Source organism: Streptomyces sp. NPDC014733 (assembly GCF_043083385.1).
Taxonomy (GTDB): Bacteria; Actinomycetota; Actinomycetes; order Streptomycetales; family Streptomycetaceae; genus Streptomyces.
The window spans coordinates 268,677-384,019 of record NZ_JBIBYO010000005.1; the positions used below are offsets into that span (position 1 = coordinate 268,677).

Genomic DNA, 115,343 nt, shown 5'->3' on the forward strand with positions numbered 1-115,343 from the left:
GGCCGCCTATCTGAGCGAACTCCTGGAGATCTTCGACACCGAGGGCGTGGACAGCGCGTTCGTGTTCCTGTTCGCCTTGCCCGGCTACCCGCACCGCCCGGACGGCGACCCCCGGGACGACCTGGACCGGGCCGGCCTGGGCATCGTCAAACTCCTCGAAGGACGCCGGGGGCAGACCTACCCCGACATGGAATGGGAACCCAAGGCCGCCTTCACGGCAGTGGCGCAGCGGTATCGGAGGTGACCGGCCCGCGGCCGTCGGCCGGCGGAGCAACTCCGCCGCGGCGACCGCGGCTGTGCGGTGCCGTGCGGATCAAGGGTGCGGACGACCCGAACGGCACCGCCCGGCACCCCGCCGGGCGGTGCCCCGCGATCCGGGACACCGCCCGCCCCGACATGCACCCCTCCGCCGCCCCGGCGATCCTGGGAGAAGCGCATTTCCCCAGAGGCCGGGCGCGGCACGCGGTCCGGCTGCCGCAGCCGAGGAGGCGGGCGCATGGGACACCACCATCACAAGCCGAACAAGGCGGTCGAGGGCGACCCGGACGCGGGCCACGGGCGCGGGATGCCCCGGCGGCCCGACGGACGCGCGGCCGAGCGGCGTACCGAGGAGGACCGCCGCGAGGCGGGCCTGCCCGACGGCGCCGGGAAGGACGACGCGACCCGGTACGCGGAGGAACGGGCCGAGGTGGAGCGCGAGGCCGACAGCGGCACCATGCCCCGCAGCGTCGCCGCACGGAAGCGACGGAACCCCTACCCGCCCTCCGGCTACGAGGAGTGAGCGCGGGGCGGTCGGCCGTACGGGCGGGCCGGAGGCGCGGGCGCCCCGGACACGCGGGTTCAGCCGACCCGCAGATCAGACGTTCGCACAGGTCAGAGGCGTGGAGTAGGCATGAGTGAGGAACCCGAACCGATCAGCGCCGCCGAACGCCGCGCGCTGGAGCGGGACCGCGACGCGCTGCGCGCCGCCCGCGCGGCCGACGCCCCGGCGCCGCAGGACTCCGGCCAGGCGGGCGACCGCGGCGACGCCGCCGACCAGTCGGAACGCGTCGACGAGGCCACCCACATCGGGGTCCGCCTGGCCGAGATCACCCTCCGCCTGCACGAAGGCGAACGCGCCGGCGTGCCGCCCGTCGACGCGGTCGGCGTGGGCAGCACCTGCACCGTGCGCTTCCCGGACGGCGACCGCGCCACGCTCCACCTCGCCCGCCTGGCGTCGGACCGCGACCCGACACTCGTCACCGCCGACAGCCCCCTCGGCCGCGCCCTGCTCGGCCACGAGGCGGGCGACCGCGTCGAGTACACGACCCCCGACGGGCGGGAGACCGTTCACCTGCTGTCGGTCGGCGAACCGGGGCCGGAGAACGGGCGGTAGCCGTCTGCTTTCTGCGCCGCCCCTCGCCCGCTCGGCCCGGGGCTTCCGTACCGCCCGCCAGGCACAGCGCCCGTGTGTCGTCCCGGCACTTCTCGCCAGGAGGCCGACGCCGAGCCGCTGACCCCGGCCCGGCGTACGCCACGGGCGCCGGGCCGGTCGGCCGGTGGCTCAGCGCGTCACGTCGGCCGGGCGATCGACATGCTGCCTGGTGGTCAGTAGCCTCTCGGCAGGCACACGTCGGCGTCCGGGAGGCGACATTTTGATACTCACGATGGCCGGTGTCCTCATCGTGCTGTGGCTCGCCCTCTTCACATGGGCCGGCTGGCGTCGGCGCACGCACGGCGGTGGAGGAACCCCGGCCGTCCAGACGTGGGGCGAGCTTTTCCACCCCTCCCAGCGCCACGTCCAACAAGAGCGGGAACGCCAACTCGTCCTCCGGGACGACGCCGACTCCGGAGCGCCGCCCCACTCCGTCGACCTCGACTCCGGCACGGCGTTCATCCGCCGGGACAGGGCCACGTGAGCAGACCCGACGCACCCTGACGGCTCGGCCGACCGGGCCCGGAGACCCACGGTGACGGGCCCGCCCGCTCAGCCCCCCAGACACTCCCGCACCGCCCCCACCAGCCGATCCGCCCGCGCATCACCGTGGCCGATCATGCGGTTGGCGACATACGCGAAGCCGACGCCGAACGCGTCGTCCCCGAAGGCGAACTGACCGCCCGCGCCGTCGCTGCCGAAGCTCCGCGCACCGAGCATCGGCCGGAACGGCGCATCCAGCAGGAACCCCGCGCCCCAGCGGGCCCCGGCGTCGAACCCCAGCCAGCCTGCGCCGGACGAGAGCTCCCGCACCACATCCGTCACGGACTCCGGTGCCAGCAGCCGCCCGTGCCCGTCCAGGCCCGTGACGGCCGCCGCGTACAGCCCGGCGAGCCCCGACGCCGAGGCCACCGCGCCCGCGCCCGGCAGCTCCGCGCCGAGCAACGCCGGGTCGTTCCAGCCGTACGGCGCGTCGGTGCCGGGGAAGACCAGCGCACCGTTCATCGTCACGATGCGGGTGAGCAGATGCTCCGGCCCCGGCATTGCGGGCCGCCCCGCCGCCTCCGTCAGCACCGCCCGGCCCGCCACCTCCTCCTCCGGCAGCCCGATCCAGGCCCGCAGCCCCAGCGGATCACCCACCGCCCGGCGGAAATACGCACCCGGCGTGAGCCCCGTCAGCCGCCGGATCACCTCGCCGAGAACGAACCCGAAGACATGGCCGTGGTACTCGTACGACGCCCCCGGCTCCCACAGCGGCCGCTGCTCCTCGACGGCGCGGATCACCGGCGTCCACGCGGCGATCTCCTCGAACGTGAGCTTCCGGTCGAGGACGGGTATCCCGGCGCGGTGCCCGAGGACCATCCGGCAGGTGATCTCGTCCTTGCCGTGCCGGGCGAACTCCGGCCAGTAGCGCGCGATCGGCACATCAAGATTCAGCAACCCTTCCTGAACGAGCAGCTGTACGCACACCCCGACCAGGCCCTTGGCACACGAGAACACCGGCACGGCGGTCTCCCGCTCCCACGGACGCCCCGTCCGCCCGTCGGCGACCCCGCCCCACAGCTCGACGACCTTCCGGCCGCCGACGAACACCGAGACCGCCGCACCCAGTTCCGGAAAGTCCGCGAAGTTCCGCGCGAACGCCTCGGCGACGCCCCCGAAACCCTCGTCCACCTCGCCCTGACACCGCTCCACCGGTCCCGCCCCTCCGCCCGTACGCTCCCGACGCGCGGCACTCCGCCCGCCGCCGACCGCGACACCGTACGGCGCCACCCGCCCCGGCACGAACGGATTTCCGCACGACGGGACCGGCCCGGAAGGCAGTGCGAGCAGCGTGGGCAGCCACCGAGAATGGCGGTAACTCGCGCTTATACGACCGGAGTTGACGGGCGAGGAGCCGTCTCCTGGGCGCCGCGCGCGCCAGGCCGTCAGACGCCGAACGCCGCCGGATAGCGGATCGTCCCGGACGGCACCGGCGCGTCCGGGTCCAGGGCGAGCGCCATCATCGCCTCGTCCGGCACGTCGAACGGCGCGCGGATACCGAACCGGGAGGCGGGCACGAACCCGAAGCGCGGATAGTACGTGGCGTGGCCGAGGACCACCACGAGGTTCTCGCCCTGCGCCCGGGCCGCCTCCAGCGCCGCCCGGATCGCCGCCGACCCGGCACCCGTCCGCTGCGCCGACGGCACCACCGCACAGGGCGCGAGGGCCAGCGCCGGCCGCCCGCCCACCTGGCAGCGGGTCAGCAGCGCGTACCCCACCGGCGTCCCGTCCGGCGCGAGCGCGAGGAACGACAGCCCGTCGATCCACGCCCCGGGATCGGCCCGCAACGCCTCGACGATCCGGGCCTCCTCCGGGGTGGGGAAGGCGGCGAGGTTGATGTCCCGGACGGCGGGGACGTCGGCGGGGGATTCGGGGCGGGTGGTCCAGGTGGTCATGGCGTTCCAGGGGGTGGAGGGTCCGGCTGTCCGGTCGTTCCGGCTGTCCGGCTGTCCGGTGCTTCGGCTGTTCCTGTCGTTCCGGGGCGGGCTCAGCCCCGACGCGGGCCCAGGTGTCGGTCTCAGATATCAGTCCCAGGTCATATCGATGCGGTCCGCGAAATTCCGGTATCCGGCGCGCCGGAACGCGTCCGACATCGGGGTGTTGCCGAGGTCGGTGGCGGCGCGGATACGGGGCACACCCTGCGCGGCCAGGACGCGGGTGCCCTCGGCGAGCAGCGCATCGGCGTAGCCGCGGCCGCGGTGTACGGGCACCACCCCGAGGTAGGCGATGATCGCGTGGTAGTCGTTACGCGCCGGAATCACGAACCCGACCGGCTCACCACCGGGCAGCACCGCGACCCGCCACCACTCCCGCGGGCTGCGATACCGCACCAACTCCTCCTCGTACTGCCGAACCGCCGCCTCCCGCGCGGACACCCGCCCCAGCTCGGCCCGGCTGTGCGCGTCCAACGTGCCGTCCAGCACCGCCGTCATCAGCCCCAGCAACTCCGCACGGTCGCGGGGCGGACGGAAGGTGAGGGCGGCGGGCCCGCGGACGGGGCCGGCGCCGCGCTCCAGGGCGCCGGGGCCGTCGGCGTCGTGCGGGGTCCACTCCCACCGCAGCCGTTCGACGAGCAGCCGGGCGCCGGTCCACTCCAGCGCCGCCATCCGGCTCTCCACGACGCGCCGCTCTGCCGGATCCGCACGCCAGCCGGGCGGGAGGAACCGCAGATACCCGGGGTGCGCACCGTCCGGCAGCACGGCGGACGACGCGGCGCGCAGCAGCCGCACCCCTGCGTCGAACGGATCGGGCCCCGTGCCGCACGGATCGGGGCCCGTGGCGGTCGCCACGGGCCCGGCGGGTGCCGCGCCCGCGTCGTCGAGATCGAAGATGTCCAGCAGCGCCGGAACGGCGTCACCCGGCCACGACCACCAGGCCACCCGCGCCAGCACCCGGTCACCGTGCAGCGCCACCCACATCCACGACGGCCTCCGACGCCCTTCCGCGAGGTCGTCGGCCAGCTCGTCGTCGAGGGTGTAGGGGAGAGCGCGGAAGAGGTCCAACTCCTCGGGCCCGCGGAGGGCGCGCAGGACGAGGCCGTCCGCGCCGGCCAGGCCATCCGGAGCGTGGGCCCCGGGAGAAAGGCCCGCGGTGGCGGGAGAGCTGAGGGCGTGGTCCGGGTTGCTCAGGGGGGTACTCCGGTGGTCGCTCGGTACGGGTGCCGGGCGCGGGCGGTCGCTCGCGCGTCGGTGGTGCTCATGCGTGGTCAAGGCGCACTCCTACGAGGGCGCCCGTCCCCTCCGGGATCAGCGGGAGTCCGTGTCCCGGGAGGACGCGGGCGCGGTGACAGCGGTGGTCATGCCTGCCCCCTCCTTCCGATGTCGCGGTCGCCGGCCACACCTGCGGGCGGGCCGAGGACCCACCTTTCCGAGCCGGCACGCCGACCGCAAACCCTTTTCCGGGGCCGGACGCACAGGGGCGGCGCGGAAGCGCGAGCACGCCCGCCCCGACCTGTGGAATGGATCACGGCCCCTGCCCAGGCAACACCGGGGCCTTTACCCTCCTTTGCACGGGCCGGACGGCGCGGCCGGGTCGCCTGCCCGGTCGGCTGCCCGCTCGACCGACGCCCGTCCCGCGTGAGGAGAACCGCCTGTGACCATCGCCCCCACCGGACACGAGAGCCCCCGTCGGAGCAGCCGCGAGAGCTACTACGAGCGCACGGACGAGCGCCACTACAAGCCGACCCCCCATGCGCAGGGCGCCTGGAGCCTCGACGAACAGCACTTCGGGCCGGTGTCCGGACTCCTCGCGCACGTCCTCGACCGCCACCTCGCCGAGCGCCCCGGAGCCGGGCTGGCCATGGCCCGGATCAGCTACGACATCCTCGGACGCATCGCCTTCGAGGAGTGCGAGGTCACCGTGGAGACGATCCGGCCGGGCCGGACCATCGAACTCCTCGAAGCCGTCCTGCGGATCGGCGACCGCCCGGTCGTCCGCGCCCGCGCCTGGCTCCTCGCCTCGCTCGACACCACCGCCGTCACCGACACCCCCTTCGAGCCCCTCCCGCACCCCGACACCCTCGCCCCGTGGACCATGGGCGACACCTGGGGCGGCGGCTACATCGCCTCCCTCGACGCCCGCCGGGTCCCGTCGCAGCGCAAGGGCCGTAACCAGGCGTGGATCTCGTCCACCGTCGATCTGGTCGCCGGCGAGCCGCGCAGCGAACTCGCCTCCTACCTCACGCTCGTGGACACCGCCAACGGCATCGCCGTCCAGCAGGACCCCACCGCGTGGATGTTCCCCAACGTGGACCTCACCATCCACCTGCACCGCACGCCCCGGGGACCCTGGACCGGCCTGGACACCAGCGTCACCTTCGGCCCCACCGGCCAGGGCGTCACCAGCAGCATCCTGCACGACCTCCACGGCCCCGTGGGCCACGCGGAACAGATCCTCACCGTCCGGCCCATGCCGGTCGGCTGACACCCGCAGACACGCCGGGCCGGTCGGGGCGCCTGCTCGCCCGGTCCTGCGGGTCTCTCCGGACTGACGGCGGGACCCGCAGGACCGGGGGCCGACGGGTGAGGGAAGCGGTGATGGGGGGCGCGGCGGGGCCCGGTCGGCTTGCGGCGGCGAGGGCGTCCGGGCGGTGCGTCGCGGCCCGACTGCGGGCGCAGTACCTCGGACCCCGGCCCCTCCACCGCTGCGCCCGTCCGCTCAGCTCGGCTCCACGGGCTGTTCGAGAAGCTCGGCCGGTCCGTCGAAGCCGCAGCGCCGGTACAGCGGTGCGCTCCTCTCGGACGGCCACACGATCAACGTGTCCAGACGGTGGGCCCGGGCGTAGGCGTTCACCTCGTCGAGGAGGGCCCTGCCCAGGCCGCGGTTGCGCTGTTCCGGGGTGACGTAGAAGTTCGTCACGTAACCGAGCGCGTCGGAGCTGGGGAAGGGGCTCGGGACCTTCTCCACGAGGCAGACGAAGACATGGCCGCAGGGCCTGCCGTCCACCTCCGCGAGCCAGCCGCGCCACGGCCCGGCGAGCCGGGTACGCAGCCACTCCCCGCACTCGGCGAGGAACTGCTCTTCGCTCTGCGGGACGTCGCCGCCGCCCGCCGGGACGTCGTCACCGTCCTCCTCCACCTTGAACCGCCGGCGCAAGGCCGCCAGTGCAGGCGCGTCGCCGGGCTCCGCCCGACGGATCACCAGGTCACTCATGGCCGCACTCTCGCAGGGCGGGCGGGGGGAGCGGAATCCCCGGGGGGCTTCCCCCGCCCCCTCCCCGCCGCTGCGCGGGCGGAGCGGGATGGCAGCCGACGTGCTCGCCGCTGCCGGGCGGCGGCGAACGGCGGTCAGTCCGCCGCTGCCGGGCGGAAGATCCGGTTCAGCTGGTGCCGGAGCACCTCCGTGGCCGACTCCGGGGTGCGTTGGCCGGTCAGGACGCTCGTGCCCAGCCCGGCGGCGAGTGCGAGCAGGGTGATCGCCTCCGTCCGTGCGTCGGTGCCGGAGGTGAGGGGTCCGGCTTCCCGGGCCTGTTCGAGCAGGCCGGTCACGGCGTCCTCGGCGGCGTCGGGGCGCTGGAGGTAGGGCTGGGCGGCGAGCGCCTCGTCGGTCACGGCGAGCAGGGCGTAGGAGGTGAGGACGAGGTGGAAGGCGCGGCTCTCCTCGTCGGTGGGGAGTGAGGTGGTCAGCAGTGCCTCGACGACCGCGCGGGGGCCGGGGTTCTCGCCGGCCGCGCGGACCCGTGCGGTGACCCGCTTCCCGAACTCCTCGGTGAGCTGCTGGAGGCCGTGGAGCAGCAGGTTCTCCTTGGTCTGGAAGTAGTACTGCACCAGGCGGAGGGAGATTCCGGCCTCGGCGGCCACGTCGCGCATGCCGACGGCGTGCAGTCCGCGGCGGGCCGCGACCCGGACGAGGGCCCGGCCGATCTCGGTGCGCCGTTCGTCGTGGTCCACGCGCTTGGGCATCGGTGCTCCCCGGGTTCGGTCCGTCCGGCCGCTGCGGCCTCGGATTTTCATGGTACCGCCGTATCATCAACGTGGTACGGTCGTATCACGAAAACGAGGCCCCCAGGAGGTGCCCCCGTGTCCGACACCGCCACCCGCGCCCCGGCCGACATCGGCCGCTACGTCAACGACGCCCTGCGCGACCGGTACTTCGCCGCCTGCGACGCCGTCCACGCACTGGGCGCACCCGCCCGCGCGGAGTACGACGTGGAGACCTCGTTCGGGACCACCCACGTCTACCGCTACGGACCCGAGGAGGGCACCGCGGCCGCCGGACGCGCCGCTGAGCGCACCCCCGTCGTCCTGGTGCACGGCGCCGGCGGCTGCGCCGCCATGTGGTACCCGAACACCCCGGCGCTCGCCGCCGAACGCACCGTCTACGCGCTCGAAACCCCGGGCGACGCCAACCGCAGCGTGCACCGCGCCCCGCTCCACCAGCCCGAACGCGCCGCCCAGTGGCTGGACGAGGCGCTCGCCGCACTCGGCCTCGACCGCGTCCACCTCATCGGCACCTCGTACGGCGGCTGGCTCACACTCAACATGGCGCACCGGCGGCCCGCGCGGCTGGCGTCCGCGACGCTGCTCGACCCGGGTGGTCTGGAGAAGGTGGGGCTCCGGTTCTTCCTGTGGATCTTCGTGAGCCTCTTCGCGACCGCCGCCCCCGCGGCGCTCCGCCCGCGCCTGGCCGCCTGGCTGGACCAACCGGTGCTCGTCGTCCCGGAGCTGCGCGCCATGGTGCGGGCCGGGGTCCGCGCCCACCGCATCCGCCGCCCGGCGCCCGTACCGCTCACCGACGGCGAACTGCGCACCATCCGCACCCCGCTCCACCTGGTCCTCGGCCGGCGGAGCCTGCTGCTGCACCCGAAGCGGCAGGCGGAGCGCGTCCCGCGGCTGGTCCCCGGCGCCCACGCGGTGATCCTGGAACACACCGGCCACGGCCCGCAGTTCGACCACGCCGACGAGGTCAACACCCGGATGCTCACCTACCTGGACGGCGTCGACGACGCGGCCCGCGAGGGGGAGGGCGTACCGGGGAGGGTGTGACGGCGCACCCGGGTACGGCGGGCGCGTCCCCGCCGTACCGCCCCGCCGTACCGCCCTGCCGTACCGTCCCGGCTCAGACCTGCTGCGGCGCCAGCGCCGGCAGCCGGGCCAGCAGGTCCGCGAACATCCCGTCCGGCGGTTCCTTCTCCAGCAGGGTGCGGACGACGTCCGCCATCCCGTCGTCGTACGCCGCGCTCACCGAGGCCAACGCCGCGAAATCGTGGACGAGTTGCCGCTCCAGCTCCCCGCGCGGCACCTTGCGGCCGTCGAGCCACAGAAGCGCCGTGGTCTCCGCCAGCGACACCCACGACCGCACCACCAGCGTCAGCCGCGGCGACGGCGCGGTGACCTCCAGATGCGCCAGGATCTGCTCGTACGCGGCCTGGCGCACGCCCTCGATCAGCGCGCCGGTGCGGCCCGAACCGATCGCCGGACCGCCCCGCATCAGCGCCGAGAACCCCGGCCCGTGCTCGTCGACGAAGTCGAAGAACCGCTCCATCACCCGCAGCAGCCGCGCCCCGAGCGGACCCTCGCGCGGCTCCACGAACCGCGCCGTCAGCTCCTCGGCGGCGCGCCGCAACGCGGCCTCGTACAGCTGCTGTTTGCCCGGGAAGTAGTGGTACACCAGCGGCCGCGATATCCCGGCCGCCTCGGCGATCTCGTCGATCGACACGTCCTCGGGCGAACGGTGGCTGAAATGGTCGAGCGCGACGGAGATCAGCTGCTCCCGCCGCTCCTCGACGCCCATCCTGCGGCGCGCCCCGGTCGTCATGGCGCACACCCTAACGACCGGGGACGGCCGCCGCTCTCACAGGTCCAGCGTCAGCGACGCCCCCCGCGCCCGGGAGACGCAGAGCAGCATCGAATCGTCGCGTTCGGCGTCGGTCAGCAGCTCGTCGCGGTGGTCCACCTCGCCCGCCACCACCCGCTGTTGGCACGTCCCGCAGAAGCCCTGCTCGCAGGAGTACGGCAGATCCGGCAGCGCCTGCTCGCGGACGGCGCGCAGCACGCTGGTGCCGGGCTCCACCGTCACCGTGCGGCCGGTGCGGCGCAGCTCCACCTCGAACGGGGCGTCCCCGGCGGCCGCTTCGGGCGCCGCGGCGGGCGCGAACCGTTCGGTGTGCAGCGTCAGCCCCTCCGGCCCGTCCGGCAGCAGCGCCGCCACCGCGTCCATCAGCGGATCCGGACCGCAGCAGTACACCGCGGCGTGCGGCGGCGCCGCGGCCAGCGCGGCCGCCAGATCGGGCCGCCCGTCGGTGTCCTCGGCCACCACCGTCAGCCGCTCACCGCCCGCCAGCTTCTCCAGCTCCGCCAGGAACGGCATCGACACCCGCGAACGCCCCGCGTACACCATCCGCCACGGCACCCCCTCGGCCTCCGCCTGCCGCACCATCGGCAGCAGCGGCGTGATGCCGATGCCGCCCGCGACGAAGAGGTACGCATGCGCGTCGGCCAGCGGGAAGCGGTTGCGCGGGCCGCGCACCTCCACCTCCACCCCCTCGCGCAGCGTCTCGTGCACCTCCCGCGAACCGCCCCGCCCGTCCGCGATCAGCCGCGCCGCGACGGTGTACGCGCCCGCGTCCGCCGGATCCCCGCACAGCGAGTACTGCCGTACGGTGCCCGACGGCAGGACGAGGTCCACGTGCGCGCCCGGCTCCCAGGCGGGCAGCCGCGCGCCGGCCAGCCGCAGCGCCACCACGCCCTCGGCCGCCTCGGTGCGCTCCGCGACGCGCAGCCGCAGACCGCCGGCGCCCCGGCCGCCGCCCCGGCCCGACACCGGTTCCTCCAGCGACGGCAGCGGCCACAGCGGCGACCGCTGGATGCGGCGGCGCAGCGCGGAGCGCGCCAGCAGCGCCGCGGCCACACCGCCCGCCGCCAGCGCGGTCCGTACGGCACGGGGACGGGGAACGACGGACATCTCAGGCGCCTCCAGGGGATCCGGCCTCGGCGGCGACCGCGGCGGGGGACCGGGCCAGATAGGCCGCGGCCTGCGCGGTGCTGCCGTAGTGCGAGGGGTGGTACGACGGGCTCAGGTACTGCGGGGCGGAGCGGAGGATGGCGACGGGCTCCGGCAGCACGCCCTCCCGGCCGCCGCGCCAGAAGTCCTTCGCGGACGCCTTGCCGTCACGCAGCGTCGGATCGTTCTCCATGAAGAAGCGGATCCCGCGCTGCCACAGGAAGACCAGCGCGCCGAAGGCCAGGGCCCAGGTGCGGGCCCGGCGCCGGTAGCCGCCGTCGACGTGCAGGAAGAGTTCGTAGGCGACCGACCGGTGCTCGACCTCCTCCGCGCCGTGCCAGCGCAGCAGATCCAGCATCACCGGGTCGGCGCCCTTCGCGTCCAGCGCCTCGGCGTTGAGCACCCAGTCGCCGAGGAACGCGGTGTAGTGCTCGATCGCCGCGATCAGCGCGATCCGCTCCCGCAGCCACCACGCCCGCGCCCGCCCCGGCGGCAGCGTCCGGTCGCCGAGCAGCTTCTCGAAGAACCAGTCGATCTGCGCGGTGTACGGCTCCGGGTCCAGGCCCTGCGCCCGCAGATGCGGCAGCACCCCGTCGTGCGCCTGCGAGTGCATCGCCTCCTGCCCGATGAAGCCGATGACGTCCTCCCGCAGCCGGGCGTCGCGGATCAGCGGCAGCGCCTGCTTGTAGACGTGGACGAACCAGCGCTCACCGGCGGGCAGCAGCAGATGCAGCACGTTGATGGTGTGGGTGGTGGACGGGTCCCCGGGGACCCAGTGGAGAGGGGTGCCGGCCCAGTCGAACGCGACGTTGCGGGCCTTCAGCGGCACATGCTCCTGTGCGACCGGCTCGGGCCGCGACGACGCCTTGTTAGACATGGCGTCAATTTACTGGGAAGTAAGGCGTTGGCAATACCCCTGGGACAGGGAAAATCCCGGGAGAACGGTGTGGTCCACCGTTCTCCCGGGATCCGTCCCTCCGCCGTCACGGGGCTGCCCGCCGCCCTTACGGGACCGCCGTCGCCCGCCCCGCAGCGCCGGGCCTAGCCCAGCCCGTCGATCCGGCCGCCGCTCTCCAGACGGCCCGTCAGCTGCGCCTGGCTGCCCGCCGGGACCCGCAGCGACAGCAACCGCCCCGCCGCGCCGCCCCGCACCCCGCCGGACGCCGCGATCGACGTGACCTGCCGGCTGCCGGCCGCCAGCAGCCACCACGCGCCGCCCCCGGACCTCCACAACACCCCGGCCAGCACCCGCGGCGACCGCGGCCCGCACGCCGTACCCCCCTCGGCCGCCGCCGTCACCGCAGCCGTCGCATACGGCTGCCCGGACGGCGCCGGAGGCTGGAACACCGACAGCGTCCGGCTGCCCGGACCCCGCCAGGTCTCCGCCCGGGCACAGAGCCACGACGCCGTGCCCGCCCCGCCCGGCAGCGTCTGCCGCGCGAACGGCCACGCGTTCACCGACTGCACACCCAGCCCCCGCAACGCCGGCAGCTGGCACGCCGTCCGCGCCCACGCCGTCCGCCCCTCCGGACCGTCCACCGCACCCGGCGCCTGCGGCGTCCCGTACGTCAGCCGCACCGGGGTCGTCTCGCCCAGATCGGTCAGCAGCGCACCGTCCGTCCGCAGCGCCGGCCAGGAATCGCACCCCCCGGACGGCCCCGGCGACGGCGCCGGAGCGGTCAGCCCCTGCGCGTCCACCGCCAGCCGCTCCCCGGGCGCGTCCGGCTTCAGCAGATCCACCAGCCGGACGGAGGACGCCCAAGGCGCCGTCAGATAACGGACGTTACGGGCCGTGCGGCCCACCGCCAGCACGGCCGCCGACGCGCCCTGCGCCCCGTCCGCCCGCGCGAAGTCCAGCGCCGCCCCCGCGTCCGTCGCGCCGTCCGCCGCCTCCGCGTACCGCACCAGCCGCTGCCCGTCGTGCAGCAGCACCACCGCCGCGTGATCCACCGTCCCCGCGAACAGCAACTGCGCGGGACCGGCCGCCGGACCCGGCGCGGTGCCCGGCGTCGCCGCCACCTTCACCTGCGGCCCCGGCCGCGCCCACACCGCCAGCGCCCGCCGCAGCAACGCCTTGTCACCGATCCGGTCGCCCCGCGCCGGCCAGGCCGCGAAATCCTCCCGCGCCGCCGACTTCCACGCCGTCGGCGACGACACCGCGAGCCGCGCCGGATCCATCGCCGCCCGCGCCGCCGCGTTCTCCGCGTACGGCGGCGCCGCCGCGCCCTGCGGCCCCCACCCCTGCCCCGGCAGCCCCAGCAGCGCCCCGCACACCACCACCGCGACGCCCGCCGCCAGCAGCGCCCGGCCGTGCTGCCGCCGCCGGATCAGATCGGTCGGCCGGGCCTGCAGCGCACACGCGTCGAACTCCGGCGACTCCAGCAGCGACCGGCCCCGCACCGCACCCGGCGCCGCCACCTCCTCCGCTTCCACCACCGCGACCTCCGGATCGCGCACCCCGGCGGCCTCCAGCGTCCGGAGCACCTCCGTGGAGGTCAGCCGCTCCAACTCCCGCAGCACATACGCGGCCCGCCCCGCCGCCGACAGCTCCGCCAACTCCCGGTCCAGGGCCGACTCCGCCGCCCCGCCGGGCCGCGGCGCCAGCCGCACCCCCCACACCTGCGGCAACGGCCCGGGCCGCCGCCACCGGCCGCCCGCCACCGCCACCGCCTGGCGCAACACCCGCACCCGCAGCACCGCGTACCCGGGACCGTCCACCGCCGGAAGGCCGCGCGGGCCGGGCAGCGGCAGGGACGCCGTGGTGGTACGGCGGCGGGGAAGAGCACGCTGCGTGACGGCGTGCGCGGCGCGCACCCGGCGGCCGCGGCCACCGCCGTGCGGCAGCACCAGATAGGCCAGCCGCACCAGCCGCGAATAGTGCGTGACCAGTGCTTCCTCGGCCTCTTCGACGTCGAGTGCGTCGAGGCCGTCCGGGGCCGTGCCGGCCGGGTGCTCGGCGACGCGGCCCTCGGGGGCGCCGTCCTGACGGGAGGATGTCGACTGCTGTTTCACGCTCGGTGAAACGAGCGACGACGAGGCCGGTCACCCGCCGGCACCGAGGCCGGGACGGGTGACCGGAAGAGCGCGCGGGCCCGGCCGCCGACGGCCGCCCGCCCCAGGGACGTTCAGATCTCCAGGTCGAACTCGCCGTCCCGGGCGCCCAGCACGAACGCGTCCCACTCCGCCTTGGTGTAGCGCAGCACCACATCCGGCTCGGTGGAGTTACGCATCGCCACCGCACCGCGCTCCAGGAACGCGATCTCCACCGCCTCCTCCGCGTCGCCCGGGGCCCGCTGCCAGGTGGCGTCCGAGATGTCGAGGCCGTACAGCCACACCTTCTCGGCCTCCTTCGCCGCCGCCCTCTCGGCCGCTTCCCGGTCGGCTGCTTCCTGCTCCGCTGCGGCGCTCATGCCGTTGTCCCCTCACTCACGTGATTTTTCCGGCTCAGCGTACGGGGTGACCGGCAGGTCACCGCAGGCTCCAGCGGCGGAACTCGGCCGTCCCGCGCACCCCCGAACCGGAGTTGGCCGCACACTGGTGCAGCCCGGCATCCTGCGCCGCGGCCGCCCCCGGCACCCGCACCGTGCCCACCGTCCGCCACGTCGCGCCGCCGTCCACCGAACACGACCCGGTGTACGTACCGCCGCCCGCCCCGTCCGCACCCCGCACCAGCCGCAGCGTCACCGGCGCGGTCACCCCCGTCAGCCGCTCGTAGGTGCCGAGGGTGCCGTCGCCGGACGCGTCGTAGGAGAGCACCACACCGTTGGCCGGGGTGACGGAGAGGTTGAGGAAACCGCGCGCCCCGGGGGAACCGGGCTCCGAGGCCAGCCCGTTGCGGACGATCAGGCCCGCCCGCGCCCACGGCGCCGTCGCGTCCTGGCGCACCACCTCGGCCTGCGCCGCCCCGCCCGCGGCGAACGCCCCCGGCCGGTACACCGCGCCGAACTCCGCGGTGGCGCGCCACAGATCGGCGCCCCCGCCGTCGATCGCGAACCGCTCCGCCAGCTGACCGAAAACCGCCCCATTGGTGGTGACCGTGGCCAACCCTGCCTCCAGCGGCCCCGCCACCCACAGCGTGCCCGCGCGCACCGCCCGCACCCGTGCCTCACCTCGCGGCCCGTACGCGGCGGTCAGCGTGTACGGCAGCGCCCGCAGCGGCTCCTCCGGCGGGCCGGCCGGCGCCGTGACCTGCCAGCGCGCCCGGCCGGTGGCGCCGCCCCCGACGGACGGCAGCGACAACGGACCCTCCGGCTCGGCCGCCGGGCCGCTCAGCGCGAAGTCCACCCGGCCGGTGGCGCGCAGCCCGCTGACGTTCCGCAGCGCCGCCGTGACCCGCGCCCGCCCGCCCGGCGGCAGCGCCGCGGGCTCCGCCGTGACCGTCAGCGTCCCCTGGTACGGCGCCGCCGCCAGCACGTCACGGACCCGCCGCGCGGTCCGGTACGCATCGGTGTCCGGCCGCTGCGGATGCCGCTCCCGCCGCCGCGTCCACTCCTCCTCCCACGCGTACCAGTCGAACGTCTTCGGCTCCCGCCCGGCCGCCAGCGCGTCCCCCAGCTCGTCCAGATACGCCCGCCACTGCGGCAGATACACCTCACCGATCAGCCCGTGCCAGTCCCGGTTGGCGTAGCGCGACAGCTTCCCGCCGTCCGCCGTCGGCCGGTCCGCCCAGCTGGTGATCAGCGCCCGCGCCGACCGCTCCAGCCGCGCCTCCAGCGCCGCGTCCCCGGCGGCCGCCGCCCGCGCCTGCGCCAGCCACGGCCCCAGCAGGAAACGCCGGTGCGCGCCGGTGACCTCCTCGCTCAGCCGCATCAGCCGCAACCACAGCGCCGACAGCGCCCCGAACGCCGCCCCGTCACCCCGCCCGTACGCCTCCTGGAGCTGGGGAATCAGCTGCCAGGAACGGTTGGCGAGCGCCTGCCGGGCCAGGTCGGTCAGATCGTGCCGGTAGGTGTCCGCGCCGCGCAGCGCGGGCCGGACGTCCAGCAGCGCGGCGAACGCGGTGTCGACCGCCGCCGGATCGCACGCCGGGGTGTGCGTGGCGTGCGCCGTCCCCGACCGCGCGGCCAGGTCCGGCCGGGCCGCGAACACCGCGTCGTGCGGCCGCCCGTCGGCGCTCGCGATCTCGTAGGCGCTGGTGCGCAGCGCGGCGAACGCGGCCCGCGCGGCGGCGTCCCGGCCCCCGTACCGGGCATCGGCCCAGCCGTCGAACCACGCGGCGCGGTCCACCGGCCGCTCGCTCCACGCCAGCTCCGCGAAGAGGGCGAACGCCGCCGGGTCGCGCTCCGCCGCCTCCGGCATGTACGCCGTCCCGGCCAGCGCGCTGCCCGGCTTGTCCCGCCACACCGTGAACCGCTCCGTCCACCGGTGCGTCTTCGCCCCGATCGTGGTGCGCCCGCCGAAGTTGGGGATCGTCCCGAACGCGTACGGCGTCCCGCCCCAGTCCCGCTCCCGGTCGCCGACGGTGTCCAGATCGCTCAGCCCGTCCACGATCAGCATCCGGTCCCGGTCGACGCCGTCCAGCAGCTCCGGCCGCGGATTCTCCTGCCAGCCGAGGATCACCCACGTCGCCCCGGGGTGCGCGGTGCGCAGCGCCCGCTCCACCGCCCGCGCCGCGTCCGCCACCGGTACGTCACCCGGGTCGCCGCCCTCGTGCAGCAGATCCATCTTGAAGTGCCCGGCCGGGCCCAGCAGTTCGCGCTGGTGGCGGTAGAACGCGGCGGCGACGTCGGTGAACACGCCGGTGCGCGGGTCCAGCCAGTCCGGGCGCCGCAGCCCCGCCCAGACGCCCTGCGGCACCGTGACGGCCCCCGGGTTCCGCGCCGCGAAGTCCACCGGCACGGTGCCGAAATAGCCCGGCAGCACCGGCCGCATCCCCAGGGCGCGCAGCCGGCCGGTGATCCGCCGCCCCAGCCACGCCCGCCGCGCCAGGAGCGCCGGATCGATCGGCCCGCCGTAGTCGCTCATGTTCTGCAGCAGCCACCACGGCTGGTGGGTCGGCTGCGGGATCCAGGCCCGCGCCTCGGCGTCGGAGTACCCGAACCCGGTCAGCAGCCGGTGGTAGACCGCCTCCGCACCGGGCGTGACCAGCACCTCGTTCACCCCGTGCAGCGCCAGCAGATCGATCAGCCGCTCCCAGCGCGGCCAGTCGGCGTACGGGGCGGTGTAGCCGTCGTGGGTGTCGTTGAGCGCGAACCGGTGCGGCAGCGCACACGACCGCTCGACGGCTCCGCGCGGCGCGGGCAGCCGCTCGGGCAGCGCCAGCTGGTCGCCGCCCCAGGACAGCTGGGCCCCGCAGGTGTGGCGCAGATAGTGGTGCACCCCGGTCAGCAGCGTCGCCGGGGAGGTCGCCGCCACCTCGATCCGCCCGGACCGCCCGCCGACCCGGAAACGGTCCCCGGCCCCGTCACGGGCCAGCGGGACGAGCCGGAACTGCGCCGCACGGTGCGGCAGCAGACGGCGCAGCGCCTCCCGCGCCGGACCGGCGTCGAACGGGACGCCCCCGTCGGCCGGGGCCGGACCCGGCACGGCGGCGCCCCCGCCGAGCGTGGCCCGCACCCCGAGCGCGGCGGCGGAGCCCAGCAGGGTACGACGGGTCGGACGGGTCATGGCGGCCTCCACTGCTCGGCGGTCGTACGGCGACACAACGGGGACGTACAAAAGCGCGGCGCGGGCGGCACTCCCGCCCCGGCACGCTAACGGGCCCCGGACGCCCCTCCAAGGAGGCGGGAGCCCCGGGAGCCGGGGGACCGGAACGATCCGGCCTCGCCCGCGCGGCCGCTCCGGGGCCGGGCCTTCGCGCCTGCCGCGCCGCCTCGGGGCTGCCTCTCCCGCGCGGATCCGGGGCCGGGCCTGCCGCGCCGCCCGTTCGGGGCCGGACCCCCCCTTCCGGCGTGCCGCCTCGGGGCCGGGCCTGCCGTGCCTGCCGCGCGGATCCGGGGCCGGGCCCCCGCGCCTGCTGCGCCGCCCGGGCCCGCCCCTCCCCTCCGCCGCGCCGCCCACCCCGCGCCCTCCGGTGACTGTTCCGCGGCCTCTCACCCGTTCGCTCCCTGCGCTTCACGCGCCCGGGAGGCACCCGCGGGGACAGTCGAGGCGGCGGGACGCACCGCCCCCGGCCGCCGGGCCCCGCCCGCGCACCGGGCCGCGGCCCGCCCGCGCCGCCCGTCCGCCTCCCCGACACCGCTCCGTACCCGGCCCCGTATCCCACCGGCCGCATCTCCCGCGGCCGGCATCCGTCACCGTTCCGCGGCCCCCGCAGCCGGGCGGCCGCCGCAGCCTCCCCGGAGGGTTCCCCATGCGTACGGTCCCGACCACCCCCGCCCGCCCCGCGCCCGACGGCGCCCGGCAACCGTGCTACACCACCGCGCTCGCCGCCACGGACGCGGAGATCCGCGCCGCGCAGCGGCTGCGGCACCGGATATTCGCCCAGGAGCTGGGCGCCACCCTCCACACCGAGCTGCCCGGCCACGACACCGACGCCCTCGACGCCCACGCCGACCACCTCGTCACCGTCCACCACCCCACCGGCGAGGTGGTCGCCACCTACCGGCTGCTGCCGCCCGGCCGCACCCGGCGGCTCTACTCCGACGGCGAGTTCGACCTCACCACCCTGGACGCGCTGCGCCCCTCACTGATCGAGGCCGGCCGCAGCTGCGTCCACCCCGACCACCGCGGCGGCGCCGTCATCAACCAGATGTGGGCCGCCCTCGCCCGCTACACCCTCCTCTCCGGCCACCGCCACCTCGCCGGCTGCGCCTCCGTCCCGCTCACCGACAACGGCACCGCCGCGGCCCACGCCTGGGCGCTGGCCCGCACCCGCCACCCCGCCCCGCCCGGCCTGCACGCCGTACCGCACCGGCCCTGGCTCCCCGCCGGACCGCTGCCCGAGCGGCCCACCGCCGCACTGCTGCCGCCGCTGCTCCGCGGCTATCTGCGGCTCGGCGCCTGGATCGCCGGACCGCCCGCCCACGACCCGGAGTTCGGCGTCGCCGACTTCTTCGTCGTCCTCGACATGGACCGCCTCGGCGCCCGCTACCGCCGCTACTTCCTCGGGGAGTGAGGCATGACCGACGGCCCCTGGGACGTCATCCCCGGCTGCGACCGCGACTGCGCCCGCCACGCCCGGCCGCCGGCCCCCGCGTACGCCACCGCGCTGCGCGGCGCCGCGTTCGCCGCCGCCGTCCGCCGCGCCCTCGCCGACGGCGGCCGCCTCGCCGACCCGGCACGGCTGCGCGCCCACGCCCGGGCGCTGCTCGGCGCGCTCGGCGTCCGCCTGGACGGCGCCGGACCGTTGCGCGCACCGGCCACCGGGCCGGGCACCCTCGTCGTCGCCAACCACATCTCCTGGCTCGACATCCCCGCGCTGCTCGCCGTCGACCCGGTGGCGGTGCTCGCCAAGCGCGAGGTCGGCGGCTGGCCGCTGATCGGCGGCCTCGCCCGCCGCGCCGGTACCCACTTCATCGACCGGACCAGCCCGCGCGGACTCCCGCAGGTGGTGGCCGGGTTGACGGAGATCCTCGCCTCCGGCCGGTCCGTCGCGGTGTTCCCGCAGGCCACCACCTGGTGCACCGCCGACGCGGGCGTCTTCCGGCGGGCCACCTTCCAGGCCGCCCTGGACGCCGGCGCCCCCGTCCGCCCGGTGACGCTCACCTACACCCAGGACACGCACCCCTCCACCGTCGCGGCGTTCTGCGGCCCGGACACCTTCCTGGCCTCCCTCCGCCGCGTCCTCGCCGCCCGCGGCCTCGCCGTACGGGTCACCGCGCACCCGCCGCTGCCCCCGGGCCGCTGCCGGGACCGCCGCGAGCTGGCGGCCCTGGCCCGGGACGCCGTACTCGGCGCGGCCGGCAACGCGCCCACGTACCGCGGCGGTTGACTCTCCGGGCAGGCGGACGGCCGGGCGCGCACCGTGGTGTGCCGCGCCCGGCCGTGGCCGTGCGGATCAGGAGCCGGGCACGTACTTGTAGCCGACGCGCCGCACCGTGACGATCGACGCCCGGTGGTCGGAGCCGAGCTTCCGCCGCAGCCGGGCGATGTGCACGTCGACGGTCCGGCCGTCACCGACGTGCCCGTAACCCCACACCGTCGTCACCAGCTGATCGCGGGTGTGCACCCGGTGCGGATGCGCCACCAGATGTGCCAGCAGCTCGAATTCGAGGTACGTCAGGTCCAGCAGGCGGCCCAGCACCCGCGCCGTCCGCTGCTCCGGATCGATCCGGACGACCTCGTCGCCGGTGCCCGCGGCGGGGCCGGGAGCGGGCTGCGGGGCGGGCTCGCCGGGCGGTCCGGAGGCGGCCGGTGCGGCGTCCGCACGGCGGCCCGCGGCGGCGGCCTGCTCGGCGGGGACGAGGACCAGATAGCCGACCATCGGCGGGCGGCCCGGCAGCACCGGCAGGCTGCTCTGCGGGGCGGGCAGCCACGTCGCGCCCGCGGTCAGCAGCTCGGCGACCGGTGGCACCTCATCGGGTGCCACGGCACGCAGCCGCTGCCGGGCGAGGTGCGGGGAAGGGACGGAAGGGTGCGGAGCCGTCGCGGAAGTGGCAGGCAGAGGGCGGATGTTCGTCATGGGATTCAGCTCTTTCGCGCAGAGAAGCGTCAGGGACGTCGTGCGCGCGGGCAGGGCCGACGACACCGGTCAACGGCGTCGGACTGAGGAGTGCGGGCCCGCGCTCAGTGCGCGTGGCAACACAGACGATCGAAGGCGTGCGCCTGGCGGGACGGCCAGAAGGGCTCAAGGTCGCTGCGACCTGTCGCGCTGTCAAGGAGGCTGGCCATGCCCGCCATTCAACCAGACCGTTGTTGATATGTCCTTCACAAGACCGCCGTGTGAGACGGACCGCCCGCATCCCGGACACCGTGCCCCGCCCGTACGCCCCGCCCCTGCTCACCCCTGCCCTCCACGGTCCCGTTCCGCGCCACCGCGACGCCGTCGTACGGGCGCGGGCGGGGCGTACGGAGCGACCGCGGGGGAGCGCGGGGGCGTACGCGCGCCCCTGGCGGACGGGGCGCGCCGCCGGCCCGGACCGCGCGGCGGCAGCGCCAGGGACCGGGCCCGGGCCGGCGGCCACCGCCCGGATGCGCGTAACCCCGGGTGATTCGGGTCCGCTCCCCGGGTTGCGGCACCCCGGGGAGCGGACCCGGGCGGGGCAGACTGGCCCCATGACGACCCCGCGCATCGGACTTCTCGGCACCGGCTTCTGGGCGCAGCGCGTCCACGCACCCGCCCTGGCCGCCCACCCGGGAGTGGAGCTGACCGGCGTCTGGGGGCGCCGCCCGGAGGCCGCCGAGGAGCTGGCCCTCGCCCACGGCGCCCGCGCCCACACCTCCCCGGACGCGCTGTTCGCCGCGTGCGACGCCGTCGCCCTGGCGCTGCCCCCGGCCGTCCAGGCGCCGCTGGCGACCCGCGCCGCCGAGGCCGGCTGCCACCTCCTCCTCGACAAGCCCGTCGCCCTCGACCCGGACGACGCCCGGACGCTGGACGAGGCCGCCACCCGCGCGGGCGTCGCCGCCGTCGTCTTCTTCACCGCCCGCTTCGGCACCCACGAGGCGGAGTGGATCGCCGGACGGGCGGAGGAGGGCGGCTGGTTCACCGCCCACGCCGACTGGCTCGGCTCCGTCTTCGCCGAGGGCAGCGACAGCCCGTACGCCGCCTCCGCCTGGCGCCGCGAGAAGGGCGCCCTGTGGGACGTCGGCCCGCACGCGCTCTCCGTCCTGCTGCCGGTCCTCGGCGACGCGGTGGACGTCGCCGCGCGCCGCGGACCGGCCGACACGGTGCTGCTGACGCTGCGCCACCGGAGCGGCGCGGCCAGCTCCGCCACCCTGAGCCTGACCGCGCCCCCCGCCGCGGCCGGCGTCACCGTCATCCTGCGCGGCGCCGCCGGGGTCACCGCCCTGCCGCGCCGTCAGGACGGCCCGCTGCCCGCCTACCACCGCGCCGTCGACGCCCTCCTCCTCGCCGCCCGCACCGGCCACCCGCACCCCTGCGACCTCCGCTTCGGCCGCCGCGTCACCGAGATCCTGGCGGCGGCGGAGCAGGCGCTCGACTGACGGCGCGCCCACCTGGATGGCGCATTCCCGCAGGTGCGGGCCGCCTTCGGCCGTAGCGTCGGCGTACCGGCGGGCCGGCCGCCCCGATGGCGGCCACCCGCCCGCCGCACCGCCACCGCGTGAAGGAGCCCACCCGTGAACGCCCCCGAGCCCGTAGCCGCCCCCTATGTGGACGTCGTCCTCGCCGCCCTGCGCCGCGACCCCGCCCGTACGGCCGTGATCGCCGCCGACGGCACGGAGATCACCGCCGGCGAACTGGCCGCCACCGTGCACCGGACGGCCGCCGTCCTCGCCGCCCGCGGCATCGGCCGCGGCGCCACCGTCGCCCTGCTCAGCGGCAACGCCCCCGCCGTGCTCGCCGCCCGCTACGCCGTCAACCACCTCGGCGCCCGCGTGGTGTTGCTCTACGACGGGCTCGCCCCCACGGCCCTCGCCACCCTCGTCGACAGCGTGGACGCGGCCCTGCTGCTCGTCGAACCGGAGCTGGCCGCCACCGCCCGCGCCCTCCTCGGCCACCTGTCCGGTCCGCGGCCCGCCGTCCTCACCCTCGGCCCGGACCCGGACGCACCGCCCCTGGGCGACGACCTCCTGGCCGCCGGCGCCGCGCTCCCGGAGACCCCCGAGGTGCCGGGCGCGGCGCTCCCCGGGGACGACTGGTGCATCCGGCACACCGGCGGAACGACCGGTATCCCCAAGGGGGTCCGGATGACGCACGCGCCCTACGCCCGCATGCTGACCCGCCCGATGGCCGCCGCCGGGGACCCGCCCCGCTTCCTGGCCGCCACCTCCCTCGCCCACCTCGCGGGCATCTTCACGGACGCGGCGCTGGTGGCCGGCGGCATATCCGTCCTGCGGCGCGGCTTCGAGGCGGGCGACGTCCTCGCCTCCGTCGCCCGCCACCGCATCACCCATCTGTGGGCCCTGCCGCCGCTCCTCTACCGCCTCCTCGACCACCCGGACCTGCCCGCCACCGACCTCTCCTCCCTCACCCGCGTCACCTACGGCGGCAGCCCCGCCTCCCCGTCCCGGATGCGGCGCGCCGCCGAGGTCCTGGGGCCCGTGCTCTACGGGGAGTACGGCCAGTCCGAGGCGCTGTCGATCACCGAGGCGGTCCCCGCCGACCTCGACGTCACCGGTCCCGGCGGCCGGCTCACCGTCGGCCGCGCCCGCCCGGGCGTCGAGATCGCCGTACGCGACGGGGACGGCCGCACCCTCGGGCCGGGGGAGCAGGGCGAGATCCACGTCCGGTCGGCGGGCGTGATGAGCGGCTACTGGAAGGACCCGGAGCGCTCCGCCGAGGTCCTGGCCGGCGACGGCTGGCTGCGCACCGGCGACATCGGGTTCCTGGCCGAGGACGGGCGGCTGTACCTCGCCGACCGCGCCAAGGACGTGATCATCGTCGTCGGCGGCCATGTCCACCCGCTGGAGATCGAGGACCTGCTGCACGCCCACCCGGACGTCGCACAGTGCGCCGTCTACGGGGTACGCACCGACGACGGCGAGGAGGTGCACGCCGCGGTGGTCCCGGCGCCGGGCCGCACCGTCGACCCGGAGCAGCTGCGCGACTTGGTGGTTCACGACAAAGGCGCCATGTACGCGCCGGTGGCGTTCCGGATCCTGGACGCGCTGCCGCTGACGCCCGTCGGCAAGCCCGACAAGGTCCGGCTGCGGGCGGCGGACGGCCCGGCCGCGGAGGCCGTCGCCGCGTCCTGACGGGAACGGGCCAGGACCCGTCATATCGCTGCTGGTCAGGGGCTTTTGTCAGTGGTCGGCCGTAGAATGGGGACCAGTAAGTGAGGGTTCACCCAGCACTCGGAGGTTGCCCGATGGCCCCTGCCACTCTGATGACGAAACCTCTTCCGGCCCACCCGCTGCCCAAGAAGCCGCTGCCCGCCGGCTGGCCCCGCGAGCGGTATGAATCCCACAACCGCCGCCTCAAGGCCATGCGTCTGGCGATAGCCCTGCTCGACACCGGGGCCCACAGCCCCGACCAGGCACCCAACGGCCGCATCCGCACGGTGGCCGAGGCCATCGGCGTCCACCGGCCGTCCGACACCACCTGCCGGCTGGTGCGCGCCCTGCTCTACGACAACTGCTGACCCGAGGAAGACGCGCGATCAGGAGATCGGGCCCCCGCGGGCGTCGTGGTGACGCCCGCGAGGGCCCGGTTTCCCCCCGATTCCCCCGTCGGACGGTGCGTGCCCCGGTGGCGCGGACCCGTGGTGCGGTGCGCGTCGCCGGGGCCGGGATGTCCGAGGGCGGCCCGCCGTACGCGCCCCGCGGGGCGGACGCCGCCCACGTGGCATCGCAGCGCCTGCTGCCCGCGCCGCCACCAGCAGCCTGCCACCCCGTGCGCGGTGGCCACAACGCCGGAGTGATAGCACCTCACCGCGGATTGATCGCCTGGAGGTGATGAATCCCGGAGGGCGGCGGCACTACCCGCTCCGGCGCGGAACCGCTCCCGGCGGGGGAGGGGCGGAGCGGGCGGCGGACCGGCTGCGGGAGCGCGCCGGGGCCGGTACGCTCCCGGCCGCACGGGCTAGGGCGCGCCCGCCGCGCCGCCCGGGCCCGGGCTCTCCGCACCCGGTGCATCCGGCGCATCCCGCGCATCCGGCAGCTCCGCCAGCTCCGCCAGTGCCGACGTCAGCCAGGTGATCCAGAAGGTTTCCAGCTCGATCCCGGCGCGCATGACCAACCGCTGCAACCGCTCGGCGGGGGACGCGGCGGTCGCGAAGTCCCGCTCCTCGATCGCGGTGTACTCCGCCAACTGCCGCCGGTGCAGGTCGAGATGGCGGCGCAGCTCGTCGTCGAGTCCGGTGCGCCCCACCACGGCCGCGGCCCGCATCCGCAGCAGCAGGGCGTCCCGGTGAGGTTTGGGGTCCTGCGGCTCGGCCGCCCAGGCGGTCAGCGCGGCGCGGCCGGACGGCAGGACCTCGAACTCCTTCTTCTGCCCGCGGGCCGGCTGCGCCGCGGGCAGCGCCCGGATCAGTCCGGACGCCTCCAGCTTGCCCAGTTCGCGGTAGATCTGCTGGTGTGTCGCCGACCAGAAGTAGCCGATCGACCTGTCGAACCGCCGCGTCAGCTCCAGCCCCGACGACGGCTTCTCCAACAGGGCGGTGAGGATGGCGTACGGCAGGGACATGGACGCATCCTAGGCCGGGCCCGCCGCCGGCCCCGGGCCCCCGGCCCGCAGCCACCGGAGGCCCGGGCCCGCGCCGGGCCCCGCGTCCGCCCGGGCCCGGACGGCCCCGGGCGGACACCGCCTCACCGCCTCGGGACGCGCCTCACAGCTTCGCCGCGAGCCGCGTCCCGCCGTCGATCGCCCGCTTGGCGTCGAGTTCGGCCGCCACCTCCGCGCCGCCGATCAGATGGACCGAGTGCCCGTCCCGGACCAGCGCGTCGTACAGCTCCCGCCGCGGCTCCTGACCGGTGCACAGCACGACCGTGTCCACTGCGAGCACCTGCCGCTCCCCGCCGACCGTCAGATGCAGCCCCTCGTCGTCGATGCGGTGGTACGTGGCGCCCGCGACCATCGTCACGCCGCGGTGGCGGAGTTCGGTGCGGTGGATCCAGCCGGTGGTCTTCCCCAGGCCCGCGCCGACCTTGGTGGTGCTGCGCTGGAGGAGATGGACCCGGCGCGGCGGGGCGCTCCGCTCCGGCGCGGTCAGCCCGCCGCGGGCGCCGTAGCCGGTGTCGACGCCCCACTGCCGGAAGAAGACCTCCGGGTCCCGGCCGGCCGGTTCGCCGCCGTCCGTCAGGAACGCCGCGACGTCGAAGCCGATGCCGCCGGCGCCGATCACCGCGACGCGCTCACCGACCGGTGCCCCGTCCCGCAGCACGTCGAGGTAGCCGAGCACGCTCGGATGGTCGGTGCCGGGGATCGGCGGGGTGCGCGGGGTGACGCCGGTGGCCAGCACGATCTCGTCGTACCCGGCGCCCGCCAGTGTCTCGGCGGTGACCCGCGTCCCGAGGCGGACGTCGACCCGCCACCGCTCCAGCGCATGGCGGAAGTACCGCAGCGTCTCGTCGAACTCCTCCTTGCCGGGGATGCGGCGGGCGATGTCGAGCTGCCCGCCGATCGTCGCGGCGGCGTCGAAGAGCGTGACGGTGTGGCCGCGTTCGGCCGCCGACACCGCGCAGGCCAGCCCGGCGGGGCCGGCGCCCACCACGGCGAGGCGCTTGCGCCGCCGTGTCGGCGACAGCACCAGCTCCGTCTCGTGGCAGGCCCGCGGATTGACCAGACAGGAGGTGAGCTTGCCGCTGAAGGTGTGGTCGAGGCACGCCTGGTTGCAGCCGATGCAGGTGTTGATGGCCTCCGGTTCCCCCCGTCCGGCCTTGGCCACGAACTCCGGGTCGGCGAGGAACGGCCGCGCCATCGCCACCATGTCGGCGGCCCCGCCGGCCAGCAATTCCTCCGCGACGTCGGGGGTGTTGATGCGGTTCACGGCGATCAGCGGCAGCTTCACCGCCTCGCGCACCCGCCGCGTCACCCAGGAGTACGCGCCGCGCGGCACGGACGTGGCGATGGTCGGGATGCGCGCCTCGTGCCAGCCGATCCCGGTGTTGAGCAGCGTCGCCCCGGCCGCCTCGACCGCCTCGGCCAGCGCGATCACCTCCGGCAGTGTGGAGCCGTCCGGTACCAGGTCGAGCATGGACAGCCGGTAGATGATCAGGAAGTCCGGCCCGGTCCGCTCCCGCACCCGCCGGACGATCTCCACCGGGAACCGCATCCGGTGCGCGTACGGGCCGCCCCACCGGTCGGTGCGCCGGTTGGTGGCGGGCACCAGGAACTCGTTGATCAGATAGCCCTCGGACCCCATGATCTCGACGCCGTCGTACCCGGCGGACTGCGCCAGCTCCGCGGCGCGCACGAAGTCCTCGACGGTCCGCTCGACCTCGTCGTCGGTCAGCGCGTGCGGGGTGAACGGGCTGATCGGCGCCTGGAGCGCGCTCGGCGCCACCAGGTCCGGGTGGTGCGCGTACCGGCCGAAGTGCAGCAGCTGGAGCGCGATCCGGCCGCCCTCGCGGTGTACCGCGTCGGTGATCTGCCGGTGCTCGGCGGCCTGCTCCTCGGTGGTCAGCGTCGCCCCGCCCTCGTAGGGGCGCCCGGCGTGGTTGGGTGCGAATCCGCCGGTGACGATCAGGCCGACGCCGCCGCGTGCCCGCTCGGCGTAGAACGCGGCCATCCGCGCGAACCCGCCCGGCGCCTCCTCCAGGCCGAGGTGCATCGACCCCATCAGTGCGCGGTTGGGCAGCGTCACGGAGCCCAGTGTGAGCGGGCTCATCAGATACGGATACGGGCTCGGGCGCATCGGGCCTCCTGGCGCAGCGGCGGTCGTCAGGGACGTTCTAGGGCACCGGAGCCGGGATGTGCAACAAGTTGCATAAAAGAGTGACCGAGGCGACGGTCCGGCGTCCGGCCCGCCCGGCCCCGCCGCGTCCGCCCGGCCCGCACGCCCCCGGTGCGCGCGCCCCGCCTGAGCGCCCCCGCCCCGGCCGTCCGGGACCGGAACGCCGTGGGCCGTCTCACAGCGAACTTCCGCTCCCCGCGCCCCCCAACTCTGTTACCTGTCAGTAGAGTTGCCGCATTCCGAGGGGCGGCCTCCGGCGCGCTCCGCACGGGAGTGACGCCGCGCGCCGCGATGCCCGCCCGCCCGCACACGGAAGGGACCGCATGAGCACACCGCCCACCACGCTCACGCTCGACCACCTCGTCGACTCCGACCGCTACCCCCTCGCCGACCCCGACGCCCCCGCCGCCCGCGCCGTCGTCGACCGGGCCCGCCGTGACCTGCGCACCCACGGCTGCACCGTCCTCACGGACTTCCTCCGCCCGCCGCAGCGCGACGCCCTCCGCGAGGAGTGCGCGGCGCTCGCACCGCGCGCCCACTTCGCCACCGAGACCGTCAACGTCTACAACATCGCCACCGACGCCCCGCTCCCCGCCGGCCACCCCGGACACCGCACCTTCCGGCGCGGCAACGCCTTCGTCCCCCGCGACCGCATCCCCGCCGACGCGCTCATCAGCCGCCTCCACACCGACCCGGGCTTCCAGCGCTTCCTCGCCGCCTGCTTCGGCCTGCCCCGGCTGCACCCGCTCGCCGACCCGCTCGCCGGACTCGTCCTCAACGTCGTCGAACCGGGCATGGACCACCCCTGGCACTTCGACACCAACGAGTTCACCGTCAGCATGCTCACCCAGGAAGCCGCTGACGGCGGCGACTTCGAGTACTGCCCCGGCATCCGGTCCGCCGCCGACGAACGCTTCGACGACGTCCGCGCCGTCCTCGACGGCGACGGCGGCCACCTGGTCCACCGCCTCCCGCTGCGCCCCGGCGACCTCCAGCTCTTCCGCGGCCGCTACTCCCTGCACCGGGTCAGCCCGGTCCGCGGCAGCCGCGCCCGCCACTCCGCGATCTTCGCGTACAGCGAGCGCCCCGGCGTCATCGGCTCCGTCGCCCGCACCCGCCAGCTCTTCGGCCGGGTCCTCCCCGCCCATCTCGCCGCCGCCCGCCGCACCGTCCGCGGCGACACCCTCCTGGACTGACCCAACCACCGTACGATTCCGGCTCGTTGCCCCGTTCCCACGCTGCCCCGTACGTCACCGTCGAATCGAGAGCCGCCATGCCCACACCCGAGGACACCGCACCCGGCACCACCTTCGCCCACGACGACCAGCTCCCGAAGGTGCCGCTGCCCACCCTTGAGGAGAGCTGCGCCCTCTTCCTGGAGTGGTGCCGCCCGCTGCTGACCGACGCCGAACGCGCCGCGACCGAGGCCGAGGTCGCCGCCTTCCGCGCCCCCGACGGCCCCGGCCCCGTCCTGCACGCCGCCCTCGCCGCCTACGACGCGCTCCCCACCACCCACAGCTGGCTCGACACCTTCTGGCCCTACCGCTACCTCGGCCGCCGCGACCGCATCGCCCTCAACGCCAACTTCTTCTTCCTCTTCCGCGACGAGGAGCCCACCGGCCCCGGGAGCGACCCCCAACTCGACCGCGCCGCCGGCCTGATCGCCGGCGCCCTCCACCACAAGCACCTCCTCGACGAGGAGCAGCTGGCCCCCGTCGTCCAGCGCGGCCGCCCGCAGTCGATGGACCAGCACCGCTACCTCTTCTCCACCACCCGCATCCCCGGCACCGCCCAGGACACCGTCCGCGCCCCCTACTCCGCCGAGTGGCCCGGCCCCTCCCGCGCCCGCCACATCGTGGTCTTCTTCCACGGCCGGATGTTCCGCCTCGACGTCCTCGCCCCCGACGGCACCCCCTACGGGCTCGACGACCTGCGCGCCGCGCTCGACGCGGTACGCAAGGCGGGCGCCGACCCCGCCGAACCGGGCACCTCCGTCGGCCACCTCACCACCCTGGCCCGCGCCGAATGGGCCGACGCCCGCGCCGACCTGCGCACCGACCCCGGCAACGCCGCCGCCCTCGACGCCGTCGAAACCGCCCTCTTCTGCGTCTGCCTGGAGGACTTCGCCCCCGACGGCGTCCAGGAGGCGTGCGACGAGCTGCTGTACGGCGACCGCGGCAACCGCTGGTTCGACAAGGCCGTCTCCCTGATCGTCTTCGCCGACGGCCGGGCCGGCATCAACATCGAACACTGCGAACTGGACGGCACCACCGTCCTCGCCTTCGTCGACGGCCTCCTCGCCACCACCCCCGAGGAACACGCCCGCCTCGCCGGCGCCCGCACCCAGGGCCCGCCCGAGCCGTCCCCGCTCACCTTCACCACCGACGACGCCACCCGCGCCCGCATCCGCGCCGCCGCCGACGCCTTCACCGCGTACGGCGAGGCCACCGCCACCCGCACCGTCGCCTTCGACGACTTCGGCGCCGACACCGCCAAGGCCCTCGGCATCTCCCCGGACGCCTTCGTCCAGCTCGCGTACCAACTCGCCCACCGGCGCGCCAAGGGCCACCTCGGCGCCACCTACGAATCGATCGCCACCCGGCAGTGGCGCCGCGGCCGCACCGAGGCGATGCGGGTGGTCACCGAGGAGATCCAGCGCTTCGTGGCCGCCATGGAGGACCCGGCCGCCGACCCCGCCACCCGCCGCGCCGCCGTCCGCACCGCCGCCGCGGCCCACGTCGCCCGCGCCAAGGACTGCCAGGCGGGCCGCGCCCCCGAACAGCACCTGTGGGAACTGGAACTGATCCAGCGCCGCCGCGGCCCCGAACTCGGCCTCCCCGACCAGCCCGCCCTCTACCGCTCCCCGGGCTGGCTGACCATGCGCGACGACTACCTCAGCACCAGCTCCGCCCCCTCCGCCCACATCCAGTACTTCGGCTTCGGCTCCACCAGCAGCCGCTGCATCGGTGTCGCCTACGTCCTCCTCCCCGACCGCTTCCACCTCTACCTCAGCACCCCGGAGGCGGTCGCGGGCCCGATGCACACCTTCGCGGAGGAGCTGCGGACGGCGGTGGAGGAGCTGCGGGAGCTGCTGGGGGAGGAGTGAGCCGGGAGCGGTAGGGCCCGTCCCACCGGCCGGTCGCCCGGCCGGGCGCCGCACTTCCCCGTGCGGCGCCCGGCCGGAGCCGCTTTCGGGGACAGGGACAACAGGGGCAGGGGCAGGGGCCGGGGACCGGGTGAGGCCCCGGCCCCGGCGGCCCCCTCACTTCAGCAACCGCGACATCCGCCGGTCCGCCAGGATCTTCCCGCCCGTCTGACACGTCGGGCAGTACTGCATCGACCGGTCCCGGTACACGACCTCCCGCACCGTGTCCCCGCACACCGGACACGCCTGACCGGCCCGCCCGTGCACCCGCATCCCGCTCTTCTTCTCCGCCTTCAGCTTCCCCGGCTCCAGTCCGCCCGACCGCGCCACCGCATCCGCCAGCGTCGTCCCGATCGCCGCGTACAGCAGATCGGCCTCCTCCTCCGTCAGCGACGCCGCCGCCCTGAACGGCGACATCCGGGCGACGTGCAGAATCTCGTCCGAGTACGCGTTCCCGATCCCGGCCAGCACGCCCTGGTCCCGCAGCACCCCCTTGATCTGCCGCCGCTCCCCGGCCAGCACCGCCGCGAACGCCTCGCGGGTGAACGCGTCGCCCAGCGGATCGGGCCCCAGCCGCGCCACTCCGGGCACCTCCCGCGGATCCCGCACCACATACACCGCCACCTGCTTACGGGGCCCCGCCTCCGTCACGTCGAACCCGCCGCCCGCCACCAGCCGCACCCGCAACGCCAACGGCCCCTTCCCCGGCCGCGGCACCGCCTCCGGCACCTCCTCCCGCCACCGCACCCATCCCGCCCGCCCCAGATGCATCACCAGATGCAGCCCCCCGACCCCCACGTCCAGAAACTTCCCCCACCGCACGACGTCCCCGCACACCTGCCCCTCCAGCTCCGCCACGGCAGGCTCGTACGTCTTGAGCACACTGACCGCCACCGGAACCACCCACCCCACGGTCTTCCCCCCGACCCGCCCCCGCAGGTACCGAACAAGCGACTCGACTTCTGGCAATTCGGGCATGGGGTCAGTGTGCCGCCTGCGGGCCCCTCCGGCCCGCTCGGAGCGGCCCCGGGCCGGGGAACCGCCACCCACCCCGGGCCGGGGCCGTCCGCTGCCGCCGCTTCTCCCGCCGCGTCCTCGGACATACTCATGCAGGAGTCCGGGTGCAGCCGGATACCGTGCCGAAGGGGGGCGCATGCCCGTGGACGAGCGAAGCGTTCACAACGACATCAGCGGGCAGGTCCTGGGCCCCACCGTGCAGGCGGGGATCATCCACGGCGATGTGTACATCGGGAACCAGGAACCCGTCCTCCCGCCGGCACCGTGGCAGTTACCACCCGCCGTGCCGCTCACCGACCGCGCGGACGAGCTGCTGTTCCTCAGGCGCCGCCGCGACCGCTGCGTCCAGCGAGGTCACCCCTTCCTGGCGGCCATCAGCGGTCTGGGCGGCGTCGGCAAGACCGCCCTCGCCCTGGGCTGGCTGCACACCCTGCGACCGTCCCTGCCCGGTGGACAGCTCTACGCCGATCTGGGTGCGCGGTCGCCGAGCGGCCCCGTCGACCCGGCGGAGACGCTCAGCCGCTTCCTGCGCGGGCTCGGCGTCGCCCCGCAGCAGGTGCCGCACACCCTCGCCGAACGCGCGGCGCTGTACCGCTCGCTGACCTCCCGGCGGCCGGTCGCGGTGCTGCTGGACGACGCCGAGAGCGCGGCACACGTCCGCCCGCTGCTGCCCGGCGGGGGCAGCGTCACCCTGGTCACCAGCCGCGGACGGATGACCGGCCTCACCCTCGAAGGCGGCCACCAGCTCCACCTCGAACCGCTCGCACCGGAGGACGCCATGGAGCTCCTCGCGGACACCCTCGGGGACCGCCGCGTGGCCGAATGCCCCGACGAGGCCCACGACCTGGTCGTTCTCTGCGCCGGTCTGCCGCTCGCCGTACGCGTCGTCGGCGCCCGCCTCGCCGCCCGGCCGCGGCGCAGCATCGCCATGATGGTCGGCGCCCTGTCCGAGGAGCGCGGCCGCCTCGACGCCCTGGCCATCGACGGGGACCACAGTGTGCGCGCCGCCCTGGACCTGTCCTACCGCGGCCTGCCCGCCGAGGCCGCCCGGCTCTACCGGCTCCTCGGCACCCACCCGGGCAGACACTTCGACGACGGCCTCGCGACGGCGCTGCTGGCCCCCGCCGGGGTGACGGCCGGTGCGGCCGCGGATCTCCTCGACGCCCTCCACGACACGCACCTGATCACCGAGACGGGTGAGGACCGCTACCGCTTCCACGACCTCGTACGGCTGCATGCCCTGGCGCGGGCCGAGGAGGAGGAACCGGCGGCGGAACGCGCCGCGGCGCTGCGCCGCATCGCCGGGCATTACCTCGCCCTTGCCACCCGCGCCGAGCACGCCGTCGAGCCCCGGCGGCCCACCCTGGAGCGCGATCCGGCTGCCCGGGAGGCGCACTCCGCACCGTTCGGTGACGGGGACGCGGAGGCGGCGCTGGACTGGCTGGAGCGGGAACTGCCCGATCTCGTCGCGGTCATCCGGTCCGTGCGGACCACCGCCTTCCCGTGGTTCAGCTGGCAGTTGGCCGACGCCCTGTGGCCGCTCTTCCCGCGCCGCAAGCACTACGACCACTGGCGCACCGTGCACGGCGAGGGGCTGGCGGCGGCCCGGGAGCACGGCGACCGGGCGGCGCAGGCGCGGATGCTGACCTCCGGCGGTCTGGGGGAGCTGGGATGCGGTGCGCACGACCGGGCCCTGGAGATGTTCGAGTCGGCGGCGGAGATCCTGGCGGCGGACGGCGACGCCCTGGGCCACGCCCGGACGCTCAACTACCGCGGCCTCGCCCTCCAGCGCCGCGGCGAACCGGAGGCGGCCGCGGTGCTGTTCACCCGCGCCGCGGCCGAGCTGCCCCGCCACGGAGATCCGCGCGCCGGCGGCCTGGCCCGCCTCAACGCCGCCGGCATCGCCCTCGACGCCGCCCGCCCCGAGGAAGCCGCGGCCGCCGCCCGGGCGGCACGCGACGTGCTGCGCGAGGCGGGCGACCCGTACAACGCGGCCCGCGCGACGACCCTCCTCGGCCGCGCCCGCCTGCTCGCCGGGGCGGCTGAGGAGGCGGAGGACCTGCTCTCCGAGGCACTGGCCGTACTCCGCGGCGTCGATGCGGGCTACGAGGTCGCGCGGGCCCTGGAGGCCCTGGCCGAGATCGCGCGGGACCGCGGGGCGACCCCGGTGGCCAGGGCCCGCTACGAGGAGGCGCTGGACCTCTATGTCGGCGTGCACCGCACGGAGCGCGCCGACGCGGTCCGGGCCCGACTGGACGCGCTCGACACCGCCGGATGACCGCCCGGGGCCGCCGCCAGCGCCTGCACCGGCAGCCCGGCCACCAGCCAGGCGTGCGCCAGTGAGGCCCACACCTCCCACGGCGCCACGGCGGCATGCCCCGGTCCCAGCTCCACCCAGGCGTCCCGCCGCGGACCGCACCGCAACCGGCACCCCGACGGACCCTGCGGCAGGGCCAGGACCGCGGCCCCGGGGGCGAGGTGCGCCGCCCCGGCCCGCCCCGGGTCCCGCACCACCAGCACATCGGCGAGCAGCGGCCACGGGCGCGGGGCCGGAGGCGCCACGCGCAGATGGTGGTCGGTCATCCGCCTGCCGTCCGGAAGCCGGAGCCGTACCGCGGTCCGCACCGCCGTCCCGGCCCCGGGCACCGGTGTCTCCTCGACGGCGGCGCGCAGCGCACCGCCGGGCCCGTGGAGCTCCCGCCACCGCGCCGTCATGTCTCCGCCCCGCCCGGTACCCCGAAGTCCAGGGTGACCGGCAGCGACGCCGGCTCCGGCACCAGCCGCGCGGCCGGTGCCCGCAGCCGCAGCGTCCGGTAGATCAGCGACCGCATCCGGCGGGCGAACCGTCCGGGCTCCGACGTGAGCCGGGCGGCCACCCGGGCGTAAAGCTCCGGCCGTGCCGCGGCGGCCGGGGCGCGCAGCTGCCGCCGCAGCGGGCGGTCGGCCCGCAACCGGGGGGCGAAGGAGCGCAGTTCGGCCATGGGGGAGCCCGGGTCCAGTTCCGCCTTGACCGAGCCCGTGGTCAGCACCCGCGCGCCGGTCATCGTCCCGTACAGGGCGGCCGAGCCGTGGTCCCCGACGATGATGTCGGAGGCGACGACCGCGCCGCACCAGTCCGAGTACTGGCTGATGACCTGCACCCCGGCGCGCCCGAGCCAGGTCAGCCAGCTCTTGATCTGCCACTCGCCGTGCGCGTTCCAGATGTTCGGGTGCAGCATCAGCGCGATGCTGTACTCGTCCCGCGGAAGATCCGCAGCCAGTCGCTCCAGCAGTTCCCACTCCTCACCCAGCAGCGACTGCGGCCCCCAGGTGGAGCAGGCGAGCACCAGCTCCTGGTGCGCCCCGGTACGCAGCGCCTTCCGGTACAGCGCCCGCGACGGCATGCTCGCCCTGATCCGGTCGTAGCAGGGGTCCCCGACCACATGGGCCGCCGGAACCGCCTCCGGACACTCACGGCCGAGCCGGGCCAGCTCCTCGGCGTGCGAGAGCACGATCGCCGCCGGGATGACCGTGCCGTCCCGGACCAGCCGCTGGCGGCTGAGCCCGTACACCCCGCGCTCCGCCGGACCGGCCGCCGGGACGGCGCCCCCGGCCGGCGACGACACGACCTTGTTGTGCCCCACGCCGTGCGGCAGCACGATCACCGGCGCGTGCAGCTCGTGCAGGCTGCCGTGGCTGGCCGCCAGCGCCAGGTCGAACGAGATGTTCACGGCCTGCGCCCAGGGCAGCACCAGCGCCCGGGTGCCCTCCAGGAAGGCGTCCACGCCGTGGCTGAAGACATCGGGCGCGACCGTGAAGATCACCTGTAGCCGCGGGTCCCCGGCGAGCAACTGCACCGCGTCCAGCAGCCGCTGTCCCGCGGTGACCGTGTGCACCACCGCGAGAATCTTCTTCCGGACCCGGCGGGTGGCCCACCGTTCGACGTCCAGTCGTAGCGGCACATGCCGCCACTCGAATCCCGAAACCGTCACGCTCATCCGAACTCCCCCAAGTTCCGGCCGAGTCGGCCGCTCCCTGCGATGTGGTCCGCGGTGTCCGCCCCCGTCGGCCGGTCCCGCGTGTGCGACCCCTTCCGCCGCGATGCCCACTGTGCGGGGGAGACCTGTCGCCGGGCCTGCAGAATCCTTGTACGGTTCCTGAGCCGCCGGTCGGGGCGGGTGCGGAAGCTGCCCTTGGCACGTGCGCCCCTGGCGCGACGGTGCGCCCCTGCCCGCCCCCTCCGGTCCCCCCGGCACCGGGCAACAGTGAGAAGAGCCTCGCCCGGGTGTCCGGTGACCTCCGGGCGGGGGCGGGAAGGCGAACCATCAGGGGGCGATGGTGGAACTTCTGTTGCTGGGGCCGCTCGAACTGTGGCACGACGGCCGCCAGCGGCCGATCGGCTCACCCAAGGCGCGCCATGTGCTCGCCTCCCTGCTGTACGCACAGGGTGAGCCGGTGGGCGTCGAGACCCTTCTGGACCGCGTCTGGGGCGAGGAGGACGAGACCCTGGACTCTCCCGTGGCCACCCTGCAGAGCTATCTGTCGCGGCTGCGCACCAACCTCACCAGAACGGTCGGCGACCGGGCCCGTATCGACCTCGTCTCCCCGCGCCGCTACCGGCTCAGCGTCGCGGACCCCGACGACGTCGACCTCTACCGGCTGCGCCGCATCCGTGCCGAGGCCCGCGCGGCACAGGCCCACGGGGACCGGGAGACCGCCGCCGCCCACCTGCGGCGCGCCCAGGCGCTGTGGCGGGGCGAACCGCTCGCCGAGTTCCCCGGGGCCTGGGCCGCGGCGGTGGGCGCCCGGCTCACCGAGGACCGCCGCTCCCTCCAGGAGGAGCGCATCCGCCTGGAGCTGGAACTGGGCCGCCACACCGATCTGATCGGCGAACTCCGCGAACTCGTGGCGGAGAACCCGCTCGCCCAGCGTGCCGTCGCCGCCCTGATGCTGGCGCTCTACCGCTCCGGCCGCGACGGCGAGGCGCTGGAGCTGTACGCCGCCACCCGCCGCCACCTCCACGACCAACTCGGCATCGACCCCGGAGCCGACCTGCGGACCCTGCAACGCCGCATCCTCGCGCAGGACGCCACGCTGGACGCGCCCCCGCCGCCCCCGCCGCCCACCGCCCGCCTCGGACAGGCCACCGCCGCGCCGCCGAGCACCGGGGTGAGCAGCACCCTGCCCCGCGACACCAAGGACTTCACCGGCCGCACCGGCGAACTGCGCACCCTGCTCGAAGCCCCGCCGCGCGAGGGCCATCCCACCGCCCTGCCGCTGACCGTGGTCCACGGCATGCCCGGGGTGGGCAAGACCGCCCTCGTCGTCCACGCGGCCCACCGCCTGCGCACCAGCTACCCGGACGGCCTGCTCTACGTCGACCTGCGCGCCTACAGCGACCAGCCCGCGTACGAGCCCGCCGAGGCGCTCACCTTCCTCCTGCGCAGCGCCGGCGTCCCCGATCCGCCGCTTCCGGAAACCTTCGACGAACGGGTGGCCCGCTGGCGGGAGTGGACCGCCCACCGCCGGGTGCTGGTCGTGCTGGACAACGCCAGGGACGCCGACCAGATCCTCCCGCTGCTCCCCGGCGCGGCGAGCTGCCGGGCGATCGTGGCCAGCCGCAACCGCCTGGCCGAACTGGACGGCGCCACCTCCCTGCTGCTCCACGAACTCTCGCTCTCCGAGGCGTCCGCACTGTTCACCCGGGTCGCCGGCCGCGGCCGGCCCTCGGACGCCGCCCTGCGCCGCATCATGCGGATCTTCGGCGGTCACCCGCTCACCCTGCAGCTCCTCGCCGGGCGATTACGCCACCGCGACACCTGGGACCTGGAGTACGTCGCCGGACGCCTGGCCCATGCCGACGACCCCCTCGACGAGATCGGCGAACGCGTCACGGCCGCCTTCCGGCTCTCCTTCGCCGACCTCCGCCCCGCGGCCCGCCGGCTCTTCCGGTACGCGGCGCTCCACCCGGGCCCGGACATCACCGTCGACGCGGCAGCGGCCCTGTGCGCCGCACCGCCGGACGAGATCCGCCGCGCCGCGGACGAGCTGCTGGACCGGCACCTCATCGAGGAACCCGTCCGCGACCGCTACCAACTCCACGACCTGTCACGGGTGTTCGGCCGCCGCATGTGCCGCATGGAGGTACCCCGGTACGCCCGCTGCCAGGCGATGAGAGGGCTCCTGTCGTACTACCTGACGGCCGCCGACCGCGCGGAGCGCTCCGCCCACCCCGGGCTGCGGCGGTACCTCGTCCTCGACCGGGAATCCCCCTACGCGCCGGACTTCGCCGCGACCGGCGACGGGGCCGCCGACCGGGCCGCCGTCTGGCTCACCGTGGAGCGCGCCAACCTCCTGGCCGCGGCGCGTACCGCCGCCGCCGAATTCCCGGAATTCGCCGCCCTGTTCCCGCTCGCCTTCCTCCATTCCCTCAAACTGTGGGGAATCGGGGAGGTCGCGGCCGAACTGCTCGACGTGGCCGTCACCGCACTGCGGGGCACAGACGACCGCGCCGCGCTGGCCCGGTCCCTGGTGGCACGCGCCGACGTCCTGGCCCAGTCGGACCACGGACAGGCCCTTGGCTGTGCCTCCGAGGCGTACGCACACTTCGAAACGCTCGGCGACGACCACGGCCGCGCCGACGCCTCCCTGCAGATGGGCCGCGCCCATCTGGCGGCCGGCCACCACGACGACTGCGGAGACGCGCTGGAACGGGCCCGGGAGCTCTACCGGACGGCCGGCGACCGGTACGGCGTGGCGGAGAGCTTCAACGTCCAGGGCGCCGCGCTCATCTTCTGCGCCGACTACCCGCGGGCGATGCGCTGCTTCGTCGCCATGCTGGACATCCACCGCGGTCTGGGCGACCTGCACGGCCAGGCCAAAGCCTTCAACAACATGGGGGAGATCCACACCCACGAGGGCAAGAGGGAGCAGGCCCTGCACCACTACGAACAGTCCCTGAAGCTGGTCCAGCGCTTCGGTGGCCGACGGGAGGCCGCGATCCTCGACAACAACATGGGCGACGCCCATCTCGGAATGGACCAGGTCGATCAGGCGCAGGCCTACTTCCGCCGGGCCCTGTCCAGCAACCGTGCCCGCGGCGACGCCGTCGGAGAGCTGAACTCCCTGATCGGACTGGGCCGGACACATGCCGCGGCCGGCCGCACGGAGGAGGCGATGCGCCTCCTCCGTGCGGCGGAGAGCCTGGCCCTGCGCCTCGGTAACGTCTACGAGCAGCAACGCGCCATGGTGGGCCGGGCCGACGCCCACCGGCTGGCCGGGGAATATACGACGGCCCTGGAGACCTACGATCACGCCTGCCGCCTCGCCGAGGACTTCGACTTCCGTCGCGGCATCGCCGACGCCCTGGCCGGAATCGCCCGCACCCACGAGCAACTGCAGGACAAGGAAACGGCCCGCTCCTACGCGGAACGGGCCCTGATGCTCTTCCATCGCCTGGGCGCCCGAGGCGAGGCGGACACCCTGCGCCACTTCCTCGGCCGCCGACAGACGCCGACTCCCGGACCTGCGCCACACAACCGGGAGCCCTTGGCGGACGGGGCTTAGCTGGTCGTCTGTTCCTGCTTCGGTCCGGTCAGCCACATCACCTGGCCCGGGACGACGGCGAGAGCGACGATGCCGAACAGTGTCAGCGCGGTGGCGCGACGGAGTATGTACTTCAAGGGTGAAATATCTTTCGATCTGGGTCGCTAAGAGATACGCGGAGGACGGAAGCAGGAAACTTCCGATGATCTTCCGGCGAGGAGGCCAACGTACAGGAGATCTGCCGCTGGTCAAGTCCGGAAATGCCCCAGGAATATGCCATGCAATTCATGCCCCTGCGGCCAGCGAAGGGACCCCGTCACCCCGGGTGGCCCAGCGTTGTGGGCCGTTACTCACCGATCCTTGTCGGTACCGTCTGGCGGCCCCGCGCAGACTGAAGGGGAGGCGAGGGAAGGCTCGGGTCCGGGTGGCTGCCCATCCCGCGAATCAGGCCTCCCCGTTGCGTGCAACGAGGTGGCCAGGATTCGGCAGATCTCACCCGCTCCACGCCGTGGCCGTACAAACATGTCGCATGGCATTTCAGGATCACCGTGCGCTCGCCGAAATGGGCCGAGTGGCGAGAGAGTAATTCGATCGCATCCGCTCGGGGAATGTTGTCGGCGAAGCCGTGGGCCAGGAGGGTCGCGCAGAGCGTTTCCACGGTGACACCAAAGCACCACTCGATGACGAGATCGCCGGTGTGATGCGTGTAGCAATTGGCGAATCCGTGCGGCTCCGCATTCCTGTTGACCAATTCCGGGCCGCGCAGAATGCGGCTCAGCAGTGCATCACGTACTGCCAAGTTTCCGATCGCTCGCGATCCCGTCCCGTCCAATCCTCGACTTCAGTACACCAGTGCCTGCGGTTTGAGCCGGTAAGCGCACATGAACGCCACCCTGTTCGCCGCCATGCAAGAAGTCCGGGCCGCCACCTCCGGTGAGGAGATGACGGCCCGGACCACCGGACGTGAGGGTGGGCCAGGTGTTGCGGTGGCGGTCGGCGGGATTGCCGCCGACCCACCCACCCGCCCCCGCCCCCTACAGGTCGTAGTAAAGCTCGAACTCGTGCGGGTGCGGGCGGAGCTGGATCGGGGCGATTTCGTGGGTGCGCTTGTAGTCGATCCAGGTTTCGATCAGGTCGGAGGTGAAGACGCCGCCCTGCTGGAGGTACTCGTTGTCGGCCTCCAGGGCCTCCAGGACCGCCGGGAGGGAGGTCGGGACCTGCTGGACGTTGGCGTGCTCCTCGGGAGCCAGCTCGTAGAGGTCCTTGTCGATCGGCTCGGCCGGCTCGATCTTGTTCTTGATGCCGTCCAGGCCCGCGAGGAGGAGCGCGGAGAACGCCAGGTACGGGTTGGACGACGGGTCCGGGGCGCGGAACTCGACGCGCTTGGCCTTCGGGTTGGTGCCGGTGATCGGGATGCGCATCGCGGCGGAACGGTTGCGCTGCGAGTACACCATGTTGACCGGGGCCTCGAAACCGGGGACCAGGCGGTGGTACGAGTTCACCGTCGGGTTGGTGAAGGCCAGCAGCGACGGGGCGTGCTTGAGGATGCCGCCGATGTAGTAGCGGGCGGTGTCGGAGAGGCCCGCGTAGCCCTGCTCGTCGTAGAAGAGCGGGTTGCCGCCCTGCCACAGGGACTGGTGGACGTGCATGCCGGAGCCGTTGTCACCGAAGATCGGCTTGGGCATGAAGGTCGCGGTCTTGCCGTTGCGCCAGGCGACGTTCTTCACGATGTACTTGAAGAGCATCAGGTCGTCGGCGGCGGCGAGCAGCGTGTTGAACTTGTAGTTGATCTCCGCCTGGCCGCCGGTGCCGACCTCGTGGTGCTGGCGCTCGATCTCCAGCCCGGCGGCCTCCAGCTCCAGCGACATCTCGGCGCGCAGGTCGGCGTGGTGGTCGACCGGCGGGACGGGGAAGTAGCCGCCCTTGTAACGGACCTTGTAGCCGCGGTTGTTCTCCTCGGAACCGGTGTTCCACGCGCCGGACTCGGCGTCGATGTGGTAGAAGGACTGGTTCGCGGAGGTGTCGAAGCGCACCGAGTCGAAGACGTAGAACTCCGCCTCGGGGCCGAAGTAGGCGGTGTCGGCGATGCCGGTGGAGGCGAGGTACGCCTCGGCCTTCTTGGCGATGTTGCGCGGGTCGCGGCTGTACTGCTCGCCGGTGATCGGGTCGTGGATGAAGAAGTTGATGTTCAGGGTCTTGTCGCGGCGGAAGGGGTCCAGCCGGGCCGTCGACAGGTCGGCGCGGAGCGACATGTCGGACTCGTGGATCGCCTGGAAGCCGCGGATCGAGGAGCCGTCGAACGCCAGCTCCTCGTCCGGGTCGAACGCCTTCGCCGGGATGGTGACGTGCTGCATCACACCGGGCAGGTCGCAGAACCGCACGTCGATGAACTTGACGTCCTCATCGGCGAGGTATTTCTTCGCGTCGTCGGCGTTCTGGAACATCCCTACTCCTCCTAGCCCGGTCACCGGTCGGCGGACGCGGGGCTGATGCACGGAGCGCGACCCTCTTCAGTGGCGCGCTCGCCCGACCATAGGCAGCCGTGATTTCCCGGGCATGACCCATTTGTTTCGTCGCGGTTAACCGGGACGCGGCCTGCCTCACCTTCGATCATGCCTGGTCATGCCGTATTCGGCCCCTCGGCGGCGCCCCTCGGCCGGAGAACGGACACGCGCGCAGTACCGTGGTCGGGTGGACAACAGGCAAGCAATCGGATCGTGGATCTCCGGCCCCCGCGCGGCCGCCGAGGACATGGGTGTCGAGTTCGGGCACCGTGGGGCGCAGCTGGGTCTGCCGGAGGAGGGGCCTGGTTCGATCGCCCGTCCGGGTCGCCGCTTCGCCGCCCTCTTCCTCGACTGGGCGCTGTGCATGCTCATCGCGTACGGGCTGCTCAGCGGCGGTCGTGCGCAGGCGGCGAGCAACTGGGCGCTGGTCGTCTTCGCGGTCCTCAGCATTCTGACCGTCGGCACCGTCGGGTTCACCCCCGGCAAGCGGCTGCTGGGGCTGCGGGTCGTCGCCGAGGGCGGCGGACGGCTCTCGCTGCCGCGCGTGGTGCTGCGCACCGTGCTGCTGGTGATCGTCATTCCCGCCGTCATCTGGGACCGCGACGGCCGCGGTCTCCACGACCGCCTCAGCCGCGCGGTGCAGGTCCGCATCTGAGCCCGCGGCGGTCCCGCACGGCCCGTACACGTATACGAAACGGCGGCGGCGGTCGCACGGTGCGTGACCGCCCACCTCGTACAGAAACGCCCCGGAGCCTTGAAGGCTCCGGGGCGTCGTGGTCGGTGGGGAGGCGGGCCGGGACGCGGTCAGCGCATCTTGCCGCGCGGCGGCCGCATGTTCATGGGGCCCTTCGGCACCGGCATGTTGCTCATCAGGTCGCCCAGCGCGCGCAGCCGGTCGTTGACGGCGGTGACCTGCGCGCCGGGCAGCACGCGGGGCAGCTTCATCAGCCGGGTGCGGAGCTTCTTCAGCGGCACCTCGCCTTCGCCCTCGCCGATCACGAAGTCGTGGACCGGGGCGTCGGCGACCGTACGGGCCATCCGCTTCTTCTCGGCGGCCAGCAGACCGCGCAGCCGGTTCGGGTTGCCCTCGCCGACCAGGACGATGCCCGCCTTGCCGACGGCGCGGTGCACCACGTCCTGGCTGCGGTTCATCGCCACCGCGGGCGTGACCGTCCAGCCGCGGACGTTCTCCAGCACCGCGGCGGCCGCGCCCGGCTGGCCCTCCATCTGCCCGAAGGCCGCCCGCTCGGCGCGGCGCCCGAAGACGATCGCCATCGCGAGGAAGGCCAGGACGAAGCCCAGGATGCCCCCGTAGACGGGGTGACCGATCGCGAAGCCGAGGCCGAGGAGTACGCCGAACACGACGATGCCCACGCCAGCGACGACAAGACCGACCTTGGAGTCGACCCGACGGGTCATCTTGTAGGTCTGGGCGATCTGCTTCAGCCGCCCGGGGGTGCCGGCGCCGGCAGCGCCGTCTGTGTTTGCCTTCCTCGCCATACCAAGAAGTTTACGTGGCCCGCGGGCGGCGGGTCGCCGCGGCCTCCAGTACGTCCTGCGCCTCCCGCCGGTCACTGGCCCGGCGGCGGTCCTCCAGGACCGAGTTCCAGGCGTTGCGGCGGGCGGTGCGCTGTCCGCCGCCGAGCAGCAGCGCCTCGACGGCGCGCAGGGCCGCGGTGACGGACGGGACGGGGCGTGCGGTGGCGCGGAGCGGCACGGCCTGCATGGTGGGGGTCTCCCTCGGGGAGGTCGCGGGGCGGGCGGACGCGGTGCGAGGTCCATCGTCACCGACGGGTGTTTCCGGCGGATGACCCGCCGGTCACACCCGGGCGCGACGACGAAGCGGCCCGCGCCACCCCCGGCCTGGGGGAGTGCGGGCCGCGTTCTCCCAGCATGTGCCAGGAAGCGCCGATCAGCGCGCCGGGGCGGGTCAGACCGCCTGAGTGGACGCCTCGACCTCGCGCCGCTCGATCGCCTGCTGGTAGAGACGGCCGGCGCGGTACGAGGAGCGGACCAGCGGGCCGGACATGACGCCGGCGTAGCCGATCTCCTCGGCCTCCTCCTTCAGCTCCACGAACTCCGCGGGCTTGACCCACCGGTCGATGGGGTGGTGGCGGACGGACGGCCGCAGGTACTGGGTGATCGTGATCAGCTCGCAGCCCGCGTCGTGGAGGTCCTGGAGGGCCTCGCTGATCTCCTCGCGGGTCTCGCCCATGCCCAGGATCAGGTTGGACTTGGTGACCAGCCCGGCCTCGCGGGCCTTGGTGACGACCTCCAGCGAGCGCTCGTAGCGGAAGCCGGGGCGGATGCGCTTGAAGATGCGGGGGACCGTCTCGACGTTGTGGGCCAGCACCTCCGGGCGGGAGGAGAAGACCTCGGCCAGCTGCTCGGGGACCGCGTTGAAGTCGGGGATCAGCAGCTCGACGCCGGTACCGGGCATCGCGGCGTGGATCTGGCGGACGGTCTCGGCGTACAGCCAGGCGCCGCCGTCCTCCAGGTCGTCGCGGGCGACGCCGGTGATCGTGGCGTACTTCAGGCCCATGGTCTGGACGGACTCGGCGACCCGGCGGGGCTCGTCGCGGTCCAGCTCCTGCGGCTTGCCGGTGTCGATCTGGCAGAAGTCGCAGCGGCGGGTGCACTGCTCACCGCCGATGAGGAACGTCGCCTCGCGGTCCTCCCAGCATTCGAAGATGTTGGGGCAGCCCGCCTCCTGGCAGACCGTGTGCAGACCCTCGCTCTTCACCAGGCCCTGCAGATGGTTGTATTCGGGGCCCATCTTCGCCCGGGTCTTGATCCACTCGGGCTTGCGCTCGATGGGGGTCTGGCTGTTCCGGACCTCCAGGCGCAGCATCTTGCGTCCGTCGGGTGCGACAGCGGACACGTCGGCGCCCCTTTCTGCTATCGCGGCATTCGATTCAGCGGCGTACACCAGGGTACGCCCGGTATTTCGCACGTCTTTACGTGCTCGCCAACCCCGGATACGAGGGCGGCATTCCTGACGGTGCTCAGACCGCGCGGGGGAGGAGTTCGGCCCCCTCCAGGACGTCCCGCAGATGCTTCTCGACCGAGGGCAGCACCTCGGCGATGGTGATCTCGCGCCCCAGCTCGCCGGAGAGCGAGGCGACCCCGGCGTCCCGGATGCCGCACGGGACGATCTTGTCGAACGAGGTGTTGTCCGGGTTCACGTTCAGCGCGAAGCCGTGCATCGTGACGCCCTTGGCGACCCGGATGCCGATCGCGGCGAGCTTGCGGTCCTCACCGCGCTGACCGGCGTTGGACGGCGCGTACTCGGGACCGCGCAGCCGGGCGTCGTACATCTCGTCCGCGTCCTCGCCGGGCTGCGGGGCGAGGTCGAGCTGGAGTCCGCCGGGCGACGGGCGCTCCTCGACCGGGTCGCCGAGGATCCAGACGCCGCTGCGGCCCTCGACGCGGGTGGCCCCGACGCCGAAGTCGGCGCAGACCCGGATCAGCGCCTCCTCCAGGCGGCGGACGTGCGCGACGACGTCGACCGGGCGCGGCAGCTTCTGGATCGGGTAGCCCACCAGCTGGCCCGGGCCGTGCCAGGTGATCTTCCCGCCGCGGTCGACGTCGATGACCGGGGTGCCGTCCAGCGGGCGTTCGTCGTCGGCGGTGCGGCGGCCCGCGGTGTAGACGGGCGGGTGCTCCAGCAGCAGGCAGGTGTCGGGGACCTCGTCGGCGAAGCGGGCGGCATGGATCTGCCGCTGCTCCTGCCACGCCGTCTCGTACGGCACGGCGTCGGCGCCGAAGCCCAGATGCACAAAGCGCAGCCCCTCGGGTGCGGGGGTGTCCCCCCGAGAGATCGCAGTCACGGCAGCTCCTCTTCGCACTTCTGTCGCAGCGGGCTGCGACGTTCGACGCAGTGCCTCCGCATCCGTTCGATACGGGGCTCCTGCATGTCCGATGCCACTTCGCGCCCAGGCCACTGTACGGCCGGGGGGCCGGACCGCCGGTGGCCGGGGGACCCGCCCGCACCGGCCGGGAAACCGGCCGGCGGGTAGGGAAGGCGGGGGCGTGAGCCGGGTGAACCTCGGTGTGGAGCGCATGCGCCCTGCTCACACGATCGGATGAACGCGGTGCTCAGGCGGCCAGAAGAGCCCCGAAGGCCGTTACATTCGCGCCGTTCCACAAGGGCGACGAGCGTGCCGGACAGGGTCAGCCGGGCCCGGCGGCCCGGCCCGGAAGGCAGGAGACCGGTAAAGCTGATGACGGAACGACCCCCGCACCGCACGCCCAACCGCCGGCTGGCCGCCCTCATCGCCGAGGCAGGGTTCTCCAACGCCGGACTCGCCAGGCGCGTCGACCAGCTCGGCATCGAGCACGGCCTCGACCTGCGCTACGACAAGACATCCGTGACCCGCTGGCTGCGCGGCCAGCAGCCCCGCGGCACCACCCCGGCGCTGATCGCCGAGGTCTTCACCCGCAAGCTGGGCCGCCGCCTGTCCGCACAGGACCTCGGCCTGGACGCCTGCGCACCGGTCTACGCGGGGCTGGAGTTCGCCGCGACACCCACCGAGGCCGTCGACATCGTCAGCGGTCTGTGGCGCAAGGACTCCGGCAGCCATGTCGAGCTGCGCAAGATCGCCTTCACCCCGGCGGGGCTGGTGGTGCCCAGCCGGGACTGGCTCATCGGCCGCCCCGACGAACGGGTGGCCCGCGGCGAGCTGGGCCCCGACGGCACCGGCCGGGTCCCGCTCCAGGGCCGGATCGCGGTCCCCCGCCAGCGCCGCACCGACCACCTCGACCGGGTCGGCGGCGCCCGCGTCACCGCCGGGGACATCGCGGCGCTGCGCTCCGTCGGCGAACTGTTCCGCGCACTGGACCACGCCTACGGCGGCGGCCACGCCCGTCAGGCGCTGGTGCGCTATCTGGAGCACGAGGCCGAGCCGATGCTGCGCGGCACCTACGGCGAGGCGACCGGCCGCAAGCTCTTCGCCGCGGCCGCCGATCTGACCCGGCTGGCCGGGTGGACGTCGTACGACATCGTGGCGCACGGGCTGGCGCAGCGGTACTTCGTCCAGGCGCTGCGGCTGGCGCAGGCGGCGGGCGACCGCGCCTACGGCTCGTACGTGCTGGTCACGATGAGCCGGCAGGCGGTCTACCTCGGGCACGGCCGGGAGGCGGTGCAGCTGGCGCGGGTGGCGCAGCAGGGCGTCGGGGCCGCGGCGCCGCCCGCCGTGCTGGCGCTGCTGCACGCGGCGGAGGCACGCGGCCACGGCCTGATGGGCGAGGTGCGGGCCTGCACGGCGGCGCTGTCGCGCTCCGAGCGGGCGCTGGAGGTCGCCCGGCCCGGTGACGAGACGCCGCACTGGGCGCGCTTCTTCGACGAGGCGCAGCTCGCCGACGAGCTGGCGCACTGCCACCGCGATCTGCGGCAGTTCCGCGCCGCGGCCCAGCACGCCGAACGCTCCCTGGAGCTGCGGGCGCCGGGCTTCGCCCGCAGCCGCCTGTTCTGCCGGGTGGTGCTGGCCACCTCCCGGCTGGCCCTGGGCGAGCTGGAGCAGGCGTGCTCGCTGGGCGCGGAGGCGGCGCTCCAGGCGGCCGACATGCGGTCGGTGCGCGCCCATGAGTACGTCACCGAGTTCGAGCGGCGGCTGGAGCCGTACCGCGACGCGGCGCCGGTGCGCGGGTACCGGGACCGGGTGGCGGCCCTGGGCTGAGACGCCGGACCCGCCGGCCGGCCCGTACCGCCTCCCGGGCGGTGCGGGCCGGCCGTCCGTCAGGCGGCCGTGTGCAGGGCGGCCGGTTCGGCGGTGGGCAGCCCGAGGTCGCTCAGCAGGGCGCGGGCGGCCCGGCGGCCGGAGTCCAGCGCCCCCTGGACGGTGCTGATGCCGCGGTGGTCGCCGCACACGTACAGCCCGGAGAGCAGCCGGACCGGCCGCTCCGGGTCGTGCGGGGCGGGCATCGCCGGGATCGCCGCCGGGGTGTGCCGCGCCGACAGCAGCTCCCACTCGGTGGTGGCGGTGCCGTGGACCCGGGCCAGCTGCGGGCGGACCGCCGCGTCCAGGGTGGCGGCGGGTAGCGCCGCGGGGGCGCCCAGCACCACCGTCGTCAGCAGCGTCCGGCCGGCCGGGACGCGCGAGGGGTCGATGGCCCCTGCCGCGTAGCTGCAGGCCAGCGGGGACTCCGTGGTGAGCAGCAGCGGCGTCTCGCGCGGTCCGGCCGGGTGCGGGCCGTGGCCGGGCGGGGTGGTGTGGTGCAGCACCGTCGCCGGGTGGAACGGCGGTACCCGCAGCCCGGGCAGCAGCGCCGCCGCGTCCCGGGCGCCGGTCGCGACGATCACCGCCCGGCAGGTCACCTCGCCGTGGTCCGCGGTGGTGACGGAGGTGGTGGCGACGGAGGTGACCCGGACGCCGGTGCGGACGGTGCCGGGCGGCAGGCCCGCGGCGAGCGCGGCGGGCAGCGCGGCGGCGCCCCCGGCGGGCAGACAGAGCCGCCCCTCCGCGAACGCCCGCAGGGTCAGCGCGGCGCCGCGGCTGGAGCCGGCCAGCCGCGGATCGCCCAGCAGCACACCGAGCAGCGGCCGCAGGAACGCGTCGTGGGCGCGCGGGGCGAAGACCGGCCGGGCGGACAGCGCATCGGCCGCCGGACGGTCGGGGGCCGTACGGTCGCCGAGGCGGTCCATCCGCCGGTCCTGGGGGCGCTCCGGATGCCGGTCGGCGCGCGAAAGGGCGCGTGCGGCGGCGAGTGCGCCCCTCGTGCTCCGGAGGGCGCTGACCCGCTGCGCGCGCCGCCCGTTGTGCAGCCCGATCCACGGCGCGAACCGGCACAGCTTCAGCCTCTCCAGGCCGGGCATGCGCAGCAGGCCGGGCGTGGCGACGAGCGGCCTGCCGCCGTGGTCCAGGAGGAAGCCGTCGACGTCGTCGGTGGCCGACCGGCCGCCGATCCGCTCGGCGGCCTCCAGCACGGTGACCGTCAGCCCGGCGGCGGTCAGTTGACGGGCGGCGGCCAGCCCCGCAGGGCCGGCCCCCACGATGACCGCGTCCACGGTCGGTGAGGTGCGCTGCACGTGCCCCTCCTCAGCTCGGTCCCGCCCGCCCGCACCGGGCGGTACGCGGGACGCCGGATGATGTGTGGGGGCACGGTAGGGACGGGCCGCCCAGGGCGGCCAGGGGTCGCGCGGGGCGCGTCGGAGCGGGACGGGCGCCGGTCCCCGCCGCGGCCGGGCCGGGCCCGCGGACGGGGCCCGGGGCCGGCACCGCCCGGACGGCGGTGGGCAGCGGCCGCCGCGCGGGGGCGGCGGCGCCGGAGCCGGCCCGTCCGCGGCGGCGGGGGCCCCGATCCGGTCCGTCCGCGACGGCGGCGGCGCCCTCACGCCGCCCGGACGGCCGCCTCGATGCCCGGGTACGCGAAGGTGAACCCGCTCGCCAGCAGCCGCCGCGGGATCACCCGCTGGCTCCCGAGGACGTCCCCGGCGAACTCGCCCAGGACCACCTTCAGGACCGCCGCCGGAACCGGGAACGGCGTCGGGCGGTGCAGCACCCGGCCCATCGCGGCGGTCACCTCACGGTTGGTCACCGGCTCCGGGGCGGTGAGGTTGACCGGCCCGGCGAGGTCGCCGTCGATCAGATGGCGCAGTGCGGCGACGTGGTCGTGGAGCGCGATGAAGCTCCAGTACTGGCCGCCGTCGCCCAGACGGCCGCCGAGACCCAGCCGGAACAGCGGGAACAGCCGCCCCCAGGCACCGCCCGAGCGGGCCACCACCAGGCCCGTGCGGGCGAACACCGTCCGGATCCCGGCCGCCTCGGCGGGGGCCGCCGCGTCCTCCCAGTCGACGCAGAGCTCCGGCAGGAAACCCGTACCGGCCGGTGCCGTCTCGTCCGTGCGCCGGCTGCCGGTGTCGCCGTAGTAGCCGATGGCGCTGCCGCAGACGAAGACCCGCGGCGGGGTGTCCAGCGATGCCAGGGCGGAGGCGAGGGCGGCGGTGCCGAGGACCCTGCTGTCGTGGATCTCGCGCTTGTACGCGGCGGTCCAGCGGTGGTCGCCGACGCCCGCGCCCGCCAGGTGCACCACCGCCTCGCACCCGGCGAGCCCGGCCGTGTCGACCTCCTGACGGCGCGGATCCCAGAGCACTTCGTCCGGCGCCGCGGGCGGCCGCCGCACCAGCCGGACGGGGGTGTGCCCGTCCGCCCGCAACGACCGGACGAGAGCTGAGCCGATGAGACCGGTCGAGCCGGTGATCGCGATCCGCATGGCGTCATCCTGCCCGCCGGGCCCCCCTGGGCGTGGCTTACGCGCGAAAACGCTCCCACAGCCGGGGCAACCGGGCCTGCAGCGCCGCGTCGTCGTCGACGTCGACATAGCCGCCCAGCGGTTCGGCGGGCTGCGGCGGCAGGCCGAGGCCGGGCAGTTCGGCGCCGGTCAGCTGCTCGTAGGCGTCGTCGGCGGCGTACCCCAGCTCCTCGCCGTCGCCGTCCGTCTCCTCGTCGAACCCGCCGAGCAGATCGGCGAGTTGGTCGGGATCGTGCAGGGCGCCCTCGAAGACCTCCCGGCCCTGGCCGATCAGCCAGCAGCGGAACGCGTCGAAGACGTCGTCGCTCGCGCCGTCCAGCAGCACCGCCGCCGCGGCCCACAGGTCCCAGGTGTACGCGCGGTGGCAGCGGGCCTCGAAGTGGCGGGCGAAGTCCAGGACGGATTCCGGGTCGCGGCCCAGCAGCCGCTCGGTCAGCTCGTCGGCCTGGTCCTCCGGGTCGCCGTCGGCGGCCGCGCGGGAGGCGTCGATGAGCTCCCAGAACTCCGTCTCGTCCATCACCGCTCCAGCATCGGGCCTGCCGGGGCGGTACGCATGTGGAGCGGTCCGCCGCCACCCGTGCGGCGGCTCCCGCGCAGGCGCAGGCGGATTGCCCCCGGATGCGGTGTACGCGCCGTGCGGGCACCGGAGTTGTTGATCAACGACGGGGTGACCGGTGCAAGAATCACTCGTTGGAAGGCTGGCCCCTCGCGGCACCTTCCTCTACCCGATCGGCAGACCCCATTCCTGAAGGGCGCTTCCACGCCATGCCCATGGACGAACGAACCCGCGCCGATGTCGAGCGGGCCGAGGCGGCCATCGTCGAGCACTACCCGCGCCTGGTGCGCCTCGCCCATCTCGTCCTGCCGCCCGCGATGGGCCGCCACCGCCGGGTGCTGACCGCGCACGGGATCGTCCAGCGCGCCCTGCCGTCCACGAGCCGTGAGCGGGCCCGCGCCGTCCTGCCCGGCCAGCGCGGCCCGCGGCCGGCGGCGGGCTACCCGCTCGTCCGCTCGCGCGTCCTGGAGCTGGCGCTCGCCCAGGCGAAACCGCCGCGCTGGCGCTCCCCGCTGCCCGTCGTGTGGGGGCTGCGGCTCTTCCCGCGGGCCGGCGGCGCCGACGAACTCGCCCTGGACCAGGCGCTGTCCGCGCTCTCCGCCCCCGCCCGGGCCGCCGTCGCGCTGTGGCATCTGGAGGAGCTGGACGAGGACGAGGTCGTCGCGGTCCTCGGCGCGGCCGGGGTCGCCGACCCGGGCGCCGCGCAGCGCGCCGCCGTCGCCCTGGGCCCGGGGACCGCCGCGCTGCTGAACTCGGGCGAGTTCGACCCCTGCACCGTCCAGGCCCGCCCCACCGATCTGCTCCGGCGCCGCCAGGGCAGGCGGGTGGCGATCGCCGGCGCCGCGGTGCTGACGGCCGGTGCGGCGCTGCTCGCCGCCGTCGGCGGACCGGACGGCCCGACGCCGCCCGCCCGCCCGGACCCGGCCACCGTACGGGCGCGGCAGGCGCTTGACCCGCAGCGGCTGGTACGCGCCCCCGACGACGCCTGGGCCGACACCTCCCGGGTGGACTTCACCGCCTGGTCGCCGCGCGGCGAGTACGCCGGGGACGCGGCGCTGCTCGGGCGCGCCCTGCGGGTGTGGGGCGCGCCGGACTCCGATGTCCGCGTCACCGCCGCCGACTCCACCTCCACCCGGCCGCCGGACCAGCCGCCCCGGCTGCTCTACGCCGGGGTGATCGACGGTGTGACGGTGGTCGTCCTCCACGACGGCGACCGGCTGGTGCGGTACGCCGAGCCCGAAGGGGAACCCGCGGAGCTGGAGTTCGCCCGCGTCGACAACGCCGATCTGACGACCGCCGGGGCGCTGGTCATCGGGCGCGGCACCGGCTGGATGCGCTACCTCATCGCCCCGTGGGTCACCGACACCACCACCCGCGACCTGCTGCGGCCCGGCGCCCCCGAGAAGGCGCTGCACGTCGCCCCGGACGGCGTCACCGACCGCATCCCCGAGCCGCCCGCGAACGGCGCCGCCTGCGGACAGTGGCCGGTGACCCGGCTGCGCTCCTCGGCGCGGGTCACCGCACGGCACAGCTTCCTGCTGACCGACCTCGGTGACCTCACGCCCGTCCACCTGACGTACGGCCCGGCCACCGGCGGCGGGCCCACCGCCGCGCCCCCGGCCGAGGCGACCACCCCCACGGCGCTGCTGAGCTGGGCCCGCACCGCCTGCTCCCTGCGCGGGGAGCGGGGCGCCGGTGTCCGGTCGGTCAACAACTGGGTCTACGCCCGCCAGCGGCTGCCGGAGGGCGGCGGCGCCGCCACCTGGATGTGCAGCCGCGCCGACACCTGGCGCGGCCCGGGCCGGGTCACCGTGCAGTTCCACCCGGCCGCCGCCGGGCCCGCACGGCCCGCGCGGATCGTCGGCCGCGCCCGGGACACCGCCGCGTGCAGCCCGTACGGCCCGGAGGTCGTCGGCGAGACCCGCTGGCGCGCCGGGTCCGGTCACTGGTACCTGCTCGCGGCGGGCAGCTCCGCGGTGCGCGGCCTCGATGTCACCGGTGCCGTGCACCGCACCACCCGTGACACCACCCTCGCCGTCGCCGTCCCCGCGAACGCGCCGGCGCGGGTCGCCGGGGTGCTGCCCTCCGGGGGGTTGCTGCACGCGATGCGGCGGTGATCCGGGGCGGACGGCGGCCGGCCCGCACCGGCCGCCGTCCGCCGTCCGGCGCGCCGTCCGGCGCGCCGTCCGGCGGAACTTCGCGGAGTCCGATCGATACCCGACAGAGGATGTCCGGTATCGCTGGCACGGTCGCCGTGTACGGAGACACCGCACACGGCGAGGAGTGGCACGGATGACGACGGAACCGAACGGCACGGCGGGCGCGGGGAGCCTGGCGGGACGGGTGGCGCTGGTGGCCGGGGCGACCCGGGGCGCGGGCCGGGCGATGGCCGTGGAGCTGGGCCGGGCGGGGGCGGTCGTCTACGTCACCGGCCGCACCACCCGGGACCACGTCAGCGAGGTGGGCCGCCCCGGCGAGACGATCGAGGGCACCGCGGAACGGGTCACCGCCGCGGGCGGCACCGGCATCGCGGTCCCCTGCGACCACCTCGAACCGGAGCAGGTCGCCGGCCTCGTCGCCCGGATCGACCGGGAGCAGGGCCGGCTGGACGTCCTGGTCAACAGCGTGTGGGGCGGCGACCACCTCCTCCGGTTCGACACCCCGCTGTGGGAGCTGGACCTCGCCGACGGCCTGCGGATGCTCCGCCTCGGCGTGGAGACCCACCTGATCACCAGCCACCACGCGCTGCCGCTGCTGCTGCGCGCCCCCGGCGGCCTGCTGGTCGACATGACCGACGGCACCGCCGCCTTCAACCGCGCCTACCGCGGCAACCTCTGCTTCGACCTCGCCAAGAACGCCCCGCACCGGATGGCGTTCGGCCTTGCCGCCGAGGTGGAGCCGTACGGCGCGACGGTCGTCTCGCTCACCCCCGGCTTCCTGCGCTCCGAGGAGATGCTGGACCACTTCGGCGTCACCGAGGAGAACTGGCGCGACGCCGTCGCCCAGGAACCGCACTTCGCGGTGGCCGAATCCCCGGCCCTGGTCGGCCGCGGCGTCGCCGCCCTCGCCGCCGACCCCGACCGCGCCCGCTTCACCGGCCGCTCCCTCTCCAGCGGCCAACTCGCCAAGGTCTACGGCTTCACCGACACGGACGGCTCCCGCCCCGACGGTTTCGGCTACTTCGAGGACGTGGTCCTCGGCGGGAAGGAAGGGACGGCGGAGGACTACCGGTAGGCGCAGGCCGGCGCCGCCCCGGCCGGGCCGCGGCTCACCCGCCGTACAGCCCGGCCGTCCGGCGGGCCGCCGCCGCGAAGCGGTCGCGCAGCGGCTCGGGCGCCAGGACCTCGCACTCCGGTCCCAGCCCCAGCAGCTGCGCGTAGGCGACCTCGGCGTTCTCCACCGCCAGCGTGACGGTCCACCGGCCGTCGGCGCCCGGCCCCCGGGCGCCCGCCACCGCCTCGCGCGCCGCGGTGACCTCGGTGACGTGCGGCAACTGGCGTATACCGCGCTCCGTGAGCCGGAGCACCACCTCCTCGCGCAGCAGCGACCGGGTGAACTGCGCGGCCCGCTCCTCCCAGAAAGCGGGCAGGTCGAAGCCGGGGTCCCGGACGAAGCGCCCCTCCTCCGCCACCGTCACGGAGGTGAAGCGGTCGACCCGGTAGATACGGAACGGGGGGACCGGCGGGACGTCGGCGGCGTCCCCGGGCCCGGGTGCGCGGCCGGCGGCACCCCTGGAGCCCGGCGGCGCGGGCGTCCGCCCAGCCGCGCCCGCGTCCCCTGTCGCACCCGCGTCCCCCGCCGCGGCCGCCCCGTGCCCCGCCCGCCGGGCGCACGCCGCCACGTACCAGACGCCTGCCTTCAGGATCAGCCCGTACGGCTCCAACTCCCGCTCGACCTCGCGGTCCTTGCGGCGGTAGCGGGCGCGTACCGGGCGGTCGTCCCAGACCGCCTCGGCGAGGGACGGCAGCTCGGCGGGGGTCTCCGGGCTGCGGTACCAGGCCGGGGCGTCCAGGTGGAAGCGCTGGGCGGCGCCGGATGCGGCCTCCCGCAGCTCCGGCAGGAGCGCCGCCGAGACCTTCAGCCGCGCCGCGGACGCCGCGTCCGCCAGGCCCAGCTCCCGCAGCGCGGACGGCACCCCGGACAGGAACAGCGTCTCCGCCTCGCTGCGGCCCAGGCCCGTCAGCCGGGTGCGGTACCCGCCGAGGAGGCGGTAGCCGCCCGTCCGGCCGCGGTCGGCGTAGACCGGCACGCCCGCCTCGGAGAGCGACAGGACGTCCCGCGCGACCGTGCGCTCGCTGACCTCCAGCTCCCGTGCCAGCTCACCGGCGGTCATCGACGGCCGGGACTGGAGGAGCAGCACCATCTTGATCAGCCGGGCAGCACGCATGGATCCATCATGCCGGGCACCACTGACAACGCCCCGCCGTACGGAGGCGGTTGCCGCCCCGACCGCGAACGGCCCGGCCCGCCACGCCCGAAGGCGCGGCCGGCCGGGCCGGCGGGGATTCCCGTGCGAAGACCCCGGGCGCGGTGGTGATCTCCGCACGGGAGCGGGTGGAGCGGCCCGCGGCGCCGGATGGTGCACCACGGACCACCCGGTCCGAGGGGCGGTACCCGGCACGAGCCGGGCCGCCCGGCAGCGGGGCCGGACGCCCCGCTCGGTGATCACAGGCCCGGACGGCCCCTGATCACAGGCCGTAGCGCGCCTTGGCCTCCTTGACCGTCTCCGGCTTGACGTCGCCCCGGCGGGCCAGCGCGGCCAGCGCCTGGACGGTCACCGACTGCGGGTCCACACCGAAGTGGCGGCGGGCCGCGTCACGGGTGTCGGAGAGGCCGAACCCGTCGGTGCCGATGGAGGTCCAGTCCTGCTCGACCCAGGGGGCGATCTGGTCGGGCACCGCCCGCATCCAGTCGCTGACCGCCACCACGGGACCGGGCGCGCCCTCCAGCGCACGGGTCACGTACGGGACGCGGTCCTCGCCGTCGAGCCGGGCGGCGTCGCAGGCCAGCGCCTCACGGCGGAGCTCGGTCCAGGACGGCGCCGACCACACGTCCGCGGCCACACCCCAGTCCTCGGCGAGCAGCCGCTGCGCGTCCAGCGCCCAGTGGATGGCCGTACCGGACGCCAGCAGCTGGAGCCGCGGTGCGTCGGCGGCCGGGGCCGCGGCCTCCTGGAAGCGGTACAGGCCCCGCAGGATCGCCTCCTCGTCCAGCCCCGCGGGCATGGCCGGCTGCACCTTGGTCTCGTTGTAGACCGTCAGGTAGTAGAAGACGTCCTCGGCGTCGGGGCCGTACATCCGGCGCAGCCCCTCCTTGACGATCACCGCGACCTCGTACGCGAATGCCGGGTCGTACGAGAGCGCCGCCGGGTTGGTGGAGGCGATCAGGTGCGAGTGGCCGTCGGCGTGCTGGAGGCCCTCACCGGTCATGGTGGTGCGGCCCGCGGTCGCCCCGATGACGAAGCCGCGGCCCAGCTGGTCGGCGAGCGCCCAGAACTGGTCGGCCGTGCGCTGCCAGCCGAACATCGAGTAGAAGATGTAGAACGGGATCATCGGCTCGCCGTGCGTCGCGTACGACGTGGCGGCGGCGGTGAAGTCCGCGAGCGAACCGGCCTCGGTGATGCCCTCGTTGAGGATCTGGCCGTTCTTCGCCTCCTTGTAGTACAGGAGCTGGTCGCGGTCGACCGGGTCGTAGGTCTGGCCCACCGGCGAGTACAGACCGGCCGACGGGAACAGCGACTCCATGCCGAAGGTGCGGGCCTCGTCGGGCACGACCGGAACCCAGCGCCTGCCGGTCTCCTTGTCCCGCATCAGGTCCTTGACCAGCCGGACGAACGCCATGGTGGTGGCGATCTCCTGGCTGCCCGAGCCCTTCTTCAGCGCGTCGAACGCCTTCTCCGACGGCATCGGCAGCGGCTTCGGCGTCACCTTGCGGGCGGGCGCGGGGCCGCCCAGGGCCGCCCGGCGCTCGCGGAGGTAGACCATCTCCGGGGAGTCCTCGGCGGGCCGCCAGTACGGAACGGTGTCGCCCTCCAGGGCGCTGTCCGGGATCGGCAGCTCCAGCAGGTCGCGCATGGCGCGGAACTCCTGCCCGGTGAGCTTCTTCATCTGGTGGTTGGCGTTCCGCGACTCGAAACCGGCGCCGAGCGTGTAGCCCTTGACGGTCTGCGCCAGGATGACGGTCGGCGCGCCCTTGTGCGCGACGGCCGCCTGGTACGCGGCGTACACCTTGCGCGGCTCGTGGCCCGCGCGGGAGGTCTGGAACAGCTCCAGCAGCTTGGCGTCGTCGAGCGAGTCGCCCAGCGCGCGCAGCCCCGGCGTGGCGCCGAAGAAGTGCTCACGGATGTAGCCGGCGTCCCGCGTGGCGTACGTCTGGAACTGCGCGTCCGGGGTCTCGCGCAGGCGGCGCACCAGCGCGCCGTCGGTGTCGAGCGCGAAGACCTCGTCCCACGCGCGGCCCCACAGCGACTTGATGACGTTCCAGCCGGCGGCGCGGAACTGCGCCTCCAGCTCCTGCACGATCTTGAAGTTCGGGCGGACCGGGCCGTCCAGGCGCTGCAGGTTGCAGTTGATGACGAAGGTGAGGTTGTCCAGGCCCTCACGGCCGGCCAGCGCCAGGGCGGCGGTCGACTCGGGCTCGTCCATCTCGCCGTCGCCGAGGAACGCCCAGACGTGGCTGTCCGCGGTGTCCTTGATGCCGCGGTGCTCCAGGTAGCGGTTGAAGCGCGCCTGGTAGATGGCGGAGAGCGGGCCCAGGCCCATCGAGACGGTGGGGAACTCCCACAGCCAGGGCAGGCGCCGCGGGTGCGGGTAGGACGGCAGGCCGTCGCCGCCGGCCTCCTGGCGGAAGCGGTCGAGCTGCTCCTCGCTCAGCCGGCCGTCGAGGAAGGCGCGGGCGTAGATGCCGGGGGAGGCGTGGCCCTGGATGTAGAGCTGGTCGCCGCTGCCCGAGCCCTCCTTGCCGCGGAAGAAGTGCTGGAAGCCGGTCTCGTAGAGCCACGCCGCCGACGCGAAGGTGGCGATGTGGCCGCCGAGGCCGAGCTTGGAACCGCGCGTGACCATGGCGGCCGCGTTCCAGCGGTTCCACGCCGTGATCCGGGCCTCCATCGCCTCGTCGCCGGGGAATTCCGGCTCGGCGGAGGTCGGGATGGTGTTGACGTAGTCCGTCTCCAGGGGCGCGAGCGCCGGGTCGGCGGTGTGTTCCACCGCGCGGCGCATCAGGTACGCCGCGCGGTGGGGGCCCGCCGCCGCGGTGACGGCGTCGAGCGACTCGCGCCACTCGGCCGTCTCCTCCGGATCCCGGTCCGGGAGCTGGTCGAGCTGGCTGTACGGCAGGCGCACGGGATCGGGCATGGGTGGCCCCTTTCCGGACAGAGGGGGAACAGAGGGGAATGCTTCGGCAGGCATTCGGCAGGCAGGGGTGTCGCGCCCCGCGGGCGACCATACGCCCCTGATCGATGATCGATCAACGCTGCCCGGGAGAATCGTCGCAGGTCGGCACGGGGTGCCGCATACCCGGGCACCGCGTGCCAGACGCAAACGGGGCGGAATCGCCGCCGTACGGCCGCCCCCGCCCCGCCCGGTCCCGCCGGTCAGACCCGCGGCGCGCAGCTCAGTACGTGGGTCCGCAGCAGCGCGCCGATCCGCGGATCGCGGCGCCGGAACGCGTCCACGATCTCCTGGTGGTCCTGGGCGTGCGAGCGCGGCTCGGGGCTGAACCAGCGGATCGACAGCGTCGTCCACACCTCCACCCCCAGCGACTCCCAGGTGTGCAGCAGCACGCCGTTCCCGGCCGCCCGCACGATCTCCCGGTGGAACGCCACGGTGTGCCGCACCTGCGCCTCGCCGTCGCCCGTCCGGTCCGCCTCCCGCAGCCGCTCCACCTCGCGCTCCAGCGCCTCGGTGTCCTCGGCCAGTTGACCGGCCGCCAGCTCCGCCGCGACCTGCTCCAGACCGGCCCGTACGGGGTAGCTCTCCTTGAGGTCGGCGGGGGACAGGTCCCGCACCCGGACGCCCTTGTTGGGCGCCGATTCGATCAGCCGCAGCGACTCCAGCTCCCGCAGCGCCTCCCGCACCGGCGTCTGGCTGACCTCCAGCTCGGCCGCGATCCGCCGCTCCACGATCCGTTCGCCGGGCTGCCACCTGCCGCGGACGATCCCCTCAAGGATGTGCTCGCGGATCTGCTCGCGCAGCGAATGGACGACGGGCGGGGTCATGACGGTGCTCCTCGCGGGTGGGGTGGTGACGGAGACGATACGGGGCGTGGTCGCCGCCGGGCGGGGCCGCGGGAGCTGGATCACACGTGGTGCTGCTCACGGCCGTCCGGTTCCGACGCGGTGCCACCAGGGAGAACGCGGCCGGGAACGCGAGCGGCCCCGCCCGGGAGAACCCGGACGGGGCCGTTGCACGCGCTGGTCGGCGCCTCGCTCAGAGACCGATCTCGGTCTCGAACTCGGCGGCCTCCAGGATCTGCTTGACCGTGGTCAGGTAACGGGCGGCATCCGCGCCGTCCACCAGACGGTGGTCGTAGGAGAGCGCCAGGTAGGTCATGTCCCGGACGGCGATGGTCTCGCCGAGGTCGGGGTGGTTGATGACCACGGGGCGCTTGACGGTGGCGCCGATACCGAGGATGCCGACCTGGTTCGGCGGCACGATCACGGTGTCGAAGAGCGCGCCACGGGAGCCGGTGTTCGAGATGGTGAACGTGGCTCCGGCGAGGTCGTCCGGGGTGATCTTGTTGGAGCGGACCTTGCCGGCGAGGTCGGCGGTCTTCTTGGCGATACCGGTGATGTTGAGGTCGCCGGCGTCCTTGATGACCGGGGTCATCAGGCCCTTCTCCGCGTCCACCGCGATACCGATGTTCTCGGTGTCGAAGTAGGTGATCGTGCCCTCGTCCTCGTTGATCCGGGCGTTGACGACCGGGTGGGCCTTCAGCGCCTGGACGGCGGCCTTGACGAAGAACGGCATCGGGGAGAGCTTGACGCCCTCACGCTGCGCGAACGCGTCCTTGGCCTTGTTGCGCATCCGCATGATCTTGGTGACGTCCACCTCGACCACGCTGGTGAGCTGCGCCTGGCTGTGCAGGGCCTTCATCATGTTGTCGCCGATGACCTTGCGCATCCGCGGCATCTTGATCGTCTGACCGCGCAGCGGCGACGCCTCGATGACGGGGGCGGCGGGCTTCGACGCCGCGGCCGCGGCCGGGGCGGCCGGAGCCGGAGCGGCGGCCTTGGCGGCCTCCGCGGCGGCGATGACGTCCTGCTTGCGGACGCGGCCACCGACGCCGGTGCCCTTGACCGTGGCGAGGTTGACGCCGTTCTCCGCGGCGAGCTTGCGCACCAGCGGGGTGACGTACGCGCCGTCGCCCTCACCGGCGGCCGGAGCCGGGGTGACCGGCGCCGGGGCGGCCGGGGCCGCGGGGGCCGGAGCCGGCGCGGCGGGCGCGGCCGGAGCCGGAGCGGCCGGGGCCGGGGCGGCGGGCGCGGGCGCCGGAGCCGCGGGGGCGGCCGGGGCCGGAGCGGCCGGAGCCGGAGCCGGGGCGGCAGGAGCGGCCGGGGCGGCGGGCGCCGCGGCGGCCGAACCGATGACGGCGAGCTTGGCGCCGACCTCGGCGGTCTCGTCCTCGGCCACCAGGATCTCCAGCAGGGTGCCGGAGACCGGCGCCGGGATCTCGGTGTCGACCTTGTCGGTGGAGACCTCCAGCAGGGGCTCGTCCTCCGAGACCTCCTCGCCGACCTCCTTCAGCCAACGGGTGACGGTGCCCTCGGTGACCGACTCGCCCAGCGCGGGCAGCGTGACGTCGGTGCCGGAGGCGCCACCCGCCGGGGCGGCGGCGGGCGCCGGGGCCTCGGCCGCGGGGGCGGCCTCGGGCTCGGGCTGCGCGGCGGGGGCCTCGGCGGCGGCCGGGGCCGGAGCCGCGGCGGGGGCGCCGGAGCCGTCGTCGATGACGGCCAGCTCGGCGCCGACCTCGACGGTCTCGTCCTCGGCGACCTTGATGGACGACAGGATGCCGGAGGCGGGGGCGGGGATCTCGGTGTCGACCTTGTCGGTCGACACCTCCAGCAGGGGCTCGTCGGCCTCGACGCGCTCACCCTCGGCCTTGAGCCAGCGGGTGACGGTGCCCTCGGTGACGCTCTCGCCGAGCGCCGGAAGGGATACGGAAACCGCCATGGTTTCTGTTGCTCCTAACGGATGGTTTCCCGCGCGGGCCGGTGTCGGCCCGCGGGGAGGTGCGGATGTGGTCGCGCCCGGGACTGAGGGTCAGTCGTGGGAGTGGAGGGGCTTGCCGGCCAGCGCCAGGTGGGCCTCCCCGAGAGCCTCGTTCTGCGTGGGGTGCGCGTGAACGAGCTGCGCAACCTCGGCCGGCAGGGCTTCCCAGTTGTAGACCAGCTGGGCCTCACCGACCTGCTCGCCCATACGGTCACCGACCATGTGGACGCCGACCACGGCACCGTCCTTGACCTGGACGAGCTTGATCTCGCCCGTGGTCTTCAGGATCTTGCTCTTGCCGTTGCCCGCGAGGTTGTACTTCAGCGTGACGACCTTGTCGGCGCCGTACAGCTCCTTGGCCTTCGCCTCGGAGATGCCCACCGAGGCGACCTCGGGGTGGCAGTACGTCACGCGCGGCACGCCGTCGTAGTCGATCGGCACGGTCTTCAGACCCGCCAGCCGCTCCGCCACCAGCATGCCCTCGGCGAAGCCGACGTGCGCGAGCTGGAGGGTGGGGACGAGGTCGCCGACGGCCGAGATCGTCGGAACGTTGGTCTGCATGTACTCGTCGACCAGGACGTAGCCGCGGTCCATGGCGACGCCCTGCTCCTCGTAGCCCAGGCCCGCCGAGACCGGCCCGCGGCCGATCGCGACCAGGAGGACCTCGGCCTCGAAGCTCTTGCCGTCGGCCAGCGTCACCTTGACGCCGTCGGCGGTGTACTCGGCCTTGTCGAAGAAGGTGCCGAGGTTGAACTTGATGCCGCGCTTGCGGAAGGCGCGCTCCAGCAGCTTGGAGCTGTTCTCGTCCTCGACCGGGACGAGGTGCTTGAGGCCCTCGACGATGGTGACGTCGGTGCCGAAGGACTTCCACGCCGAGGCGAACTCGACGCCGATGACGCCGCCGCCCAGGACGATCGCGGACTTCGGCACGCGGTTCAGCTTCAGCGCGTGGTCCGAGGAGATGATGCGGTCGCCGTCGATGGTCAGGCCCGGCAGCGACTTCGGCACGGAGCCGGTCGCCAGCAGGACGTGGCGGCCGGTCACGCGCTGGCCGCCCACGTCGACGGAGGTCGGGGAGGAGAGCTTGCCCTCACCCTCGATGTAGGTCACCTTGCGGGAGGCGATCAGCCCCTGCAGGCCCTTGTACAGGCCGGAGATGACGTCGTCCTTGTACTTGTGGACGGCGTCGATGTCGATGCCCTCGAAGGTGGCCTTCACACCGAACTGCTCGCTCTCGCGAGCCTGGTCGGCGATCTCACCGGCGTGCAGCAGCGCCTTGGTGGGGATGCAGCCGTTGTGCAGGCAGGTACCGCCGACCTTGCCCTTCTCGATCAGGGCGACGTCCAGGCCCAGCTGCGCCCCGCGCAGGGCCGCGGCGTAACCGCCACTGCCGCCACCGAGGATCACTAGGTCGAAAACGGTGCTGGCGTCGTTCGCCACGTCACGTCCTCCATGCATGGGTACGCCGGAACCGGTCTCCGATGACCGGTCGGCGGCTGTGGTTCGGCCGCTCTTCACGTCGGCCCTGGGTAAGGGGGGCCCTGTCCTGCCGAGAACCCATCTTCGCACTTGTTCGGTGAAGCTGGGACGGCGGGCCGGGCCTGGCGGCGGCGCATCCGCCGCCGCACACGGGTTACTCGGGCGTAGGCGGCGGCGCCGTGGCGTCAACCACCACCTGGGAAGGGCGGAGGGGCGGCCTACGGATTTCGTTGAGGGCGAACGCCGCGGCCGAAGGGCGCGGCAAACACTGCCCCCGGGAGGCGCCCGGACCGCGGTCACCCGCGGCGCACCGACGGCCCCGGACGGTGAAGCCCGGGGCCGTCGGACGCGCGGGGGAGCGGGGTTCAGCCCAGGTCGCCCGAGGCGGTGCGCTCGGCCAGCCGCAGCAGGGTGCGGACCGAGGAGCCGGTGCCGCCCTTGTGCGTGTAGCCGTACGGCGCGCTCTCGTGGAACGCCGGGCCCGCGATGTCGAGGTGGGCCCAGGTGATGCCCTCGCCGACGAACTCCTTCAGGAACAGACCGGCGACCAGGCCGCCGCCCATCCGCTCGCCCATGTTGGCGATGTCCGCCACCGGGGAGTCCATGCCCTTGCGCAGCTCGGCGGGCATCGGCATCGGCCAGGACTGCTCGCCGACCTCCTCCGCGATCTCGTGGACCGTGGTGCGGAACGCCTCGTCGTTGGCCATGATCCCGAAGGTGCGGTTGCCCAGCGCCAGCATCATCGCGCCGGTGAGCGTCGCGATGTCGACGATGGCGTCCGGCTCCTCCTCCGACGCGCGGGTCAGCGCGTCGGCGAGCACCAGGCGGCCCTCGGCGTCGGTGTTGAGCACCTCCACCGTCTTGCCGCTGTACATCGTCAGCACGTCACCGGGGCGGGTGGCGTTGCCCGACGGCATGTTCTCGGCGAGCGCCAGCCAGCCGGTGACGTTCACCTCCAGGCCCAGGCGCGCCGCGGCGACGACGGTGGCGAACACCGCGGCGGCGCCGGCCATGTCGCACTTCATCGTCTCGTTGTGCCCGGCCGGCTTCAGCGAGATGCCGCCCGAGTCGTACGTGATGCCCTTGCCGACCAGCGCGAGCGTCTTCGTCGCCTTGGCGTGGGTGTGCGCGATGCGCACCAGGCGCGGCGGGGCGTCCGAACCCTGGCCGACGCCGAGCAGACCACCGAAGCCGCCCTTCTTCAGCGCCTTCTCGTCCAGCACCTCGACCTTGAGGCCGAACTCCTTGGCCGCGGCCTGCGCCTCGGCGGCGAAGGTCTTCGGGTTCAGGGCGTTGGACGGGGTGTTGACCAGGTCGCGGGCGCGGTGGATCTCCGCCGCCAGCACCTGGGCGCGCTCCGTCGCCGCCTTGAACTCCTTGTCCCGCGGCTTGCCGCCGACCAGGGTGACCTCAGCGAGCGGGGCCGAGGAGCCGTTGCCGGCCTTCGCGCCCTTCTTGCCCTTGGCGGGGGCGGCGTCGCTGCGGAACGCGGTGAAGGCGTACGCGCCGAAGAGCGCGCCCTCGGAGACCGCGGCCGCCGCCTCGGCGTCCTCCAGCGGCAGCGCGAAGGCCGCCTTCTTCGTGCCGTTCAGCGCACGGGCGGCGCTGCCCGCGGCGCGGCGCAGCGTCTCGTTGTCGTACGTCTCGCCCTTGGCCGGTGCGGCGCCGAGGCCGACCGCCAGCACGACCGGCGCCTTGAGGCCGTCGGCGGCGGGCAGCTTGGTCACCTCGCCCTCGGCACCCGTCGCGCCGAGAGTCTCCAGGACGGCGGCGAGCTTGCCGCCGAACGCCTCGTCCACGGCTTCGGCGCCGGCGGCGGGCACGGGGCCCTTGGCGCCCTTGGCCACGCCCACGACGACGGCATCCGCGCGCGCCGTTGCGGCGGAGGAAGTACTGAGGGTCAGTGCAGTCACGGTGATGAAAGTCCTGTTCCGTCCGGGGATCCGTTCGCGCTCAGGGAGCGGCGTGCGGCCGAGCCTACGCTCGGGGCGCCCGTACGGAACGGGGAGCGGCGGCGGAGGTCCGATCCCCGCCGCCCGCGCGGACGGTACCCGTACGACCCAACACCCCTGTTACGGCAGGGAAGTTGGGGGTTTTCCGGCCGGTACGGGACGCCGGGGCAAAGGGGGCGAACGGCTTGTTCCGCACGCGGAATGAGAGCGGCGCCACAGTGACACCGCACGGCACGGCGGCGCCAACGGCCCCTGAACGGCACGCCGACGGCGGCTCAGCCCAGCGCCAGGACCACCAGCGCGGTGAGCGCCGCCGTCTCCGCGAGCGCCCCGAACACATCGCCCGTCACCCCGCCGAACCGCCGCCGGCAGTGCCGCAGCAGCCCCTCCGCGACGGCCACCGCCACCACCACCGCCACCGCGGTGTGCACCGCACCGGACGGCCCGCCGGTGGCGCCGAGCGCGGCCGCCGCCGCACAGACCAGCGCCGCGCACCCGGCCGCCGCACCGCGCGGCACCGCCCCGGCGACCGCGGCGCCCAGCCCCTCCGGCCGCGCGGCGGGCACCCCCCGGCGGCAGGCGAGGGTCAGCGCACAGCGCGCCACGGTCGCCGAGACGACGACGGCCACCGCCCCGCGTGCCCAGCCGCCGGCGTACAGCCCGGACACCGCCGCCACCTGCGCCACCAGCGCGAACAGCAGGGTGATCACACCGAACGGGCCGATGTCGGACTGCTTCATGATGCGCAGCGCGTCCTCGGGCGGCCTGGCGCTGCCCAACCCGTCGGCGGTGTCCGCGAGACCGTCCAGATGGAGGCCACGGGTGAGCGCGGCGGGCACCGCGGCGGAGCCGGTCGCGGCGAGCAACGGGGAGCCGCCCAGCGCGAGCAGCGCCGTACCGACCGCCGCCGCCCCCACCCCGACGACCAGCCCGGCCAGCGGCGCGCAGAGCATCCCGCCGCGCGCCGCCGCCCGGTCCCAGCGGCGCACCCGCACCGGCAGCACGGTCAGCGTCCCGAAGGCGAACCGCAGCGCGTCCCCGGCGCCGGCCCGGCCGCCGGGCGGCGGCGGTGCGGCGGCGGACGCAGGGGCGGCGGATTCGGGCGCATCGGTCATCGCGGCAGGCTAACCCGGCGGCCAGGGCGGCTGCCCCGCCGCCCTCACCGCGACCGCTCCGCCGCGCCGGCGCAGACCGCCCCGGCCGTCCGGCGGCGCCGCGCCGCCAGCTCCCAGCCCAGACAGACCAGCAGCGTCGCCGCGACGGCCGCGATGTGTTCCTTGCCCGCGAGGTTGTTCTTGACGAACACCACCTCACCGACCATCGCCGCCACCACCAGCGCACACGTCACCCGCGCCCGCAGCCGCCAGCACACGAACACCGCCAGGCCCACCACCGCGGCCGACGGCCCGGTGTCCACCACCCAGGCGTCCCCGGGCGGCAGCCCGATCGGCGTGCCCGGCCCGAGCCGGATGCCCAGCCGTGCGTAGAGCGTCCCGGCGAGCGTCGCGGTGTACGCCATCGCCAGCGTCCGCCACCGGCCCAGCGTCACCTCCGCGATCCCGAATACCACCAGGACCTGCGCCAACGCGCCCCACACCGGCAGATCGAGCGCCGGGACGAAGAGCGACAGCGGGGTGCGCAGCAGGGCGAGCCAGAGCGGCGCCCCGGCGGTCGGCGCCCCGGCCGCCTGCACCGGTCCCTGCCCCCACGGCTGGTTCTGCACGATCTGGAGCACCAGCGTCAGCGTCACCGACACCAGCGTCAGCGGGATCGCCCGCGGCCCGCGCGCCGCCAACGGCCCCCGCACGGCCCGCCACAGCGGACCCCACTCGGCCACCACGGCACGGCGCACCACACCGGCCCGGACCGGCTCGCTCATCGGTTGCTCCCCTGCTGCTCACGGCGCGGCGCGCCCGTACCGCCCCTCCCGTCCGGAGGCGGCCGCGCGGCCGCACCGACCCGAGCATGGCCCGCCCGGCCGGCGACCTCCGGCATTTCACCGGGGCGCGGACGGGCGAATCGGCGCGGCGGCGGTCCTCGCGAGAGGGGCCGGGGCGGCTGCGGTCAGTCGCGGACCGGCAGCTGCGCCGCCAGGTCGGCGGCCGCCCGGACCAGCGGCAACGCCAGCAGGGCGCCCGTTCCCTCGCCGGCTGTGACGCCGTGGTCGAGCAGCGGGTTGAGCGCGATCCGGTCCAGCGCCTTGGCCTGCGCCGGTTCGCCGCTGAGCTGACCGGCCAGCCACCAGTCGGGGGCGCGGAACGCCACCCGCTGCGCCACCAGCGCGCACGCCGCCGACACCACACCGTCGAGGATCACCGGCGTCCGGCGCACCGCGCTCTGCAGCAGGAACCCGGTGATCGCCGCCAGATCGGCGCCCCCGGCCGTGGCCAGCAGCGCCAGCTGGTCGCCGAGGACCGGCCGGGCCCGGCGCAGCGCGTCGCGGATCGCCGCGCACTTGCGCATCCACGCCAGATCGTCGATCCCGGCGCCCCCGCGGCCGGTCACCACCGACGCGTCGGTCCCGCAGAGCGCGGCGATCAGCGTCGACGCCGCGGTCGTGCCGCCGACGCTCAGATCGCCCAGCACCACCAGATCCGTCCCGGCGTCGGCCTCCTCGTCGGCGACCGCCATCCCGGCCCGGAACGCCGCCTCGGCCTCCTCCGCGCTCAGCGCGTCCTCGATGTCGATCCGCCCCGAACCGCGCCGCACCCGGTGCCGGGTGACGTCGGCGGGCAGCTCCTCGGCGGCGCAGTCGACCGCCATGTCGATCACCCGCAGCCCGGCCCCGGCACCGCGGGCCAGCACCGCCGCCGGGCTGCTGCCGTCCAGTGCGGCCCGTACGAGGTCCTTGGTGCCCCCCACCGGGCGCCCGGAGACGCCCAGCTCGGCCACCCCGTGGTCACCGGCGAACAGCAGCACCCGGGCGCGCTCCAGCGGCCGCACCGGCACCTGCCGCTGGGTGGCGGCCAGCCACTCGCCCAACTCGTCCAGGCGGCCCAGCGCCCCGGGCGGCAGGGCCAGCCGCGCCCGCCGCTCCTCGGCGTCACGGCGCGCGCCGCCGTCGGGGCGCTCGATCAGGTGGGCGAAGTCATCGAGATTCAGGGCGCTCATTGGGCGCAGATTACCGGCAACCGCACCCCGCCGACGCGCCCGGAGCGCACCCCGTACGACCGCGGGCCGGAGCGGCGCCACGCCGCGCGGCCCGCCCGCGTACGGCAGGTACGCACCGCGCCCCGGGCCCGCGCCGCCACCGGCCGGACGGCCCCGCCCGCGCCCGGCGCGTCCCGGGAGGCGCCCGCCGCCCGCCCGCACGCCCTACCGCGCGAACCGCACCTCGCACACCAACGGCGCCCACGAGCGCAGCACCGGGAACCGCTGCCCGTACCCGCCGGCGGCCCCCGGCAGCGCCAACCGGCCGCCCGGCAAGGGGAGTTCACGTACCGACGCGATGGCCGGATGCACCGCGGCGAGCGCCGCCAGCTGACCGCGCTCCAGGCACCAGCGCACCGGGCCGGGCAGCGGTCCGGCGGTCGGCACCGGGTAGCGGCGGGCCACCGCCGCCGCCCGCCGCGGCAGCGCGTCGAAGACCAGCGCCCCGCCGGGCAGCCGCTCCGCGCACGCCGCCAGCAGCGCCCGCACCTCCCCGGGCGGCTGCCGCATCAGCACCCCCGGCGCCGTCACGATCACCCCGCGGGACGGCTCACCGACCGCGTCCAGCCAGCCGGAACCGTCCTCCTGACGCACCAGCGTGCGGCGCCGCACGCCGTCCGGCAGCAGCATCCGGCGCACCGCCGCGGTCTCCGGCGACAGCACCGACAGCCAGTGCAACCGCCCGTTGTCCAACCGCCAGTAGCCGGTGCCCAGGCCCTCGCCGAGCGCCACCACCGTCGCCTCCGGATGCCGTGCGACATACGTCCGCACCGCCGCGTCCAGGCACCGGCCGCGCCGCCCCGCCGCCCGCACCCCGGGCGGATCGACCGCCCCGGGATCCCTGGGCGCCCGCCGCACCGCACGCGCCGCGGCCCCGGCGGCCCGGGCGTGGGCCCGCGGCGCGCCCCGGTGGCAGGCTCCGACGGGGGCGGCGGAACCCGGCCCCGTCCGCCCGGTCAGCTCCGTCAGCTCGGATTCGGTCACCGTTCAAGAGCACCCGCCGCCGGGCCGCCGGGCAAGCGGACACGTGCCCCGCCGGCCCCGTGTCATCCGCGCAGCGCAAGCGGCTGCCCGGCGACGACCAGCAGCACCTGCTCGCACTCGGCGCCGAACGCCGCGTTCAGCCGCCCCAGTTCGTCCCGGAACCGCCGCCCGGCCGGGGTCGCCGGCACCACCCCGGACCCGACCTCGTTGCTCACCGCCACCACCTGCCTGCGCGTCGCCCGGACGGCCGCCACCAGCGCGTCCGTCCGCTCCCGCAGCGCCCGCCGCCCCCCGGCCTCCCACGCCGCGTCGTCCCACGCCCCGACCTCGTCCATGGCGTGCGTCAGCCACAGCGCCAGACAGTCGATCAGCAGCGGCGACGCGTCGAAGACCCGGTCGGCCGCGTCGTCGCCGCCCGGTCCCGCCCGCCGCCCGGCCCCCGGCTCCCGCGCCGGACCGAGCAGCGGCCCGCCCGCCGCGTCCCGCTCCTCGCCCGTCAGCAGCGGCACCAGATCGCACGTCTCGGCGGTACGCCACCCCGGGGGCCGCCGCTCGCGGTGCAGCGCCACCCGGTGCGCCCACTCCGTGTCGCCCTCCCGGGTGCCGCCGGTCGCGACGTACAGCACGTCCGGGAAGGCCGCCAGCCGCCGCTCCGCCTCCGCCGATTTGCCGCTGCGCGCACCGCCCAGCACCAGCGTCCGCCGCGGCAGCTCCGGCGGCGCCCCGACCGGGAACTCCCCGGCCACCAGCGTCGTCCCGTCCGGCACCGCCCGCGCCCCCGCCGCCGCCAGCCTGCGGTGCAGCTCAGGACCCGGCGGCACCGCGTGGTCGAGATGGACGGCGAGCACATCGGTCGCCGCGTCCACCGCCCCGCTCGCCCGCAGCCGCGCCAGCGCGTCCGGCCGCCCGATGACGTCCAGCAACACCAGGTCGTACGGGCCGGTGCCGCCCATCGCCTCGTAACCACCGCCCGCCGCCACACCGTTGACCGGCCCCGCCGGCGCGGCGCCCGGCGGCAGGTACAGCAGCCGCTCACCGCCCCCGCCGCCGATCTCGTAGCCGGTACCGGGGATGTCCACCGCGATGGCCCGCACCCGGTGCCCGTCCAGCAGCGCCAGCTCCCGCCCGTCCGCGACCCGCCCCGGCTGCGGCAGCCCCGCCGGGACCTCCAGCGCCGGACCGTCGTGCGGATGCGACAGCAGCACCTGCCGCACACCCGCCAGCGACTGCCCCGCGCGGGCGGCGGCGAACGCCGGGCCGGGGGTGAGATCGATGAGCAGCGCGCCGTCGATCAGCAGCGAGGTCGCCGCCCGCGCCTCGTCGCCGACGGCGGTGGCGCAGGCCGCGCACGGGCAGCCGGGGCGCGGCAGTCCCTGGGGGGCTCCGGTGCCGAGCAGTGTCAGTTCCACGCGGCGATTTTCCCCCGGGCCCGGCCGCGCAGCGCGCCGGGGACCTCTCGACACGGCCGATAGGCTGCTGACCGGCACCACGTACGACCAGCAGGACAACACGCTCAGCAGCACATCACGGCACGGCGGACGGGCCCCGGCACCTCCCGCCGCGCCCCGGCACCCAGGAGGCGGACATGGCGTGGACGTGGCGGTTCGAGACGGCGGACGGTACGGAGACGGCGCCGTCGGTGCAGCCGGAGGAATTCACGACCCAGGGCGACGCCGAATCCTGGATCGGCGAGGAGTGGCGGGCGCTGCGCGACGGCGGCGTCGACCAGGTCCGTCTCTTCGAGGACGGCACCGAGATCTACCCGGGCCCGATGAGCCTCCACGCCGACGACGACTGAGCACCACCCGGACACGACGAGGCCCGCGGCCCCCGCACCGGGGGCCGCGGGCCTCGTGACGTGCACACCGGGGACGCCGGGGGATCAGCCGCCCCGCACCCCGCACAGATGCAGCAGCCCGGCGACCGTACGGTACGGATCGGTCCGGCCGGCCCGCTCCTCGGCGCTCAGCAGCAGCTCCCGCCGCCGCGCACCGTCCGCACCGCCCTGGGCGGGCACCTGCGGCGCCGCATCGGCCGAGGCGTCCGTGAAGACGCCGACGCCGTACCACTCCTGGAGCGGCGCACCGATCCCGGCCAGCGACGCGGTCAGCGCGTCCAGACCGGACCGCGCCGCGCCCCGCTCACCCTCGGGCGCCTCGAACGCGGCGAGGACGCCGTGCCAGTCCCCGGCGAGCCCGGGCCGCATCGCCGCGGCGCCGGTGTTGCGGACGACGAGGGAGAGCAGGCCACCGGGGGCCAGCACCCGCGCGAGGCCCGCCAGATGGGCGTCCGGGTCCCGCGCGCCGCTCAGCAGCCCGTGGCAGAGCACCACGTCGAACGAGCCCGGCAGGAAGTGCGCACCGGTGTCCCGGCCGTCGCCCTCGACCAGCCGCACCCGCTCCCGGATACCGTCCGGCTCGGCCGCCAGCGCCGCCCGGACACCCTCCAGGGCGCCCGGATCCTGCTCCAGCGCGGTGACGTGGTGTCCGGCGCGGGCCAGCCGCAGCGCCTGCACCCCGTCACCCGTCCCGGCGTCGAGCACCCGCAGCCGCTGCCCGACGGGGAACCGCCCGGCGATCTGCTCCTCGATCTGCCGCCCCAGCAGCTCCTGCCGCACGGACGGCCGCACGACGGGCGCGGCGGTCGCGGCCGGAGGGACCGGGGTGACGGGCCCCGCGGGACCGGCCGACTGGACGGGCACGGTCACGGCGGGCGTCTCGGGGGCGGACGCCACGGCAGCCGCCTCCGGAGCGGGTACCGCGGCGGCGTCGGTCGCGGTCAGGGCCGCTCTCCGCGCTTGACCTGCGGCTTCGGCAGCCGCAGCCGGCGCATCTGGAGCGTGCGCATCACCGCGTACGCCTTGACGCCCCGGTGGCTCTCGTTCGGGAAGCGCTCCTTGAGCTGCTTGCCCATACGGAGCCAGATGCCGACGGAGTCCAGCACGATCAGCACGATGATCACGAGCCAGAGCAGCAGCGCGACGTTCTGGATCTGCGGCACCCGGATCATGGTGAGCACCAGGATGATCACGGCCATCGGCAGGAAGAATTCGGCGACACACCAGCGCGAGTCGACGTAGTCACGGGCGAAACGGCGCACCGGACCCTTGTCACGCACGGGCAGATAGCGCTCATCGCCGTTGGCCATGGCCTCGCGCTGCTTGGCCATGTCGGCGCGGCGCGCCTCACGCTGCGCCTTCGCCGCATCCTTGCGGTTGGCCGGCGTGTGCGCACGGGTGCGGCGGTTGGCCTGCGCATCGCTGCGCTTCGGCGTCGGGCGGCCCTTGGGGGCCTGCGGGTCGCGGGGCTGCTGGGGCTGGTCCGCGGTCACCTTGGCGGTCGCGGCCTGCTCATCCTTCGAACGGCTTCGGAACACAACACCCAAGGGTACGGGGTCGGCGGAGGGGAGCGGCGGTCCGAGGGGGCACGATCCGGCAACGGTACGGACCGGCCACACCCGCTGTAACGGGACCAACCGGACGCGGTGACGACGCCCCGTGACGCCGCCTCCACCCTGCGCCGGAGAAATCCTCGTCCTGGAGGAGGAGCACATCCGGCCCCGAACAGTGCGGTAATGGAACCAGGGCCCGTACTGTGGGGTCTGTAGGTGTGCTGGAGTCCAAGCCCGAGGTAACTCGGTCAGAAGGGGGCGCGCGAGGCCCATGAGCGGTGTCATGAAGCGGATGGGGATGATCTTCCGCGCGAAGGCCAACAAGGCCCTGGACCGGGCCGAGGACCCGCGCGAGACTCTCGACTACTCGTACCAGAAGCAGCTGGAGCTGCTCCAGAAGGTGCGTCGCGGCGTCGCCGATGTGGCGACCTCCCGCAAGCGCCTGGAGCTGCAGCTCAACCAGCTCCAGGGCCAGTCCTCCAAGCTGGAGGACCAGGGCCGCAAGGCGCTCGCGCTCGGCCGTGAGGATCTGGCCCGTGAGGCGCTCTCGCGCCGCAGCGCGCTGCAGCAGCAGGTCACCGACCTGCAGGCGCAGCACCAGAACCTCCAGGGCGAGGAGGAGAAGCTGACCCTCGCCGCCCAGCGGCTGCAGGCCAAGGTCGACGCCTTCCGCACCAAGAAGGAGACGATCAAGGCGACGTACACCGCCGCCCAGGCGCAGACCCAGATCGGGGAGGCGTTCTCCGGCATCTCCGAGGAGATGGGCGACGTCGGTCTCGCCATCGAGCGTGCCGAGGACAAGACCGCGCAGATGCAGGCGCGCGCCGGTGCCATCGACGAGCTGCTCGCCTCCGGCGCCCTCGACGACCCGACCGGCATGGCCAAGGACGACATCACGGCCGAGCTGGACCGCCTCTCCGGCGGCAGCGACGTCGAGCTGGAGCTGCAGCGGATGAAGGCCGAACTGGCCGGCGGTTCCTCCGCCGGACAGCAGGCCATCGAAGGCGGCCAGGGCGGTCAGGCCCAGCCCTCCGCCCCCCAGGACCAGCCGCGTTTCGACAAGCAGTGACCCACGTCGGCGGATAGCCTCACAGGGATCGCCGGACCGCACACGAGGGAGACCGTCGTGATCGTACGGATCATGGGGGAGGGCCAGGTGAAGCTGGACGACGCCCACTTCACCGAGCTCAACGCGTTGGACGACGAACTGCTCGACGAGATGGAGAGCGGTGACGAGGAGGGCTTCCGCAGAACGCTGGGCGCCCTGCTCGACGCCGTGCGCCGGCTGGGCAGCCCGCTGCCCGACGACTCCCTCGAACCGTCCGAGCTGATCCTGCCCGCGCAGGACGCCACGCTCGACGAGGTCCGCGAGATGCTCAGCGACGACGGGCTCATCCCCGGCTGACACCGGTCGGCGCCCGGCCCCGGGCGCCCACTCCAGCGCATGCGGACAGCGCCCCGGCCCCTTCAGGGACCGGGGCGCTACCGTGTGCTCCCGTGACCCCTCCCGACACCGGCCGGGAAGCCCCGCGCCCCGGCCGCTTCCACTGGCACCGGAAGCACCCCCTGGCGGCCGACGTCGCCGTCGCGGTCTGCGTCCTCACCGCGATCATGTTCGGCGCGGTCGTCGACCGGCACGGCCCGCACAGCCCGCGCCTCATCGGCCACCCGCCGTCGCCCGTCGTCGCCGCCCTCGCCGTCCTGGCCTGCGCCGCGCTGGTGCTGCGCCGCCGGGCCCCGCGCACCGTCCTCGCCGTCACCGGCGCGCTCACCCTCGTCGAGCTGGTCACCGAGACGGGGGAGTCCCGTGCACCGGTCGCCGCGGCCGCCTTCGTCGCGCTCTTCACCCTCGCCGCCCGCACCGACCGCTCCACCACCTGGCGGGTCGGCGCGCTGACCGTCGTCGTGCTGACCGGCGCCGCGATGCTCTTCGGGACCGGCCCCTGGTACGCCCAGGAGAATCTCGCGATCACCGCCTGGACGGGGCTCGCCGCCGCGACCGGCGACGCGGTCCGCAGCCGCCGCGCCTACATCGACGCCATCCACGAACGCGCCGAACGCGCCGAACGCACCCGCGAGGAGGAGGCCGGCCGCCGCGTCGCCGAGGAGCGGATGCGCATCGCCCGGGAGCTGCACGACGTCGTCGCCCACCACATCGCGCTCGTCAACGTCCAGGCAGGCGTCGCCTCACACGTCATGGACACCCGGCCCGACCAGGCGAAACAGGCCCTGGCACACGTCCGGGAGGCGTCCCGCTCGGCGCTCGGGGAGCTGCGGGCCACCGTCGGGCTGCTGCGTCAGTCCGACGACCCGAGCGCGCCCACCGAGCCCGCGCCCGGCCTCGGCGTCCTCGACCAGCTCATCGACGGCTTCGTCCGCGCCGGGCTCCCCGTCGACCTCCAGGCCCCGGCGTCCGCCCAGGGGCTGCCCGCCTCCGTCGACCTCACCGTCTACCGCGTCGTCCAGGAGGCGCTGACCAACGTCCGCAAGCACGCGGGTGACGGCGCCCGGGCGACGGTCCGCATCGTCCGGACCGAGGCCGCGTTGACCGTCACGGTGCTGGACGACGGCGCCGGAGGGCCCCCGGTGCCGCGCGGCCGGACCGGTACCGACGGCGGGATGCCCGGCGGTGGCCACGGTCTGATCGGGATGCGCGAGCGGGTCCAGGCGCTGGGCGGCACCGTCGTCACCGGGACCCGGCCGACCGGCGGTTTCCAGGTGCGTGCCACCCTTCCTCTGCACCCCGCCGGTACGGAAGGGACCCCGCTGTGACGATCAAGGTGTTGCTCGCCGACGACCAGGCGCTGCTGCGCAGCGCGTTCCGGGTGCTGGTCGACTCGGAAGCGGACATGGAGGTCGTCGGCGAGGCGTCCGACGGCGCCCAGGCGTACGAGCTGGCCCGCGCCACCGTGCCGGACGTGGTCCTGATGGACATCCGGATGCCCGGTACCGACGGCCTCGCCGCGACCCGGCTGATCAGCGAGGACCCGCAGCTGTCCGGCGTCCGCGTGGTGATCCTGACGACCTTCGAGGTCGACGACTACGTGGTCCGGGCGCTGCGCGCGGGGGCCGGCGGCTTCCTCGGCAAGGGCGCCGAGCCGGACGAGCTGATCGCCGCGATCCGCATCGCCGCCGCCGGTGAGGCGCTGCTCTCCCCGGCTGCCACCAAGGGCCTGATCGCGAAGTTCCTCGCCCAGGGGGAGGACACCCCCGCCCCCGGCGACCACTCCGACGACGCCCGGCGGCTGGCCACCCTCACCGGCCGCGAGCGGGAGGTCCTGGTGCATGTCGCCGGGGGCCTGTCCAACGACGAGATCGGCGCCCGGCTGCAGGTCAGCCCGTTGACGGTGAAGACGCACGTGAACCGCGCGATGGCCAAGCTCGGCGCCCGCGACCGGGCCCAGCTGGTGGTCACCGCGTACGAGACCGGGCTCGTACGCCCACGGGTGCAGTGAGCGCGCGGCGGGCGTACTCCGATCGCGGTACGCCCCGCCTGCGGAAACCGACCTGGGAGCGAGGAAAATCGGCGGCCGGGTGGCCGAAGGTGTAACCGGGCCGCTTCGTGTGTGCCCGCCGACGCCCGAAGGCCGGGAGCCGCAGCCCCGCTGACCGCGGCTGCCGCCCGGCCGTCCCCCGATCCGTTACCGCCGCCCCCCCAGAACAGAAGAAGGACCCTCACCCATGTCCTGGCTGTCCCGCATCAGCCTCGTGCAACGCGGCCTGATAGCGCTGATATCCATCGTCGCGGTCGCCTTCGGCGTCATCGCGATCCCGCAGCTCAAACAGCAGCTTCTGCCCTCCATCGACCTGCCGATGGTCTCCGTGGTCGCGCCGTACCAGGGCGCCTCGCCCGATGTCGTCGAGAAGCAGGTCGTCGAGCCGCTGGAGAACGGCATCCAGGCGGTCAACGGCATCAAGAGCGTCACCTCCACGTCGAGCGAGGGCGCCGGCGTGATCATGGCGTCGTTCGACTACGGCAACGACTCCAAGACCCTCGTCGCCGACGTCCAGCAGGCCGTCAACCGGGCCCGGGCGAAGCTGCCGAAGGACGTGGACCCGCAGGTGGTCTCCGGCGGTACCGACGATCTGCCCACGGTCGTCCTCGCCGCCTCCTCCACCAAGAAGGACCAGCAGAGCCTCGCCGACCAGCTCAACCGCACGGTCGTCCCGGACCTGAAGAACATCGACGGCGTCGGCCAGGTCAACGTCGGCGGCGTCCAGGACCGGATCGTGGCGGTCACCCCGGACGAGAAGAAGATGGCCGCCGCGGGCCTCAACGGCGCGGCGCTCGGCCAGGCGCTCCAGGCCGGCGGCGCCTCGGTGCCCGCCGGTGCCTTCGCCGAGGACGGCCGCAGCAAGACCGTGCAGGTCGGCAGCGGCTTCACCGCCGTACAGCAGATCAAGGACCTGATGGTCGCCCCGGCGGCCGGTCCGGCGGGCCAGGGCGGCAAGCCGGTCCGCCTCGGTGACGTCGCCACCGTCGCGGAGACCGCGGCCACCCCGACGTCGATCACCCGCACCGACGGGAAGCCCAGCCTCTCCGTCACCGTGACGATGAGCCAGGACGGCAGCGCCGTCGCCATCTCCGACGCGGTCAAGGACAAGCTCGACACCATCCGCAAGGATCTGGGCGCCGGAGCGAGCGTCACCATCGCCTCGGACCAGGGCCCGCAGGTCTCCAAGTCGATCGAGTCGCTGACCACCGAGGGCCTGCTCGGCCTGGTCATGGCCGTGATCGTGATCCTGGTCTTCCTGCTGAGCCTGCGCTCGACGCTGGTCACCGCGGTCTCCATCCCGCTGTCCGTGGTCCTCACCCTGATCGTCCTGTGGACCGGTGACCTCTCCCTGAACATGCTGACCCTGGGCGGTCTGACCATCGCCATCGGCCGGGTCGTCGACGACTCGATCGTCGTGCTGGAGAACATCAAGCGGCACCTCGGCTACGGCGAGGAGCGCCGCGACGCGATCATCAACGCGGTCAAGGAGGTCTCCGGCGCGATCACCTCCTCCACCCTCACCACCGTCGCGGTCTTCCTCCCGATCGGTGTGGTCGGCGGCATGGTCGGCGCCCTCTTCGGCTCCTTCTCGCTGACCGTCACCGTCGCCCTGCTCGCCTCGCTGCTGGTCTCGCTGACCGTGGTGCCGGTCCTGTCGTTCTGGTTCCTGCGCGCCCCCGAGATCCCCGAGGGCACCGACGTCGAGCAGCTGCGCCGCGAGGCCGAGGAGAAGGAGGCGAGGAGCGCGCTGCAGCGGATGTACGTGCCGGTGCTGCGGTTCGCCACCCGCCGCCGCGCGGTCAGCGTGCTCATCGCCGTGGCGGTCCTGATCGCCACCTTCGGCATGGCCCCGCTGCTCAAGACCACCTTCTTCGACCAGGGCCAGCAGGACACCCTGAGCATCAAGCAGGAGCTGAAGCCGGGCACCAGCCTCGGCGCGACCGACGCCCAGGCGAAGCGGGTCGAGAAGATCCTCGCCGCCGACGAGCGTGTGGCGGACTACCAGGTCACCGTCGGCTCCTCCGGGATGATGGCGGCCTTCGGCGGCGGCTCCGCCGCCAACCAGGCCACCTACCAGGTGAAACTGAAGGACGCGGCCGACTCCGACAAGGTCACCGAGGACCTCCGCGCCGATCTGGCGAAGCTCGGCCGGTCCGCCGGCACCACCTCGGTCAGCGCGGGCGGCGGTGGCTTCGGCAACCAGGACCTCAGCGTGGTCGTCAAGGCCGGTGACGCCGACGTCCTGGCGAAGGCGAGCGAGCAGGTCCGGAAGGCCGTCGCGGGTCTCGACGACGTCACCGACGTCCGCAGCGACCTCTCGCAGTCGGTGCCGCGGATCTCCGTGACGCCCAACGACAAGGCCGCCGCGGCCGGATACACCCAGGCCACCCTCGGCCAGGCCGTCGCCCAGGCGGTGAGCGGCACCCCCAGCGGCAAGGCGGTGCTCGACGACACCGAGCGCGATGTGGTGATCACGTCGGCCCACCCGGCGACCACCGAGGCCGAACTGAAGAACCTGCCGCTGCCGACCCCGTCCGGCATGGCCCGCCTCGGTGACCTCGCCACCGTCAAGACCGTGGCCGGTCCGGTGCAGATGACCCGGATCGACGGCGCCCGCTCGGCGACCGTCACCGCCAAGCCCACCGGCGACAACACCGGCGCGGTCTCCGCGAAGCTGCAGAGCGAGATCAACGGGCTGAAGCTGCCGTCCGGCGCCACCGCGACCATCGGCGGCGTCTCCCAGGACCAGTCCGACGCGTTCGGCAAGCTGGGCCTGGCCATGCTGGCGGCCATCGCGATCGTCTTCCTGCTGCTGGTGGGGACGTTCCGGTCGATCGTCCAGCCGCTGATCCTGCTGATCTCGATCCCGTTCGCCGCCACCGGCGCGCTCGGTCTGCTGGTGATCACCGGCACCCCGATGGGTGTCCCGGCGATGATCGGCATGCTGATGCTCATCGGCATCGTCGTCACCAACGCGATCGTGCTGATCGACCTGATCAACCAGTACCGGGCACAGGGCTACGGCGTCGTCGAGGCGGTCATCGAGGGCGGCCGCCACCGGCTCCGCCCGATCCTGATGACCGCACTCGCCACGATCATGGCGCTGCTGCCGATGGCGCTCTCGCTCACCGGCGACGGCGGCTTCATCTCCCAGCCGCTCGCGGTGGTCGTGATCGGCGGTCTGATCACCTCCACCCTGCTCACCCTCCTCCTCGTCCCGACGCTCTACGCGATCATCGAGCTGCGCAAGGAGCGCCGGGCGCGGAAGAAGGCGGACAGGCGGGCCCGCAAGGACGGGAACCCGGCCGCCACCCCGGACACGGAAGAGGACCGGGCGCCGGAGCCCGCGGGGGTCTGACAGCCTTCCGTACGGCGTGACACAGCGCCTCGTACCAGCCCCCGCGACCGCAGCCGGCGGTCGCGGGGGCTGCGTCCTTCCCGCGGCGCCCGGCGGACGGCGCCCCTCCGCGCCGGGCGCGCCACGGCGTGCCGCGCGTGCCCGCGCTCACCACCGCAGCGCGGTGAAATCCACCGGCCGCGGCCGCATCTCCTGCGCCCGGTCGGTCAACTCCCGCAGCCGCCGGGCCATCTCCGCCTCCGGCAGATGCCTGCGGTCGCCGTGCCCGGGGAGCAGCCAGGAGAACCGCAGCCGGCCGGCGGTGCGGGCCAGCGACGCGGCCAGCTCCGTGACGGAGTACCAGGTGACGCTCTCCGCGATTTCGAGGTCGCCGGTCGTCCGCGACCAGAAGAAGCTGTCGCCGCTGAAGCAGTACCGCTCGTCCGCGACGTAGAGGACGCTGCCCCGGGTGTGGCCGGGCAGCGGATGGGCGACCACCCCGTCGGCGACCGTCACCGGGCCGGTACCGCGCAGCACCTGGTCCGCGTCGGGCGAGGCGTCCAGATCACCTTCGTGGATCCAGAGCCGGGCCCCGAACAGGTCGGCGTAGCGGCGGCCGTGCGCGGCGTGGTCCCGGTGGGTGAGCAGGACATCGGTCACCGGTCCGTCCGCCTCGAACCGGGCGGCCAGCGCCTCGGCGAACCGCGGCGTGTCGATCATCAGCTGCGTTCCGTCCGGCCGCCGCAGCAGATAGGCGTTGGCGCCCGCGGTGTGCGGCGAGTTGTGCCCGCACAGGCTCACCGTGTCGTCCAGCCGCAGCGGGAACGGGTCCCGCTCCGCCGCCACCCGCCCGCCGTGCCGCCGCACCGACCGCGTCGGGCAGGCGAACGCCACGGCGTGCAGCTGCCGTTCCTCCGCCGCGTCGCGCGGCTGCCGCACCACCTCCGACCGGCGGCCGATCTCCTTGATCAGCTCCGGCGCGAGCTGCCGCGCCACATCGCAGTTGGTGCACCGTCCGTCCACATACCAGTCCCCGTCCGCCGTACCGTCCACGTCCACGTCCGCCTCCTCGCCCCCGGCGCCCCGTCGGCCCCTGACCTACCCGGGCCACGAGCCTCCCGCACCACGCCGCGGAAGAGGAAGGGGGACAGGCCCTTGTTCCTCCCGGCGACGGGCGCTCTCACCCGGCGCCTCCGTGGACGGCTTCGCCCCGGAACGCGCCCTCCGGCGCCCCAGGGCGCGGCACCGGACGGGGCCGCGCCCACCCGGGGATCCGGGCGGACGCGGCCCCGTCGGGCACGCGGTTCCGGCTACGGCAGCGCCAGCATCCGCTCCAGCGCCAGCTTGGCGAAGTGCTCGGTCTCCTTGTCGACCTCGATGCGGTTGACGGTCTTCCCGGCGACCAGCGACTCCAGCGCCCAGACGAGGTGCGGCAGGTCGATGCGGTTCATCGTCGAGCAGAAGCACACCGTCCGGTCGAGGAAGACGATCTCCTTGCCCTCGGGTGCGAAGCGGTTCGCCAGCCGGCGGACGAGGTTCAGCTCGGTGCCGATCGCCCACTTCGAACCGGCCGGGGCGGCCTCCAGCGCCTTGATGATGTACTCCGTCGAACCGACCTGGTCCGCCGCGGCCACCACCTCGTGCTTGCACTCGGGGTGGACCAGCACGTTCACGCCGGGTATGCGCGCGCGGACGTCGTTCACCGAGTCCAGCGAGAACCGCCCGTGCACCGAGCAGTGGCCGCGCCACAGGATCATCTTCGCGGCCCGCAGCTCCTCGGCGGTCAGCCCGCCGTTCGGCTTGTGCGGGTTGTAGACCACACAGTCCTCCAGGGACATCCCCAGATCGCGGACGGCGGTGTTGCGGCCCAGGTGCTGGTCCGGGAGGAAGAGCACCTTCGTGGACGAGGAGTCCCCCTGCGCGAACGCCCACTCCAGCGCCCGCTTCGCGTTGGACGAGGTGCAGATCGTCCCGCCGTGCTTCCCGGTGAACGCCTTGATGTCGGCGGAGGAGTTCATGTACGACACGGGCACGGTCCGGTCGGCCACGCCCGCCTCGGTCAGGACGTCCCAGCACTCCGCGACCTGCTCGGCGGTGGCCATGTCGGCCATCGAGCAGCCGGCCGCCAGGTCCGGCAGGATCACCTGCTGGTCGTCGCCGGTGAGGATGTCGGCGGACTCCGCCATGAAGTGCACACCGCAGAAGACGATGTACTCGGCGTCCGGCCGGGCGGCGGCGTCCCGTGCGAGCTTGAAGGAGTCGCCGGTGACATCGGCGAACTCGATCACCTCGTCGCGCTGGTAGTGGTGGCCCAGCACGAACACCTTGTCCCCGAGCGCCGCCTTGGCCGCGCGGGCACGGGCGACCAGATCCGGGTCGGACGGGGCCGGCAGATCGCCGGGGCACTCCACGCCGCGCTCGCTCTTCGGGTCGGCCTCGCGGCCGAGCAGCAGCAGCGCCAGCGGGGTCGGCGTTACGTCCAGGGGCTGGGCGGTGGTCACGACACGCACCCTCTCTTCTCCTCGGCGGGTGCGGCGGGGCCGCACCGGGGGCCGCGGCGGAGGTGCCGCCCGACCCTTTTCGTCTATTTGACGTTATTCATGATATCCGCTTCACGTCACTTTGACGATGGCCATAGTGTCGATGTGACGCATCCGTACCCGCCGTTCGCCGGGCGTCACAGCGGTCCCGTGCTCAGATGTGCGAGCATGAGGAAAGGAAGGTCAGCGGAGCCCGGCCGGGACGGCCCGGAAGGGCCCGACCCACCACGCGTGCAGCCGGAATTAATCCGGGACGACGCCGGTTGCAGTTGGTTGCATCCGTTGACAAGCGGTCCGTACAACCCGGGAGAGATGTAGATGAGCGTTCAGGACGAGAAGGCCGCCGTCAGTGACGGCATCATCCTGTCCGACGCGGCCGCGTCGAAGGTGAAGGCCCTGCTGGACCAGGAGGGCCGCGACGACCTCGCGCTCCGGGTCGCCGTGCAGCCCGGCGGTTGCTCCGGTCTGCGCTACCAGCTCTTCTTCGACGAGCGCTCGCTCGACGGCGACGTGGTCAAGGACTTCGACGGCGTCAAGGTCGTCACCGACCGGATGAGCGCCCCGTACCTGGGCGGCGCCTCGATCGACTTCGTCGACACCATCGAGAAGCAGGGCTTCACGATCGACAACCCCAACGCCACCGGCTCCTGCGCCTGCGGCGACTCCTTCAGCTGACCGGCTGCGGGACGACAGACGCCGGAAGGCGGCACCCCCGCGGGTGCCGCCTTCCGGCGTTTCCGGGGTCCGCCCGCCCGGCCCCGCCGCGCGGACCGGCCGGACGGGGAGATCCGGCCGGCCCGCACGGCCGGGGCCCGCGCGGACGGACCCCGCGCCCTACCGCGCCGGCACCGGCTCACCGGTCGACACGTCGATCACCTTCCGGCCGTCCAGCGGCTTCTCCAGCGTCACGGTCCGGGTGAACTCCTTCGCACTCTTCACGCAGACCTGGCCCGGCTTCTTCTCCTTGCCGGTGATCTCCGCCCGCACCGCCTTCGCCGACTCGTGCGCCCGCACCGTGTAGGTGCTGCACACCCCGCCCCAGAAGTGCACCGTCAGCTTCCGGCCGCCGTCGGAGACCGCGTACGACTCCAGCGCCATCGCGCCCGGCTCCCCGGACGGCGAGCCGGACCCCTTCGCGGGACCGTCGCCGGGATGCGTCAGATACTGCGGCTGCACCGCCGGGTGCGCCACCGTCGCCGTCGCGTCAGGTCCGTCACCCGCACCCGGCTGCACCACCGTGAACAGCCACGACGGCACCAGCGCCTGGCCGCCCGACACGTACTGCACCGACAGCCCGAAGACCGCGCCGGTCACCTCGGCCGGCTTCTGCGCCCGCGTCGGCGCCGGCTCGCACGGCGCGATCCCGCCCGACTTCCCCGGCGCCGCGTCCGACGACCGGCAGTCGCCCGGGGTGTGGCTCCCGTCGCGGGAGTTGAGCCGCGCCAGTGTCCGCTCCGCGCTCAGCACCGGATACTCCGCCCCCTTCACCGGCCGCGCCAACTGCCCGCTGCCGCCGACCACCTGACCGTCCGCACCGACCTGGAGATCGCTCTGCCAGCCGTACGTCGGCAACCCGCCGAGCACCGGATCGGCCCGCACCGTGCGCACCGCACCGGACAGCCCGTGCGCGTCCAGCCGGGCGTCGGGCTGGCCCAGCGCCGCCAGCACCGGCCGCACCGCCCGCTCCGCCCGCTGCTGTGACACCGCGCCCGCACCGCTGCCGTCGTCCCGCGTCGCGGCGTCCGGCCCGCCCCGGTACGACGGGCACCCCGGCTGCTCCGACGCACCGTCCGCCCCGCCCTCGGGGGACGCGGGCAGCGCGCAGTTGGTGCCGCCGGGCGTGCCGTACGCGGAGTACGTCCAGGAGCCCGAACCCGTCTTGGTCACCTGGAGCACCGGGCCCCGGCCGTCGTGCGTCGGCCCGCCCACCTTCCAGCTGGTGCCCTCCGACCGGACCTTTCCGGCCACATCCAACGCCTCCGCCAGCCGCTTCACCGCCTCCGGCGTGACACCGCCGTGCGGCCGGTACACCGGCGCGGAACCGGGCCCGTCCGGCAGCGCCTTCACCGCGCGGTACGCCGCGCCCTGCGGATTGGGCTCACCGGCGGCGATCTGCCCGCGCCCCTGATACCCGTCGAGCACCAGGGGCGGCGGCCCGCCCGCCCTGCCGCGGTCCCCGTCGTCACCGGCGGCCGAGGCCCAGTACGCGGCCCCGCCGCCGGCCAGCAGCACCGCCGCGGCCACCGAGACGACCGCGACCCGGCTCCGCCGCGACCGCGGGGGCGCTACCGCCTCGGGGGTGGTGTCCTCGCTGTTCACCGCATCGCTCCTTCGGCTCCGCCATCCGTCCGTCGTGCCGCCCTCCGCGAGGGAGGACACCCTTGGGACGGCGCGGGCGCACGGGCGGTTCCCCGGGGCCGGTGCACCGGACACACCCGGCGGCGGCCGGACACGCCGGGCGCCCGCCCGCGGCCCACCGGCCCGCGGCGGCCACCCGGCCGTCCCGGCCCGGCCCTACCCGGTCTCAGTCGCCGTACTCCGCCATCCCGTCCACCAGCGCCGCAGACGCCGGGGACACCCGCACGCCGTGCAGCTCGGCGGCGTGGTCCGGCGCCGGGGGAGTACGGTGCGCCGACCGCCAGCGCGGCGCCATCCGGGCGCAGTCACCGCGCAGCTGGTCCAGCGATTCGGGCTCGGCGCCACCCACGGGCCGGGCCGGGGATGTGAGGGGGTTCACATGCTTGGTCATACGGGAACCGTACGCATCCGGTGTCAGTCGGGAAAGCCCTACTATGCGGTAGTTTCGGCAGGTGGGAGGGGGCCCGGGGAGCGGGTAGCGTGGTGCAACGCCCGCCCCTCCCTACGCCTCCGCAGGAGTAGACAGCCGTGCGTATCGCAGTCACCGGCTCCATCGCCACCGACCATCTGATGACCTTCCCCGGCCGCTTCGCCGACCAGCTGGTCGCCGATCAGCTGCACACGGTCTCCCTCTCCTTCCTCGTCGACGAGCTCGACGTCCGGCGCGGCGGCGTCGCCGCCAACATCTGCTTCGGCATGGGCCAGCTCGGCGCCGCGCCGATCCTGGTCGGCGCCGCGGGCAACGACTTCGACGACTACCGCGCCTGGCTCGACCGCCACGGCGTCGACACCCGCTCGGTCCGCATCTCCGAGGTGCTGCACACCGCCCGCTTCGTCTGCACCACCGACGCCGACCACAACCAGATCGGCTCCTTCTACACCGGCGCCATGAGCGAGGCCCGCCTCATCGAGCTGCACACCGTCGCCGAACGCGTCGGCGGCCTCGACCTCGTCGTCATCGGCGCGGACGACCCCGAGGCGATGATCCGCCACACCGAGGAGTGCCGTACCCGCCGGATCCCGTTCGGCGCGGACTTCTCCCAGCAGATCGCCCGCATGGACGGCGAGGCCATCCGCACCCTCATGGAGGGCGCCGCCTACCTCTTCTCCAACGAGTACGAGAAGGGCCTCATCGAGTCCAAGACCGGCTGGAGCGACGAGGAGATCCTCGCCAAGGTCGGCACCCGCGTCACCACCCTCGGCGCCAGCGGCGTCCGCATCGAGCGCGTCGGCGAGCCGGTCATCGAGGTCGGCACGCCCGAGGAGAACACCAAGGCCGACCCGACCGGCGTCGGCGACGCCTTCCGCGCCGGCTTCCTCTCCGGACTCTCCTGGGGCGTCGGCCTGGAGCGCGCCGCCCAGGTCGGCTGCATGCTCGCCACCCTCGTCATCGAGACCGTCGGCACCCAGGAGTACGAACTGCACCGCAGCCACTTCATGGACCGCTTCACCAAGGCCTACGGCCACGAGGCCGCCGCCGAGATCCAGCAGCACCTGGCCTGACCGGCCGGGCGCCGGGGGAGCCCCGCCGCCCCGAGGCGTGACCGCGGCCCCGTGCCCCGCCCCCCGGCGAGGAGCACGGGGCCGCGGCGTGCCCGGCCCGGCCCGCGCCCCCGGGGCGTACGGGCCCGCCCGCCTACACGCGGCGCCGCACCACGTACGCGGCGCCGCGGCCCCCTTCCAGCGGGCGCTCACCGACGTACTCCTGACCCTGCGTCCAGCACCAGGCGGGGATGTCCAGCGCCGCCACCTCGTCGTCCGACCGGACCGTCACGGTGGCACCCACCGGCACCCGTCCGACCGCCTTCGCCAGCTCGATCACCGGCACCGGACACCGCTCGCCCAGCGCGTCCACCACCAGCGACCCGGGCTCCTCGCCCGCCGGCGCCGCCGCGGCCCTCCCCGGCGCACCGAGCGCCGCCCGGACCTCCCGCACCGCCCCCGGCAGCACCTCCAGGAACCGCTCCACCTCGTCCGCCCCGGTCCCGGGCGGCAACGACACCCGGACGTTCCCCTCCGACAGCACCCCCATCGCCTTCAGCACATGGCTCGGCGTCAGCGTGCTGGAGGTGCACGACGAGCCGGACGACACCGAGAACCCGGCCCGGTCCAGCGCGTGCAGCAGCGACTCGCCGTCCACGTAGAGACAGGAGAACGTCACCAGATGCGGCAGCCGCCGCTCCGGATCGCCCACCACCTCCACATCCGGCACCACCGCCGCCACCCGCTCCCGCACCCGCGCCACCAGCCCCCGCAGCCGCCCGGCCTCCGCCGCGGCGTCCGCCCGCACCGCCCGCAGCGACGCGGCCGCCGCCACGATCGCCGGGATGTTCTCGAAACCGGGCGAGCGCCCCGCCTCCCGCTCGTCGACCGGACCCCGCGGCGCGAACCGCGTCCCCTTCCGCACCGCCAGCAACCCCACCCCGGGCGGCCCGCCCCACTTGTGCGCGCTGCCCGCCAGCACCGACCACGGACCCGCCACCGGCCCCCACGGCAGCGACTGCGCCGCATCCACCAGCAGCGGCACGCCCGCCGCCGCACACGCCTCGGCCACCTCGGCCACCGGCTGCTCCGTCCCCACCTCGTGGTTGGCGGACTGCAGCGCCGCCAGCGCGGTGTCCGGCGTCAGCGCCGCCGCGAAACCGTCCGCCGCCACCCGCCCCGCCCGGTCGCACCCGACCACCGCCACCGACCCGCCGGCCGCCGCATGGACCTCCGCCGCATGCAGCACACAGGAGTGCTCCACGGCGGAGTGCACCAGCCGCCGCCCGGCCCGCCGCCGCCCCGCCAGCACGCCGGAGATCCCCGCATGCACCGCCTGCGTACCCGAAGGGGTGAAAACCAGCTCGTCGGCCCGGCAGCCCACCGCCTCCGCCGCGGCCTCCCGCGCGGCGTCCAGCAGCAGCCGGGCCCGCCGCCCCTCCCGGTGCAGCCGGGCCGGGTCGGCCCACCCCTCGTCCAGCGAGGCGAGCAGTGCCTCCCGGGCGACGGGATGCAGGGGAGCGGCGGAGGCGGCGTCGAAGTAGGGCACGTACGAGACGGTAGAGGACCGGCGCGGCGCCACGGCGGCCCCCGCCACGGAACGCCGCGCCGCCCCGCGGGGCCCGCCCCGGGCGGGGCGTCAGATCCCGCGGAAAGGCGGGTGTTCGGGGGCCGGAAGGAGGCCGCGGACCTGCGAGAACCACCCCTTCGGGGAGTGACGCGCCGCGTTGGGCACCCTCCCCGCGCACCCTCAAATAGCGTCCAGTAGGGTTTGGTCCGCATAAACATCCAAACCCCTGCCCGCGCCAGGGCCGGCGACCGACCAGCGAGACGGCCGCAGCCGGTCTCGCGGGCGAGACTCTCGGGAAGGCGCTACGTGAGTCCCAACGGCTCCGACCGCTCGTCGCGGCGCCCGATGCGGCGGAAGCTGCCGCAGGTGCTTGCTGCGGGCCTGGTCCTGGCGACCGCGACTGGTTGCACATCAAAGGACTTCCCCCGCCTCGGTATGCCGACGCCCGTCACGGACGAGGCGCCGCGGATCCTCTCTCTTTGGCAAGGCTCCTGGGCCGCCGCCCTCGCAACGGGCGTGCTGGTCTGGGGTCTGATCATTTGGAGCGTGATCTTCCACCGCCGCAGCCGGACCAAGGTGGAGGTCCCCGCACAGACCCGGTACAACATGCCGATCGAGGCGTTGTACACGATCGTTCCGTTCATCATCATCGCGGTGCTCTTCTACTTCACCGCGCGCGATGAGAGTGAACTCCTCAAGACGTCCAAGAAGCCCGACCACGTCATCAACGTGGTGGGCTTCCAGTGGAGCTGGGCGTTCAACTACATCGAGGACGTGGACGGCAACAAGTCCACCGTCGCGAGCAAGAGCGAGCAGGAACAGCTCAAGGCGATTCCTGACAGGATGAAGAAGGGCTTCCCGGCCGGCGCCGACGGCGTCCACGACTCCGGCACCCCCGCCACGCGGGACCCGGAAACCGGTAACCCCGGCCCGACGCTCTGGCTCCCCAAGGGCGAGAAGGTCCAGTTCATCCTGACCTCGCGTGACGTCAGCCACTCCTTCTGGGTGGTGCCCTTCCTGATGAAGATGGACGTCATCCCGGGCCACACCAACGCCTTCGAGGTGACCCCCAACAAGGAGGGCACCTTCCTGGGCAAGTGCGCCGAGCTCTGCGGCGTCGACCACTCCCGGATGCTCTTCAACGTCAAGGTCGTCTCCCCCGAGAAGTACCGGGAGCACCTGAAGGACCTGGCGAAGAAGGGCCAGACCGGCTACCTGCCGTCAGGCGAGGACCAGACGGATCACGCCAGGAACGCGGAGACCAAGACCAAGTGAGCATCCTCAACGAATCCCAGGGTGCCGCCGCCGATTCGGCTCCGGCAGCACCGCCCGTACGCAAGAAGCAACCAGGCATCGCCGTGGTCAAGTGGCTCACCACCACCGACCACAAGACGATCGGCACGATGTACCTGGTCACTTCGTTCGCGTTCTTCTGCATCGGCGGCGTCATGGCGCTCCTCATGCGCGCCGAGCTGGCCCGTCCGGGCACGCAGATCATGTCGAACGAGCAGTTCAACCAGGCGTTCACGATGCACGGCACGATCATGCTGCTGATGTTCGCGACGCCGCTGTTCGCCGGATTCGCCAACTGGATCATGCCGCTGCAGATCGGCGCGCCCGACGTGGCGTTCCCGCGGCTGAACATGTTCGCGTACTGGCTGTACCTCTTCGGCTCGCTGATCGCGGTGGCCGGCTTCCTCACCCCGCAGGGTGCGGCCGACTTCGGCTGGTTCGCCTACTCCCCGCTGTCCGGCGTCGTCCGGTCGCCGGGTGTCGGCGCCGACATGTGGATCATGGGTCTGGCCTTCTCCGGCTTCGGCACGATCCTCGGTTCGGTCAACTTCATCACCACGATCATCTGCATGCGCGCCCCCGGCATGACGATGTTCCGCATGCCGATCTTCACCTGGAACGTCCTGCTGACCGGTGTGCTGGTCCTGCTGGCCTTCCCGGTCCTGGCCGCCGCGCTGTTCGCCCTGGAGGCGGACCGTAAGTTCGGTGCCCATGTATTCGACGCGGCAAATGGCGGCGTACTGCTCTGGCAGCACCTCTTCTGGTTCTTCGGACACCCCGAGGTGTACATCATCGCGCTGCCGTTCTTCGGCATCATTTCCGAGGTCATTCCGGTCTTCTCCCGGAAGCCGATGTTCGGTTACATCGGTCTGATCGCCGCGACGATTTCCATCGCCGGTCTTTCGGTGACGGTCTGGGCGCACCACATGTATGTGACGGGCGGCGTACTTCTGCCGTTCTTCTCCTTCATGACCTTCCTGATCGCGGTCCCGACCGGTGTGAAGTTCTTCAACTGGATCGGCACCATGTGGAAGGGCTCGCTGTCCTTCGAGACGCCGATGCTCTGGGCGATCGGCTTCCTGATCACCTTCACCTTCGGTGGTCTGACCGGCGTCATCCTGGCGTCGCCCCCGATGGACTTCCACGTCTCCGACTCGTACTTCGTGGTGGCCCACTTCCACTACGTCATCTTCGGTACGGTCGTCTTCGCGATGTTCTCCGGATTCCACTTCTGGTGGCCGAAGTTCACCGGCAAGATGCTGGACGAGCGCCTCGGCAAGATCACGTTCTGGACGCTGTTCGTGGGCTTCCACGGCACGTTCCTCGTGCAGCACTGGCTGGGTGTCGAGGGCATGCCGCGTCGTTACGCGGACTACCTCGCGGCCGACGGCTTCACGACGCTGAACACCATCTCGACGATCGCGTCCTTCCTGCTCGGCCTGTCGATACTGCCGTTCTTCTACAACGTCTGGAAGACCGCCAAGTACGGCAAGAAGGTCGAGGTCGACGACCCCTGGGGCTACGGCCGTTCCCTGGAGTGGGCGACCTCCTGCCCGCCGCCGCGGCACAACTTCCTCACCCTGCCGCGCATCCGGTCCGAATCCCCGGCGTTCGACCTGCACCACCCGGAGATCGCCGCGCTGGACGCCCTCCAGAACGGCCACGGCCCGGCGGATGACAAGGCCCTCGCCGGCGGCAAGGAGGCTGGCAAGTGAAGATCCAGGGCAAGATGTTCATCTGGCTCTCCGTCTTCGTCCTCGCCATCGCGATCGTCTATGGCGTCTGGTCGAAGGAGCCGGCGGGCACCACCGCGCTGTTCCTCGCGTTCGGCCTCTGCATCATGATCGGCTACTACCTGGCCTTCACGGCCCGGCGGGTCGACGCGGGTGCGCAGGACAACGAGAACGCCGAGGTCGCGGACGACGCGGGCGAACTGGGCTTCTTCAGCCCGCACAGCTGGCAGCCGCTCGCGCTGGCCGTCGGCGGCGCCCTCGCCTTCTCGGGCGTCGTCTTCGGCTGGTGGCTGATCTACTTCTCGGCACCGGTCATCCTCGTCGGCCTGTTCGGTTGGGTCTTCGAGTACTACCGCGGCGAGAACCGCACGCAGTGACCACGGCCCTCGTGCCGTGACGGGCGGGCCCGGACACCTCAACTGGTGTCCGGGCCCGCCCCGTTTGCAGTCCTCCAGCGCGCCGCTCCCGGGATTTCTCCATATTTTTGGTACATGAGTCCCAGACCCCGAACCCGGACGGTGCTGAGCTGCGGCCTCCTGCTCGTGCCCCTCGCGGTGTCCGCCACCGCGTGCGGGGGCTCGTCGTCGGAACCGCTCTCCGCGAACCCCTACGACGCGGCCGATCAGATCACGTCCAACACCCCGGACGGGACACGGACGGCGGATCCCAACAAGCCGCTCGAAGTGTCCGTCAAGGACGACGAGGCGCGCCTCACGGACGTGACCGCGACCGACGCCTCCGGCCGCTCCATCCGCGGCGAGCTGACCGCCGACGGCAAGCACTGGCGGACCACCGTGCCGCTCGCCGCCGGCGTCCGCTACACGGTGCAGATCAGCACCGAGGACGAGGACGGCAACCCCGGCAGCAAGACGCTCCACGTCGCCACCAAGGGCGGCGGCGACCGCCTCCAGGTCACCTTCGGCCCGGACAGCGGCGAGTACGGCGTCGGCCAGCCGGTCACCGCCAAGCTCAGCCGGGAGGTCAAGGACCCGCAGGCGCGCGCGGTCGTCGAGAGCGCCCTCAAGGTCGACTCCACGCCCCGCGTCCAGGGCTCCTGGTACTGGGTCGACGGCAAGACCCTGCACTTCCGCCCCAAGGAGTACTGGCCCGCGCACGCCGCCATCGAGGTCCACAGCAACCTGGAGGGCCTGAAGATCTCCAAGGGCCTCTACGGCGGCCCCGCCAAGCCCGTGAAGCTCACCACCGGCGACAAGGTCGTCGCCATCACGGACGCCTCCTCGCACACCATGACGGTGCTGCGCAACGGCCGGCAGATCAACACGCTGCCCGTCACCACCGGCAAACCCGGCTTCGACACCCGCAACGGCGTCAAGGTCGTCCTCGCCAAGGAGAGCTTCGTCCGGATGACCAGCGGCAGCATCGGCATCCCGGAGGGCAGTTCGGACTCCTACGACCTGCCCGTCTACTGGGCGACGCGGGTCACCACCAGCGGCGAGTACGTGCACGCCGCGCCCTGGTCCGTGGGATCACAGGGCGCGGCCAACGTCAGCCACGGCTGCACGGGCATGTCCACCGGTGACGCCCAGTGGTTCTTCAACACCGTGCGCGTCGGCGACATCGTGAAGGTCGTCAACAGCGGCGGCGACACCATGGCGCCCTTCGGCAACGGTTTCGGTGACTGGAACATGCCCTGGCAGGAGTGGCGCGAGGGCAGCGCCCTCAGGAACGGCGCCGCCACCACAGGGGCGGCCGAGCGGCAGCGGGAGCCCGCCGACGCGGCCCGGCTGCGCCCGGAGGTCTGAGGGCGCCTCAGGCGGCCGCTCAGCCGCGTGCGAGGACCCGTCCGCGCAGCAGGGCGGCGAGCGAGTCGGCGAACGCCACCGGGTCCACCGGATGCGTCACCGCCGCGTCCGCGCGGCTCCAGGTGGCCAGCCAGGCGTCCTGCGGGCGCCCGATGAGCAGCAGCACCGGCGGACAGCCGTAGATCTCGTCCTTGATCTGCCGGCACACGCCCATCCCGCCGGCCGGCGCGGTCTCGCCGTCCAGGACGCAGGCGTCGATGCCGCCCTGCTCCAGCGCCTCCAGGACGGCGGGCAGGGTCGCGCACTCCAGGATCTCCACCGGCGGGACATCGGCCGCGGGCTGCCGCCCGGCGGCCAGCCTCACCTGCTCGCGGGTGGTGGCGTTGTCGCTGTAGACCAGCACCGTGGCAGTCGCCTGCATCGTTCCTCCACGCTTCGAAGCGGTACGGACCGGGACGGCACCTGTGCAGGGAACGCCCCCACCGTAGGTAGGGCTCGGATGCTACTCCCGCAAGGGCCGCGGACAGGAGGGTGCGGACGCCACCAAGATCCGTCCGACGGCCCGTCAGGACTGGCCACGGTACGGCACCGAGGCGCTCCGGCAGCCCGCGTTTCCCCCCTTCGGGGGAGGCCGGAAGAGCCCCGTACGAGCAGGGCATACGGCCTTGACACACCGAACGGCACCCCCCGGAGTGAGGGCGGGATAAGCGACCGACATAATGTCGGTCGTGGCGACAGCAACGACAGTAGAAACCGGGCACGCGCACCCGTCGGTCAATCGACCGAATCTCACCAGCGTCGGAACCATCATCTGGCTGAGTTCCGAGCTGATGTTCTTCGCGGCCCTCTTCGCGATGTACTTCACCCTTCGATCGGTGACCGGTGCCGAGTATTGGAAGGAAACCTCCGATGCGCTGAACCTTCCGTTCTCCGCGACGAACACGACGATCCTGGTGCTCAGCTCGCTGACCTGCCAGCTCGGTGTTTTCGCGGCGGAGCGCGGCGACGTCAAGAAGCTCCGCACGTGGTTTGTGATCACGTTCATCATGGGCGCGATCTTCATCGGCGGTCAGGTCTTCGAGTACACCGAACTGGTCAAGGAGGAGGGCCTCTCGCTCTCGTCCGGCCCCTACGGCTCGGTGTTCTACCTGACCACCGGCTTCCACGGCCTGCACGTGACGGGCGGTCTGATCGCCTTCCTGCTGGTTCTGGGCAGGACGTACGCGGCCAAGAGGTTCACCCACGAACAGGCCACCGCGGCCATCGTCGTGTCCTACTACTGGCACTTCGTCGATGTCGTCTGGATCGGCCTCTTCGCCACGATCTACCTGATCCGGTAACCGGTCCCGACCGGGAAACCGCAGATCAGACAGACATAGCCAAAGCATCGACGCAGAAGATCCTGACACCGGGGTAATCCGTGAAAAAGCTCTCCGCACGACGGCGCCATCCGCTGGCGGCGCTCGTCGTCCTACTCTTCGCGCTGGCGGTCACCGGGGGGCTGTACGCCGCGTTCGCGCCGGCGGACAAGGCTCAGGCCGATGACACCGCCCAGTCTCTTGCCATCAAGGAGGGCAAGAAGCTCTACGCCGTCGGCTGCGCCAGCTGCCACGGCACCGGCGGTCAGGGCTCGTCCGACGGCCCGAGCCTGGTCGGTGTCGGCGCCGCAGCCGTCGACTTCCAGGTGGGCACCGGCCGTATGCCGGCCCAGCAGCCCGGCGCCCAGGTGCCGCGGAAGACGCCCATCTACAACCAGGCGCAGATCGACCAGCTGGCGGCGTACGTCGCGTCGCTGGGTGCCGGTCCCGCCGTGCCCGGCAAGGACCAGTACAGCCCGGACGGTGCCGACGTCGGCAAGGGTGGCGAGCTGTTCCGCACCAACTGCGCGCAGTGCCACAACTTCACCGGCAAGGGCGGCGCCCTCACCAACGGCAAGTTCGCACCGACGCTCGAGGGCGTGGACCCCAAGCACATCTACGAGGCCATGCAGACCGGCCCGCAGAACATGCCCTCCTTCGGTGACGGCACGCTGTCCTCGGAGAACAAGAAGGACATCGTCGCGTACCTCGGCGCCGTCAACGGCGAGGACACCCCGAGCCCCGGTGGCCTGGACCTCGGTGGTCTCGGTCCGGTCAGTGAGGGTCTCTTCGGTTACATCTTCGGCCTGGGCGCGCTGGTCGCGGTCGCCATCTGGGTCGCTGCCCGGACTACGAAGGCCAAGAAGTCATGAGTGAGACTGGACGACACGCAGACGTGCCAGAAGAATCCCTTCCGAGTGAGCGCACCGCTCACGACAGTGCGCCGGCGAAGGCGGACAACCCCTTCGCCGACCCGGGTCTGCCCGCGCACGAGCATCGCATCCAGGACATCGACGAGAAGGCCGCCCGGCGCTCCGAGCGCGTGGTCGCGTACTTCTTCCTCCTGTCGATGGTCGCGACCGTCGCGTTCATCGCGTCGTATGTGATCTTCCCGATCGACAAGATCGTCTTCATCTTCCCGCTCGGGCACATCAGCGCGCTGAACCTCTCCCTGGGCCTGACCCTGGGTATCGCCCTCTTCGCCATCGGCGCCGGCGCGGTCCACTGGGCCCGCACGCTGATGTCGGACGAGGAAGTCGCCGACGACCGGCACCCGATCGAGGCGGAGCCCGAGGTCAAGGCCAAGGTGCTCGCCGACTTCGCGCAGGGCGCGAAGGAGTCCGGGTTCGGTCGCCGCAAGCTGATCCGTAACACGATGTTCGGTGCGCTGGCCCTGGTGCCGCTCTCCGGCGTCGTCCTGCTGCGTGACCTCGGGCCGCTGCCCGAGAAGAAGCTGCGCGGCACGGGCTGGAAGAAGGGCATCCGCCTGGTCAACCAGTCCACCAACCTCCCGCTGCGTCCCGAGGACATCGCGGTTGGCTCCCTGACGTTCGCCAAGCCCGAGGGCCTGGAGGAGGACGACGAGGAGTTCAACAACAAGATCGCCAAGGACGCCCTGATGCTCGTGCGGATCCAGCCGCAGAACATCAAGGACAAGCAGGAACTTGAGTGGTCGCACGAGGGCATCGTGGCGTACTCGAAGATCTGCACCCACGTCGGTTGCCCGATCAGCCTGTACGAGCAGCAGACGCACCACGTGCTCTGCCCGTGCCACCAGTCCACCTTCGACCTGTCCGACGGCGGTCGCGTGATCTTCGGCCCCGCGGGCCACGCGCTTCCGCAGCTGCACATCACGGTGAAGGACGGCTACCTCGAAGCCGTCAGCGACTTCGCGGAGCCCGTCGGCCCGAGCTTCTGGGAGCGCGGATGAGTAACGAGACGAGCGCGACCACCGCGCGTCGCGGCCAGGCGCCGCGGGGCGAGCGGATCGCCGACTGGGCGGACGGCCGGCTGGGCATCTACAGCCTGGCCAAGGCCAACATGCGCAAGATCTTCCCGGACCACTGGTCCTTCATGCTGGGTGAGATCTGCCTCTACAGCTTCATCATCATCATCCTGACCGGCGTCTACCTGACGCTGTTCTTCCACCCGAGCATGGCCGAGGTCGTCTACCACGGCTCCTACGTGCCGATGCACGGGATCCGGATGACCCAGGCGTTCGAGTCGACGCTGAACATCAGCTTCGACGTCCGTGGTGGTCTGCTGATCCGGCAGATCCACCACTGGGCCGCGCTGATCTTCCTCGCCGGCATGATGGTCCACATGATGCGGGTGTTCTTCACCGGCGCCTTCCGCAAGCCGCGTGAGGTCAACTGGCTGTTCGGCTTCCTGCTGCTGGTCCTGGGCATGTTCACCGGCTTCACCGGCTACTCCCTCCCCGACGACCTGCTCTCCGGCACCGGTGTGCGGTTCATCGAGGGTGTCATCCTGGCGATGCCGCTGATCGGCTCGTACCTGCAGATGTTCATCTTCGGCGGGGAGTTCCCGGGGCACGACATCATCCCGAGGTTCTTCACGGTGCACGTGCTGCTGCTGCCGGGCATCATGCTCGGTCTGCTGGTGGCCCACCTGATCCTGGTCTTCTACCACAAGCACACGCAGTTCCCGGGTGCCGGCAAGACCAACAAGAACGTCGTCGGCATGCCGCTGCTGCCGGTCTACATGGCCAAGGCCGGAGGCTTCTTCTTCCTGGTCTTCGGTGTCATCTCGGTCATCGCGGCCATCGCGAGCATCAACCCGGTGTGGGCCATCGGCCCGTACCGCCCGGACCAGGTGTCCACCGGCGCCCAGCCCGACTGGTACATGGGCTTCGCCGAGGGTCTCGTCCGAGTGATGCCGGGCTGGGAGTGGGACTTCTGGGGTCACACCATCAACTTCGGTGTGCTCATCCCGATCCTGATCTTCCCGCTGGTGCTGGTGGCCATCGCGGTCTACCCGTTCATCGAGTCCTGGGTGCGGGGTGACAAGCGCGAGCACCACATCCTGGACCGTCCGCGCAACGCCCCGACCCGTACCGGCTTCGGTGTGGCCTGGCTGGTCGCGTACTTCGTGATGCTGATCGGTGGCGGTAACGACCTGTGGGCGACCCACTTCCACCTGTCGATCAACTCGATCACCTGGTTCGTGCGCATCGCGTTCTTCGTCGGTCCGGTGCTGGCGTTCATCGCCACCAAGCGGATCTGCCTGGGGCTGCAGCGCCGCGACAAGGACAAGGTGCTGCACGGCCGCGAGTCGGGCATCATCAAGCGCCTGCCGCACGGTGAGTTCATCGAGGTCCACGAGCCGCTCACCCAGGAGCAGCTGCACGTCCTCACCCAGCACGAGCAGCCCACTCCGCTGGAGCTGGAGGCCGAGGTCGACGAGAACGGCGTCGAGCGCAAGGTCACGCGGTCGCAGAAGCTGCGTGCCAAGCTCTCGAAGGCGTACTACGGCGAGGACAACGTCATCCCGAAGCCGACCGTCGAGGAGTACAAGGAGATCAGCAGCGGCCACGGCCACCACTGATCACCGAGCCGCCGTGCCCGCACGGCGGAAGTGACGCCACCCAGGGGGCCCCGTCCGGACACCGGACGGGGCCCTCCGGCATGTCCGGGGGTCGATAGGGTTTACCCATACGCAGGAACGAACCAGGAGTGTGGACCATGAACGTTGCGACCCCGGCAGGCGGCGACAGCGTGGCGGCCCACACCTGGCCGGGCGTACTGAACGCCCTGCTCGACGGCCGGGACCTCGCCGCCGACGACACCGCCTGGGCGATGGACCGGATCATGCGGGGCGAGGCCACCGATGCGCAGATCGCCGGGTTCGCGGTGGCGCTGCGGGCCAAGGGCGAGACCGTCGCGGAGATCTCCGGGCTGGTCCGCGCGATGTATGCGCACGCCCGGCTGATCGAGGTGCCGGGCCCCGGCGTGGACATCGTCGGCACCGGCGGCGACGGCGCCAAGACCGTCAACATCTCCACGATGTCCTCGATCGTGGTGGCCGGCACCGGCGCGAAAGTCGTCAAGCACGGCAACCGCGCCGCGTCCTCCGCGAGCGGCTCCTCCGACGTCCTGGAGAAGCTCGGCGTCCGGCTGAACCTCTCGCCGCGGCGGGTGGTGGAGGTCGCCGAGGAGGCCGGCATCACCTTCTGCTTCGCGGTCACCTTCCACCCCGCGCTGCGCCACGTCGCCACCGCCCGCGGTCAGCTCGGCATCCGGACCACGTTCAACGTGCTGGGCCCGCTCACCAACCCGGCGCGGGTGCAGGCGCAGGCGACCGGCGTCGCGGATGCGCGGATGGCGCCGATCCTCGCCGGGGTGCTCGCCGAGCGCGGTTCGTCCGCGCTGGTCTTCCGCGGCGACGACGGGCTGGACGAGCTGACGACGACGGCGACGTCGCGGGTGTGGATCGTGCGGGACGGCGCGGTGCGGGAGGAGACGTTCGACCCCCGGGACGTCGGTATCCCGCTGGTCCCGGTGGAGGCGCTGCGCGGCGCCGACGCGGCGTACAACGCCGAGGTGGCGCGGCGGCTGCTGGACGGGGAGAAGGGCCCGGTCCGGGAGGCGGTGCTGCTGAACTCCGCGGCGGCGCTCGCCGCGCTCGCGCCGACCGCGGCGCCGCTGACAGAGCAGATCCGGGCCGGTATGGAGCGGGCGGCGGAGTCCCTCGACTCCGGCGCGGCCAAGCGGGCGCTGGAGCGCTGGGCGGCGGCCAGCAACGCCTGAGCGCCGTACGGCCGTTACGGGGAATTCCGTGCGGGCCCGGTCCGGTTGATCTCACTCACCGGACCGGGCTTGCACCGCTCCGTTCATATGGCATGATGCTGCGCAGGTCACGAGTGACAGCGACACAGGCCCCGGCCCGCTGTCCGGCAACCCTCCTTCCGTGGCGGGGTGCCCCGGGTGATGACCAGGCCGCAGGCAGCGAGGTCTGCGGCAAGCGCGGATCCCTCGCCAGGGATCCTGGTCCTCAGAGGGAGAACTTCCGTGAACCAGCGAATGCGATAGGGCTGCAAAAGCCCCCTCTCCAGCTTTTCGCTTCATCGGTAATTCCAGCGCTCCACCGCTGTTTTTCCTGCCGAATTCCGCTGCGCCTTTCCGCGCTTCCGGCTGCCCGCGCGCGGTGAATTCGCCTTTCTCTCACGGGAGTTCGCCATGTCTGTCTCCACCGTTGCCACCGACCGCCCCCTCTGTGACGAACTGGACGTTCTTGGGCGAGATGTCCAGGTGCCGCTGGCCACCGGCGGCGAGATCGGCTACGCCGCCCTGGACTACGCCGCGAGCGCCCCCGCGCTCCAGCGGGTCTGGGACGACGTGGCCGCCTACGCCCCGTACTACGGCAGCGTGCACCGCGGCGCCGGATACCTCTCGCAGCTCTCCACCGACCTCTTCGAGAACGCCCGCACCACCGTCGCCGAGTTCCTCGGCTGCCGCGACGACGACCAGGTGATCTTCACCCGCTCCACCACCGACTCCCTCAACCTGCTGGCCGCCGCGCTGCCGCCGGCCACCCGGGTCTTCGTCTTCGAGACCGAGCACCACGCCGCGCTGCTGCCGTGGGAGCAGCGCGACGGCATCGACGTCACCTACCTCGACGCGCCGCGCACCCCCCGGCAGGCCGTCGACACCCTGGAGAAGGCCCTCGCCGCCCGCGACCCCTACGGCCCCGCCCTGGTCTGCGTGACCGGCGCGTCCAACGTCACCGGCGAGATCTGGCCGGTCAAGGAGCTGGCCGCCGCGGCCCACGCCCACGGCGCGCGGATCGTGCTGGACGCCGCCCAGCTGGTGCCGCACCAGCCCGTCCACCTCGCCGAACTCGACGTGGACTGGGTCGCGTTCTCCGGCCACAAGCTGTACGCGCCGTTCGGCTCCGGCGTCCTGGCCGGCCGCGCCGACTGGCTGCGGGACGCCGACCCGTACCTGGCCGGCGGCGGCGCCAGCCGCACCGTCACACGCCGCCCCGACGGCGGCGTCGACGTCGCCTGGCACACGACCGCCGCCCGTCACGAGGCCGGTTCGCCCAACGTCATCGGCGCCTACGCCATCGCCTCCGCGTGCCGGGCGCTCACCGACGCGGGCTTCGACACGGTCGTCGCCCGCGAGCAGGAACTCGTCGCCCGCGTCCGGACCGGCCTCGCGGAGATCCCCGGCGTCCGCGTCCTCTCCCTCTTCGGCGACGACGCCCACCGCGTCGGCGTCCTGTCCTTCGTCGTCGACGGCTGGAACAGCTCCCACCTCGCGGCGGCGCTGTCCGCGGAGTACGGGATCGGCGTCCGGGACGGGCTCTTCTGCGCCCACCCGCTGGTCCGCGCGCTCCTCGGCGGCGCGCCGGACGAGCCCGCCGAGTGCGGGGCGCCTGCGGCGGGCGGGAGCGTGTTGGGTGCGGTGCGGGTCAGCTTCGGTGTCGGGACGCCTGACGAGCACGTCGACCGCTTCGTGCGGGCGGTCCGGGAACTCGTCGCGGCCGGGGCGCGCTAGTCCGCTGCGGGGCCGCTGCGCGGTGCGGTCCGTTGCCTGCGGCGCGTGTTTTGTCCTGCCGCTGTGCGGTGCCGGTCCTCTGGGCGGTGCGGTCCGTTGCCTGCTGTTCCTTTGTTGCGCCTGCGGCGGGCGTGGTCGCTGCGCGAGGCTTTTCGGCTGCGGGTGCGTTGCCTGCGGCTCGCCTGTCGCTCTGCCGCTGGGCGGTGCGGTCCGTTGCTTGCTGTTCCGTCGTTGCGCCTGCGGCGGGCGCGGTCGCTGCGCGAGGCTTTTCGGCTGCGGTGCCGGACCTCCGGACTTCGTCCTGCGGTCCGGCCCCTTCTGTGTGTGGTGGGGGAAAGACGGTGGGGGTCCGCGCGGTGACGTAAGGCGCGCCTGAGTGGGGTGGTCCGCCACGGCGGACTGTTGGGGTCGGAAAGGCGAGGACGGCGGCGCGCCCGTCGGCCCCCTCGTAGGGAGGACAACGACGGCGGCGAACCCCCACCGGCCCCCGCCACCCACCCACGGGAGGGGTCCCTCCGGAGGACGGAGTCCGCAGGAGGGGCCCCGCTCCCGAACAACCCACGCCCGCCGCAGGCGCAACGGCGCCAAGCCATCACGGCGGGCAAGCCGAAGAACTACGCGGCCCGCCGCAGGCGACGGGCCCGCCGCCAGGCGAACCGGCGAACCGCCCGCCGCAGGCGTCAGGCGTCAGGCGTCCAAGCCGATCGCGAACGCCGCCTCCAGGTCGTGCTGCGAATACGTGCGGAACGCGATGTGCGTCTCGGTGGAGGCCACGCCGGGGACCTTGCTGATGCGGCCGGGGATGACGTCGGCGAGGTCGTCGTGGGCGGCGACGCGGACCATCGCGATGAGGTCGTGGGCGCCGGTGACGGAGTAGACCTCGCTGACCCCCTCCAGGGCGGCGATCTGCTCGGCGATCTCCGGGATCTGGTCCACGCTGGTCTTGATGAGCACGATCGACGTGATCACGGCTGGCTCTCTCCCTCGGTCGCCGGTGCATTCCCCCTGGTGACCTCCACAGTAGCGGGCCGGTGGCGGGCCCATGCGTAGAGGAAGCCGAGGGCGAAGCCGATGACGTGGGCGAGGTAGGCGACGCCGGGGCCGGCCGGGTCGCGTTGGGCGGCCAGCCACTGGAGGGCGAACCAGAAGAGCAGCACCACCCAGGCGGGGAAGCGCAGCGGGAGGAAGAAGAGGAACGGGAAGAGGCTGGTGACGCGGGCGCGGGGGAAGAGGTAGAGGAACGCGCCCAGGACGCCGGAGATGGAGCCGGAGGCGCCGACCAGCGTCTGGCCGGAGGTGGCGTGGGCGGCGGCGTAGCCGAGGAGCGCCAGGTAGCCGGTGACGAGGTAGAAGACGGTGTACGCGGTGCGGCCCATGCGGTCTTCGGTCATCCCGCCGAAGACGTGCAGGAAGAGGCCGTTGCCGAGCAGATGCAGCCAGCTGCCGTGGACGAAGAGCGCGGTGAGCGGGGTGAGCCAGGCGGCCGGGTGGCCGGCCCACAGGTCGCGGGGGATGACGCCCCAGCGTTGGAAGTGCGCGGTCTGCGCCTGGAGGAGGGCGTCGCCGGTGCCGTGGAGCGGGTTGAGGCCGGAGGCCGGGCCGAGGACGAAGAGGGCGCAGCAGACGGCGATGAGGAGGTTGGTGACGGAGACCGCGGAGTACGGGGTGCGGGCCGGGCGGTCCGGATGGCGGGCATCCGGTGGGGTGCTCGGCCGCCGGGGCCGGGCGTCATCGGGCGGTGGGGGAGGCAGGGGCGGTGCCGTCATGAGGGGATCATGCCGCAATGGGGGCAATCGGGGCGGACTGCCTCGCCGCGTCCCGTCTCCTGGGCGCTGCCCACGCGGCCGTGCCGTCAGGCCGTAGGGTTACGGTCGGTACTTTGCGTACTTCCCGCAGTCCGACGGCGCACCGCGTGAGGCCGCAGCACCCGCACCGCACGAGTAGGAAGAAGGACGATCACGATGGCTGTTCCTTTGCCGACGGACCGGACCCGGTGGCGCTGCACGCTCTGCGGCAACCTCACCCGCTTCGACGTGACCCGTACGTCGAAGGTGGTGGAGTACACCCACCTCGATCTGGCCGGGGAGCCGAAGGTCGAGGAGCGTGAGGTGCTCAGCGACACCGTCGAGTCCGTGCGCTGCCGCTGGTGCAACGCGGTCGACCAGATCGAACTGGTCGACCGTCCGGGCGCGGACGCCTGAGGATCGGGGCGAGTAGACCGTGGTGGAGCGTCCAGCAGGGGAGCCGGGGGCGAGCGGGGCGGCGTCCGGCGGCGGGGGCGAGGAGGCCCTCGACCGTCCGCTGCCCGAGGGCGTCCGGCGCCGTGTCGTGGCGCTCACCGCGGACGCGTTCGGCGCCTTGACGGTCGCCGAACTCCCGCCGCCGCTGCGGCAGTACGCCCGTTTCACGCCCTCACGACGCGCCAAGTTCGCGGGGAACGCGATGGCCGCCGCGCTGGAGAGCGACGCCGTCTTCCGGCAGCGCATCGCGGGTAAGGTCCGCGAGGCGCAGCCGGAGGTCGCCGAGGCACTGGAGCGGGGCACCGCGCCCGCCGCCGCCGATCCGCTGGACCTCGCGGCGGCGGCGTACGTGCTGCGCCCCGACGGCTGGCCGAAGCTGGTCGCCGCGGCGGGCGAGGAGGCCCAGCGGGCCCGTGCCGAGCGGGCGGACGAGGAGACCGAGCGCGAACTGTCCCGGCTGCGCGAGGAGCTGGCGCGGGCCCGTGCGGACGCCCGCGCCGACGCCGACCGGGTGCGCGCCGAGCTGGACGCGGCCCGCAAGGAGAACGACGCGCTCCAGCGGAAGCTGCGCAGCGCCCTCAGCGATGTGAAGCGCGGCGCGGCGACGGTCCGCAAGGCGGAGGCGGCGCTGGAGTCGGAGCGGTCCCGGGCGGCGGCCGAGAAGGCGGCGGCCGACAGTGAACTGCGCCGTCTCAAGGCGCGGATCGGGGAGAGCGAGGCGGCGCTGGAGACCAGCCGCCGGGCCGCCCGGGAGGGCCGCAGCGTCGAGGACATGCGGGTGCGGCTGCTGCTGGACACCGTTCTGGACGCGGCCCAGGGGCTGCGCCGCGAGCTGGCGCTGCCGCCCGCCGGGGTGCGGCCCGCCGACACCGTCGAGGCGGTGGAGCCGGGCCGGATGACGCCGAAGGACGTCGCCGCCCGTGCGCTGTCGGAGACCGATCCGGCCCTGCTCGACCAGTTGCTGGCGCTGCCGCAGGCCCATCTGGTGGTGGACGGCTACAACGTCACCAAGACCGGTTATCCGACGATGCCGCTGGACAAGCAGCGGCTGCGGCTGCTGGGCGGCCTCGCGGTGCTCGCCGCCCAGACCGGCGCGGAGATGACGTGTGTCTTCGACGGCGCGGAGCTGGCGGCGCCGGTGCTGCTCGCGCCGCCGCGCGGGGTGCGGGTGCTGTTCAGCAAACCGGGTGTGACGGCGGACGAGTTGATCCGGCAGCTGGTGCGCGCGGAGCCGCCGGGGCGGCCGGTGGTGGTGGTCTCCACCGACCGTGAAGTGGCGGACGGGGTGGCGAAGGCCGGGGCGCGGCCGGTGGCATCGGCCCTGTTGCTCAAGCGACTTGCCCGCGTCTGACGGGGCGACGTGCCCGGGGGGTGACGGATCGACGATTTGTCCGTTCCTCGCTCTCTGACCGTCAAGTGCCCACTACAGCCCGTGTGATGTTGGTAAAACCTGGCCTCGCCGCGGTCTTTTTTACCCGGGAGGATTTGAAGCGATCACAACTCGGTTACTAAGGTCGGGCCTCGAACCTTCATGCAGTTGATCATCCACCCGGGATGAACAGTGAAGGAACCGCCGAGTCCGCGGCGTCCACGCGGAGCCGGGGTCACCACCCCCCACTTCCCGGTAGGCGGCTGAAGGAAGAAGGAGCTCGCCCCCGTGGCGTCCCACCGTCGACCCAAGCAGCCGAGCCGTACTCGTGTGACCGTGCTCACCGCGACCGCCGCGGCGGCCGTCGCCCTCTCCTCCCAGGCCGCGCAGGCCGCCCCGTCGAAGAAGGACGTCAAGTCCGAGGTCGACAAGCTCTACGAGCAGGCGGAGCAGGCAACCGAGAAGTACAACGGCGCCAAGGAAGATCAGCAGAAGCTCCAGAAGGAGGTCGCCGACCTCCAGGACAAGGTGGCCCGCGGCCAGGGCGAGCTGAACGAGCTGCGCAAGGGCCTGGGCGCCGTCGCCTCCGGCCAGTACCGCAGCGGCAGCATCGACCCCTCCGTCCAGCTGTTCCTCTCGGGCGACCCGGACACCTACCTGGAGAAGGCCGCCACCCTCGACCAGCTGAGCGGCAAGCAGGCCGACCAGCTCAAGGTCATCGCGGACAAGCAGCGCCGCCTCGCGCAGGAGCGTGAGGAGGCCGCCGGCAAGATCAAGGACCTCACCGAGACCCGTAAGGCGCTCGGTGAGAAGAAGGACGAGATCCAGGGCAAGCTCGCCAAGGCGCAGGAGCTGCTCAACACGCTCACCGCCAAGGAGAAGCAGGCGCTGGAGGCGAAGGAGAACCGCGCCAACCGCTCCAACGACCGCGTCGACCTCGGCCACGACGTCCCCGCCTCGCAGCGCGGTGCCGCCGCCCTCGCCGCCGCCCAGTCGAAGATCGGCTCGCCCTACGTCTGGGGCGCCACCGGTCCGTCCTCCTTCGACTGCTCGGGTCTGACCTCCTGGGCGTACCAGCAGGCCGGCCAGTCGCTGCCGCGCACCTCGCAGGCGCAGGCCAGTGCCGGTACCCGCATCGGCATGAGCGAGCTGAAGCCGGGCGACCTGGTGCTTTTCTACGGCGACCTGCACCACATCGGCCTCTACGCGGGCAACAACACCGTGCTGCACGCGCCGAAGCCCGGCGCCGCGGTCCGCTACGAGTCGATCAACAACATGCCGTTCCAGTACGGCGTCCGCGTCTGACGCCACGGGCTGCCCGGCCGTCCGGCCGCGTACGCCGCGCACCTCCCGCCCCGTCGGTGACCTTCCCGGTCGCCGGCGGGGCGGTGCCGTTGCCGCCCGGGCGGCCCCCAGCGGTTTCGTCGCCGTACGCCCCGGCTTACGATCGGCCGCATGGCAGGTCAGGGTGTACGGCGACCGCCCCGGGCCACGGCCGCGGGGAGCGCCGTGCTGCTGGCCGTGGTGCTCGCCGCCGCGACCGGGTGTGCGCAGGAGCCGCCGCCGCGGACCCGGTTCCCCGAGGTGCAGCGGATGCTGGACGCCCGCGCCCGGGCGGTGCGGCAGCACGACGAGGCCGCGTTCCTCGCCTCCGTCGACCCGGTGCGGCCCGGCTACCGCGACCGGCAGCGCCGCGCCTTCCGCACCCTCAGGGAGCTGCCGCTGGCCGGCTGGCGCTACGACCTCGTCGCCACCGACGCCTTTCCGCTGGCGTCCGGGGGGAACGCGATGGCCGCCAAGGTCGAACTCCGCTACCGGATCGAGGGCTTCGACGCCGAGCCGGTGACCTCCGTGCAGTATCTGACGCTGACCCGCACGGCCGGGCGCTGGCGGATCGCGTCGGACGACGAGGGCGCCGCGTCCGGCTACACCGGGACCCGTCAGCTGTGGGACCAGGGCCCGGTGGCGGCGGTGCGCGGGCGGCACGCGCTGGTGCTGGGCGATGCCGGGGACCGCGGGCGGCTGACGGATCTGGCGCGGCGCGCGGACGCTGCGGTGCCCGCCGTCACCGCCGCGTGGAAGGGCCGCTGGAGCGGTCAGGTGGTGATCGAGGCGCCCGGCTCGGTCGCCGGGATGGCCCAACTGCTGGGCAGCGGCGACCCGTCGGCGTACGCGGGTATCGCGGCGGTGACGACCGGTGAGGCGGGTGCGCGGGCGAAGGCCCCGGCCGACCGGGTGATCGTCAATCCGGAGGCGTACGCGGACCTCAACGACGCGGGCCGTGCGGTGGTGCTGTCGCACGAGATCACCCATGTCGCCACCCGCACGGCCACCACCGGCGACACCCCGCTGTGGCTCTCGGAGGGGTTCGCCGACTGGGTGGCGTACCGGGGCAAGCGGCATGCGGCGGCCGCGGCGGCGCCGGAGCTGACGCGGGCGCTCGCCACCGGGCATCCGCCGCACCGGCTGCCCGTCGACGCGGACTTCGGCTTCACCGGCGGCGCCGCCCGGCTGGCGAAGGCGTACGAGTCCGGCTGGCTGGCGTGCCGGATGATCGCGGACACCTGGGGTGAGGCGAAGCTGCGCGCGTTCTACCGGGCGGCGGGCGGTGTGCCGGCGGGGGAGGGGCATGCGGGGCCGGGGGTGCGGCCGGGCTCGCCGTCGCCGTCGCCGTCGTCGAGGGCCGGGGGCGGGGCGCCGCCCGGTGCCGGGCCCTCCGCCGGTGCGGCGTCCGGGGGCGACGATTCCCGGGGCGGCGGCGCGGACGGGACCGGGCGGCGGGTCGTCGGCGGGCATCCGGCGGCGCGCGCGCCCGGGGCGGTGGACGACCGTCGTACGGCGGTCCGCAACGCCCGCCTCGACACCGCCTTCCGTTCCCAACTCGGCCTGAGCACGGGCGAGTTCACGAAGAAGTGGCGGGCCTATCTCAAGAGCGCGCTGACCTGACGGGAACGTGCCCGGGCGGGCGGCTGCCGGGGGGCCGCGGCGCGGCGGACGGGCGGGCGGCGCCGGCCTCGTCCGCACCGGCGTCCGGGGCCGCCTCCGGTACGGGCCTGGCCGCCGCGTCCCCCGCGTCCGTCCCGCCCTCCTCGTCCGTGGTTCTCCGCACCGTCGTCCGCCACAGCCTGCGGGCGGCGAGGAGCGCGGCCCAGACCAGCAGGGCGTCGCGGAGCAGCAGGACCGTCAGGCCCGGTGCGTCGCTCGCCACCACGTGGCCGAACCAGAGCGGGAACTCCCAGCACGTCAGGCCCGTCGCGGCCAGGACCAGCACCACCGGCAGGATCTGCCGGCTCGCCCGGACGGTCAGACAGACCGCGCCGAGCCCCACCGGCCACAGCAGGTACTGCGGGCTGATGACCCGGCTGGTGACGGTGGCCAGCAGCACCGCGGTGAACGCCGCGTCGCACCACACCGCCGGCCGGGGCGCGGAGCGGATCCCGGCCCGTAGCCGCCACCACAGCAACCAGCCGAGCGCCACGGCCGTCAGGACCGTCGCCACCGCGCCGACCTGCGGCACCAGCGGGCCGAAGAACTCCAGCGAGCCGTAGCGCAGCACCACGTCGCCGGGCCAGCCGAAGTGCCGCGCCACATGGAAGACGAGCGCGCCGAGCGATTCGACCTCCGTACCGCGGTCCCGTTGGGCGGTGAGGAAGGCGAACGCGCCGGGGGCGGCGAGGGCGCAGCCGAGGGCCGCCGCCGCGCCGCAGACCGCCGCGGCGCGCCACAACGCCCGCGCCCGGCGGCCGCGCAGCGGCGCCCCGCACAGCAGCAGCACCGGCCACACCTTCAGCAGCGCACCGCAGGCGATCAGCGCCCCGGACAGGCGCGGGCGGCGGGCTGCGGCGCAGAGCGCGGCCACCGCGACGGCGGTCACCATCAGGTCGTAGCGCGCGTACCCGGTCGGGCCGAGCAGCGCGACCCCGGCGATCCACACCCAGGCGCCCGCCGGACGGTGGCCCGGCCGCCGCCCGGTCCGTACGAGCAGCGCGAGGACGGCGGCGTCGGCGGCGAGCAGCAGCGCGTAGAAGGCGTGCGGGTAGGAGAGGAACGGCAGCAGTCCGGGGGAGAGCATCGCGAGGGCGGCGCCCGGCGGGTACTGCCAGGTGACGTCGCCGGCCGGGAAGGAGCCGGAGCGCAGCACCTCCGCCCAGTTCCGGTAGATCACCGCCACATCGGCGGTGACGTCCGGACCCGGCACCACCAGGACCTTCAGGACGCAGAGGAGGAGGACGGCGCGGGTCGCGGCCCAGCAGAGGAGCTGGAGCCGGACGACCGGGAGGCGGCCGGGCCGGAGCCGTGCCGCCCGGAGCCGCCAGCGGACGGCCGGGGCGGTGGCCGGCCGGGCCGTGGGCCGGGCGCCGCCGGGGTGCGGGGAAGCCATGGTCACCTCGTGGTCCGTGTCTCGGTGGTCCGTGTCTCGCCGTGTCGTCCCGTGGGGCCGGGTGCCGTCCGTGCGCCGCGCCGTGCCGAGGCCGGGGCGCGCCGCCGGGCCCGTACGGCGTGCCGTTCCGTGGCCGGGCCGTCCGGCGCCTCCAGGGCGGGCGGGCACGGCCCTGGACCCGCCCCGGGGCATGATGCCGGACGCGTGCCGCCGTGCCCCGTCTCCCGGCCCCGGCGCGTCCCGGGCCGGTGCCGCCCCCGGAGCCGTTCCGGGAACGACCCGGTACTGTCGGCCGGAGGCGAGGCCCGCGGGTCGCGCCCGCCGAGCCGAGCCGACGCCGAGAGACCAGCGTGCACAAGACCCTCATCGTCACCAACGACTTCCCGCCGCGCCCCGGCGGCATCCAGGCGTTCCTGCACAACATGGCGCAGCGCCTGGACCCCACTCAGGTCGTCGTGTACGCCTCCACCTGGAAGCGCGGCGCCGAGGGGCGCGAGGCCACCGCCGCCTTCGACGCCGAGCAGGAGTTCCCGGTCGTCCGCGACCGTACGACGATGCTGTTGCCCACCCCGGCCGTCACCCGCCGCGCCACCGCGCTGCTGCGTGAGCACGGCTGTACGTCGGTGTGGTTCGGGGCCGCGGCGCCGCTCGGGCTGATGGCGCCCGCGCTGCGCGCCGCCGGGGCGCGCCGGATCGTCGCCACCACCCACGGCCACGAGGCCGGCTGGGCGCAGCTGCCCGCCGCCCGGCAGCTGCTGCGCCGCATCGGCGAGGGCACCGACGCCCTCACCTACCTCGGCGAGTACACCCGCCGCCGGATCGGCGCCGCGCTCACCCCCCGGGCCGCCGCCCGGATGGTCCAGCTGCCGCCCGGCGTCGACGAGAAGACCTTCCACCCCGGCTCCGGCGGCGACGAGATCCGCGCCCGCCTCGGCCTGACCGACCGGCCCGTCGTCGTCTGCGTCTCCCGGCTGGTGCCGCGCAAGGGACAGGACACCCTGATCGAGGCGATGCCCGCGATCACCGCCGCGGTGCCGGACGCCGTCCTGCTGATCGTCGGCGGCGGTCCGTACGAGAAGGAGCTGCGGGCGCTGGCTGAGCGCACCGGGGTGGCGGAGTCGGTGCGGTTCACCGGCGCGGTGCCGTGGGCCGAGCTGCCGGCCCACTACGGGGCGGGCGATGTCTTCGCGATGCCGTGCCGCACCCGGCGCGGCGGCCTCGACGTCGAGGGGCTGGGCATCGTCTACCTGGAGGCGTCCGCCACCGGGCTGCCCGTCGTGGCCGGTGACTCCGGTGGTGCGCCGGACGCGGTGCTGGACGGCGAGACCGGCTGGGTGGTGCCCGGCGGCTCCCCGCAGGCCACCGCCGAGCGGATCGTCACGCTCCTCCAGGACCCGGAGCTGCGCCGCCGGATGGGCGAGCGGGGCCGTGCCTGGGTCGAGGAGAAGTGGCGCTGGGACCTGCTCGCCGAGAAGCTGAAGGAACTGCTCTGAGCCCAGGGGCTGTCCCGGGGCGGCCGCCTTCTCCCGGCGGGACGCGGCAGCCCCCGGACACACCGACGGGGCGCGCCCGGCGGGCCGCGCCCCGTACGTCCGCCGTGCGACCGGTCCGTCAGCCGCGGTAGAGGGCCTCGATCTCCTCGGCGAAATCCTTCGCCACCACGTTCCGCTTGAGCTTCAGCGACGGCGTGACATGGCCGGAGTCCTCGGTCAGCTGGGTCGGCAGGATGCGGAACTTCCGGACCGACTCGGCCTTCGAGACCGCGGCGTTGCCGTCGTCGACGGCGCGCTGCACGGCGGCCAGCAGCTCCGGGTCGCCGGCGAGCGACACCGCGGTGGAGTCCGCGGGACGGCCGTGCTCGGCGGCCCAGCGCGGCAGGAACTCCTCGTCGAGGGTGATCAGCGCGCCGATGAACGGACGGCCGTCGCCGACGACCATGCACTCCGCGATCAGCGCGTGGGCCCGGATCCGGTCCTCGATCACGGCGGGTGCGACGTTCTTGCCGCCGGCCGTCACCAGGATCTCCTTCTTCCGCCCGGTGATGGTGAGGTAGCCGTCCTCGTCGAGGGTGCCGAGGTCGCCGGTGTGGAACCAGCCGTCGGAGAGCGCCTCGGCGGTGGCCGCCTCGTTGTTCCAGTACGCCGTGAACAGGTGCTCGCCGTGGAGCAGCACCTCGCCGTCGTCGGCGATCCGCACCACCGAGCCGGGCAGCGGCTGGCCGACGGTGCCGATCTTCTGCCGGTCCCAGGGGTTGAACGCGGTCGCCGCGCAGGACTCCGTCAGGCCGTAGCCCTCCAGGGCGGTGAAGCCGATGCCGCGGTAGAAGTGGCCGAGCCGCTCGCCGAGCGGGGCGCCGCCGGAGATGGCGTGCGTGGCGCGGCCGCCGAGGACGGCGCGGAGCTTGCCGTAGACCAGCTTGTCGAAGAGCTTGTGCCGCAGCCGCAGGCCGAACTTGGGGCCCGCCGCGGTGTCCAGCGCCTTGCTGTAGGCGATGGCGGTGTCCGCCGCCCGGTCGAAGATCTTGCCCTTGCCGTCGGCCTGCGCGGTGGCGCGCGCCCCGTTGTAGACCTTCTCGAAGACCCGGGGCACGCCCAGGATCAGCGTCGGCCGGAACGAGGCGAGGTCGTCGGTGAGGTGCTTGATGTCCGGGGCATGGCCGAGCTTGATCGGCGCCATCACGCAGGCGATCTGCACCAGCCGGCCCAGGACGTGTGCGACCGGCAGGAAGAGCAGCACCGACGACTCACCGGTGCGGAAGAGCGGGCGCAGCCGCTCGACGACGTTGCCGACCTCGGCGAAGAAGCTGCGGTGGGTGAGGACACAGCCCTTGGGGCGGCCGGTGGTGCCGGAGGTGTAGACGATCGTGGCGGGCGAGTCGGCGTCCGCGAGGGCGGAGCGCTCGTCCACCTCCTCGTCGGTCAGCGCGGTGCCCGCGGCCGACAGGCGGGCGACGGCGTCCCGCTCGATCTGCCAGATGTGGGCCAGTGCGGGCAGCCGGTCGCGTACGGACTCCACGGCCGCCTCGTGCGCGGGCGTCTCCACCAGGCAGGCCACCGCGCCGGAGTCGCCGAGGATCCACTGGATCTGCTCGGCGGAACTGGTCTCGTAGACCGGCACGGTGATCGCGCCGGCGCTCCAGATGGCGAAGTCCAGCAGCGTCCACTCGTAACGGGTGCGCGACATCAGGCCGATACGGTCGCCGGGCTGGATGCCGGAGGCCATCAGTCCCTTGGCGACCGCGCGGACCTCGGCGAGGAACGCGGTGGCCGTGACGTCCTGCCACACGCCGTCGACCTTCCGGCCCACGACCGCGACATCCGGGTGCTGCGCGGCGTTGCGGCGGATGAGATCCGTCAGATTGCCGTCCGAAGGGACCTCGTACAGAGCCGGAAGGCTGAACTCGCGCAAGACTGCTGCTCCTCATTGGCGCCGGTGCCACGACGCTGTGTGCTGCACCGGTTCGGTCCATGACTGGCAGGGGACTGGACTGCCCGGACGTTACCCACCGGTATTGCTTTGGGGTAGGGGGTGCGGCCAGATGTTCGATGCGTCACATGTCAAGGGGTGCGCCGTGGGACTTGCGGCCCCACCTGCGAGGGGCGGGCCGCCAGCGCAGACTAGACCAGCGTTTCGGTGACCGGAAAGTAACCGGCGGGCGGCGCGCTCCCGGCCCGCGGGCAGTGCCCTCCCGGCCCGCGGGCCCGGGGCCTAGGATTTCCGGCATGCGACTGCATGTGGTCAGTGACGTACACGGCAACAGCCGGGACCTCGCCCGCGCCGGTGAGGGCGCCGATGCCCTCGTCTGCCTCGGCGATCTCGTGCTCTTCCTCGACTACGCCGACCACGCCCGCGGCATCTTCCCCGCCCTCTTCGGCGCCGACAACGCCCGCCGCCTCATCGACCTGCGCACCGCCCGCCGGTTCGAGGAGGCCCGCGCCTTCGGCCGCCGTCTGTGGGGCGAGCTGGACGCCGCCGGGCAGCCGCGCGAAACCGCCATCGAGACCGCCGTGCGCGGCCAGTACGCCGAACTCTTCGCCGCCCTGCCCGCCCCCACCTACGCCACCTTCGGCAACGTCGACATCCCCCGCCTCTGGCCCGAGTACGCCCGCGAGGGCACCACCGTCCTCGACGGCCAGCGGGTCGAGATAGGCGGCCGGGTCTTCGGCTTCGTCGGCGGCGGCCTGCCCTCCCCGATGCGCACGCCGTACGAGATCGGTTACGAGGAGTACGCCGCCAAGATCGAGGCGGTCGGCGAGGTCGACGTCCTCTGCACCCACATCCCGCCGGACGTCCCCGAGCTCTGCTACGACACCGTCGCCCGCCGCTTCGAGCGCGGCAGCGCCGCCCTGCTCGACGCCATCCGCCGCACCCGCCCGCGCTACTCCCTCTTCGGCCACGTCCACCAGCCGCTCGCCCGCCGGATGCGCATCGGCGCCACCGAGTGCGTCAACGTCGGCCATTTCCGCGCGACCGGCAGGCCGTACGTCCTGGAGTGGTGAACCGGTACGTGCGCCCGGCCGCCTCGCGGACCCGCGCCGCCCGGCCCGCTGGTGTCCGGCGCCGCCGCCCCGCGCGGTAGCCTTCAGCAGCAGAGACACCGGGTTCGACGCGAGCCGGGGGCCGGGCCGTACCGGCGCAATCGGCATGGAGGAGTCACGGCGATGGCCGAACACACCAGCTCTAGCATCACGATCGCGGCGCCGCCCGCCGAGGTGATGGGAGTGATCGCCGACTTCGAGCGCTACCCGCGGTGGACCGGCGAGGTCAAGGAGGCCGAGGTGCTGGCCAAGGACGACCACGGCCGCGCCGCGCAGGTCCGGCTGCTCCTCGACGCCGGTGCCATCAAGGACGACCACACCCTCGCCTACACCTGGACCGGCGACGACGAGGTCAGCTGGTCGCTGGTCAAGTCCCAGATGCTGCGCGCCCTCGACGGCTCCTACCGCCTCGCCCCGGTGAACGGCGGCGCGGGCACCGAGGTGACCTACCAGCTCACCGTCGACGTCAAGATCCCGATGCTCGGCATGATCAAGCGCAAGGCCGAGAAGGTCATCATCGACCGCGCGCTCGCGGGCCTGAAGAAGCGCGTGGAGTCCGGCCCCGAGGGCACCGCCGACACGGCCGAGACCCACTGAGCGTGCGGACCGTCCTCGTCACGGGCGCGGGCGGCGCCGGCCGCTCCACCCTCGCCGCGGCCACCGCGCTGGCCGCGGCCCGGCAGGGCGCGCGGGCGCTGCTGCTCACCGGCCAGAGCAGCGCCCCGCAGACCGCCCTGGGCACCGAACTGTCCACCACGGCCACCGAGATCGCCCCCGGACTGCACGCCCGCCGCATCGACCCCGGCGACCGCTTCCGCACCGAGTTCCTCGCCTTCCAGGACCGTGCGGGCGCCGCCCTCGACCTGCTCGGTGCCACCCCGCTCGACGCCGACGAACTCACCGAACTCCCCGGCGCCGAAGCCTTCGCGCTGCTGCACGCGCTGCGCGCCGCGCACGCCTCGGGCACCTGGGACGTGGTCGTCGTCGACGCCCCGCCCGCCGACGAAACGATCCAGCTGCTGGCGCTCCCCGCGCAGGTCCGCCGCTATCTGCGCCGGCTGCTGCCCGCCGAACGCCAGGCCGCCCGCGCCCTGCGCCCGGTCCTCGCCCAGCTCGCCGGTGTGCCCATGCCCGCCCAGAAGCTCTACGAGGCCGCCGACCGCTGGGAGCAGGAACTCGCCGCCGTCCAGGCCGTGATCGACGCGCCGGGCACCACCGTCCGGCTGGTCACCGACGCCGGTCCGGTCGCCGCCGGGACGCTGCGCGCCGCCCGCGCCGGGCTCGCGCTGCACGGCCGCCGCACCGACGCGGTCCTCGTCAACCGGCTGCTGCCGACCGGCTCCGCCGACCCGTTCCTCGCCGCGCTCTCCGACGCCCAGCAGGACGCGCTGGCGGCGCTGCGCGAGGAGGTGGCGGGCGTCCCGGTCCACGAGATCGCCCACCTCGGCCGCGACCCGCAGGGCCTCGACGCCCTCGCCGCGCTCCTCGGCGCGGACGCCGCCCGCATCGGCGCCACCGCGGACACCACCGCGCCCGCCGCCGACCCCTGGACCGTCGAGGACCGGCTCGCCGACGACGGGCTGCTGGTGTGGCGGGTGCCGCTGCCCGGCGCCGCCCGCGAGGGGCTGGGACTGGTGCGGCGCGGCGACGAGATCGTCGTCACCGTCGGCCGGCACCGCCGGATACGGACCCTGCCCTCGGCGCTGCGCCGCTGCACCGTCACCGGCGCCGGACTGCGCGAGGGCGAGCTCCAGATCCGCTTCACCCCCGACCCGGCACTCTGGCCCGAGGGAAGCTGATCCGCGTACCCCCGTTCGGGTACCGTCGAAGTGAGTCCCGTCCCGGCCGCCGGGCGCTCCGGCGCACCGCGGCCATCCGCAGCAGGAGTCCACGGAGCCCGCCATGAGTGATGCCACCGACCGTCCGGCCGAGCCGTCGGCCGCTCCCGACGCCGACGCGTGGGAGACGGCCTGCGCCGAGGACCTCGCCGCGGAGAAGGCCCGCCGCCGTGCCGAGAAGGGCGTCCCGCCGGGCAGTGCCGCCGATGAACTGCGCAAGCTCGCCGACGCGGTGAGCGACAAGCTCGCCGGGATCCAGCTGCCCGGCGCGCTCGGCGGCGCCGCCGCGTCCACCGCCGTCAGCAGCCTGTTCCGCCAGGCCAAGGCCGCCGTCGAGCCGGTCGTCGAGCGCCACCCGGACGTCTTCGACCACCTCGCCGCCGCCGGTTCCGAGCTGCTCGCCGCCTACCGCTCCGCCGTCGAGGACGGCGAGGCCCGCTGGACCCGCAAGGAGTCCGGCGACCACCCCAGGCCCGCCGGACGCCCCGAGGACCCCCGCGACGACGACGGCCCCACGGGCACCGAGCGCATCGATCTCGACTGACGGCCGGAGGGTCCCCCTCTCCCGCTCCGGTACGGTGGATCACGGCGGGGTTCGAGACACAACTGAGGGACACATGGGACTCACCATCGGCGTCGACATCGGCGGCACGAAGATCGCGGCCGGCGTGGTCGACGAAGAGGGCTCGATCCTGGACACCTGCACGGTGCCGACCCCGCAGACCGCCGATGCGCTGACCGACGCCATCGCCGACGCGGTCCGCTCCGTCGGCGCCGCCCACCGGGTGGAGGCCGTCGGCATCGGCGCGGCCGGATACGTCGACGAGAAGCGGGCCACCGTCCTGTTCGCGCCGAACATCGACTGGCGGCACGAACCGCTCAAGGACAAGGTCGAACAGCGCGTCGGCCTGCCCGTCGTGGTCGAGAACGACGCCAACGCCGCGGCCTGGGGCGAGTACCGCTTCGGCGCCGGCGCCGGCCACAGCGACGTCATCTGCATCACGCTCGGCACCGGCCTGGGCGGCGGCATCATCATCGGCAACAAGCTGCGCCGCGGCCGCTTCGGCGTCGCCGCCGAGTTCGGCCACATCCGGGTCGTCCCCGACGGTCTGCTGTGCGGCTGCGGCAGCCAGGGCTGCTGGGAGCAGTACGCCTCCGGCCGCGCCCTGCTCCGCTACGCCCGCCAGCGCGCCTCCGCCACCCCCAAGGACGCCACGGTCCTGCTGGGTCTGGGCGACGGCACCCCCGAGGGCATCGAGGGGCGGCACGTCAGCGAGGCCGCCCGCCGCGGTGACCCGGTCGCCGTCGACTCCTTCCGCGAGCTGGCCCGCTGGGCCGGCGCCGGCCTCGCCGACCTCGCCTCGCTCTTCGACCCGTCCGCCTTCATCATCGGCGGCGGCGTCTCGGACGAGGGCGAGCTGGTCCTCGACCCGATCCGCAAGTCGTTCCGCCGCTGGCTGGTGGGCAGTCAGTGGCGGCCGCACGCCCAGGTGCTCGCCGCCCAACTCGGCGGCAAGGCCGGGCTGGTCGGCGCCGCCGACCTCGCCCGCCAGGGCTGAGCCACCGCCCGCCGCGTCCCGGACGCGGCGGGCACCGCGGTTTCCGGGCCCGGCGGCCGTAGGGTCTGTCCTCACCTCCCCGTCCGCCTCCGGGCGCACCGCGGGAGGGCGACGACAGACCCCAGGAGCCGCCGTGATGTCCGCGCTTCCCGTATCCCGTACCGCACCGGACGGTTCGTCCGTCGTGCGGGTGCTCAGCTACAACATCCGCTCGCTGCGCGACGACGGGGCGGCCGTCGCCCGGGTGATCCGCGCCTGTGCGCCCGATCTCGTCCTGATCCAGGAGGCGCCGCGGTTCTTCCGCTGGCGCAAGGCCGCCGAACGGCTGGCCCGCGCGAGCGGTCTGACGCATGTCACCGGCGGCGCCACCACCACCGGCCCGATGATCCTCGCCGCGCTCCGCGTCCACGTCGAGCGCACCGCCGACATCCTGCTGCCCCGCACCCCCGGTCTGCACCGGCGCGGCTTCGCCACCGCCGTCGTCCGCGTCGGCGGCGCCCGGCTCGGCGTCCTCAGCTG

At 74.0% G+C, this 115,343-nt stretch carries 97 protein-coding genes and 1 riboswitch (2 of these 98 cut by a window edge); of the genes, 48 read left to right on the forward strand and 49 right to left on the reverse strand.

What is annotated here, in order from left to right; all coding sequences use genetic code 11:
* The 4 genes from ACF1BH_RS14965 to ACF1BH_RS14980 form a co-directional block, all read left to right on the forward strand.
* A protein-coding gene (locus ACF1BH_RS14965; protein ID WP_391642877.1) for a hypothetical protein crosses the window boundary here: on the forward strand, window positions 1-244 show its final stretch. Its footprint begins 767 nt before the window's first position; the window shows 244 of its 1,011 coding nt (coding positions 768-1,011); its start codon lies beyond the left edge, outside the window; the stop codon is at window positions 242-244.
* A 252-nt stretch (window positions 245-496) separates the two neighbouring features.
* On the forward strand, window positions 497-781 hold the full coding sequence (locus ACF1BH_RS14970) for a hypothetical protein (RefSeq protein ID WP_391642878.1): 285 nt from the start codon (window positions 497-499) through the stop codon (window positions 779-781).
* Window positions 782-892: 111 nt separating this feature from the next.
* Window positions 893-1,375: a GreA/GreB family elongation factor gene (locus ACF1BH_RS14975; RefSeq protein WP_391642879.1), complete on the forward strand. Its 483-nt coding sequence runs from the start codon at window positions 893-895 to the stop codon at window positions 1,373-1,375.
* A gap of 271 nt (window positions 1,376-1,646) precedes the next feature.
* Complete coding sequence (locus tag ACF1BH_RS14980; RefSeq protein WP_391642880.1) at window positions 1,647-1,898, forward strand: DUF6191 domain-containing protein; 252 nt, start codon at window positions 1,647-1,649, stop codon at window positions 1,896-1,898.
* 68 nt (window positions 1,899-1,966) lie between these two features.
* On the opposite strand, the gene ACF1BH_RS14985 is transcribed toward ACF1BH_RS14980, so the two are convergent.
* The 3 genes from ACF1BH_RS14985 to ACF1BH_RS14995 all read right to left on the reverse strand — a co-directional run bounded on the left by ACF1BH_RS14985 (window position 1,967) and on the right by ACF1BH_RS14995 (window position 5,010).
* Window positions 1,967-3,109: a serine hydrolase domain-containing protein gene (locus ACF1BH_RS14985; protein ID WP_391642881.1), complete on the reverse strand. Its 1,143-nt coding sequence runs from the start codon at window positions 3,107-3,109 to the stop codon at window positions 1,967-1,969.
* A 233-nt stretch (window positions 3,110-3,342) separates the two neighbouring features.
* On the reverse strand, window positions 3,343-3,852 hold the full coding sequence (locus tag ACF1BH_RS14990; RefSeq protein ID WP_391642882.1) for a GNAT family N-acetyltransferase: 510 nt from the start codon (window positions 3,850-3,852) through the stop codon (window positions 3,343-3,345).
* 129 nt (window positions 3,853-3,981) lie between these two features.
* Window positions 3,982-5,010, reverse strand: coding sequence for a GNAT family N-acetyltransferase (locus ACF1BH_RS14995; RefSeq protein ID WP_391643075.1), 1,029 nt, complete (start codon window positions 5,008-5,010; stop codon window positions 3,982-3,984).
* A 538-nt stretch (window positions 5,011-5,548) separates the two neighbouring features.
* On the opposite strand from ACF1BH_RS14995, the gene ACF1BH_RS15000 reads away from it, so the two are divergent.
* Window positions 5,549-6,379 (forward strand): thioesterase family protein, encoded by an 831-nt coding sequence (locus ACF1BH_RS15000; RefSeq protein ID WP_391642883.1) that lies wholly within the window; start codon window positions 5,549-5,551, stop codon window positions 6,377-6,379.
* A gap of 234 nt (window positions 6,380-6,613) precedes the next feature.
* On the opposite strand, the gene ACF1BH_RS15005 is transcribed toward ACF1BH_RS15000, so the two are convergent.
* Window positions 6,614-7,108 carry a GNAT family N-acetyltransferase gene (locus ACF1BH_RS15005; protein ID WP_391642884.1) on the reverse strand — a complete coding sequence of 165 codons (495 nt, stop codon included), beginning with the start codon at window positions 7,106-7,108 and terminating at the stop codon, window positions 6,614-6,616.
* 134 nt (window positions 7,109-7,242) lie between these two features.
* Window positions 7,243-7,857, reverse strand: a complete 615-nt coding sequence (locus tag ACF1BH_RS15010; protein WP_391642885.1) for a TetR/AcrR family transcriptional regulator — start codon at window positions 7,855-7,857, stop codon at window positions 7,243-7,245.
* Between the two features lie 117 nt (window positions 7,858-7,974).
* Here ACF1BH_RS15010 and ACF1BH_RS15015 point away from each other — a divergent pair, with 117 nt between their 5' ends.
* Window positions 7,975-8,940 carry an alpha/beta fold hydrolase gene (locus ACF1BH_RS15015; RefSeq protein ID WP_391642886.1) on the forward strand — a complete coding sequence of 322 codons (966 nt, stop codon included), beginning with the start codon at window positions 7,975-7,977 and terminating at the stop codon, window positions 8,938-8,940.
* A gap of 73 nt (window positions 8,941-9,013) precedes the next feature.
* Here ACF1BH_RS15015 and ACF1BH_RS15020 read toward each other — a convergent pair whose 3' ends face one another.
* The 6 genes from ACF1BH_RS15020 to ACF1BH_RS15045 form a co-directional block, all read right to left on the reverse strand.
* The gene (locus ACF1BH_RS15020) at window positions 9,014-9,712 is read right to left on the reverse strand and encodes a TetR/AcrR family transcriptional regulator (RefSeq protein WP_391642887.1); all 699 of its coding nucleotides are present in this window, start codon (window positions 9,710-9,712) and stop codon (window positions 9,014-9,016) included.
* Between the two features lie 36 nt (window positions 9,713-9,748).
* The gene (locus ACF1BH_RS15025) at window positions 9,749-10,858 is read right to left on the reverse strand and encodes a PDR/VanB family oxidoreductase (RefSeq protein WP_391642888.1); all 1,110 of its coding nucleotides are present in this window, start codon (window positions 10,856-10,858) and stop codon (window positions 9,749-9,751) included.
* Window position 10,859: 1 nt separating this feature from the next.
* Window positions 10,860-11,774: a metal-dependent hydrolase gene (locus tag ACF1BH_RS15030; protein WP_391642889.1), complete on the reverse strand. Its 915-nt coding sequence runs from the start codon at window positions 11,772-11,774 to the stop codon at window positions 10,860-10,862.
* A gap of 164 nt (window positions 11,775-11,938) precedes the next feature.
* The gene (locus ACF1BH_RS15035; RefSeq protein WP_391642890.1) at window positions 11,939-13,909 is read right to left on the reverse strand and encodes a hypothetical protein; all 1,971 of its coding nucleotides are present in this window, start codon (window positions 13,907-13,909) and stop codon (window positions 11,939-11,941) included.
* A gap of 113 nt (window positions 13,910-14,022) precedes the next feature.
* Entirely contained in the window at window positions 14,023-14,307 is a 285-nt protein-coding gene (locus ACF1BH_RS15040) for a DUF397 domain-containing protein (RefSeq protein WP_037677785.1), read from the reverse strand.
* Window positions 14,308-14,365: 58 nt separating this feature from the next.
* Entirely contained in the window at window positions 14,366-17,503 is a 3,138-nt protein-coding gene (locus tag ACF1BH_RS15045; protein WP_391642891.1) for an alpha-N-acetylglucosaminidase TIM-barrel domain-containing protein, read from the reverse strand.
* 685 nt (window positions 17,504-18,188) lie between these two features.
* On the opposite strand from ACF1BH_RS15045, the gene ACF1BH_RS15050 reads away from it, so the two are divergent.
* Entirely contained in the window at window positions 18,189-18,953 is a 765-nt protein-coding gene (locus tag ACF1BH_RS15050) for a GNAT family N-acetyltransferase (protein ID WP_391642892.1), read from the forward strand.
* A gap of 3 nt (window positions 18,954-18,956) precedes the next feature.
* Window positions 18,957-19,769: a lysophospholipid acyltransferase family protein gene (locus tag ACF1BH_RS15055; RefSeq protein WP_391642893.1), complete on the forward strand. Its 813-nt coding sequence runs from the start codon at window positions 18,957-18,959 to the stop codon at window positions 19,767-19,769.
* 66 nt (window positions 19,770-19,835) lie between these two features.
* On the opposite strand, the gene ACF1BH_RS15060 is transcribed toward ACF1BH_RS15055, so the two are convergent.
* Entirely contained in the window at window positions 19,836-20,459 is a 624-nt protein-coding gene (locus ACF1BH_RS15060) for a winged helix-turn-helix domain-containing protein (protein ID WP_391642894.1), read from the reverse strand.
* Between the two features lie 593 nt (window positions 20,460-21,052).
* On the opposite strand from ACF1BH_RS15060, the gene ACF1BH_RS15065 reads away from it, so the two are divergent.
* The 3 genes from ACF1BH_RS15065 (at window position 21,053) to ACF1BH_RS15075 (ending at window position 24,039) form a co-directional block, all read left to right on the forward strand.
* Complete coding sequence (locus ACF1BH_RS15065; protein WP_391642895.1) at window positions 21,053-21,940, forward strand: Gfo/Idh/MocA family protein; 888 nt, start codon at window positions 21,053-21,055, stop codon at window positions 21,938-21,940.
* A gap of 135 nt (window positions 21,941-22,075) precedes the next feature.
* Entirely contained in the window at window positions 22,076-23,653 is a 1,578-nt protein-coding gene (locus tag ACF1BH_RS15070) for an AMP-binding protein (protein WP_391642896.1), read from the forward strand.
* Window positions 23,654-23,766: 113 nt separating this feature from the next.
* Entirely contained in the window at window positions 23,767-24,039 is a 273-nt protein-coding gene (locus tag ACF1BH_RS15075; RefSeq protein ID WP_391642897.1) for a hypothetical protein, read from the forward strand.
* Between the two features lie 440 nt (window positions 24,040-24,479).
* Here the strand turns inward: ACF1BH_RS15075 and ACF1BH_RS15080 are convergent, their stop codons facing one another.
* Window positions 24,480-25,082 carry a PadR family transcriptional regulator gene (locus ACF1BH_RS15080; RefSeq protein ID WP_391642898.1) on the reverse strand — a complete coding sequence of 201 codons (603 nt, stop codon included), beginning with the start codon at window positions 25,080-25,082 and terminating at the stop codon, window positions 24,480-24,482.
* Between the two features lie 142 nt (window positions 25,083-25,224).
* A complete protein-coding gene (locus ACF1BH_RS15085; RefSeq protein ID WP_391642899.1) occupies window positions 25,225-27,252 on the reverse strand; it encodes an FAD-dependent oxidoreductase in 2,028 nt (675 codons plus the stop codon).
* A 362-nt stretch (window positions 27,253-27,614) separates the two neighbouring features.
* On the opposite strand from ACF1BH_RS15085, the gene ACF1BH_RS15090 reads away from it, so the two are divergent.
* Window positions 27,615-28,487, forward strand: a complete 873-nt coding sequence (locus ACF1BH_RS15090) for an arpA protein (RefSeq protein WP_391642900.1) — start codon at window positions 27,615-27,617, stop codon at window positions 28,485-28,487.
* 77 nt (window positions 28,488-28,564) lie between these two features.
* Window positions 28,565-30,397 (forward strand): choline/carnitine O-acyltransferase, encoded by a 1,833-nt coding sequence (locus ACF1BH_RS15095; protein ID WP_391643076.1) that lies wholly within the window; start codon window positions 28,565-28,567, stop codon window positions 30,395-30,397.
* A 156-nt stretch (window positions 30,398-30,553) separates the two neighbouring features.
* On the opposite strand, the gene ACF1BH_RS15100 is transcribed toward ACF1BH_RS15095, so the two are convergent.
* Complete coding sequence (locus ACF1BH_RS15100) at window positions 30,554-31,414, reverse strand: Fpg/Nei family DNA glycosylase (protein ID WP_391642901.1); 861 nt, start codon at window positions 31,412-31,414, stop codon at window positions 30,554-30,556.
* Between the two features lie 175 nt (window positions 31,415-31,589).
* Here ACF1BH_RS15100 and ACF1BH_RS15105 point away from each other — a divergent pair, with 175 nt between their 5' ends.
* Complete coding sequence (locus tag ACF1BH_RS15105) at window positions 31,590-33,731, forward strand: NB-ARC domain-containing protein (protein WP_391642902.1); 2,142 nt, start codon at window positions 31,590-31,592, stop codon at window positions 33,729-33,731.
* On the opposite strand, the gene ACF1BH_RS15110 is transcribed toward ACF1BH_RS15105, so the two are convergent.
* Together ACF1BH_RS15110 and ACF1BH_RS15115 are read right to left on the reverse strand one after the other, a co-directional pair.
* Entirely contained in the window at window positions 33,656-34,168 is a 513-nt protein-coding gene (locus ACF1BH_RS15110) for a hypothetical protein (protein ID WP_391642903.1), read from the reverse strand. The two genes, ACF1BH_RS15105 and ACF1BH_RS15110, sit on opposite strands and share 76 nt — an antisense overlap.
* On the reverse strand, window positions 34,165-35,430 hold the full coding sequence (locus tag ACF1BH_RS15115) for a hypothetical protein (protein WP_391642904.1): 1,266 nt from the start codon (window positions 35,428-35,430) through the stop codon (window positions 34,165-34,167). The genes ACF1BH_RS15110 and ACF1BH_RS15115 overlap by 4 nt, the downstream gene beginning before the upstream one ends.
* A gap of 337 nt (window positions 35,431-35,767) precedes the next feature.
* Here ACF1BH_RS15115 and ACF1BH_RS15120 point away from each other — a divergent pair, with 337 nt between their 5' ends.
* The gene (locus ACF1BH_RS15120; RefSeq protein WP_391642905.1) at window positions 35,768-38,998 is read left to right on the forward strand and encodes a BTAD domain-containing putative transcriptional regulator; all 3,231 of its coding nucleotides are present in this window, start codon (window positions 35,768-35,770) and stop codon (window positions 38,996-38,998) included.
* 325 nt (window positions 38,999-39,323) lie between these two features.
* Here ACF1BH_RS15120 and ACF1BH_RS15125 read toward each other — a convergent pair whose 3' ends face one another.
* Together ACF1BH_RS15125 and glnA are read right to left on the reverse strand one after the other, a co-directional pair.
* Window positions 39,324-39,776 carry a hypothetical protein gene (locus tag ACF1BH_RS15125; RefSeq protein ID WP_391642906.1) on the reverse strand — a complete coding sequence of 151 codons (453 nt, stop codon included), beginning with the start codon at window positions 39,774-39,776 and terminating at the stop codon, window positions 39,324-39,326.
* A 235-nt stretch (window positions 39,777-40,011) separates the two neighbouring features.
* The gene (gene glnA, locus ACF1BH_RS15130; protein WP_030281916.1) at window positions 40,012-41,421 is read right to left on the reverse strand and encodes a type I glutamate--ammonia ligase; all 1,410 of its coding nucleotides are present in this window, start codon (window positions 41,419-41,421) and stop codon (window positions 40,012-40,014) included.
* 247 nt (window positions 41,422-41,668) lie between these two features.
* On the opposite strand from glnA, the gene ACF1BH_RS15135 reads away from it, so the two are divergent.
* Entirely contained in the window at window positions 41,669-42,136 is a 468-nt protein-coding gene (locus ACF1BH_RS15135) for an RDD family protein (RefSeq protein WP_391642907.1), read from the forward strand.
* A gap of 149 nt (window positions 42,137-42,285) precedes the next feature.
* Here ACF1BH_RS15135 and ACF1BH_RS15140 read toward each other — a convergent pair whose 3' ends face one another.
* From ACF1BH_RS15140 to lipB, 4 genes are all read right to left on the reverse strand, one after another.
* On the reverse strand, window positions 42,286-42,981 hold the full coding sequence (locus ACF1BH_RS15140) for a DUF4191 domain-containing protein (protein WP_391642908.1): 696 nt from the start codon (window positions 42,979-42,981) through the stop codon (window positions 42,286-42,288).
* 10 nt (window positions 42,982-42,991) lie between these two features.
* Window positions 42,992-43,207 (reverse strand): hypothetical protein, encoded by a 216-nt coding sequence (locus tag ACF1BH_RS15145; protein ID WP_391642909.1) that lies wholly within the window; start codon window positions 43,205-43,207, stop codon window positions 42,992-42,994.
* Window positions 43,208-43,411: 204 nt separating this feature from the next.
* Complete coding sequence (gene lipA / locus ACF1BH_RS15150; RefSeq protein ID WP_391642910.1) at window positions 43,412-44,362, reverse strand: lipoyl synthase; 951 nt, start codon at window positions 44,360-44,362, stop codon at window positions 43,412-43,414.
* Window positions 44,363-44,486: 124 nt separating this feature from the next.
* Window positions 44,487-45,311 carry a lipoyl(octanoyl) transferase LipB gene (gene lipB / locus ACF1BH_RS15155; protein ID WP_391642911.1) on the reverse strand — a complete coding sequence of 275 codons (825 nt, stop codon included), beginning with the start codon at window positions 45,309-45,311 and terminating at the stop codon, window positions 44,487-44,489.
* Window positions 45,312-45,704: 393 nt separating this feature from the next.
* On the opposite strand from lipB, the gene ACF1BH_RS15160 reads away from it, so the two are divergent.
* Entirely contained in the window at window positions 45,705-47,159 is a 1,455-nt protein-coding gene (locus ACF1BH_RS15160) for a regulator (protein ID WP_391642912.1), read from the forward strand.
* Window positions 47,160-47,218: 59 nt separating this feature from the next.
* On the opposite strand, the gene ACF1BH_RS15165 is transcribed toward ACF1BH_RS15160, so the two are convergent.
* The 3 genes from ACF1BH_RS15165 to ACF1BH_RS15175 all read right to left on the reverse strand — a co-directional run bounded on the left by ACF1BH_RS15165 (window position 47,219) and on the right by ACF1BH_RS15175 (window position 50,248).
* Window positions 47,219-48,508 (reverse strand): FAD-dependent oxidoreductase, encoded by a 1,290-nt coding sequence (locus tag ACF1BH_RS15165; protein WP_391642913.1) that lies wholly within the window; start codon window positions 48,506-48,508, stop codon window positions 47,219-47,221.
* Window positions 48,509-48,810: 302 nt separating this feature from the next.
* Window positions 48,811-49,692 (reverse strand): TIGR01777 family oxidoreductase, encoded by an 882-nt coding sequence (locus ACF1BH_RS15170; RefSeq protein WP_391642914.1) that lies wholly within the window; start codon window positions 49,690-49,692, stop codon window positions 48,811-48,813.
* 37 nt (window positions 49,693-49,729) lie between these two features.
* Entirely contained in the window at window positions 49,730-50,248 is a 519-nt protein-coding gene (locus ACF1BH_RS15175) for a DUF4240 domain-containing protein (RefSeq protein WP_391642915.1), read from the reverse strand.
* Between the two features lie 254 nt (window positions 50,249-50,502).
* Here ACF1BH_RS15175 and ACF1BH_RS15180 point away from each other — a divergent pair, with 254 nt between their 5' ends.
* Both ACF1BH_RS15180 and ACF1BH_RS15185 read left to right on the forward strand, forming a co-directional pair.
* A complete protein-coding gene (locus ACF1BH_RS15180; protein ID WP_391642916.1) occupies window positions 50,503-52,404 on the forward strand; it encodes a hypothetical protein in 1,902 nt (633 codons plus the stop codon).
* A gap of 175 nt (window positions 52,405-52,579) precedes the next feature.
* The gene (locus ACF1BH_RS15185) at window positions 52,580-53,521 is read left to right on the forward strand and encodes an SDR family oxidoreductase (protein WP_391642917.1); all 942 of its coding nucleotides are present in this window, start codon (window positions 52,580-52,582) and stop codon (window positions 53,519-53,521) included.
* A 34-nt stretch (window positions 53,522-53,555) separates the two neighbouring features.
* On the opposite strand, the gene ACF1BH_RS15190 is transcribed toward ACF1BH_RS15185, so the two are convergent.
* From ACF1BH_RS15190 to ACF1BH_RS15240, 11 genes are all read right to left on the reverse strand, one after another.
* Window positions 53,556-54,674, reverse strand: coding sequence for a helix-turn-helix transcriptional regulator (locus ACF1BH_RS15190; protein WP_391642918.1), 1,119 nt, complete (start codon window positions 54,672-54,674; stop codon window positions 53,556-53,558).
* Window positions 54,675-54,975: 301 nt separating this feature from the next.
* Complete coding sequence (gene aceE / locus ACF1BH_RS15195) at window positions 54,976-57,639, reverse strand: pyruvate dehydrogenase (acetyl-transferring), homodimeric type (RefSeq protein WP_391642919.1); 2,664 nt, start codon at window positions 57,637-57,639, stop codon at window positions 54,976-54,978.
* A gap of 239 nt (window positions 57,640-57,878) precedes the next feature.
* Window positions 57,879-58,502 (reverse strand): GntR family transcriptional regulator, encoded by a 624-nt coding sequence (locus tag ACF1BH_RS15200; protein WP_391642920.1) that lies wholly within the window; start codon window positions 58,500-58,502, stop codon window positions 57,879-57,881.
* Between the two features lie 211 nt (window positions 58,503-58,713).
* Entirely contained in the window at window positions 58,714-60,456 is a 1,743-nt protein-coding gene (gene sucB, locus ACF1BH_RS15205; protein ID WP_391642921.1) for a 2-oxoglutarate dehydrogenase, E2 component, dihydrolipoamide succinyltransferase, read from the reverse strand.
* 90 nt (window positions 60,457-60,546) lie between these two features.
* Entirely contained in the window at window positions 60,547-61,935 is a 1,389-nt protein-coding gene (gene lpdA / locus ACF1BH_RS15210; protein WP_030281888.1) for a dihydrolipoyl dehydrogenase, read from the reverse strand.
* A gap of 404 nt (window positions 61,936-62,339) precedes the next feature.
* Window positions 62,340-63,887, reverse strand: a complete 1,548-nt coding sequence (locus tag ACF1BH_RS15215; RefSeq protein ID WP_391642922.1) for a leucyl aminopeptidase — start codon at window positions 63,885-63,887, stop codon at window positions 62,340-62,342.
* 314 nt (window positions 63,888-64,201) lie between these two features.
* Window positions 64,202-65,041, reverse strand: coding sequence for an adenosylcobinamide-GDP ribazoletransferase (locus tag ACF1BH_RS15220; RefSeq protein ID WP_391642923.1), 840 nt, complete (start codon window positions 65,039-65,041; stop codon window positions 64,202-64,204).
* Between the two features lie 44 nt (window positions 65,042-65,085).
* On the reverse strand, window positions 65,086-65,805 hold the full coding sequence (locus ACF1BH_RS15225; RefSeq protein ID WP_391642924.1) for a hypothetical protein: 720 nt from the start codon (window positions 65,803-65,805) through the stop codon (window positions 65,086-65,088).
* A 185-nt stretch (window positions 65,806-65,990) separates the two neighbouring features.
* Window positions 65,991-67,037: a nicotinate-nucleotide--dimethylbenzimidazole phosphoribosyltransferase gene (cobT, locus tag ACF1BH_RS15230; RefSeq protein WP_391642925.1), complete on the reverse strand. Its 1,047-nt coding sequence runs from the start codon at window positions 67,035-67,037 to the stop codon at window positions 65,991-65,993.
* Between the two features lie 204 nt (window positions 67,038-67,241).
* Complete coding sequence (locus ACF1BH_RS15235) at window positions 67,242-68,060, reverse strand: class I SAM-dependent methyltransferase (RefSeq protein WP_391642926.1); 819 nt, start codon at window positions 68,058-68,060, stop codon at window positions 67,242-67,244.
* A gap of 62 nt (window positions 68,061-68,122) precedes the next feature.
* Window positions 68,123-69,469, reverse strand: a complete 1,347-nt coding sequence (locus ACF1BH_RS15240; protein WP_391642927.1) for a bifunctional adenosylcobinamide kinase/adenosylcobinamide-phosphate guanylyltransferase — start codon at window positions 69,467-69,469, stop codon at window positions 68,123-68,125.
* A 176-nt stretch (window positions 69,470-69,645) separates the two neighbouring features.
* On the opposite strand from ACF1BH_RS15240, the gene ACF1BH_RS15245 reads away from it, so the two are divergent.
* Window positions 69,646-69,858 (forward strand): hypothetical protein, encoded by a 213-nt coding sequence (locus tag ACF1BH_RS15245; RefSeq protein WP_391642928.1) that lies wholly within the window; start codon window positions 69,646-69,648, stop codon window positions 69,856-69,858.
* Window positions 69,859-69,942: 84 nt separating this feature from the next.
* On the opposite strand, the gene ACF1BH_RS15250 is transcribed toward ACF1BH_RS15245, so the two are convergent.
* Both ACF1BH_RS15250 and ACF1BH_RS15255 read right to left on the reverse strand, forming a co-directional pair.
* Window positions 69,943-70,662 (reverse strand): class I SAM-dependent methyltransferase, encoded by a 720-nt coding sequence (locus ACF1BH_RS15250; RefSeq protein WP_391643077.1) that lies wholly within the window; start codon window positions 70,660-70,662, stop codon window positions 69,943-69,945.
* Window positions 70,663-70,838: 176 nt separating this feature from the next.
* Entirely contained in the window at window positions 70,839-71,435 is a 597-nt protein-coding gene (locus ACF1BH_RS15255) for a DUF3043 domain-containing protein (RefSeq protein ID WP_391642929.1), read from the reverse strand.
* Window positions 71,436-71,721: 286 nt separating this feature from the next.
* On the opposite strand from ACF1BH_RS15255, the gene ACF1BH_RS15260 reads away from it, so the two are divergent.
* The 5 genes from ACF1BH_RS15260 to ACF1BH_RS15280 all read left to right on the forward strand — a co-directional run bounded on the left by ACF1BH_RS15260 (window position 71,722) and on the right by ACF1BH_RS15280 (window position 78,305).
* Complete coding sequence (locus ACF1BH_RS15260) at window positions 71,722-72,519, forward strand: PspA/IM30 family protein (RefSeq protein ID WP_391642930.1); 798 nt, start codon at window positions 71,722-71,724, stop codon at window positions 72,517-72,519.
* A gap of 57 nt (window positions 72,520-72,576) precedes the next feature.
* Window positions 72,577-72,855, forward strand: a complete 279-nt coding sequence (locus ACF1BH_RS15265; RefSeq protein WP_391642931.1) for a hypothetical protein — start codon at window positions 72,577-72,579, stop codon at window positions 72,853-72,855.
* 92 nt (window positions 72,856-72,947) lie between these two features.
* On the forward strand, window positions 72,948-74,222 hold the full coding sequence (locus ACF1BH_RS15270; RefSeq protein ID WP_391642932.1) for a sensor histidine kinase: 1,275 nt from the start codon (window positions 72,948-72,950) through the stop codon (window positions 74,220-74,222).
* Complete coding sequence (locus tag ACF1BH_RS15275; protein ID WP_391642933.1) at window positions 74,219-74,905, forward strand: response regulator; 687 nt, start codon at window positions 74,219-74,221, stop codon at window positions 74,903-74,905. The genes ACF1BH_RS15270 and ACF1BH_RS15275 overlap by 4 nt, the downstream gene beginning before the upstream one ends.
* Before the next feature lie 226 nt (window positions 74,906-75,131).
* Window positions 75,132-78,305, forward strand: a complete 3,174-nt coding sequence (locus ACF1BH_RS15280; RefSeq protein ID WP_391642934.1) for an efflux RND transporter permease subunit — start codon at window positions 75,132-75,134, stop codon at window positions 78,303-78,305.
* A 147-nt stretch (window positions 78,306-78,452) separates the two neighbouring features.
* Here ACF1BH_RS15280 and ACF1BH_RS15285 read toward each other — a convergent pair whose 3' ends face one another.
* Both ACF1BH_RS15285 and nadA read right to left on the reverse strand, forming a co-directional pair.
* Window positions 78,453-79,343: a 4Fe-4S domain-containing protein gene (locus ACF1BH_RS15285; RefSeq protein ID WP_391642935.1), complete on the reverse strand. Its 891-nt coding sequence runs from the start codon at window positions 79,341-79,343 to the stop codon at window positions 78,453-78,455.
* 251 nt (window positions 79,344-79,594) lie between these two features.
* Window positions 79,595-80,785, reverse strand: a complete 1,191-nt coding sequence (gene nadA, locus ACF1BH_RS15290) for a quinolinate synthase NadA (RefSeq protein WP_391642936.1) — start codon at window positions 80,783-80,785, stop codon at window positions 79,595-79,597.
* 357 nt (window positions 80,786-81,142) lie between these two features.
* Between nadA and ACF1BH_RS15295 the strand changes: the two genes are divergently transcribed.
* Window positions 81,143-81,499, forward strand: a complete 357-nt coding sequence (locus tag ACF1BH_RS15295) for an iron-sulfur cluster assembly accessory protein (protein ID WP_030281855.1) — start codon at window positions 81,143-81,145, stop codon at window positions 81,497-81,499.
* A gap of 159 nt (window positions 81,500-81,658) precedes the next feature.
* Here ACF1BH_RS15295 and ACF1BH_RS15300 read toward each other — a convergent pair whose 3' ends face one another.
* Together ACF1BH_RS15300 and ACF1BH_RS15305 are read right to left on the reverse strand one after the other, a co-directional pair.
* Complete coding sequence (locus ACF1BH_RS15300; RefSeq protein WP_391642937.1) at window positions 81,659-83,143, reverse strand: hypothetical protein; 1,485 nt, start codon at window positions 83,141-83,143, stop codon at window positions 81,659-81,661.
* A 205-nt stretch (window positions 83,144-83,348) separates the two neighbouring features.
* A complete protein-coding gene (locus ACF1BH_RS15305; protein WP_391642938.1) occupies window positions 83,349-83,573 on the reverse strand; it encodes a hypothetical protein in 225 nt (74 codons plus the stop codon).
* Between the two features lie 137 nt (window positions 83,574-83,710).
* Here ACF1BH_RS15305 and ACF1BH_RS15310 point away from each other — a divergent pair, with 137 nt between their 5' ends.
* Complete coding sequence (locus ACF1BH_RS15310; protein ID WP_391642939.1) at window positions 83,711-84,685, forward strand: carbohydrate kinase family protein; 975 nt, start codon at window positions 83,711-83,713, stop codon at window positions 84,683-84,685.
* 133 nt (window positions 84,686-84,818) lie between these two features.
* On the opposite strand, the gene ACF1BH_RS15315 is transcribed toward ACF1BH_RS15310, so the two are convergent.
* Entirely contained in the window at window positions 84,819-86,213 is a 1,395-nt protein-coding gene (locus ACF1BH_RS15315) for a cysteine desulfurase/sulfurtransferase TusA family protein (RefSeq protein ID WP_391642940.1), read from the reverse strand.
* Between the two features lie 327 nt (window positions 86,214-86,540).
* On the opposite strand from ACF1BH_RS15315, the gene coxB reads away from it, so the two are divergent.
* The 4 genes from coxB (at window position 86,541) to ACF1BH_RS15335 (ending at window position 91,023) form a co-directional block, all read left to right on the forward strand.
* Window positions 86,541-87,509: a cytochrome c oxidase subunit II gene (coxB, locus tag ACF1BH_RS15320; protein WP_391642941.1), complete on the forward strand. Its 969-nt coding sequence runs from the start codon at window positions 86,541-86,543 to the stop codon at window positions 87,507-87,509.
* Complete coding sequence (ctaD, locus tag ACF1BH_RS15325; protein ID WP_391642942.1) at window positions 87,506-89,242, forward strand: cytochrome c oxidase subunit I; 1,737 nt, start codon at window positions 87,506-87,508, stop codon at window positions 89,240-89,242. Before coxB ends, ctaD begins: the two co-directional genes overlap by 4 nt.
* Window positions 89,239-89,637, forward strand: a complete 399-nt coding sequence (locus ACF1BH_RS15330) for a cytochrome c oxidase subunit 4 (protein ID WP_391642943.1) — start codon at window positions 89,239-89,241, stop codon at window positions 89,635-89,637. The genes ctaD and ACF1BH_RS15330 overlap by 4 nt, the downstream gene beginning before the upstream one ends.
* Before the next feature lie 114 nt (window positions 89,638-89,751).
* Window positions 89,752-91,023: an Ig-like domain-containing protein gene (locus ACF1BH_RS15335; protein WP_391642944.1), complete on the forward strand. Its 1,272-nt coding sequence runs from the start codon at window positions 89,752-89,754 to the stop codon at window positions 91,021-91,023.
* 19 nt (window positions 91,024-91,042) lie between these two features.
* Here the strand turns inward: ACF1BH_RS15335 and ACF1BH_RS15340 are convergent, their stop codons facing one another.
* Window positions 91,043-91,444, reverse strand: a complete 402-nt coding sequence (locus tag ACF1BH_RS15340) for a hypothetical protein (RefSeq protein WP_391642945.1) — start codon at window positions 91,442-91,444, stop codon at window positions 91,043-91,045.
* Between the two features lie 298 nt (window positions 91,445-91,742).
* Between ACF1BH_RS15340 and ACF1BH_RS15345 the strand changes: the two genes are divergently transcribed.
* The 6 genes from ACF1BH_RS15345 (at window position 91,743) to ACF1BH_RS15370 (ending at window position 98,899) form a co-directional block, all read left to right on the forward strand.
* Window positions 91,743-92,363 (forward strand): heme-copper oxidase subunit III, encoded by a 621-nt coding sequence (locus ACF1BH_RS15345; RefSeq protein ID WP_030281841.1) that lies wholly within the window; start codon window positions 91,743-91,745, stop codon window positions 92,361-92,363.
* An 80-nt stretch (window positions 92,364-92,443) separates the two neighbouring features.
* Entirely contained in the window at window positions 92,444-93,253 is an 810-nt protein-coding gene (locus ACF1BH_RS15350) for a c-type cytochrome (protein ID WP_391642946.1), read from the forward strand.
* On the forward strand, window positions 93,250-94,311 hold the full coding sequence (locus ACF1BH_RS15355; RefSeq protein ID WP_391642947.1) for a Rieske 2Fe-2S domain-containing protein: 1,062 nt from the start codon (window positions 93,250-93,252) through the stop codon (window positions 94,309-94,311). The genes ACF1BH_RS15350 and ACF1BH_RS15355 overlap by 4 nt, the downstream gene beginning before the upstream one ends.
* Window positions 94,308-95,945, forward strand: a complete 1,638-nt coding sequence (locus ACF1BH_RS15360; RefSeq protein WP_391642948.1) for a cytochrome bc complex cytochrome b subunit — start codon at window positions 94,308-94,310, stop codon at window positions 95,943-95,945. The genes ACF1BH_RS15355 and ACF1BH_RS15360 overlap by 4 nt, the downstream gene beginning before the upstream one ends.
* Window positions 95,946-96,082: 137 nt before the next feature.
* On the forward strand, window positions 96,083-97,147 hold the full coding sequence (gene trpD / locus ACF1BH_RS15365; RefSeq protein WP_391642949.1) for an anthranilate phosphoribosyltransferase: 1,065 nt from the start codon (window positions 96,083-96,085) through the stop codon (window positions 97,145-97,147).
* A gap of 105 nt (window positions 97,148-97,252) precedes the next feature.
* A riboswitch (SAM riboswitch) is annotated at window positions 97,253-97,370 on the forward strand.
* A gap of 206 nt (window positions 97,371-97,576) precedes the next feature.
* Entirely contained in the window at window positions 97,577-98,899 is a 1,323-nt protein-coding gene (locus ACF1BH_RS15370) for an aminotransferase class V-fold PLP-dependent enzyme (RefSeq protein ID WP_391642950.1), read from the forward strand.
* 687 nt (window positions 98,900-99,586) lie between these two features.
* Here ACF1BH_RS15370 and ACF1BH_RS15375 read toward each other — a convergent pair.
* Entirely contained in the window at window positions 99,587-99,868 is a 282-nt protein-coding gene (locus ACF1BH_RS15375) for an Lrp/AsnC ligand binding domain-containing protein (RefSeq protein ID WP_345083345.1), read from the reverse strand.
* A complete protein-coding gene (locus ACF1BH_RS15380) occupies window positions 99,865-100,665 on the reverse strand; it encodes a rhomboid family intramembrane serine protease (protein WP_391642951.1) in 801 nt (266 codons plus the stop codon). Before ACF1BH_RS15380 ends, ACF1BH_RS15375 begins: the two co-directional genes overlap by 4 nt.
* 195 nt (window positions 100,666-100,860) lie before the next feature.
* Here ACF1BH_RS15380 and ACF1BH_RS15385 point away from each other — a divergent pair, with 195 nt between their 5' ends.
* The 4 genes from ACF1BH_RS15385 to ACF1BH_RS15400 all read left to right on the forward strand — a co-directional run bounded on the left by ACF1BH_RS15385 (window position 100,861) and on the right by ACF1BH_RS15400 (window position 105,454).
* Window positions 100,861-101,100: a hypothetical protein gene (locus ACF1BH_RS15385; RefSeq protein WP_391642952.1), complete on the forward strand. Its 240-nt coding sequence runs from the start codon at window positions 100,861-100,863 to the stop codon at window positions 101,098-101,100.
* Between the two features lie 19 nt (window positions 101,101-101,119).
* Window positions 101,120-102,490: an NYN domain-containing protein gene (locus ACF1BH_RS15390; protein WP_391642953.1), complete on the forward strand. Its 1,371-nt coding sequence runs from the start codon at window positions 101,120-101,122 to the stop codon at window positions 102,488-102,490.
* Between the two features lie 306 nt (window positions 102,491-102,796).
* Window positions 102,797-103,813 carry an NlpC/P60 family protein gene (locus ACF1BH_RS15395; protein ID WP_391642954.1) on the forward strand — a complete coding sequence of 339 codons (1,017 nt, stop codon included), beginning with the start codon at window positions 102,797-102,799 and terminating at the stop codon, window positions 103,811-103,813.
* Window positions 103,814-103,963: 150 nt separating this feature from the next.
* Window positions 103,964-105,454, forward strand: coding sequence for a hypothetical protein (locus ACF1BH_RS15400; protein WP_391642955.1), 1,491 nt, complete (start codon window positions 103,964-103,966; stop codon window positions 105,452-105,454).
* Here the strand turns inward: ACF1BH_RS15400 and ACF1BH_RS15405 are convergent.
* Window positions 105,435-106,889 carry a glycosyltransferase 87 family protein gene (locus ACF1BH_RS15405; protein WP_391642956.1) on the reverse strand — a complete coding sequence of 485 codons (1,455 nt, stop codon included), beginning with the start codon at window positions 106,887-106,889 and terminating at the stop codon, window positions 105,435-105,437. The genes ACF1BH_RS15400 and ACF1BH_RS15405 overlap by 20 nt on opposite strands.
* A gap of 350 nt (window positions 106,890-107,239) precedes the next feature.
* Between ACF1BH_RS15405 and ACF1BH_RS15410 the strand changes: the two genes are divergently transcribed.
* Window positions 107,240-108,382 (forward strand): glycosyltransferase family 4 protein, encoded by a 1,143-nt coding sequence (locus tag ACF1BH_RS15410; protein WP_391642957.1) that lies wholly within the window; start codon window positions 107,240-107,242, stop codon window positions 108,380-108,382.
* A gap of 118 nt (window positions 108,383-108,500) precedes the next feature.
* On the opposite strand, the gene ACF1BH_RS15415 is transcribed toward ACF1BH_RS15410, so the two are convergent.
* Window positions 108,501-110,297: an AMP-dependent synthetase/ligase gene (locus ACF1BH_RS15415; RefSeq protein ID WP_391642958.1), complete on the reverse strand. Its 1,797-nt coding sequence runs from the start codon at window positions 110,295-110,297 to the stop codon at window positions 108,501-108,503.
* 314 nt (window positions 110,298-110,611) lie between these two features.
* Here ACF1BH_RS15415 and ACF1BH_RS15420 point away from each other — a divergent pair, with 314 nt between their 5' ends.
* The 6 genes from ACF1BH_RS15420 to ACF1BH_RS15445 form a co-directional block, all read left to right on the forward strand.
* Window positions 110,612-111,388 (forward strand): metallophosphoesterase, encoded by a 777-nt coding sequence (locus ACF1BH_RS15420; RefSeq protein ID WP_391642959.1) that lies wholly within the window; start codon window positions 110,612-110,614, stop codon window positions 111,386-111,388.
* A gap of 162 nt (window positions 111,389-111,550) precedes the next feature.
* Window positions 111,551-112,024, forward strand: coding sequence for an SRPBCC family protein (locus tag ACF1BH_RS15425; RefSeq protein WP_391642960.1), 474 nt, complete (start codon window positions 111,551-111,553; stop codon window positions 112,022-112,024).
* 2 nt (window positions 112,025-112,026) lie between these two features.
* Window positions 112,027-113,226 (forward strand): ArsA family ATPase, encoded by a 1,200-nt coding sequence (locus ACF1BH_RS15430; RefSeq protein ID WP_391642961.1) that lies wholly within the window; start codon window positions 112,027-112,029, stop codon window positions 113,224-113,226.
* 103 nt (window positions 113,227-113,329) lie between these two features.
* Window positions 113,330-113,809 carry a DUF5304 domain-containing protein gene (locus tag ACF1BH_RS15435; protein WP_391642962.1) on the forward strand — a complete coding sequence of 160 codons (480 nt, stop codon included), beginning with the start codon at window positions 113,330-113,332 and terminating at the stop codon, window positions 113,807-113,809.
* A gap of 73 nt (window positions 113,810-113,882) precedes the next feature.
* The gene (locus ACF1BH_RS15440; protein ID WP_391642963.1) at window positions 113,883-114,824 is read left to right on the forward strand and encodes an ROK family glucokinase; all 942 of its coding nucleotides are present in this window, start codon (window positions 113,883-113,885) and stop codon (window positions 114,822-114,824) included.
* 136 nt (window positions 114,825-114,960) lie between these two features.
* Window positions 114,961-115,343 carry the 5' portion of an endonuclease/exonuclease/phosphatase family protein gene (locus ACF1BH_RS15445; RefSeq protein ID WP_391642964.1) on the forward strand. The gene runs 370 nt beyond the window's last position, so 383 of the gene's 753 nt are visible here — the first part of the coding sequence; the start codon lies at window positions 114,961-114,963; the stop codon falls past the right edge of the window.

Coding starts and splice junctions, on each gene's coding strand:
- ACF1BH_RS14970 (WP_391642878.1), top strand. CDS start 497: ATGGGACACCACCATCACAAGCCGAACAAGGCGGTCGAGGGCGACCCG.
- ACF1BH_RS14975 (WP_391642879.1), top strand. CDS start 893: ATGAGTGAGGAACCCGAACCGATCAGCGCCGCCGAACGCCGCGCGCTG.
- ACF1BH_RS14980 (WP_391642880.1), top strand. CDS start 1,647: ATGGCCGGTGTCCTCATCGTGCTGTGGCTCGCCCTCTTCACATGGGCC.
- ACF1BH_RS14990 (WP_391642882.1), bottom strand. CDS start 3,852: ATGACCACCTGGACCACCCGCCCCGAATCCCCCGCCGACGTCCCCGCC.
- ACF1BH_RS15005 (WP_391642884.1), bottom strand. CDS start 7,108: ATGAGTGACCTGGTGATCCGTCGGGCGGAGCCCGGCGACGCGCCTGCA.
- ACF1BH_RS15010 (WP_391642885.1), bottom strand. CDS start 7,857: ATGCCCAAGCGCGTGGACCACGACGAACGGCGCACCGAGATCGGCCGG.
- ACF1BH_RS15020 (WP_391642887.1), bottom strand. CDS start 9,712: ATGACGACCGGGGCGCGCCGCAGGATGGGCGTCGAGGAGCGGCGGGAG.
- ACF1BH_RS15025 (WP_391642888.1), bottom strand. CDS start 10,858: ATGTCCGTCGTTCCCCGTCCCCGTGCCGTACGGACCGCGCTGGCGGCG.
- ACF1BH_RS15030 (WP_391642889.1), bottom strand. CDS start 11,774: ATGTCTAACAAGGCGTCGTCGCGGCCCGAGCCGGTCGCACAGGAGCAT.
- ACF1BH_RS15040 (WP_037677785.1), bottom strand. CDS start 14,307: ATGAGCGCCGCAGCGGAGCAGGAAGCAGCCGACCGGGAAGCGGCCGAG.
- ACF1BH_RS15045 (WP_391642891.1), bottom strand. CDS start 17,503: ATGACCCGTCCGACCCGTCGTACCCTGCTGGGCTCCGCCGCCGCGCTC.
- ACF1BH_RS15050 (WP_391642892.1), top strand. CDS start 18,189: ATGCGTACGGTCCCGACCACCCCCGCCCGCCCCGCGCCCGACGGCGCC.
- ACF1BH_RS15055 (WP_391642893.1), top strand. CDS start 18,957: ATGACCGACGGCCCCTGGGACGTCATCCCCGGCTGCGACCGCGACTGC.
- ACF1BH_RS15060 (WP_391642894.1), bottom strand. CDS start 20,459: ATGACGAACATCCGCCCTCTGCCTGCCACTTCCGCGACGGCTCCGCAC.
- ACF1BH_RS15065 (WP_391642895.1), top strand. CDS start 21,053: ATGACGACCCCGCGCATCGGACTTCTCGGCACCGGCTTCTGGGCGCAG.
- ACF1BH_RS15075 (WP_391642897.1), top strand. CDS start 23,767: ATGGCCCCTGCCACTCTGATGACGAAACCTCTTCCGGCCCACCCGCTG.
- ACF1BH_RS15080 (WP_391642898.1), bottom strand. CDS start 25,082: ATGTCCCTGCCGTACGCCATCCTCACCGCCCTGTTGGAGAAGCCGTCG.
- ACF1BH_RS15085 (WP_391642899.1), bottom strand. CDS start 27,252: ATGCGCCCGAGCCCGTATCCGTATCTGATGAGCCCGCTCACACTGGGC.
- ACF1BH_RS15090 (WP_391642900.1), top strand. CDS start 27,615: ATGAGCACACCGCCCACCACGCTCACGCTCGACCACCTCGTCGACTCC.
- ACF1BH_RS15095 (WP_391643076.1), top strand. CDS start 28,565: ATGCCCACACCCGAGGACACCGCACCCGGCACCACCTTCGCCCACGAC.
- ACF1BH_RS15100 (WP_391642901.1), bottom strand. CDS start 31,414: ATGCCCGAATTGCCAGAAGTCGAGTCGCTTGTTCGGTACCTGCGGGGG.
- ACF1BH_RS15105 (WP_391642902.1), top strand. CDS start 31,590: ATGCCCGTGGACGAGCGAAGCGTTCACAACGACATCAGCGGGCAGGTC.
- ACF1BH_RS15110 (WP_391642903.1), bottom strand. CDS start 34,168: ATGACGGCGCGGTGGCGGGAGCTCCACGGGCCCGGCGGTGCGCTGCGC.
- ACF1BH_RS15115 (WP_391642904.1), bottom strand. CDS start 35,430: ATGAGCGTGACGGTTTCGGGATTCGAGTGGCGGCATGTGCCGCTACGA.
- ACF1BH_RS15120 (WP_391642905.1), top strand. CDS start 35,768: ATGGTGGAACTTCTGTTGCTGGGGCCGCTCGAACTGTGGCACGACGGC.
- glnA (WP_030281916.1), bottom strand. CDS start 41,421: ATGTTCCAGAACGCCGACGACGCGAAGAAATACCTCGCCGATGAGGAC.
- ACF1BH_RS15140 (WP_391642908.1), bottom strand. CDS start 42,981: ATGGCGAGGAAGGCAAACACAGACGGCGCTGCCGGCGCCGGCACCCCC.
- ACF1BH_RS15145 (WP_391642909.1), bottom strand. CDS start 43,207: ATGCAGGCCGTGCCGCTCCGCGCCACCGCACGCCCCGTCCCGTCCGTC.
- ACF1BH_RS15160 (WP_391642912.1), top strand. CDS start 45,705: ATGACGGAACGACCCCCGCACCGCACGCCCAACCGCCGGCTGGCCGCC.
- ACF1BH_RS15170 (WP_391642914.1), bottom strand. CDS start 49,692: ATGCGGATCGCGATCACCGGCTCGACCGGTCTCATCGGCTCAGCTCTC.
- ACF1BH_RS15175 (WP_391642915.1), bottom strand. CDS start 50,248: ATGGACGAGACGGAGTTCTGGGAGCTCATCGACGCCTCCCGCGCGGCC.
- ACF1BH_RS15180 (WP_391642916.1), top strand. CDS start 50,503: ATGGACGAACGAACCCGCGCCGATGTCGAGCGGGCCGAGGCGGCCATC.
- ACF1BH_RS15185 (WP_391642917.1), top strand. CDS start 52,580: ATGACGACGGAACCGAACGGCACGGCGGGCGCGGGGAGCCTGGCGGGA.
- ACF1BH_RS15190 (WP_391642918.1), bottom strand. CDS start 54,674: ATGCGTGCTGCCCGGCTGATCAAGATGGTGCTGCTCCTCCAGTCCCGG.
- aceE (WP_391642919.1), bottom strand. CDS start 57,639: ATGCCCGATCCCGTGCGCCTGCCGTACAGCCAGCTCGACCAGCTCCCG.
- ACF1BH_RS15200 (WP_391642920.1), bottom strand. CDS start 58,502: ATGACCCCGCCCGTCGTCCATTCGCTGCGCGAGCAGATCCGCGAGCAC.
- sucB (WP_391642921.1), bottom strand. CDS start 60,456: ATGGCGGTTTCCGTATCCCTTCCGGCGCTCGGCGAGAGCGTCACCGAG.
- ACF1BH_RS15220 (WP_391642923.1), bottom strand. CDS start 65,041: ATGACCGATGCGCCCGAATCCGCCGCCCCTGCGTCCGCCGCCGCACCG.
- ACF1BH_RS15225 (WP_391642924.1), bottom strand. CDS start 65,805: ATGAGCGAGCCGGTCCGGGCCGGTGTGGTGCGCCGTGCCGTGGTGGCC.
- cobT (WP_391642925.1), bottom strand. CDS start 67,037: ATGAGCGCCCTGAATCTCGATGACTTCGCCCACCTGATCGAGCGCCCC.
- ACF1BH_RS15245 (WP_391642928.1), top strand. CDS start 69,646: ATGGCGTGGACGTGGCGGTTCGAGACGGCGGACGGTACGGAGACGGCG.
- ACF1BH_RS15260 (WP_391642930.1), top strand. CDS start 71,722: ATGAGCGGTGTCATGAAGCGGATGGGGATGATCTTCCGCGCGAAGGCC.
- ACF1BH_RS15280 (WP_391642934.1), top strand. CDS start 75,132: ATGTCCTGGCTGTCCCGCATCAGCCTCGTGCAACGCGGCCTGATAGCG.
- ACF1BH_RS15295 (WP_030281855.1), top strand. CDS start 81,143: ATGAGCGTTCAGGACGAGAAGGCCGCCGTCAGTGACGGCATCATCCTG.
- ACF1BH_RS15305 (WP_391642938.1), bottom strand. CDS start 83,573: ATGACCAAGCATGTGAACCCCCTCACATCCCCGGCCCGGCCCGTGGGT.
- ACF1BH_RS15335 (WP_391642944.1), top strand. CDS start 89,752: ATGAGTCCCAGACCCCGAACCCGGACGGTGCTGAGCTGCGGCCTCCTG.
- ACF1BH_RS15340 (WP_391642945.1), bottom strand. CDS start 91,444: ATGCAGGCGACTGCCACGGTGCTGGTCTACAGCGACAACGCCACCACC.
- ACF1BH_RS15345 (WP_030281841.1), top strand. CDS start 91,743: ATGTCGGTCGTGGCGACAGCAACGACAGTAGAAACCGGGCACGCGCAC.
- ACF1BH_RS15355 (WP_391642947.1), top strand. CDS start 93,250: ATGAGTGAGACTGGACGACACGCAGACGTGCCAGAAGAATCCCTTCCG.
- ACF1BH_RS15360 (WP_391642948.1), top strand. CDS start 94,308: ATGAGTAACGAGACGAGCGCGACCACCGCGCGTCGCGGCCAGGCGCCG.
- trpD (WP_391642949.1), top strand. CDS start 96,083: ATGAACGTTGCGACCCCGGCAGGCGGCGACAGCGTGGCGGCCCACACC.
- ACF1BH_RS15370 (WP_391642950.1), top strand. CDS start 97,577: ATGTCTGTCTCCACCGTTGCCACCGACCGCCCCCTCTGTGACGAACTG.
- ACF1BH_RS15380 (WP_391642951.1), bottom strand. CDS start 100,665: ATGACGGCACCGCCCCTGCCTCCCCCACCGCCCGATGACGCCCGGCCC.
- ACF1BH_RS15385 (WP_391642952.1), top strand. CDS start 100,861: ATGGCTGTTCCTTTGCCGACGGACCGGACCCGGTGGCGCTGCACGCTC.
- ACF1BH_RS15400 (WP_391642955.1), top strand. CDS start 103,964: ATGGCAGGTCAGGGTGTACGGCGACCGCCCCGGGCCACGGCCGCGGGG.
- ACF1BH_RS15405 (WP_391642956.1), bottom strand. CDS start 106,889: ATGGCTTCCCCGCACCCCGGCGGCGCCCGGCCCACGGCCCGGCCGGCC.
- ACF1BH_RS15420 (WP_391642959.1), top strand. CDS start 110,612: ATGCGACTGCATGTGGTCAGTGACGTACACGGCAACAGCCGGGACCTC.
- ACF1BH_RS15425 (WP_391642960.1), top strand. CDS start 111,551: ATGGCCGAACACACCAGCTCTAGCATCACGATCGCGGCGCCGCCCGCC.
- ACF1BH_RS15435 (WP_391642962.1), top strand. CDS start 113,330: ATGAGTGATGCCACCGACCGTCCGGCCGAGCCGTCGGCCGCTCCCGAC.
- ACF1BH_RS15440 (WP_391642963.1), top strand. CDS start 113,883: ATGGGACTCACCATCGGCGTCGACATCGGCGGCACGAAGATCGCGGCC.